Source organism: Streptomyces sp. NPDC094032 (assembly GCF_040303965.1).
In the GTDB taxonomy this organism is placed as follows: domain Bacteria; phylum Actinomycetota; class Actinomycetes; order Streptomycetales; family Streptomycetaceae; genus Streptomyces.
The window spans coordinates 57,672-169,173 of sequence record NZ_JBEOUE010000009.1 but is presented as its reverse complement, the minus strand read 5'-3'; the positions used below and the strand labels follow the sequence as shown (position 1 = coordinate 169,173).

Genomic DNA, 111,502 nt, shown 5'->3' with positions numbered 1-111,502 from the left:
GGCGGCCAGCAGCACCCCATCCTCGGGCGCGAAGTGCAACGTCACCTCGTCCCCGAGCGCGGGCGTCTCCCGCAGCTCCCGGACGTCGGCCTTGACCCGCTCCCCGCCCACATCGACGTACAGCCGATGAGTGGACCCACGCCACTGCACCTCCGCGATCCGTCCCCGAAGCGCGTTCGGGCCGTCGCCGAGCCCGACGAGGTGCGGGCGGACGCAGAGGGTCGCGGCCGAGCCCGGGGCCGCACCGGCGACCGGGACCTGGAGGTCGACGCCCGCGAAGGCGACCCCGTCGGTGCCGACCCGCACCGGCAACAGGTTCGCGTTCCCCACGAACGACGCCGTGAACTCCGTACGCGGCCTCCGATACAACTCCTGCGGCGTCCCGCAGTCCCGCAACCGCGCCCGGTCCATGACCCCGATCCGGTCCGCGAGCGTGAGCGCCTCGACCTGGTCATGGGTGACGTACAGGATGGAGACGTCGGGCAACTCCCGGTGCAGCCGCGCCAGTTCCGCGAGCATCCCGGAGCGCAGCTGGGCGTCGAGCGCGGAGAGCGGCTCGTCGAGGAGGAGGACGTTGGGGCGGATGGCGAGCGCGCGGGCGATGGCGACGCGCTGCTGCTGCCCGCCGGAGAGCTCGCGCGGGTAGCGCTTGGCGTACTCCCCCATGCCGGTCATCTCCAGGGCCTCGGCGACCCGGCCGGGGATCTCCGCCTTGGGCACCTTCCGCGCCTTCAGGCCGAAGGCCACGTTGTCCTCGACCCGCAGGTGCGGGAAGAGCGCGTACTGCTGGACGACCATGCCGATGCCGCGCTTGTGCGGCGGCAGCGCGGTGACGTCCCGGTCGCCGATGAACACGCGCCCGGAGGCGGGCCGTACGAACCCGGCGACGGCCCGCAGGGCGGTGGTCTTGCCGGAGCCTGAGGGCCCGAGCAGGGCCATGACCTCGCCGGGTTCGACGGTCAGGTCGAGCCGGTCGAGGACGGTGTGGTCGCCGTACGCGACGGAGACGGCGTCGAAGCGTATGCCGCTGGTCATGCCTCGTACTCCCGCAGCAGCTCCGGGAGTCCGGCGACGGAGGCGAGGACGTGGGTGGCGCCGTGCTCCTTGAGCGCGGCCTCGCCGTGCGCCCCGGTGAGCACGCCCGCGACGATCCCGGCGCCGGAGCGCACGCCGCTGAGCATGTCGTACGAGGTGTCGCCCGCGACGACGACCCGGCGGACGTCGTCGACGGCGCCGGTGCGCAGGAAGGCGGCGAGCACCATGTCCGGGTAGGGCCGGCCGCGGCCGCCCGCGTCGGCGGGGCAGAGGGTGAGGGCGACGAGCTCGCGCCAGCCGAGGGCGTCGAGGATGGCGTCCTGGGTGACGCGGGCGAAGCCGGTGGTCAGGACGACGGTCCTGCCCTGCTCGCGCAGGGCGCCGATGGCCTCGGCGGCGCCGGGCAGGGCCGCGATCCGGCCGTCGGCGACCAGCTCCCCGTACGCCTCCTCGAAGGCGAGGTTGGCCTGCCGGGCGCGCTGCTCGTCGCCGCCGAAGAGGTGGCGGAAGACGGAGATCTTGGACTCGCCCATGGTGGCCCGGACGTAGTCGATCATCGTGGCGGGGTCCTCGCCGAGGCGCTCGGCGGCGGCCGTGAAGGCCTGCTCGACGAGGCCGCCGTCGGCGACGGTGGTGCCGGCCATGTCGAGGACGACGAGGCCGTGGCGGGGTGCGGTGGTGGTGACGGTGGTGATGTCGGTGTCGGTGTCGGTCATCGTGGCTACCAGCCCAGTTCGTTCGCGGTGGTCTCGGCGATGGCGGGCGAGCAGGTCATGCCGCGCCCGCCGGGTCCGGTCACCAGCCACACGCCGTCGCGCACCTGCTGGCGGTGGACGACGCGGCTGGTGTCGGTGCACTGCGCGTACACGCCGGCCCAGCGGCGCCGGACGCGCGGCAGCGGGCGGCCGAGGAAGGACTCGACGACGCGGGTGAGGTGCTCGTAGGGGTCTTCGAGGGTGTCGAAGGCGAAGGGGTGCTCGTACTCGTGGGTGTCGCCGATGGTCAGCCCGCCGTCGAGGCGCTGCACCATGAGCAGCTGCATCTTGTGGGCGGCGGCGGTCGGGTCCTGCGCCTGCCCGGCGTTGAGGGCGTCGAGCTCCGGGGAGGCGTACGCCGGGTAGTAGCGGAAGGAGTCGGCGTCGGCGACGGAGGTGGTGAGGGGCTCGCCGAGCGGGTCGGTCTGCATCATCTGGAGCCGGACCCGGCGGACCGGGATCTCGCCGGCGACCTCGCGGACCAGGCCGGAGAGCCAGGCGCCGGTGCACAGGACGACGGCGTCGCCGGTGTGGGTGTCGCCGTGGTCGTCGCGGACCGCGCTGCGTCCATGACTGTTGGCGTCGACGACCTCGCGTACCTCGCGGTTCGGCAGGAAGGTGTAGCGGCCGGTGGCCAGGAGGGCCTCGCGCAGGGCGAGTTGGGCGGTGCGGGGCTCGACGGCGGCGTCCCGCTCGCACCACAGGGCTGCCTGGAACGCACCCCGCAGGGCCGGGTTGACCGCCCTCGCCTCGTCGGCGGTGAGCAGCTTGTAGCCGCGGGCGGCGGCGTCGGGGCGGGCCAGGGCGGCTTCGGCGACGCCGAGTTCGAGCTCGTTGCGTACGGGGGTGAGGGACCCGATCGCCCGGAAGCCGAGCCCGGGGACGCGGGCGCCGATGCCCTCCCACAGCTCGCGGGCGCGCAGGGCGGTGTCGAGCTCCTCGCCGCCCGCTCTGCCGCTGACCCATATCTGGCCGAAGTTGCGCAGCGAGGCGCCGCGCGCCTCCGCCTCGCGCTCGATGTGGACGACCTCATGGCCGCGTTCGACTGCCTGCCAGGCGTGCATGGTTCCCACCACGCCGGCTCCTACGACGATCACCTTCATGCCGTCCACGGTCCTGGCGGCGGGTGACCCGGACCGATCGGATGGGCGACGGGACGGTGAACGGGCCGCCAAACTTGGACTAGACCCGTTATCGTTCCGTGATTTTACGGGGGGGCTCGGACGGCCGCGCGGGCTCAGCCCTGGCTGCCCAGATGGGTGGTGAAGCTGAAGCGGTCACCCCGATAGAGCGTGCGCACGCGCTCCAGGGGCCGGCCCGCCGTGTCCCGCGAGACGCGGTGGATCAGGAGCATCGGCAGGGCGGGCGGGGTGCCGACGAGCAGGGCCTCGCGCGGGGTCGCCAGGACGGTCTCGATGCGCTCGTCGGCGTCCCCGAAGGAGACGCCGAGCCGGTCGTGGAGATAGGCGTAGAAGGAGGAGTCCGGGTCGAACTCCACGTCCAGGCGCGGGGCGCGCGCCTCGGAGACGTACGTGCTCTCCAGGCCGACCCGCTCGTCGTCGGCGAGCAGCACCCGCTCCATGTGCCAGACGGGCGCGCCGCGCACCACGCCGACCTCGGGGGCGAGGGCCTCGGGGCAGGGGAAGCGCTCCAGCGAGATCAGCGCACGCCCCGGCCTGCGCCCCTGGCGACGCACGCCCTCGGTGTAGCTGGCGAGGGAGAGCGGCTGCTCCAGCTTGGGCCCGGCGACCACGGTGCCGCGCCCCTGGCGGCGCAGCCGCCCCTCCAGGAGGAGCTCGCGCAGGGCCTGCCGGACGGTCTCGCGCGAGACCTCGTAGCGGACGGCGAGATCGCGCTCGGTGGGCAGCAGCCCGCCCTCGCCCAACTCGGCGACGAGCGCGGCGACTTTGGCCTTGACGGCGTAGTACTTGGGGATGCGGCCGTGCTCGGGGATGCCTGAGCGGATGGGGGCGCCGGGGTCGTCGGGGCTGTTCGGGTTCTCCACCCGGTGATCGTTGCAGATGCGAGTGAACGGGACGGTGTACGCGGGGTGGCCTACGCGTGCCGGTGGGTGCCGCGGCTCCGGTGGCGGCGGGCGAGCAGGACGAGGCCCGCGCCCGCCGCGACCAGGGCGGCCGCGGCGGGCGCCAGCCGGACGGCGGACTCCCGTCCCGTGCGGGCCAGTTCGGGGCGGGCCGGGAGAGGGGCCGTGCCCTTGGGGGTGGGCCGCGCCGGGTCGGCGGGGGCCGGGCGGCGGGTGGCGGGCGGGTCGGCGGGGGCGGCGGGGGCGGCCGGGAGCACGGTCAGCGTGTAGTCGCCCGACTCGCCGACCCAGTCGCCGTCGTCGCCCCGCCGCTGCACGACGGCGGCGTTGACGACCACCTCGTCGGGGACGGTGTCGGCACGGAAGGCGAGGCGTACGGGGACGGTGAGGGTGCGGTGCGGGGGGACGGCGAAGCCGGTGAAGGCGGGGGGTGGGGTGGGCGCGCCGGTAGGGCCGTCCCCCGTACCCACAGCCCCCACAGTCCCCTCCTCCTCCGTCTCCTCCGTCCCGCCGAACACGCCCACGCTCTCCGCCCGGTCCGTCCCCTCGAACGTCACCGGGCGCCAGATCCGCGCCCCCGCGTCGTAGAACTCGGCCCGGATCTGGGCGGGCCGCAGGGTCCGTTCGCGGTCGGTGAGGACGAGGACCGGGTGGATGCCCCGGCAGGGCTGGGCGGTGGTGTTGGTGAGGCCGAGGTTCCAGGTGAGGAAGTCGCCGCCCGCCGCGTAGGTGGCCGGGGCCTCCTGGATCCGGGTGGCCAGCGGGAAGTCCCGGGCGTTCTCCGCCCCGCACTCGGGCGGTGCCGCCACCGCCGGTACGGGCGCCAGGGCATGGGCGACCGGGACGGCGGCGGCCGTGGTGAGGGCCGCCAGGGCGAGGGCGTTGCGCAGTCGCATGGGGCGGGTGCCTTTGCTGCTCGCGAACGTACGGTTCGCCCGCGACGCTGCCATGGGGAGGGCGGCGGGGGCGGGAGCGACGCGGCCGGCCCCTCGGACGCGCGCCCGATCCCGCCCGATCAGCCTATGGTCCGATCATCCGGGGTTCGCCCCCGAGGCCCGAGGGCTCCCTGCCGAAGACCGGCGCGAGGATCAGCTGCGCCGCGCCCTCCGCGACGGCGTACGGTCCTGCCGCCACCGCCACGTCCGCCGGGAGGCCCAGCCCGCCCAGGACCTCGCGGGTCCCGCGCGCGAACGCCTCGGGGGCGGCGAGGACGGCCCGGCCGCCGAGCAGGACCCGGTCGACGTCGAGCAGCCGGACCAGGTTGGCCGCGCCGGTGCCGAGGACCCGGGCGGCGCCGTCCAGGTCGCCGCGCGCGAGGGCCGCCAGGCACAGCACCTCCAGGCAGCCGCGCCCGCCGCAGTCGCAGGCCGGCCCGTCGAGCTGGACGGTCTGGTGCCCGAGCTCCCCCGCCCCGGTCCTGCCCCCGCGCAGCACGGCCCCACCGAGGACCAGGCCCGCGCCGAGCCCCGTACCGAGGTGGACGTACGCGAAGGAGCCGGGGGCGCCGGGGCGCAGGGCGAGGCCCAGGGCGGCGGCGTTGGTGTCCTTGTCGAGCACGACCGGCGCCCCGAGCCGCCGCGCCAGCTCGTCCCGCAACGGGAACCCGTCCCACTGCGGAAACCCGGTGACCCGCCCGGGCGTTCCGGCCCGGTGGTCCAGTGGCCCGGGCATGGCGACGCCGACGCCGAGGAGCCGGACCGGGAGGGGCCGGGGGGCTTCGGGGCCCAGCAGCGCCGCCACCTCCGCCCGTACGGTCGTCAGGACCGGCTCCGCGCCCGCGCCCAGGTCCAGGGGGGCGCGGCGGAGGGCGACGCGTACGCCCGCCAGGTCGAGCAGGACGGCGGTGAGCTCGTCGCGGTCGAGGTGGAGGCCGATCGCGTGACCCGCCTCGGGGACGAGGCGCAGCACGGTGGCCGGTTTGCCGCCGGTGGAGGCGCGGCGTCCGGCGTCGGCGGCCAGGCCCTCGGAGCGCAGCCGGGCGGTGATCTTGCTGACCGCCTGCGGGGTCAGGCCGGTCCGCTCCGCCAGCTCAAGGCGGCTGATCCCTTCCCGCCCGGCCGTACGCAGCAGGTCGAGCAGCAGCGCGGCGTTGTGGCTCCGGAGGGCGGGGAGATTCACACCGCTTGGCCCGGACCCGGCGGCTGCTCCCGCTCCCGCACCTGGGCTCGTTCCCGTACCCGGGCCTGTGCTCGTTCCCGCACCCGCACCCGCACGCGCACCCGCTCCGGCGCCCGCACCCACCCCCGCACCCGTCCCCACTCCCGTACCCCTCTCCATCCTCACCCGCCCATTCTCCCCCCTGCTTGCACTTTCGCAACAGCGTTGCCAAAGTGGGCGGCATGACTGGCACCGCCCCCGCCCCCCTCCGCGTCGGACTCGTCGGCTACGGCCTCGCGGGCTCCGTCTTTCATGCGCCGCTGATCGCCGCCTCCCCCGACCTCGTCCTGGACACGGTCACCACCGGCAGTGCGGAGCGTGCCGAGCAGGCGCGGGCCGAGCATCCGGGGGTTGCCGTCGCCGCCTCGCCCGAGGAGCTGTGGGCGCGGGCGGACGCGCTCGACCTGGTCGTGGTCGCCTCCCCCAACAAGACCCACGTGCCGATCGCCACCGCCGCCCTGGAGGCCGGGCTGCCCGTCGTCGTGGACAAGCCGCTCGCCGGGACCGCCGCCGAGGCGCGCGGGCTCGCCGCCCTCGCCGACGCGCGCGGGCTGCTGCTCTCGGTGTTCCAGAACCGCCGCTGGGACAACGACTTCCTCACCCTGCGCGCCCTCCTCGCCGAGGGCGAGCTCGGCGAGGTCCAGCGCTTCGAGTCCCGGTTCGAGCGCTGGCGTCCGCGCCCGAAGGGCGGCTGGCGCGAGTCCGGCGCCCCGGAGGAGATCGGCGGACTGCTCTACGACCTCGGCAGCCACGTCGTCGACCAGGCCCTGGTCCTCTTCGGTCCCGCCGTCCGCGTGTACGCCGAGTCCGACGTGCGCCGCCCCGGCGCCGAGGCCGACGACGACACCTTCCTCGCGATCACCCACGCGAACGGCGTCCGCTCGCACCTCTGGGTGAGCGCCACCACCGCCCAGCTCGGCCCCCGCTTCCGGCTGCTCGGCCAGCGCGCCGGCTATGTGAAGTACGGGCTCGACCCCCAGGAGGCCGCCCTCCGCGAGGGCCTGCGCCCCGAGCCCGGCGCCGCCTGGGGCGTCGAGCCGGAGCGGCTGTGGGGGCGGATCGGCTCGGGCGAGTCCCCCCTGACGGGCGGCGGCACCCCCGTCGAGACCCTGCCCGGCGCCTACCCCGCCTACTACGCCGCCGTCGCCGCCGCCCTGCGCGGCACCGGCCCGAACCCGGTCACGGCGCACGAGGCGGCCGACGCCCTCGACGTACTGGAGGCGGCGAAGCGCTCCGCCCGCGAGGGCGTGACGGTGGAGCTGTGAGGGGCCGGACCGCCGGGACCGCCCTCGATCTGGAGCGCCTGCTCAGTTCGTACCGCTCGTACCGCTCGAACGGCGCCGCCGCCGACTGACCGCGACGAGGACACCGCCGCTGAGGGCGAGCCCGGCGGCCGTCACCCCCATGACGACCTTCCCGGTGGTGGAACCGGCGCCGGTGTCGGGGAGTTCGCCGCCGCCGGAGGTGCCGCCGGTGGTGCCGTGACCGCCGGTGGTGTCGCCCCCGGTGGACCCGCCGCCGGTCGTGCCGTGACCGCCGGTGTCCGCGCCACCGTCGGAGGAGCCCCCGTCGGAGGAGCCCCCGTCGGAGGAACCGCCGTCGCTGGAGCCTCCATCGCTGGAGCCCCCGTCGGACGAGCCCCCGTCGCTGGAGCCCCCGTCGCTCGAACCGCCGTCACTCGCGCCCCCGTCCGCCGTCCCGCCGTCCGTCCCCTGCGAGTCCGTCGGACTCGGGGTCGGCGTGGGGGTGGGCGTCGGGGTCGGGGTCGGGGTGGGCGTGGGTCCGAACGCGTCGCACTTCGGCAGGTCCCCGTTGAACGGATACGCGTGCATCTCCTGCCCGCCGCCCCCGTTCACCAACGAGGTGTGGGTCAGCGAACCGCTCGTGTAGAAGCGCCCGTTCATGCCGGGCATGGTCACCGTCGCCACGCTCGTCGGCCGGCCGATGAGCACGCTCCCCTCGAACTGCCCGCTGCCCTCGAAGGTCGTCTTGGTCGCGTCGGGGAAGTTCCACAGCAGCTTGTCCTGAAGGGAGTCCTGCACGTCGCCGCTGAACGTGTCGATCGTCCGGTCCGTGCCGTAGACGTTGACGAGGACCGTCGCGCCGTCCGGGATGCCGGTGAAGCGGAAGCCCTGGGAGCCGCCGGTCCTCGACTCCAGGTCGAAGTCGATGTCGAAGATCTGGAGCGCCGACTTCCCGTCGCCGGTGAAGACGGTCTCGTCGCTGCCGTTGACGGCGGTGCCGGTCGCCGGGCGGTGCTTGCCCTGCACGTACGCGTAGCAGCGGCTGACGTCGGTGAGCTGCTCGCGCAGCGTCCGGTACTTGTCGACCGCCGCCGTGTCATGGACGGACTTCGGCGTGATCGTCCCGCTGAGCGCGCCCGCGTACCGCACGACCCCGTGCACGGCCCCCTCCTCGGCGAGCAGGCGCTGCCCGGCGGCGATGGTGATGTCCCCGCCGGTGGTGAGGAAGTCGGTGCCGTCGTCCGGCGGGACGCGCGAGCCGACACCGGCGACGCCGACGTTGTAGATCTGCGAGACGCCCGCCCGCTTGTTCATGTCGAAGTCGCCGAGGACGACCACCTTCCCCTCGGCCTCGGCCGCCGCCTGCCGGACGAGGAAGTCGCCGCCGACGAAGATGTTGATGTTGTTGTCGCGCCCGGCGATCGTCCCGTTGTTGATGTCCGGGTACGGGGAGGGGCACTTGCCCGGCAGACAGGGGCCGAGCCCGCCCGGAAGCGGGTCGGCGAGGCTCGCGGTGGCGAGGCCGCCGACGAGGGCGGCGGCGCCCGCCACCGCCACGGCCGCCTTCAGCAGACGCTGACGATTCGACACATGTGCACTCATATGGGGCAATATGCAGAATTTGGCGGCCGATAGCGACGCCCCACGCGCAGGGGCATCGAGGTCATCGCCCGAAAGATTCACGGCGGGGGCGGCCGATCCGCCCCCGCCGGGCCCCGCCGAGCCCCCGCCCGCTTCGGCTCAGGCGCCCTTCAGCTCCTGGCGCTGACGCCCGAGGCCGTCGATCTCCAGCTCGACGACGTCACCGGCGCGCAGATACGGCTTCGGCTCCGGCTGCCCCATGGCGACGCCCGCCGGGGTGCCGGTGTTGATGATGTCGCCGGGGTAGAGGGTCATGAAGCGGCTGACGTAACGGACCACCTCGGCGACCGGGAAGATCTGGTCGGAGGTGTGCCCGTCCTGCTTCAGCTCGCCGTTGACCCACAGCCGCAGACCGAGGTCCTGCGGGTCCGGCACCTCGTCGGCGGTGACCAGCCAGGGGCCGAGCGGGTTGAAGGTCTCGCAGTTCTTGCCCTTGTCCCAGGTGCCGCCGCGCTCGATCTGGAACTCGCGCTCGGAGACGTCGTGGGCGAGCGCGTACCCGGCGACGTGGGCCAGGGCCTCCTCGTCGGTCTCCAGGTAGCGGGCGGTGCGGCCGATGACGATGGCCAGCTCGACCTCCCAGTCCGTCTTCACCGAGCCACGCGGCACGAGAACGGTGTCGTCGGGGCCGACGACGGTGTCGGCGGCCTTGAGGAAGACGACGGGCTCCGCCGGGGTCGCCGCCCCGACCTCCGCCGCGTGCCCGTGGTAGTTCAGCCCGATGCACACGACCTTGCCGATCCGGCCGACCGGCGGGCCGACCCGCAGCCCGGTCGCGTCGAGCGCGGGCAGCACGCCCGCGCCGGCCGCGGCCCGTACCCGGTCGAGCGTCGACGCGTCCCCGAGGAGACCGCCGTCGATGTCGTCGACCAGCGCGGACAGGTCGCGGAGCGTCCCGTACTGGTCGAGGAGGGCGGGCCGCTCGGCCCCCGGCGGGCCGACACGCAGCAGCTTCATGGTCTTCTCCCTGTGGTCGAGGTGGCCCGTGGGACGGGCCGTGGTGAGCCCCGGCCGATGGAGTGCGGCCATCGGAGGATTGGTCGATCCTCCAATGGAACCGTTCCGTCTGCAAGACCCCGTTCACACCCTGGACCCTTACGCGGGGGTAACCAGCGCCCCGGCGGCGGGCATGTCCCGGTAGAGGAAGGCCCGCTCGACCGCGGTCCAGGTGGTGCTGGTGACGATGTAGAGCGCGGCGGCCAGCGGCACGGCGGCCACCGAGAGCAGGGTCGCGAAGGAGAGCAGCGGGAGGTAGCGGCCCATCGCCGCGGTCACGCCCGCGCCGGGCTGCGCGGGGTCGGCGGGCACGGCGAGCGGCTGGCGCCGGGCACGGCGGTAGTTGTACGTGGCGACGGCGGCGACGATCGCGAAGAGCACCAGGTAGACCAGGCCGGCCGGGCCGAAGGCGCCGCCGTCGGCGAGGGCGTCGGCGTAGTGGTCGCCGAGCGGGGCGGCGAAGAGGCTGTGGCCGGCCATCCGCCCGCTGGAGAAGAGGTGGAACATCAGGAAGAACGCGGGCGCCTGGAGCAGGCTCGGCAAGCAGCCGGCGAGCGGCGAGACCTTCTCCTCGCGGTGCAGCTCCATGACCGCCTTCTGGAGGCGCTCGGGGTTCTTGGCGTGCTTCTTGCGCAGCTCGGCGAGGCGCGGGGCGAGCCGGGTGCGGGCCTTCTGGCCACGGGCGGCGGCCCGGGAGAGGGGGTGGACGGCGAGCCGTACGCACATCGTGAAGAGGATGATCGCGGCGGCGGTGGCGCTCGCGCCGAAGAGCGGCTGGAGCAGGTCGGCGAGGTTCTCGACCAGGGAAGCGAAAACGGACATGGGAGCCCTCCGAGGGGTCTCGTCGTGCCGGGGAGATGCGCGCGGCACGCGGAATCGCGCGGCGCGGAATTCGGCAGGACGGAACGCGAGAGGGCGTCTCCGGTACGGGGGGGTACGGGAGGTACGAGGTACCGGGGGTACGGGGTCCCTACGCGGCCGTCAGGAGGGCACGCCCGGGCGCCCGGGGCCTGCGGCGGCCCTTGGCGTCGGGGTCGCGCTGGGGCAGGAAGGCGGTCCGCCGGGCGCGTTCGCGCAGGGCGGTGCGGACCCGGGTGGGCGGCACGGGCAGGACCGCGCCGGCGCCGATCAGGGCGCAGACGAAGGCGGTCGCGGCCATGGCGAAGGCGGCGGAGAGTCCGGCGCCGGTCGAGCCCTCGGAGAGGAGCAGATCGGCGAGGGCGAGGAGGAAGAGGAGCGGCGCGAGGAGACGCAGCAGCAGCCCGTTGCGCATTCCGGCCTCCTGCCCCGCTTGCCCGCGGGTCACCCGCGGCTCACCCATGGGTCACCCGTGGGCACCCGTTCACCTGACTGGTCGTCCTGTCCGTTATACACGACCGGTCTCCAGCGGTACGAGGAGACGGCGGGGCGCGAGGAGGGCGCGGCCGACGGGGTCGGCGGGGTCCGGATCGAGCCCGGCGCCGGGCCGCATCTCGATGTCGGCGGGGTGGACGGGGATCCGGCAGGCCGGGCACTCGCCGTACGGACCGACCTCGGTGCCGCAGTCGACGTGATGGAAATGACGCATGGGCACGGCGCCGGGCTGGGACTCGCGCCCCCACAGGCCGAGGGAGCGCAGGACGGGCCAGAGGGCGATGCCGCGCTCGGTGAGCACGTACTCGTCGCGCGGCGGCGACTCCTGGTAGCGGCGCCGGTCGAGCACCCCGGCCTCGACGAGGGCCTGGAGGCGGGCGGCGAGGACGGCGCGGGGGGCGCCGAGGTGGGTGAGGAAGTCGTTGTAGCGGCGCACGCCGTAGAAGGCGTCACGCACGACGAGGAGCGTCCAGCGCTCGCCGACGACTTCGAGGGCGCGGGCGATGGAGCACTGCTGGGTCGCGTAGTCCTTGCCGAGGGCCATGGGGACGAGTGTAGGGGAAATGGTTCAGTGAATGAACCTTGACTGGTACGGTACGAGGACGCTCAAGGTTCAGTGAACGAACCGACGGAAGCCGAGGTCCTGCCATGCCCCAGCAAGCCGCCGAGGTCCGCCTGGCAGCCGACCGCCCTCGGGGCGACCGGGTCCGGGGCCGCGCGACGCTCGCCGTCACCAGCGCCGCCACCGCGCTGACGCTGATGAACTACACGGCCCCGATGCTCACCCTGCCCAGCACGGCCCGCGCCTTCGGCACCCCCGCGTCCGCCCAGGCCTGGCTGCTCAACGGCACCCCGCTCGGCCTCGCCGTCCTCCTCCTGGTGGCCGGCAGCCTGGCCGACGCCCACGGGCGGCGCCGGGTCTTCCTGCTCGGCACCCTCGGCCTCGGCCTCACCACCGCGCTCGGCGGCTTCGCGGACTCCACCCTCACGTTCACGCTCGCCCGGGTCGCCCAGGGCGCGGCGAGCGCGGCGGTGCTCGCCGCCAGCCTCGGCCTGCTGGCCCACGCCTTCCCGACCGGCGCGGAACGGATCAGGGCGACCGGCGTGTGGGGCGCCTTCGTCAGCGCGGGCATCGCGCTGGGCCCCCTGCTCGCGGGCACCCTCAGCACGCTCGCCGACTGGCGGTGGACGTATGTGACGCTGGGCGGCGCGACCCTCCTGGTGGCCGCGCTCGGCACCCGTACCCTCGCCGAGTCCCGCGCCCCGCGCGAGGGGCGGACGGACCTCGCCGGGGCGCTCGCGCTGGGCCTGGCCCTGGCCGCGCTGCTCACCGCGCTGACCCTGGGCCGGGACGGCTGGCTGCGCCCGTCGGTCGGCCTGCTCGCCCTCGCGGCCGTCGCCCTGACGGCCCTCTTCGTCCGGGTCGAGCGGCGCAGCGCGGCCCCGATGATCGACCTGGCCCTCTTCCGTACGCCCGCCTTCCGGGCGGCGACGGCGGGAGCGCTGTTCACGGGCCTGGCGGTGATCGGCTTCTTCAGCGTGCTGCCGGCCCTGCTCCAGCGGGGCGCGGGGATGGCCGCGCTGACGACGGCGTGGCTCTTCCTCCTCTGGTCGGGCACGGCCTTCGTGGTGGCCCTGTACTCCCGCCGCCTGGCCGACCGCCTCTCCGCCACGCACCAGCTGGCCCTGGGCTTCGCGCTCTCGACGGCGGGCGTCCTCGCCCTGTACGGCGCCCTGGAGGGCGCGGCCCTGCCCCGTCTGCTGCCGGGCCTGGTGGTGGCGGGCGCGGGCAGCGGCCTGCTGAACGCCGCGCTGCCGCGCCTGGCGGTGGACTCGGTCCCGCGCGAGCGCGCGGCGATGGGCTCGGGCGCCAACAACACGGCCCGCTACATCGGCTCGTCGGCGGGCGTGGCACTGGCCCTGGCGCTGTCGACGACGGGCCCGGACACGGCCCTGCTGACGTCGGCGGCGCTGGGGTTGGCCGGGGCGGCGGTGACGCTGGTGTCGGGGCGGGGCTGAGGCCCCCTCACCTGGGCACCCGGGGCACCCCGGGCACGCGCGCGTCGGTGAACTCCTCCAGAGCGAGCACGTCCTCGTCGGGCCGGCCGTCCCGGTCCCGGTCCCGGCCGCCCTTGGGCCCGTACAGGCTGACGAGAACGGCCACGGCGAGGTTGGCGAGCAGGGCGACGAGCCCGGCGTTCAGGCCCCCCACGGGATCGTTCCCGCTGAAGACGAGACAGCAGACGAGCCCGACCCCGACGACAAGCCCGCAGACCCCTCCGTACAGACTCATCCCCCGCCACACGAGCCCCACCAGAAGCAGCGGCAGGAGCTGCGCCATCCCCTCGTACGAGATGAGGGAGAGGCGGACGAGGGTGTTGGGCGCGGTGTACGTCATGACGAGGGCGAGGGCGCCGGCGACGACCACGACGAGCTGGGCGAGCCCCTTCTCGCGCTCGCGCAGCCGGGGCACGAGGGAGAGCACGCTGCGCCCCCACATGGTGCCGATGACCAGCATGAAGACGGCCATGGGCACGATGGAGGAGAGCGCCGCGGCAACCCCGACGAGGCCGACCGCCCACGGCGGCAGGGAGTCGGTGACGAGCTCGAAGAGGGCGAGGTTCGACCCGGCGCCGGTGAGCCCGGGGACGACGAAGAGGGCGGCCATGCCGAGCAGCATGGGGACGAAGAGGAGCACGTTGTAGGCGGGCAGCCAGACGGCGTTGCGGCGCAGGGTGTCGGCGTCGCGGGCGCCGAGGTAGCCGGCGACGGTGGTGGGGAAGATGACGACGGTGAGGGAGTTGAGCAGGGTGGTGGAGGCGAACCACCCGACCCCGTACCCGCTGACCGCACCCCCGTGCCCCGGCAGCGCGAGCCACTCGCGCTTCTCGTCGGCGAGCCGCCCGAGGAACTCCCCGTACCCGTCGAAGTAGTGCAGCGGCACGTACACGGCGAGGAAGCCGAGGGTGAGGATGACGAGCCCGTCCTTGAGGACGGAGACCCAGGCGCTGCCGCGCAGCCCGCTGACGACGACGAAGCCGGTGGTGACGGCGAAGGCGAGGAAGTAGGCGAGGCCGAGCCCGATCCGCCCGTAGGAGACGGTCGAGAGGACGACGCCCATGCCGGTGATCTGGAGCTGGATGTACGGCAGGAGGAAGACGGTCGCGAGGACGGCGACGAGCGCGCCGAGCCAGGGGCTGCGGTAGCGGTGGGCGGCCATGTCGCTGAGGGAGACGAGCCCGTGCTTGCGGGCGTACCCCCAGAGCATGGGCCCGACGACGTAGCCGAGGGCGTAGCCGCAGGACATGTAGGCGACGACGTACAGCACGGGGGCGCCGTAGTTGTACCCCCAGCCGGCGGCGCCGAGATAGCTGAAGCTGGTGTACCCCTCCCCCGCCATCAGCACCCAGATGAACACGGGCCCGAGCGACCGCCCGCCGACGGACCAGTCGGCGAGCCCGCCGCTCTCCTGCCGCCGCACGGCGAGCAGCCCGAGGAGCACGGTGAGCACGAGGAACCCGCCGAGGATCCAGAGCGCGGAGCTCACCGTTCACACCGTTCCCGCTCCGCCCGCCGGTCCCCCCGGCGCGCGAGGGCGACGGAGAAGGGGGTGAGGACGGTGGCCCCGAGCAGCCAGAAGAGCAGCATGGGGACGCGGTTGACGAAGGGCAGGGCGACGACGAAGAGCAGATACGGCACGAGCAGCCAGAGCAGATGAGGACGACGCTTGATCACCCGGTCAAACCTAGGGGGTGCGTCAGGTGGCGTCGGGCACCAGCTTCGCCCAGACGATGAGCCGGTAGGTGGAGGTGAACTCGGGGGTGCAGGTGGTGAGGGTGAGATAGGACCCGGGCGCGTCGTACCCGTAGGACGGCTTGTAGAGGGACCGGGGTACGGGCGCGATGACACCGACGTCGCGGGGCGAGGTCTGCGGAAGGACGAGGTCGACCCGATAGGTGTACGACCCGGACCGCGTCCGCACCCCGATGACGTCCCCCTTCCGCAGCCGGTTGACATACCGGAAGGGCTCACCGTGGGTGTTCCGATGCCCGGCAAGCGCGAAGTTCCCGACCCGCCCGGGCCCGGCGGTACCGGGATAGTGCCCGACGAACCCACGATCGAGCACGCTGCGCTTGCCGACACCGTCGGCGATGGGGACGGTGAGATCGAGGCGGGGGATGTGGAGGATGGCGTAGGCGGAGGAGGGGTCGGGGCGGGCGCCGCTCGGGGAGGGATCGGGGGATTCGGAGGAATCACGGGCTCCGCCGCCCACGCCGCTCCCACCGGAGCCGCCGGAGTCGCTGGGCGAGGCACCCCCCACTACTCCCCCATCGCTACCGCTACCGCTATCGCTATCGCTGTCGCTGTCGCTGTCTCCGGGGGGTGAGGTACCCCACTCCCTCTCCAGCTCGCGCACCTGGTCGACGGCCTGGGCGCGGGCCTGCTCGTTGGTCCACCAGACCTGCTGGACGACGAAGAGGACGAGGACGACCCCGCAGGTGACGAAGACCTCGGCAGCCACCCAGAGGGCACGCCCGAGGGGGCCGCGCCGCGCGCGCCCCTGAACGACCACCGGTATCCGACCCCGCACGGCGGGCACGATAAGCGCTGAGGCACCAACTCTCCAGGGCCGTACAGCAGTACGGTGGTCGACATGCGCCCCGACATGTCTGCCGACCACACGACCGAAGCCGAGCGCCTGCTCCGCACCGCGGGGCAGTACCCGGAGGACCGCGAACCGCTGTTGCTGCGCGCGGCGGCCCACCTGGAACTGGCGGGCGAGCGCGAGCGGGCGACGTCGCTGTACGACGAGCTGCTGTCCGGCTCGCCGGCGGCGCCGCTCCTGATCAGGTCGCTGAAGGCGGCGAACCTGTGGGAGTACGGGCACGAGGCCGAGGCCAGGGCGATCATCGAGGGCGTGCGCGGGGCCCGCCCGTCGGACCCGGCACCGTGGGAGATCGCGGCGGAGACGCTGGAGTCCCACGACGAGCTGGAGGAGGCGGAGGCGACGTTCACGGAGGCGGCGGTTCTTCTGGTGCCGCCGGGCGAGGACCTCTCGTACGCGCTCCAGTCCCTCCTGGCGAGCCGCCACCGCGTCCGCCGCATGCTGGCGCTGCCGCACGACGCGCACGACACGCTGGCGGACCGCCTCCACCAGGGGGACGTCCCGTTGGACGAGCTGCACGACCCGAAGCGGCTGTGGTCCCTGGGCTCGTCGGACCCGGCGGAGCTCCAGGCCGAGATCACCCGCCTCCGCTCGGAGCTGGGCTCGTACCGCACGGCCCTGTCGCGCCCGTTCCCGGTGGCGGTCCTGCACTGGCCGGAACCGGAACTGGACGAGCTGCTGGCGGCCTACCCGGAGCTGGAGGCGGAGTACCCGACCTACCGAGCCCACCTGACAGACATCGAAGCCTCCCTACGAGAACTGTCCCAAGCCGGCACCCCCAACCTGGGCATCGTCCCAGCCACAGTCCCCTCCTACGAAGCCTTCGCCGCCTCAGAATCCTCCACCCCCGCCAACCCGGACCTCCTGCCCCAGTACGCCACGACACTGGCGGCCCGGGGGCGGGCTACGGCATGGCCGCCGCTGCGGACTGGGGCTTGCTGGTGCGGGTCGGAAAGGGTCTATGGGGAGTGCCATGGGGGCGCAGCCGGCGCCTGACAGATCAACCGTCTGACGTACTTCTGGAGCTGGAACCACTTGTCTGACGACACACTTCCCTTGGATTTCACGGCTGCGCAGAACATCAGCGCCATGCCGGGTTCCTCAGCCGACCCCGCCGTGGACGAAGTCGCCGAGTGGCTGGATGAACGCTCAGCGGCGGCGCTCATCGGTGTGTCCATACGGCAGGCGATCGATGAGGTTCTGGACGGGCAGCGGACCGGAAGATATGACATCGACGACCTTGAGAAGACCGAGAAGACCTATCTCGGCACCAAGGTCGAGATCATCATCCGCAGCGCATTCGGCCTGCAGCGCGGACAGCGCATGGACTACCTCATCGCCGACCATGAGGTGGACTCGAAATTCACCATCGGGTCAAACTGGACCATTCCCAAGGAGGCGGCCGGCCACATCTGCCTTCTGACCAGGGCAGACGACCATCGTTCACTGTTCTCGGCAGGGCTCCTGCGCATCGACGGGGGCATTCTGAACGCCGGGGAAAACCGCGACGGAAAGCGGTCGCTCTCCGCCGCTGGACGATCCGCTGTCCGTTGGATCGTCCGCGACGGGCGCCTCCCCGAGAATGTCCTTATGAGCCTGACGGAAGAAGACCGCGCGGCCATCTTCTCGGCCCCGGGAAACCAGGCGAGCGGGCAGCTCCGGACGAATGAGCTCTTCCGCAGGGTCCAGAGAAAGGTGATCAACAGGAATACGGTCGTCACCGTGGCGAAGCAGGATGACAGTCCGAAACGCGTGCGCGACGCCAGAAAGTTCCTGGGCCCCGAGGGAATCTCATTCTTGGGCACCAGCAGCCTCATCCGCGTATCGCCACGGACCTTGGGCTGGAAACCCCGGACAAGGGAACGTGGATCTCCGCGACGCTCACTGAAGTGGCGGCCTCCAGCCAACGGATGAAGAGTGAGATCGACGGGCACTTCTACGCCCTCGCGCTCCCGGGGGAGACCGCGGCGGCACCCGCGAAATACTGATGAGACCCATGGCTGATCCAGTGAACGAGAAGTCCCAGGAGCCGGCCGCCTGGGAGCCGCCTCCCGGCTCCTGGGCTTCCTCCGCGGCCCGGCGTCGCAACATGCAGGCGATCCGCAGCCGGGACACCAGGCCAGAACAGCTCATCAGGCGGCTGCTGCACGCACAGGGGCTGCGCTATCGCGTCGCGGCGAAGCCTCTGCCTGAGCTGCGGAGAACGGCGGACATCATCTTCCGGCCGGTAAGACTGGCCGTGTTCATCGACGGCTGCTACTGGCACGGCTGTCCTGAGCACTACGTCTCCCCCAAGACGAACCCCGGCTACTGGTCGGAGAAGGTCCACCGGAACATGACCCGGGACCGCGATACGAATGCGCGCCTGGAAGAGGCCGGCTGGACCGTCCTCCGCTTCTGGGAGCACGAGCCCTCGGAGGAATGCGCGGCTGCCATCGCCGCCGAAGTAGAGAAACGCCGTGCCCTCGCGCGGGGCGAGGGCACGGCGTAGCTACGGTGTGGTTCAGGACTGCCGCGCGTCCCGTTCCCGGGCCGCCTTCAGGACGTCCATGATCGAGTCGCCGACCGCCTTCGCGACCGGGGGCGGAAACGCGTTGCCGACCTGCCGGTACTGCGCGGTCTTGCCCCCGTCCAGGATCCAGCCCTTCGGGAACCCCTGGATGATCGCCGCCTGCTCCACGGTGAGCATCGGACCGTCCGCCCCGAACAGGTCGCGGTCCTCCGTCTCCTTCTTCGCGCAGGTCTCCATGTCGTTCGCCACGCCCATCCCGGAGACGCCCAGCTGCCTCCACGCGGCCTTGGCCCGGCTCGGCCCCAGGTCCGCGCCGCCGTGCTTCTTCGAGCCGCCGACGAGGGTCGGGGCGATCCCCTTACCGTCCAGCGCGACGTTCCGCTTGGCCGCCGCCTCCCGCCAGTGCTCGAGCGCCTTGCGCGCCCTGGCACCGTGCTTCGGGCTGTCGAAGTAGCGCTGATAGCGCTCCTGCATGGTCTCGTCGAGTGCCTCGGCCACGCTCACCGGGACCTCACGCGTCGCGGTGGGCCACTCGTACTTCAAGTCCCCCTTCACGCTGCTGAGGACCTCTTTACGGAACGCCACGAGGATCGCGCGCGGGCGGAGCTGGGGGACGCCGAAGTCACTCGCCTCCAGCACGTCCCACTTACTCACCGTGTAGCCGAGCCCCTCCGTGGTGACCTCGGTCCCGTCTTCCTCCCGGTACGTGCCGCCCTCCAGCTTCGCCCGGATCATGGTGCGGTAGTCGGCGAACTTGGGGTCCATGAGGCCGCGCACGTTTTCGATGAGCACCGCCTTGGGCTCCAGCGTCTCCACGAGCTCCAGCATCCGGGGAAACAGGTCGCGCTCGTCGTCCTTGCCCAGCTGCTTGCCCGCGTGCGAGAACGGCGGGCAGGGCACCCCGCCGGCCAGGAGGTCGACGCCGTGCCGCTCCCGCAGCTCCCCGCTCTTGACCAGGTCGGTCTTCGGATCGAAGAGCTTGACGTCCTTGGCCAGGATGTCGCAGTACTGCCTCTCCCAGCTCCACGCATCGTGCGCGGCCACGTTCCGTTCGAGAGTCTTGGCCGCGTGCGTGTCGATCTCGACCAGGGCGAGATGCCTGAACCCGGCTTCGTGCAGACCGACGGCCTGTCCGCCGGCTCCAGCACAGATCTCGATCGAGGTGAACTCATCTCCAGTGCTGGTCATGCACCCTCCTTCGAACACGTACCCCGCCGGCGCCTTATGCCACCAGCCATCACAGAGGGTGACAGACCCCACTGACAACCCCACAAGTGTGCGGCATCTGGAGACCTCACGGGCACCTCGCGGCGAGCCTAGTCCCCTGCCCCCGCTACGAAGGTGAGCAGCGCGATACCGAGCGTGAAGGCGCCGGCGAACGCGACACATCCCAGCATGATCGACGCCGGGGCGGACTTCCCGTCCCACCGGGCGAGGGCGACCGTGCCCGCGGCGGCGGCGAGCGCCACGAAGAAGGCGATGGCGACGCCGACGACGACGGCCAGTGAAATGTTCAGCATGACGGAACGGCTCCAGAAGACGTGAGGAATGGGCACCCGCACGCGGGCAGGGCGGAAACCGGAGCGGCGTGACACAGCTGCTCCGTGCTGGCGTTCTTCATGGCGGTGGAGCCCCGTTGTACGGCTCCCTGCTCCTGGCTACCCCGTCACGCCACCCCCGGCAGGCACGCTGGCCTTCATGACCAGCCGGGCCGAGCCGGTCAGTCCGGCATCCATCAGGGCGAGGGCCAGCCGCATACTCTCCTCGGCGGCACGCTCGCCGTCGGCGAGAAGCAGCGCCTCCGTGAGGTCCGCGTCACCGGCACCGTGCAGCGCGCCGACCACGTCGCAGAACTCCACGAGAGTCAGCGTCCTGCTCGCCGACCACGCCGCCCCGACGAGGTGCCGCAGGCTGCCGGAACGCCGCGCCTCGCGCAGGACGTCCACCGTTTCGCCCACCTTGCCGTTCTGGCCATTGCGCCGGTCCAGCGCCGGTCCCTGTGCCGGAACGCTGCCGCCCCTCTCCTGAACGGGCACCGCGGTGATGACCTGGACGGCCATGAGGTCGTGGTCCCCCGCGAGGGCAGCCGCCCGGGCCTCCTCCAGCTCCGCCAGGGTGACCGGCAGCACCGGCCGGGCGGCCTGGGACGCCACAGCCTGGTAGATCACGCGCAGCTTGTCGGCCCGGGGCATCCGCCGCCCGATCCAGTAGTTGGACAGCGTGCTGGGCGCGACACCCAGCAGCCCCGCGCGGGCTCCCTGCTTCTTCGACTCCATCACCCCGATGAGGGCCCGGAACTTCTCGGCGAACACCATGCGCGCGGGACTGCACTCCCGCCAGTAGGTCTCCCGAACCTGACCCAGTACGGCCACTGAACCTCCAGATGTACACGGACACGGCACAAACGATCAGCCTTCACGATGAACTTGTCACACCCGAACACCGGAACGCTCCATTCCGGCCCTTTGGATGTTTGCGTTACCACCCCGGCGGGGCTTCTGATGTTTGCGTTCCCGCTCCACACCAGGCGACCTGTTTGCGTTCGGCCGCAAACATCTGTGAAAACTTGATCCCTCCCCCTCCTTCACCGTCCAATGGACAGACGAACCGGACGCGGACATGAGTAACGCACCTGACCAAAGTCCCGAATTGGCACATAAAGGGAGAAAAGAAATGAACGCCGACATTCCGCCCTGGCAGAGCGGCAGTTACGGAACGATGGTCCGCTGCGCGCTGTGGCTCCTGACCGAAGTCGGCGAGGGCGAGATCTTCACGAAGACCCAGCTGCGCGAGGCGTTTCCGGAGACGTCCCAGATTGACCGCCGCATGCGGGACCTCAGGACCCACGACTGGGTTATTGCGACAAACCGGGACGACCCGACCCTGTCGCCCAGCGAGCAGCGCTTCGTCAAGAAGGGCGCCGAGGTCTGGAAGCCCGGCCAGGCGCGGGCGAAGTCCGCCACGGCGGCCATGAACGCCACACAGCGGCGTGAGATCCTTGACCGGGACGATCACCTCTGCCGGATCTGCGGTATCGCCGCCGGCGAGAGCTACGACGGCGGGATCGAGACCGCCCAGCTGGACATCGCCCGCCGTGAGGTCCTGAAGCCCGGAGGGACGGCGGTCGAGATGGTCACCGAGTGCCGCAGGTGCCGGGTCGGCGGCCGGGGCCAGCAGACCGACGTCACGGACGTACTGAGCCGGCTAGGCAGGATGAGCGCCGTTGAGCGTCAGCTCTTCGCCCAGTGGGTGGAGGCCGACCACAGGGACTTCAGCGCGATGGAAAGGCTCTGGGGCGAGTACCGGAGCCTGCCGGCGGAGTCGCGGGAGACTGTCCGCTCGTCGGTCGGCCGTCCGTAGCCTGTCCCTCTGAACGGCGTGGAAGCAAGGCGGGCGCGTGGCCCGGAGTCGAGGAGAGCTGTGGGGATGCAGAAGTACGGTCTTCCGCCGACGGGAGAAAAGACCGCGGAGTTCGTCGCCCGGCGGCTCAAGGAGCCGCCGGAGGGGAACGCGGTCCGCGAGACCGTGACCGTGGAATGGAACGGCCGGCCGCTGCACGTCGGCGTCATCGACATGCCTCTGCGCGACCTGTACTACAACCCGGCGACCCACCGGATCAGGGCTCAGCTCGGTCACAACCCGGCGCTCGCCCAGGCCCTGCGGGACAACCCCTGGGACGCGGAAAGCCAGGAGTACCTGGAGCGACTGCTCAAGGGCAAGCCCTCCAACCCGGACGAGCCCGACCCCGACTTCGAGGCCCTGCTGGACAGCCTGCGGACCGTCGACCAGCAGGAGCCGGGGCTGATCACCCACGAGGGCATCCTCGTCAACGGCAACACCCGCGCGGCAGCACTGCGCCGGCTGGGACGCACGTCGATCCGGGTCGGCGTGCTTCCGCCCACGACGACCTGGGAGGACATCAACGCCGTTGAACTCACCCTTCAGCTGCGCCCTGACAAGCGCAGGGACTACTCCTACATCAACCGCCTGATCGCCATGGAGGAGCAGGAGCTGATGGGCCGCGAAGCGGCCGACATCGCCCGTGAGTTCCATATCCAGCTGAGGACCTTCAAGCAGGAGCGCTGGATCCTCGGAGTGATCCGGGACATGATCGACCGCAGTGCCACCCCCGAAGGCGCCCAGCTCTCACTCGCGGACTTCGAAGGGCACCAGGAGAACTTCAAGGAACTGCACCGCATCTGGGACAAGGCGGCCGGCTCCAGCCTGGAGAAGGCGGAGCGGATCAAGGAGAACCGGGTCGCCGCGATCATCCTGGACTTCGCCAAGACGAAGACCCGGGTCATCGGCGAGGACTTCCAGGAGAAGTACCTGGACAATGCGCTGCCGGAACTGCTGCAGCGCCCCGCCGAGCAGGAGGAGGCCGGCGGCGGGCTCGCCATTCCCGGGCTCTCCGTCTCCGTGGCCCCGCCGACGGATCTGGTGGTGCAGGCCCGTGCCGTCACGGACCAGATCCTGCGTGCCCGCGCTGTCGAATCGGCGCGCCACCTCCCCGCCGAGACGCGTGCCTCCGCACGGGCCGAGGTCGCCGTCGCGCGCAGAGGCATCGAGCGCGCGATCGTCACCGCCGAGCGGGACGCCAGGCTCAAGCGGGTCAGGCAGACCACCGCTGAACGGCTCGATGACGCGCGCGCCGCCATCGAGCAGAGCGTCCACGACCTGGCACAGGCGGTGGGCAGCAACAGCCTCGACGAGGAGAGCTTCGACGAAGCCCTGCTCCGTGTCCGCGGCAGCCTCGTGAAGCTGGCCCGCCAGGCCAACCGCGGGGTCGTCACTCGCGGCGAAGGGGTCAGCTGGCTGATCAAGGCGAGTGAGGGCTGAGGATGGACGACACCGAGGAGCGGTCCCTGAGGCTGAGCTTCGATGAGACGCGGACGAAGGTGGTGTTCCGCACCCCGGAGGACGGGCAGGAGCACCTGGTCCGGTTCATCGCCCGCTACGGCAGCGGCAGCCACCGGGGACCGCTCGCCGCCGAAGTAGATCTCGAAGAGTTCCTCGCGCAGCTCACGCTCCTCAGGCACTGGCACGATCCCGCCGGCGTGGACTTCGCGCCCGACCTCAGGTCACTGGCCGAGGGGTCCGTCCGGGACGCCCAGGCAGTCGAGGCCCGGCTCACCGCCGAGACCAAGGGGGAGGAACCCTCAGGAGAAGTGGCCGCGTCCGCGGTCCCCGGACTGCTGGGGGACTCGTGGAAGGCGCCGCTCACCGATTTCCAGCTGAGGGACGTCGCCAAACTGCTGTCCCTGACGCACGGGGCGAACTTCAGTGTGCCGGGGGCCGGGAAGACGCGCGCCGCGCTGGCGGTCTACTCGGCCCTCAAGCGCTCCGGGCAGGTCAGGCGGCTGCTGGTCGTGAGTCCGAAGTCGGCGTACGAAGCGTGGACGGACGAGGCCGCCCAGTGCTTCACCGAGCCTCCGGCGGTCAGGGTCTTCGGCAGCGACCGGGCCAATGACGCGGAGATCCTGCTGGTCAACTACGAGCGGCTGAGCCGGCAGCAGGCGAAGCTGGCCGACTGGCTGACCCTCGCCCCAGCCATGCTGGTCCTGGACGAGGCCCACCGTATGAAGCTGGGGGTCCGGGGCACCTACGGCGCCAGCTGCATGGCACTGGGTCCGCTCGCCCGGCACCGGCTGATACTCACGGGAACGCCCGCGCCCAACGGAGCCAAGGACCTGGAGAGCCTGCTCTCGTTCGTCTGGCCGGGTCACGGCCGGCGCGTGGTGGACAGGGCGGTGGCAGGCGGCGACCTGGCCCACGCGAGCCGGGTACTGCGGCCCCTGTTCACCCGGACCACCAAGAAGGAGCTCCAGCTTCCGCCGGTGGACCTGCGCGTCAGGCAGGTGGAGCTCCCCGAAGCACACCGGCGCCTCTACTCGGCGCTCAAGAACCAGCTTCCCGGCCCGCAGGACCGCGAACAGGAAGAATTCGCCCGGCTCGGCAAGGTCCTCTGCTACCTGATGATGGCCAGCACGAACCCCGCGCTGCTTGAACCAGGGACCGACCGGCACGCGCCCTTGCCCTTCCACGTGCCCCCGCTGCGGCCAGCCGACGGGCTCCCGCTGAAGGAGCTTCTGCGGGACCTGCCCCGCTATGAGCTCTCGCCGAAGTACGAAGCCGTGCTCCGGACCGTGACCGACAACGCCCGTCAGGGCCGCAAGACGCTCGTATGGTCCACGTTCGTGAGGAACCTGAACTCGCTGGCGGTTCCTCTGGCGGCCTTCCAGCCGGCGGTCGTCCACGGCGGCACACCCGACCGCGACGAGCAGATCCGCAGGTTCCGGGAAGACCCGGACTGCATGGTGCTGCTGTCCAACCCCGCCACCTTGGGCGAGGGAATCAGCCTCCACCATGTCTGTCACGACGCGGTGTACCTGGACCGCGACTTCGCGGCCGGCCGGTATCTGCAGAGCCTTGACCGGATTCACCGGCTCGGGCTGGCCCCGGACACGGAGACCCGGGTCACTGTGCTCATCGCGAAGGGCACCATCGACCACATCGTGCATGAGCGGCTCGGCCGCAAGCTGGAGTTCATGGGGAAGATCCTGGACGACCCAGTCGTGCAGGAACTGGCCGACCCCGAGGAGGATTATTCTCCGTGGGGTATGGACAGTGCGGACCTCCGCGCCCTGGTAGGGCACCTCGAATCCGTCTGACCATGTATGGCCGCGCACCTGGCCGACGCCCCCGAGGGCCGGGAGACGCCCGCTCGTTACCCTCGTCTTGAAGCCGACCCGCCCGTCGAAAGGCCCCCGCCATGCCCCGTATCCCCTCCCCCGCCATAGCCGCCGCCGGGCTCGTCGGTGGGTATGCCGTTGCTCGGTGGACGAAGAAGCGGCCGCTGGGTGGGGTCGTGCTGGCCGCAGCCGGTGGTGTGGCCGCGAAGGAGTGGCAGCGGGTGGGTGGGGCGAAGGTCGCGGGTGGGCTTACGGCTGCCTATGTCGCCGCGTTTGCCGGGTCGCATCCGCTTGCCAAGAAGATCGGGGCCTGGCCCGCCGTGTTCTCCGTGGCCGCGGGGATGGCCGGGGCGGCCTACGTCGTGACGCGGAACGCCGACGTCTGACGCGGCCGACGCGGGGCCGGCTGCCGGGCCGTCGCGGTCGTCAGCCGCCCGCCGCCCTGCTGATCGTGTAGATCAGCAGGCCCGCCAGCGCGCCCACCACCGTGCCGTTGATGCGGATGAACTGGAGGTCGCGGCCGATGTTGGCCTCGATCTTCTTCGAGGTCTGGGTGGCGTCCCAGCCGGCGACCGTGTCGGTGATCAGGGAGGTGATCTCGGTGCGGTAGGTGGTGACGACGTAGGCGGCGGCGTCCTCCGCCCAGCCTTCGACCTTGGACTGGAGACGGTCGTCCGAGGAGAGGCGCTGGCCCAGGGAGATCAGGGAGGCGCGGGCGCGGCGGCGGAGCTGGCTCTGGTCGTCTTCTGCGGCGGCCAGGACCAGGGCGCGGACCGAGGACCAGGCCGAGGCGATGAGGTCCTGGACCTCGGGGCGGGAGACGAGGTCCGACTTGAGGCGCTCGACGCGGGCGCGGGTGTCGCTGTCGGACTGGAGGTCGGCGGCGAAGTCCGTCAGGAAGCGGTCGATCGCGCCGCGCGCCGGGTGGGCCGGCATGTCCCGCATCTCCGTCACGAAGCGGAGCAGCTCCTTGTAGACGCGCTCGCCGATGCGCTTGTCCACGAAGCGCGGGGTCCAGCCCGGCGCCCCGCCCTGGACCGCGTCCATCACCGAGTCGCCGTGCGTCACCAGCCAGTCGTGCGCCCGGGAGCAGACCAGGTCGACGGCCCTGTGGTGGGAGCCGTCGGCGACCATGCGGTCGAGGGTCTTGCCCAGGCCCGGGGCGATCTCCGCCGCCTCCGCGCGGCGGGTGATGGCCTCGCCGACGACCGCCTGTACGTCGGAGTCGCGGAGGACTGTCAGTGCGCCGCGTAGGGCTGCCGCCAGTTCGGATGTCACGCGGTCCGCGTGGGCCGGGTCCGCGAGCCACACGCCTAGGCGGCGGGCGATGCCGAAGCCGCGGAGTCTGCCCCGTACGACGTCGGCGGAGAGGAAGTTCTCGCCGACGAAGGTGCCCAGGGAGGCGCCCAGCTGGTCCTTCTTGGTGGGGATGATCGCCGTGTGCGGGATGGGGAGGCCCAACGGGCGGCGGAAGAGGGCCGTCACCGCGAACCAGTCCGCCAGCGCGCCGACCATGCCGGCCTCCGCCGCCGCGGCCACATAGCCCGCCCATGCGCCCGCGCCCGCGCTCTTCGTCCACGTGGCCAGCGCGAAGACCACCGCGACGAACGCGAGCAGGCCCGTCGCCAGCAGCTTCATCCGCCGGACGCCCTTGCTCTTCTCCGCGTCCGCCGCCGTGTAGGTGAAGCTCACCATCACCTCACCTCCCTTTCTCATCTGCCTATCTCAGTGACTCCTGGGACGCATCCGGAGTTCCCCCGTACCCGCCCCCATATCCGCCCCCGTACATCTTCGCGATCACTGCCTCGATGTCCGGCTCCCGCACCGACAGGTCCAGCAGCGGGTACGCCGCCGCCACCGACGCCACCACGGGGGCCGCCGAGGAGGCGGCGGGGATCGCCAGCCACTGGCGGGGGCCCTCCGCGCGGACGAAGCGGGCGCCCGGTACCTCGATCGGCGCCGATTCCCGCGCCAGGTCGACCACCAGCAGGCGCTCGCTCTCGCTGGCCGCGTGCAGGCCGGCGAGCTCCCCGTCGTACATCAGGCGCCCGTGGTCGATGACCATCACCCGGCGGCAGAGCTGTTCGATGTCGGTCAGGTCGTGGGTGGTGAGGAGGACCGTCGTGCCGCGGGTCGCGTTCAGCTCGCGCAGAAAGCCGCGGACCTTCGCCTTCGACACCACGTCCAGGCCGATCGTCGGCTCGTCCAGGTACAGCACGTCCGGGTCGTGCAGCAGCGCCGCCGCGATGTCCCCGCGCATCCGCTGGCCCAGGGAGAGCTGCCGCACGGGTACGTCGAGCAGGTCGCCGAGGTCGAGGAGTTCGACGCAGCGGGCGAGGTTCTCGGCGTAGCGGGCGTCGGGGATCCGGTACATGCGGTGGACCAGGGTGTACGAGTCGCGCAGCGGCAGGTCCCACCAGAGGCTGGTGCGCTGGCCGAAGACCACGCCGATGCGGCGGGCGAGCCGGGTGCGCTCGCGGGAAGGGTCGATGCCGGCCACCCGCACGCGTCCGCCGCTCGGGGTGAGGATGCCGGTCAGCATCTTGATCGTGGTCGACTTCCCGGCGCCGTTGGGGCCGATGTAGCCGACCATCTCCCCCTTGCCGACGGTGAAGGAGATGCCGTCGACCGCCCGGACCTCCCGTTTCTCCCGGCGGATCAGGCCTGCCCTGCGGCGGACGGTGAAGATCTTCTCCAGTCCCTCCAGTTCGATGAAGGGCTCCTTGGCAGGAGTCGTCGGGTCCATTTCGCGCTCCATGGTGGATAGATAGCTCAGCTTCCTGTCGATCGGTAGCTCCGCAGGCCCGCCCGCCACGCGATCCCCGCCACCGCGCAGCACACCGCCGCGACCAGGGGCGACGCGAACGCCGTCCACCCGGGCACCCCGGCCGGTGGCGTCCTCCCCAGGACGTAGAGGGCGGGCAGCCAGTTGACGAAGGCGAGCGGTACGACGTAGACGACGCCGCGCACCAGGTCCTGGGCGAAGATCGTCGGCGGGTACTGGAGCATCGTGTTCCCGCCGTACGTGAACGAGTTCGTCACCTCGGCCGCGTCCTGGAGCCAGAACAGGGCGGAGGCGCCCAGCACCATCAGCGCGGCGAAGATCAGCGCGCCGCTCAGCAGCATCACCGGCACCAGGAGGAGCTTCAGCGGCGTCCACTCCACGCCCTCAAGCAGCACCAGGCCCCACACCAGGACCAGCAGCCCCTGGGCGATCCGCCCGAGCCGCCGCAGCGCGAAGCGGTCGGCCGCGACCTGCGCGAGGACCGGCGCGGGGCGCAGCAGGAACGTGTCGAGGGAGCCGTCGCGCACCCGCTTGCCCATCCGCGGCAGCGAGCCCATCACCAGATCGGCGAGGCCGAACGAGGTGCCGGCCGTCCCGTACAGGAAGGCGACCTCCGCGAAGGAGAAGCCGCCGAGTCCTCTGACCTGGCCGAACATCAGGAGGATGACGACGAAGTCGAAGAAGGTGACGAGGAGGGAGGAGAGGAGGGTCAGGGCGAAGGAGGAGCGGTACGTGAGGGTGGAGCGGATCCACATCCCCGCGACCATGCGGTACGTCCGCCAGGACTCGGCCACGACCGTACGGTCACCCACCCTGCACCACCACCTTCCGCGTCGCCGCCGCCTGCACCGCGCGGCCCGTCGCCAGGAGGACGACCGCCCAGCAGGCCTGGAACGCGTACGCCCCCAGCAGTCCCCAGCCCTCGTACCGCTCCAGGTAGACGTCCGCCGGCACCTGGAGCATCGACGCCCAGGGCAGCATCCGCGCCACCTCGCCCAGGGCGCCGGGGAAGACGTTGAGCGGGAGCAGCATCCCCGAGAAGAACAGCCCGCCGAGCCAGGCCACCTGCATCACGCCCTGGCCGTCGAGGAGCCAGAAGGCGCTCATCGCGACCAGGTACCAGATGGCGAAGCTGACGATCGCGCCCAGCGTCACCGAGCCGAGGAAGGCGAGCCAGGTCCACGCGTGGCTCGGCAGGGTCAGGTCGAAGACGAGGGCGCCGAAGACCATGGGCGCGATCCCCCGGCCGATCAGCTGGTACGCCGCGCGGCCCAGGTTCGCGGCGAACCACCAGGTCTGGAGGTCGGCCGGCCGGTAGAGGTCGACCGCGATGTCGCCGGTGCGGATCCGCTCGATCAGCTCCTCCTCGAAACCGCCGCCCATCAGCCCGCAGACGGTGATCAGGGCCTGGCCGATCCACACATAGGCGAGGGCGTCCCCCATGTCGTATCCGCCGAGCGTGGGACGCGCGTCCCAGAGGGCGATGAAGGTGTACGACAGGATGAAGCCGAAGACGGTGTTGGTGAACACCCCCGCCGCCGTGGCCACCCGGTACGTGGCATGGCGCCTGAACCCACCCGCGGCGACGGTCGTGTAGAGCCGCAGCATGTCCCCCTGCTCCCTCCGGTCGGTCCCACCGCGCAAAGGGCCCGACCTTAGGGGGACTTCCCGTGCCGTCGCGACCGGTTTTCCGGCCCATGCGGGCAGGATGTGCTGTTATGCCCCCTTCATCCGGTGCGCGCGAGGTCCGGTCCGCCGAGTCCTCCGAGTCCTCCTGGGAGCCCAGGGACCCGACCGTCCCCGCCCCGCCCCCGTCCCGAGGGCGCCGCCCCCGCCGCCTCCTGCGGCGGCTGCTCGGGCTCGTCGTCCTCGGCGGCCTGCTGCTGCTCGGCTGCTTCGTCGCCGGCTATCTCCTCGTGGACATCCCGCCCGCCAACGCCACCGCCGTCGCCCAGTCCAACCTGTTCCTCTACCGCGACGGCAGCCAGATCGCCCGCGACGGCGAGGTCGACCGCGAGAACGTGAGCCTGGAACGGGTCCCGGCCGGGGTCCAGCACGCCGTGCTGGCCGCCGAGGACCGCGACTTCCACACCTCGCCCGCGGTCGACCCCCGGGCCATGCTGCGCGCCACCTGGAACACCCTCACCGGCAAGGGCCGCCAGTCCGGCTCGACCATCACCCAGCAGTACGTCAAGAACTACTACCTGGGCCAGGAGCAGACCCTCACCCGCAAGGCGAAGGAGTTCTTCATCGCGATCAAGCTGGGCCGCGAGAAGAGCAAGGGGGAGATCCTGGAGGGGTACCTGAACACCAGTTACTTCGGGCGCAACGCGTACGGGATCCAGGCCGCCGCCCGCGCCTACTACGGCAAGGACGCCAAGGACCTCGACACCGCCGAGGGCGCGTACCTCGCCTCGCTGCTCAACGCGCCCAACGCGTACGACGTGGCCGTGCACCCCGAGAACCGGCCGCGCGCGCTCGCCCGCTGGCGCTACGTCCTGGACGGCATGGTCAAGGAGCGCTGGCTGTCACCCGCCGCCCGCGCGGGCGCCGTCTTTCCCACCCCGCAGCCGGCCCGGCCCTCGGCCGGTCTCTCCGGACAGCGCGGCTATCTGGTGCAGGCGGTCGAGCAGTACCTGACGGAGCGCGGGATCGTCGACGAGAAGACGCTGGCCGCCGGGGGCTTCCGGATCACCACCACCCTGGACCGGGGCAAGCAGGACGCCTTCGTACGGGCCGTCGACGAGCACGTGAACACGCGGCTCGACCCCGCCCGCAACCCCGCGGACCAGTTCGTACGGGTCGGGGGCGCGGCCGTCGAGCCGGCGAGCGGCCGGGTCGTCGCCCTCTACGGGGGCATCGACTACACCCGGCAGTTCGTCAACAACGCCACCCGCCGCGACTACCAGGTCGGCTCCACCTTCAAGCCCTTCGTCCTCGCGGCGGCGCTCCAGCACGGCGCGCTGACCCAGGAGGGTGAGCGGATCACGCCGAACACCTACTACGACGGCGACAACCGGCGGCCGGTGCAGGGGTGGAACGGGGCCCTGTACGACCCGGGCAACGAGGACGACGTCAGCTACGGCGACATCACCGTGCGGACCGCCACCGACCGCTCGGTCAACGCGGTGTACGCGCAGATGGCCGTGGACGTCGGCCCGGGCCGGGTCCGCGAGGCCGCGGTCGCCCTCGGCCTGCCCGGGAGCACCCCCGACCTCACCTCCTCGCCCTCCATCGCGCTCGGCCCGGCCACGGCGAGCGTCCTGGACCTGGCGCAGGCGTACGCGACGCTCGCCAACCACGGCTCCCACGGCACGTACACCCTGGTCGAGAGGGTCGCCAGGGACGGCGAGGAGGTGGAGCTGCCGGGTGCGGCGGGTCCGGCCGGGGCGCGCGAGGCGATCGGCCGCGAGGCCGCCGACACGACGACGTCCGTGCTGCGGAGCGTCGTCCAGAGCGGCACCGGTACGGCGGCGCTCGCGGCCGGGCGGCCGGCGGCGGGGAAGACGGGCACGGCGGAGGACGACAAGGCGGCCTGGTTCGCCGGCTACACCCCGGAGCTCGCGACGGTGGTGGCGATGATGGGCCAGGATCCGCGGTCGGGCCGGCAGGAGTCGCTGTACGGGGCGCTGGGCCAGCCCCGGATCAACGGGGGCGGGGCGCCCGCCGAGATCTGGGGCCAGTTCACCCGCGAGGCGCTCGCCGGGGTCACGCCGAAGGAGTTCGACCTGCGCCTTCTTGAGGGCGCGGAGGAGCAGCCGCTGGTGCCGCCGGTGCCGGACGTCCCGGACGCGGCACAGGGCTTCGAGGGACCGGGGGCGGCCGACCGCAGGCCGGGGCGGGGGACGGGGGCGCCGAAGGGGCCGCGAGGATCGCAGGGGCGGGAGCCGGTCGAGACGGGGTCTCGGCGGGCGGATCCGGATCCCCGGCGTCCGGACGCGGTACGGGACCCGGCGCCGCAGCCGGAGCGCGAAGCGCAGCAGGCCCCGGGTGCTCAAGGGATCCCGGCCCCGCAGCCCCCGCCGGCGGAACCGTTCGCTCCGCCGGCGGGGGCCCCGGGCGACAGCCTGGCCGGTACACCGGCCCCCGGTAACCCCGGTCAGTGACCCGAAGTCGCCTTGAGGCCGACCACGGCCACCAGCAGCAGACAGACGAAGAAGATACGGGCGGCGGTCGCGGGCTCTCCGAGCACCACCATGCCGAGCACCGCCGCACCGGCCGCGCCGATGCCGACCCACACGCCGTACGCCGTGCCGATGGGCAGGGTCTTGGCGGCCTGCGAGAGCAGCAGCATCGAGGCGACGATCCCGGCGCCGGTGAAGACGCTGGGCCAGAGACGGGTGAAGCCCTCGGTGTACTTCATGCCGATGGACCAGCCGACTTCGAGCAGACCGGCGACGATGAGAAGGACCCAGGCCATGACGACGAACCTCCGCGAGACGGATCAACAGGGTGCGTCGTCTTGTCGTCAAGCCCGGTACGGCGCGTCTCGTCGGGTGCCCCCAGCTTAGCAAAGGGCAGGCAAAAGGCCTGGTGACACCGGTCACCAGGCCTTCACGGGGTGCCTAGAGGTACAGGCCCGTCGAGTCGGACTGCCCCTGGAAGCGGTCGGCGGCGACCGCGTGCAGGTCGCGCTCGCGCATCAGGACGTACGCGACACCCCGCACCTCGACCTCGGCGCGGTCCTCGGGGTCGTACAGGACCCGGTCGCCGATCTCGACGGTCCGGACGTTCTGCCCGACCGCGACCACCTCGGCCCAGGCCAGCCGGCGGCCGACGGCCGCGGTCGCCGGGATCAGGATGCCGCCGCCCGAGCGCCGCTCCCCTTCCGGGCTGTCGGTTCGGACCAGGACCCGGTCGTGGAGCATCCGGATGGGCAGCTTGTCGTGGGTGTTGTCGCTCACGACTCGAACCTACCTGCCCGGGCGTGTCGCCCGTACCCGGGACGGGGCGGCCGGGGGGATCTTGCTCAGTCCTTGCCCTTGCGGGCGGAGGCGGCGATCAGCCCGACGACCGCGACGGCGACCAGGGCCACCGGGACCACGCGCTCCAGGCGGGGCGCGCCGTCCTCGTGGGTGAAGCGGGCCTTCACGTCCGAGACGACGCGGTTGACCGCGACGAAGGCGCGGCCGGCGGTGTGGTCGACCGTGGCGGCGACCTTCGCCTTCGCGTCGCCGATGATCGTCTTCGGGTGCACCCGAATCCCGATCTCGTCGAGAGTGACGGCGAGCTGCTCGCGTCGGCGGACGATGTCCGCCTCGATCTGCGCAGGGGTCCTGGCGTCCGACACCGCGCTGCCTCCGTAGTCGTGTACCGGCGAGTACCGGCGTGTTCCGGTCGTCGATGGACAGTCTGTCAGCTTCCGCGCCCGCGGGTCGTCCCCGACCCCCATTAGGCTCTGAACGCGTACGCGAACATTCCCGAGGAGAGCCATGAGCGAGCGACTGCAGCCCGGCGACACCGCCCCCGCCTTCACCCTTCCCGACGCGGACGGCAACGAGGTCTCCCTCGCGGACCACAAGGGCCGCAAGGTCATCGTCTACTTCTACCCGGCCGCCCTGACCCCCGGCTGCACCAAGCAGGCCTGCGACTTCACGGACAACCTGGAGCTGCTGGCCGGTGCGGGCTACGACGTCATCGGCGTGTCCCCGGACAAGCCGGAGAAGCTGGCGAAGTTCCGCGACAAGGAGAACCTGAAGGTCACGCTGGTCGGCGACCCGGAGAAGACGACCCTGGAGGCGTACGGCGCCTTCGGCGAGAAGAAGCTGTACGGCAAGGTGGTGACGGGCGTGATCCGCTCCACGATCGTCGTCGACGAGGAGGGCAAGGTCGAGCGCGCCCTCTACAACGTGAAGGCGACCGGCCATGTCGCCAAGATCATCAAGGACCTGGGGATCTGACCCCGGGCCTGTGACGGAGCCTGCCCGGCCAGTAGCATGGCCGGGCAGCGAGCGGCCGTGGTGGAATTGGCAGTCACGCTGGGTTTAGGTCCCAGTGGGGTAAAACCCGTGGGGGTTCGAGTCCCCCCGGCCGCACTCACACGTTCTCCCGTCGGGCGACGTCAGCCCAACAACTCCCGCACCACCGGCACCAGCGCCCGGAAGGCCTTGCCGCGGTGGCTGATCGCGTTCTTCTGGGCCGGGGTCAGTTCGGCGCAGGTCACGTCGTGGCCGGCCGGCTGGAGGATCGGGTCGTAGCCGAAGCCGTTGGTGCCGACGGGGGTGTGGCGCAGGGTGCCGGGCATGCGGCCCTCGACGACGCGTTCGGTGCCGTCGGGGAGGGCGAGGGCGGCGGCGCAGGCGAAGTGGGCCGCGCGGTGGGTGTCGTCGATGTCGGAGAGCTGGGCCAGGAGCAGGTCCAGGTTGGCCTTGTCGTCGCCGTGGCGGCCGGCCCAGCGGGCCGAGAAGATGCCGGGGGCGCCGTTGAGGACGTCGACGCAGAGGCCGGAGTCGTCGGCGACGGCGGGCAGGCCGGTGGCCTGGGCGAGGGCGTGGGCCTTGAGGAGCGCGTTCTCCGCGAAGGTGACGCCGGTTTCCTTGACGTCGGGGATCTCGGGGTACGCGTCCGCGCCGACGAGCTCGTGGTCGAGGCCGGCGTCGGCGAGGATCGCGTGGAGTTCGGTGATCTTGCCCGCGTTGCGGGTGGCGAGGATCAGACGGGTCATGTCCCGATTATCCGGGGGCCGGTCGCACCGCTGGGACCGGCCCCGGGCCCGGCGGTCCGGGCTAGCCCGGCGTGCAGACCTTGCCGACCTCCGCCGCCGCGTCCGTGATCGGCTTGATGTCGGGGGTCGCGTCGCCGTTCTTGACCGACGTGCGGACGGTGTCGACGCCCTTGGTGAGGTCGTCCACCGCCTTGGACAGGTCCGTCTTGTCCGTCGTGTTCTTGAGGTTGCCCAGCTCCGTGTCGATGCTGTTCAGGGCCTCCTCGATCTGGGTCGGGTCATTGGAGGCGCTGGAGACGGCCTGCGACAGCTTGTCGACCGAGGCCGTGATGGCGTCGACGGTCTTGACGCAGTCCACGGCCTTGTCGAGCCCACTGCAGCCGACCAGGCCCGTGAGTGCGGCGGCGGTGGCGACGGCGAGCGCTATGGAGCGGCGGCGCTTCAAGAGTTGGGTCCTCCCCCTCGTACGTACATGTCTGGACGGGGCGCACGGTTCGACCCGTGCGCCCGTATGGAGACAGACGTCGGGGACCCTCAGAGAGTTCCTTCGAGCGCCTTGCGCTGAATTTCGGCCAGATCGGCGCAGCCGCCGGAGGCCAGGTCGAGGAGGGCGTTGAGCTCCTTGCGGTCGAAGGGCTCGGCCTCGGCGGTGCCCTGGACCTCGACGAAACGGCCGTCGCCGGTGCAGACGACGTTCATGTCGGTGTCGGCGCGGACGTCCTCCTCGTAGCAGAGGTCGAGGAGGGGGGTGCCGTCGACGATGCCGACGGAGACGGCGGAGACCGTGCCGGTCAGCGGCTTGCGGCCGGCCTTGACCAGCTTCTTGCCCTGCGCCCAGGTGACGGCGTCGGCGAGGGCGACGTACGCGCCGGTGATGGCGGCCGTGCGGGTGCCGCCGTCGGCCTGGAGGACGTCGCAGTCGAGGACGATCGTGTTCTCGCCGAGCGCCTTGTAGTCGATGACGGCGCGCAGGCTGCGGCCGATGAGGCGGGAGATCTCGTGGGTGCGGCCGCCGATCTTGCCGCGGACGGACTCGCGGTCGCCGCGGGTGTTGGTGGCGCGCGGCAGCATCGAGTACTCGCCGGTGACCCAGCCCTCGCCGCTGCCCTTGCGCCAGCGCGGGACGCCCTCGGTGACGGAGGCGGTGCAGAAGACCTTGGTGTCGCCGAAGGAGACGAGGACGGAGCCCTCGGCGTGCTTGCTCCATCCGCGTTCGATGGTGACGGGGCGGAGCTGTTCGGGGGTACGGCCGTCGATACGAGACATGGGACGAGCGTAGCCGTACATGGCGAAGGGCCCGTTCCCCTGCCGGAACGGGCCCTCGTCGATGCGTTCAGTCGCGGTCGCGACCGCTCACATCATGTCTTCGATGTCCGCGGCGATCGGGTCCGCGTCGGTGCCGATGACGACCTGGATGGCGGTGCCCATCTTCACGACGCCGTGGGCGCCGGCGGCCTTGAGGGCGGCCTCGTCGACCTTGGACGGGTCGATGACCTCGGTGCGGAGGCGGGTGATGCAGCCCTCGACCTCTTCGATGTTCTCGATGCCACCGAGCCCGGCGACGATCTTCTCAGCCTTGCTGGCCATGTGTTTCTCCCTGTCCGTTCCGTTCAAAGAACGTGAGTCTCGGCGCACCGATGGTCCGCTTTGTCACGGTAACCCACGGTTGGACCAGTCTCGCGAGCGAAGTCCGCCGTTCTGCCGAATGATGACGATCACCGGCGGCCTGCCCTCGATCGGCCCCGGGGAGCCTATCGCAACTGGTCTACACCAGTGTGAAACGAGAGTCGGGTCCCGATTGTTCCGGGGCCGTGTCGGGTCAGGGAGGACGCCGATGAGCAGTACGAGCGCCGCAGCCGCACCGAGGAAGTCGCGTTGGGGCGGCTTCTTCCAGGGGCTGCAGAAGATGGGCCGCAGCCTTCAGCTGCCCATCGCGGTCCTTCCCGCCGCCGGCATCATCGGCCGGCTCGGCCAGCCGGACGTGTTCGGCGACGAGGGGCTGGGCTGGACCGACGTCGCCAAGGTCATGGCGGGAGCCGGTGGCGCCCTCCTCGACGCCGACCTGGGACTCCCCCTTCTCTTCTGCATCGGCGTCGCGATCGGCATGGCGAAGAAGGCGGACGGCTCCACCGCCCTCGCCGCCGTGGCCGGTTTCCTCGTCTACCGGGGCGTCCTGCACGCCTTCCCGAAGGCCTGCCCGACCGGCACCAAGGACATCAACGGCGGCTGCCTGGGCGCCGGGGACACCTTCGCCGGGTACACGTACCAGAACCCCGGCGTCTTCGGCGGCATCATCATGGGCCTGCTCGCCGCCTACTTCTGGCAGAAGTACCACCGGGTGAAGCTGGTCGACTGGCTCGGCTTCTTCAACGGCCGCCGGCTCGTCCCGATCATCATGGCCTTCATCGGCATCGCCTTCGCCGCCCTCTGCCTGTGGATCTGGCCGCCGATCGGCGACGCGCTGGAGAACTTCTCCGACTGGCTGGTCGGGCTCGGCTCCTGGGGTTCGGGCATCTTCGGCGTCGCCAACCGCGCGCTGCTCGTCATCGGCCTGCACCAGTTCCTCAACGTGCCGGTGTGGTTCCAGTTCGGCTCGTACACCAAGCCGGACGGCACCGTGGTCCACGGTGACATCAGCATGTTCCTGGCGGGCGACCCGGCGGCCGGTCAGTTCACCTCCGGCTTCTTCCCGATCATGATGTTCGCCCTGCCGGCCGCCGCGCTGGCCATCACCCACTGCGCCAAGCCGCACCGGCGCAAGGAGGTCGGCGGCCTGATGCTCTCGGTCGGTCTGACCTCGTTCGTCACGGGCATCACGGAGCCGCTGGAGTACTCGTTCCTCTTCATCGCGCCGGTGCTGTACGTGATCCACGCGCTGCTGACCGGTGTGTCGATGGCGGTGACCTGGGCGCTCGGCGTCCACGACGGCTTCAGCTTCTCGGCCGGCCTGATCGACTACGTCATCAACTGGGGCCTGGCGACCAAGCCATGGCTGATCATCCCGATCGGCCTGTGCTTCGCCGTCGTCTACTACGCGATCTTCCGCTTCGCGATCACCAAGTTCGACCTGGCGACTCCGGGCCGCGAACCGGAGGAGCTGGAGGAGGAGCTGGAGCGGGACAACACCAAGGCGTAGCCCCCCTCCAGCCGCCTCCCTACGGGCTTTCGGCCCGGCCAAAAGGCCCTCGGACCTCACGGTCCGGGGGCCTTATGTCGTCGGTTGTCCGGCTATGGCTGAGCCCACAAAATTCGAAGGTTCCTTATCTAAGTCTCACGTGCTACAACTGGTCTACACCATTAATTGGTGTAGACCACGCGGTCCAGACCACCGCGTTCCACGAGACGTCGCCGTCACCCCCTTTCACTGTCCTCTGGCGGCGCCTTGCCTACTGGAGGAAGTTGATGAGTACGGCCACCGCCCAGGCCGCCGCTCCCGCGAAGAAGCGCGGATCCGGCCTGTTCCAGGGCCTGCAGAAGGTCGGTCGCAGCCTGCAGCTGCCGATCGCCGTGCTGCCGGCCGCGGGCATCATGGTTCGTCTTGGCCAGCCCGACGTGTTCGGCGCCGACGGCCTCGGCTGGGACAAGGTCTCCGCCGTCTTCGGCAACGCGGGTGGCGCCATCACCGGCGCGCTCCCCCTGCTCTTCTGTGTCGGTGTCGCCATCGGCTTCGCCAAGAAGGCCGACGGCTCGACCGCGCTCGCCGCGGTCGTCGGCTTCCTGGTCTACAGCAAGGTCCTCGAGGCCTTCCCCGTCGTCGAGGCGAAGGTCCAGGACGGCGCGGACATCGCCGCGAAGTACAACGACCCCGGTGTCCTCGGCGGCATCATCATGGGTCTGCTGGCCGCGGTGCTGTGGCAGAAGTACCACCGCACCAAGCTGGTCGACTGGCTCGGCTTCTTCAACGGCCGCCGTCTCGTCCCGATCATCATGGCCTTCGTCGGCCTCATCGTGGGTGTGTTCTTCGGTCTCGTCTGGGAGCCCATCGGCACCGGCATCTCCAGCTTCGGTGAGTGGATGACCAGCCTCGGCGCCGGCGGCGCGGCCATCTTCGGTGGCGTCAACCGCGCGCTGATCCCGATCGGCATGCACCAGTTCGTGAACACCGTGGCCTGGTTCCAGCTCGGCGACTTCACCAACGCCGCCGGCGAGGTCGTCAACGGCGACATCCCGCGCTTCCTGGCCGGTGACCCGTCCGCCGGTATGTTCCAGTCCGGCTTCTTCCCGATCATGATGTTCGGCCTCCCGGCCGCCGCCATCGCCATCGCGCACTGCGCCCGCCCCGAGCGCCGCAAGGTCGTGATGGGCATGATGGTCTCGCTGGCCCTGACCTCCTTCGTCACCGGTGTCACGGAGCCGATCGAGTTCTCCTTCATGTTCATCGCGCCGATCCTGTACGTGCTGCACGCGGTGCTGACCGCCGTGTCGATGGCCGTCACCTGGGCCCTCGGTGTCCACGCGGGCTTCAACTTCTCGGCCGGTTTCATCGACTACGCCCTGAACTGGAGCCACGCGACCAAGCCGTGGATGATCATCCCGATCGGCCTCGTCTTCGCGGCGATCTACTACGTGGTCTTCCGCTTCGCGATCATCAAGTTCAACCTCCCCACCCCGGGCCGCGAGCCCGAGGAGGAGATCGAGGACCTCACCAAGGCGTGAGCCCCTCCCCCGCACATGGGGAAGGCCCCGGAACCCAGCTGGGTTCCGGGGCCTTCCCCATGTCCGTCCCGGTTCAGAATGTCCGTCCCGTCTCAGACCTCGTACACCGCGCCCGCGTACGCCAGCTCCGCCGGGCCCCCGTACACCTCGCGCGCGTCCGCCAGGTTCCGCTCGCCGTCCGTCCACGGCGGGATGTGGGTCAGCACCAGGCGGCCGGCGTCGGCGCGGGTGGCCTGGGCGCCGGCCTCGCGGCCGTTGAGGTGGAGGGCCGGGATGTCCTCCTTGCCGTACGTGAAGGAGGCCTCGCACAGGAAGAGATCGGCCCCGCGGGCGAGCTCGTCCAGCGCGTCGCACTCCCCGGTGTCGCCGGAGTAGGTCAGCACGCGGCCGCCGTGCTCGATGCGGATCGCGTACGCCTCGACCGGGTGGCACACCTTCTCCGTACGGACGGAGAACGGGCCGATCTCGAAGGAGGCCGACTTCAGCGTGCGGAAGTCGAAGACCTCGCTCATCGCGGTCGGCGAGGGCGCGTCCGCGTACGCCGTGGTCAGCCGCTGCTCCGCGCCCTCCGGGGCGTACACGGGGATCGCCTCGCAGCGGCCGCCCTCGTGGCGGTAGTAGCGCGCGACGAAATAGACACACATGTCGATGCAGTGGTCGGCGTGCAGATGACTGAGGAAGATCGCGTCCAGGTCGTACAGACCGATGTGGCGCTGCAACTCGCCCAGGGCGCCGTTGCCCATGTCGAGGAGCAGCCGGAAGCCGTCGGCCTCTACGAGGTAGCTCGAACAGGCCGAATCCGCGGACGGGAACGACCCTGAGCAGCCGACGACGGTGAGCTTCATGGAGCGTGAACCTCCGTGGACGGGTGCGGAAAGCGCGCGGAGAGGGGAGGTCGTGCGATCTGTCGAGCGTAAGGCGCCTCACGGTCCGTCGCTCCTCCGTGGCGGCCCGTTGTGGGCGAACTCACGGGCTCTGTCACCGGTTCGGATGGATGGCGGGGCGCCCGGGCGGGGCGGGGGGCCCGACGGTACGGTCTTGAGGTATGGACACGTCATGGTGGCCCGCGCTGGTCGCGGTCGTGGTGATCGCGCTCGTCGTGGCGCTGGCCGACGGACGGCGCCGATCGGGACGCCGCCCGGCGGGCCGCAGCCGCCCGCCGGCCCGCCCCACCCGCCCGGCACCGCGCGGCAAGGCCCCGCGCGGCAGGGCTCCGGCGCGGAAGCCCCCCGCCGGGCAGGCCCCCGCGCGGGCGCCGCGGCCGGGTGAGATCTGGTGGGCGGAGGTGCCGTTCGAGGACGGCCCGGGTTCGAAGGACCGGCCGTGCCTGGTCCTGGGGCTGCGCGGGGACAGCGCGCTGGTCGCCAAGATCACCAGCAAGTACCACGACGAGCGCCCCGGGGTGATCGCGCTGCCGCCCGGCTCGGTGGGCGACGCGCAGGGCCGGCCCAGCTTCCTGGAGACGGACGAGCTGCGGGACGTGCCCGTGGTGGACTTCCGCCGGAAAGTGGGAACGGCGGACCCGGTGGTCTGGGACCAGGTCCGCCATCTGGCGCACTGAAACAAGCACGGAAGAAGGGGCGGGCGGCTACGCCCAGAGCTGGTCCTGCACCGCCGCAATCGCCTCTTCCGTCGTCGCCGCCGTGTAGAGGCCGGTCGACAGGTACTTCCAGCCGCCGTCCGCGACGACGAAGACGATGTCGGCGCTCTCGCCCGCCTTGACCGCCTTGTTGCCGACGCCGATGGCCGCGTGCAGGGCCGCGCCGGTGGAGACGCCCGCGAAGATGCCCTCCTGCTGGAGCAGGTCGCGGGTGCGGGTGACCGCGTCGGCCGAGCCGACCGAGAAGCGGGTGGTGAGGACGGAGGCGTCGTACAGCTCGGGGACGAAGCCCTCGTCGAGGTTGCGCAGGCCGTAGACCAGGTCGTCGTAGCGCGGTTCGGCGGCGACGATCTTGACGTCGGGCTTGTGCTCGCGCAGGTAGCGGCCGACGCCCATCAGGGTGCCGGTGGTGCCGAGGCCCGCCACGAAGTGGGTGATCGACGGCAGGTCGGCCAGGATCTCGGGGCCGGTGGTGGCGTAGTGCGCGCCCGCGTTGTCCGGGTTGCCGTACTGGTAGAGCATCACCCAGTCCGGGTGCTCGGCGGAGAGCTCCTTGGCGACGCGGACCGCCGTGTTGGAGCCGCCCGCCGCGGGGGACGAGATGATCTCGGCTCCCCACATGGCGAGCAGCTGGCGGCGCTCCTCGCTGGTGTTCTCCGGCATGACGCAGACGATGCGGTAGCCCTTGAGCTTGGCCGCCATCGCGAGCGAGATGCCGGTGTTGCCGCTGGTGGGCTCCAGGATGGTGCAGCCGGGGGTGAGCCGGCCGTCCTTCTCGGCCTGCTCGATCATGTGGAGCGCGGGGCGGTCCTTGACCGAGCCGGTGGGGTTGCGGTCCTCCAGCTTGGCCCAGATGCGGACGTCGTCCGAGGGGGACAGCCGCGGCAGCCGGACCAGGGGCGTGTTGCCGACCGCCGCCAGCGGGGAGTCGTAGCGCATGTGGATCAGACCATGCCACCCGCGACCGCGGGCAGGATCGTGACGTTGTCGCCGTCGGTGAGCTTGGTGTCGATGCCGTCGAGGAAGCGGACGTCCTCGTCGTTCAGGTAGACGTTGACGAAGCGGCGCAGCTTGCCGCCGTCGACGATGCGGGCCTCGATCCCGGTGTGGCGGGACTCCAGGTCGGCGAAGAGCTCGGCGAGGGTGCCGCCGCTGCCCTCGACGGCCTTGGCGCCGTCGGTGTAGGTGCGGAGGATGGTCGGGACGCGGACCTCGATGGCCATGGGGTGGGCTCCTGTCGGAACGAGCTCGGAAGGGATGGCGCGCGGCTCTGGCCCCCGCGCGGGGGGTCTTGCGGGTGAGATGCGCTCGGCCGGGTCGTTCAGAGCGCGGCGCGCGGCGTACAGATCGCGCTGGCGAGGCGGCACAGATCGACGTGCAGGCGTGCGACGAGCAGGGGTGTGCCCGGCGTCTCTTCGCTCACGTCGTGGGAAACCATGCGCTCATCGTATCGATTCCCGGTCCGGGTTCCGGAATGTGATCTCACATGACGGACAGTTTCCGACCAACGGGCGGACGGGGCAGGTAGACGACGAGCGGAGTGCCGGTGGCCGGATGCGGGATGACCTCGGCTTCCACCCCGTAGACGGCCGCAAGGAGGGCCGGTGTGAGGACCTCCGCCGGAGCGCCCTCGGCGACGACCCTCCCTTGGTCCAGGACGTAGAGCCGGTCGCAGTAGGCCGCGGCGAGGGTCAGATCGTGCAGGGCGAGGAGGTTGGTGGTGCCCAAGTCGCGGACGAGGGAGAGGACTTCCAGCTGGTAGCGGATGTCCAGGTGGTTGGTGGGCTCGTCGAGGACGAGCAGCGCCGGGTCCTGGACGAGCGCCCGGGCGACCAGGGCCCGCTGCCGCTCGCCGCCGGAGAGGTCGGGGTACGGGCGGTCGGCGAGCTCCAGGATGCCGACCCGGTCGAGGGCCGCGTCCGCCCGCTCCCGGTCCCGCTCGGTGTCGCCCTCCCAGAAGCGCTTGTGCGGGGAGCGGCCGAGGGCGACCAGCTCGCGGACGGTCAGCTCGAACTCCAGGGCGCTCTCCTGCGGCACGGTCGCCACCCGGCGGGCCCGCGCCCGGGGCCCGAGCGCGTGCAGGTCGTCGCCGTCGAGGAGGGCGCGGCCCGAGGTGGCGGTGAGGGTGCCGTAGACGCAGCGCAGCAGGGTGGTCTTGCCGCTGCCGTTGGGGCCGACGAGGCCGACGGTCTCGCCGGGGCGGGCGACGAGGTCGGCCGCGTACAGCCGCCCCTCGTACGAGAGGGCCTCGACCCTGAGCTCGGTCATACGGTCGCTCCGTCCGCGCGGCGGCGCATCAGCCAGAGGAAGAAGGGGCCGCCGGTGAGGGCGGTGAGGACGCCGACGGGGATGTCCTGGGGCGCGGCGACGGTACGGGCGGCCAGGTCCGCGAGGACCAGGGCGAGCGCCCCGCCGAGCGCGGCGACCGGCAGCAGGCGCCGGTGCGGCGCGCCGACGGCCATGCGGGCGGCGTGCGGGACCATCAGGCCGATGAAGCCGACGGCTCCGCTGGCCGCGACCATGACGGCGGTGACGAGGGAGGCGAGGACGAAGACGGCCGCGCGGAAGCGGGCGGTGTCCAGGCCGAGGACGGTGGCGCCCTCCTCGCCGACGAGCAGCAGGTCGAGCGGGCGGGAGAGGGTGAGCAGGGCGCCGATGCCGAGGGCGAGGACGGCGGCGGGCAGCACGAGGCTGTCCCAGCGGGCGCTGCCGAGTCCGCCGAGGGACCAGAAGAGGGCCTCCTGGAACTGCTCGGGCCGCCCGGCGAGGACGAGCAGCAGGGTGGTGAGGGCGGACAGGATGTACGAGACGGCGACCCCGGCGAGGACCAGCCGTGAGCCGGTCATGGTGCCGCCGCGCCGGGCAAGCGCATAGACGAGGACGAGGGCGAGCAGGGCGCCCGCGAAGGCCCCGGCGGGCAGCGCGACGGTGGTGGTGACGCCCCCGACGATCCCGGCGCCACCCCCCAGGACCAGGACGAACACGGCTCCGGCGGAGGCTCCGGAGGAGATGCCGAGCAGGAACGGGTCGGCGAGCCGGTTGCGGACCAGGGCCTGGAGCACGGCGCCGACGACGGCGAGCCCGGCGCCGACGACCGCCCCGAGCAGCACCCGGGGCAGCCGGACGTCGAGCACGATCGTGCGGTACGGGGAGGGGCCGGCCCGCCCGGTCAGGGCGTCGAGCACCTGACCGGGCGGGATGCGGACGGAGCCGAGCGCGAGGGCCGCGAGGACGGCCGCGGCGAGCGCCACGAGCAGTCCGGCGACGACGGACGCGTGGCGGAGCCGGGTCATCGGGCCGCGGGGTGGAGCTGGTCGGCCAGCTTCCCTACGGCTCCGGGGGCGCGGACGCCGAGGACGGCGTCGGAGAGCGGCAGCACGGCGAAGCGGCGGTTCTTGACGGCCGGGACCTCGCGCAGGGCCGGGTCGTCGAGGAGGCGGCGCTTCTTCTGCTCGACGGTGGTGGAGCCGTAGTCGTAGATGACGATGACGTCGGGCTTGCGGGCGACGACCTGTTCCCAGGTGGCGTCGCCGAAGGTCTTGTCGAGGTCGGCGAAGACGTTGCGGCCGCCGGCCCGGGTGATCAGCTCGTTGCCGATGCCCTTGCCGCCGGCGGTGAACGCGGTCTTGTCGCCGCTGTCGTAGACGAAGACGGAGACGGGGGCGGTGCCCTTCAGGCGCTTCTCGGTGGCGGTGACCCCGGCCCTGGCCTCGCGGGTCCAGGCGGCGGCGCGGTCGGGGACGCCGAAGGTGCGGCCCACCTCGTCGACCTCGCGGTAGACGTCGTCGAGGCCGGTGGCGCCGGAGGGGCAGTACTCGGTGTTGAGGCGGGAGGCGATGCCGGAGCGCTTGAGGTCGTCGCGGCTCCGGCCGGCCTTGGCGTCGAAGGCGGAGGCGTAACCGCCGTACACGAAGTCGGGGTTGGCGGCGAGCAGCGCCTCCTTGGAGGGGTACTCCTTCGCGAGGACGGGGACGGCGTCGTAGGCCTTCTTGTACGCGGGGAGGACGGCGTCGTCGAGGTAGGCGGTGCCGACCAGGGACTTCTGGAGTCCGAGGGCGAGCATCACCTCGGTGACGTGCTGGTTCATGGTCACCGCGCGCTTCGGCGGGGCCTGATAGGTGGTCGTGACACCGCAGTTGGAGACGGTGTACGGGAAGCCGGGGGCGGCCTTGCCGCCGACGGGGTCGCTCGCGGGGGCCGAGCAGGCCGCGAGGAGAGGTATGAGGACGGCGGCGGGCAGCAGCGGGCGGTACCAGGACATGGGAAGGCCTCCAGACGGGGATCTCCGCGTCCCCGGTCGGTGCTGGCAGGCGGCAGGTCAGTTCCTGGCTTCCGGCCCTGGTCAGGGGCGGGTCACAGTGGCGGGACCGTGCCGGATTCACACCGGCTTCCTGGGTCCTGCCGCCCTCGTTTCCCGACAGTCTCTCACCCGCCGTCGGGCGGGCGGGGCTTCGGGGGATCGGCCTACGCGTAGGCCTCGACGACCTCGACCTCTTCCTCCGTCACGACGCCCTCGACGATCGTGAACGAGCGGAACTGGAAGGGGCCCGCGCCGTCGGTGTCGGCGGTGGAGACGAGGACGTAGTGGGCCTGCGGCTCGTTGGCGTAGGAGATGTCCGTACGGGACGGGTAGGCCTCGGTCGCGGTGTGCGAGTGGTAGACGATCACGGGCTCCTCGTCCCGGTCGTCCATCTCGCGGTAGAGCTTGAGCAGGTCGGCGGAGTCGAACTCGTAGAAGGTGGGCGAGCGGGCGGCGTTCAGCATCGGGATGAAGCGCTCGGGGCGGCCGCTGCCGACCGGACCGGCGACCACGCCGCAGGCCTCGTCGGGGTGGTCCGCGCGGGAGTGTTCCACGATCTGGTCGTACAGGGCCCGGGTGATGGTCAGCATGCCGACAGGATAAGCAGACGGGCCGCCCCGTACCGAGAAGTGGTACGGAACGGCCCGCATGCTGAGACCTTGCAGGTCAGAGGCGCGTCAGAGGCTGGTCAGCGGCTGGTCAGGACTCGACCGACTCCCGGTCCGCCCGCTTGGCGAAGGCGGCGCCCTCGGGGTTGCGGGCCTTGAGGACCAGGTAGGAGACGGCGAGGACCAGGCCCCAGACGGGAGCGCCGTACAGCGCGACCCGGTTGCCGGCGTCCATGGCCATGGTCACGACGACCATCGTGATGAAGGCGAGCGCGAAGGCGCTGAACCAGATGCCGCCGGGCGCCTTGAACGAGGACTGCGGGAGCTCGCCCCGGTCGGCCTTCAGGCGGTAGCGGATCTGGCAGATCAGGATGACGATCCAGGCCCACATGCCGGAGATGGTGGCGAAGGAGACGACGTAGTTGAACGCCTCGCCGGGCCACTGGTAGTTGACCCAGACGCCGACCATCATCAGCGCGGCGGAGAAGGTGGTGCCGACCAGCGGGGTGCCGGACTTGGTCAGCTTGGTGAAGACCTTCGGGCCCTGGCCGTTGAGCGCGAGGTCGCGCAGCATGCGGCCGGTGGAGTACATGCCCGAGTTGCAGGAGGACAGGGCCGCCGTCAGGACGACGAAGTTGACGATCGCCGCGCCGACGCTGAGGCCCATCTTCTCGAAGGCGGCGACGAACGGGCTGACGCCGGGCTGGAACTCGGTCCACGGGACGACCGACAGGATCATGATCAGCGCGCCGACGTAGAAGACGGCGATGCGCCACGGCACGGTGTTGATCGCCTTCGGCAGGACCGTCTTCGGGTCCTTGGACTCGCCCGCGGTGACGCCGACCAGCTCGACGGCGAGGAAGGCGAACATGACCATCTGGAGGGTCATCAGGGTGGAGAGGATGCCGTCCTTGCCGGCGAAGAAGCCGCCGAGGTCCCACAGGTGGGTGACGGAGGCGGTGTCGCCCGCGTCGGAGAAGCCGAGGGTGAGGATGCCGGCACAGATCAGGATCATGCCGACGATCGCGGTGACCTTGACCATGGAGAACCAGAACTCCAGCTCACCGAAGAGCTTCACGGAGATCAGGTTGGCACCGTAGAGGATCACGGTGAAGACCAGGGCGGAGAGCCACTGGGGGATGTCCCACCAGTACGTCATGTAGGTCGCCGCCGCGGTGACCTCGGTGATGCCCGTGACGACCCAGAAGAGCCAGTACGTCCAGCCCGTCGCGAAGCCCGCGAAGGGGCCGATGAACTCGCGGGCGTACTCCGAGAAGGAGCCCGACACCGGCCGGTACATGAGGAGTTCGCCGAGCGCCCGCATGATGAAGAAGATGACGAGGCCCGCGACGGCGTACGCGAGGATCAGGCTGGGTCCCGCGATGGAGATGCCCTTGCCCGCGCCGAGGAAGAGTCCGGTGCCGATGGCACCGCCGATCGCGATCATCTGGATCTGACGGGCGCCGAGCGCCCGGTGGTAACCCTCGCCGGAGGCGGAGTCCGCGGCCTCATTGCCGTCGTGCTGCTTGTCGACCTGCACTGAGGTCATGGTGGTGCGCCTTTCTCCATGCCGATCCGCGCGACTGCCAGAGCGTCTGCTGCGGATCAGGTCCTGATCCCCCCGGATATGGATGGAGTGCTACCGGCGGTCAGCCGGCCAAAGCGCCCCCGGGAACAGGGGTGGCGTCCCCGGGTGGTCGTGAAGATTTATCACGGGCTTATCCGTGATCAATGAGGGCATGGGTGACGCGCACCACACGAAAAGGGGGATAAAAGGGACTTAATGGAGCAAACATGAGCGCTTGGGTAACGTATTCGTTATCCGGATTTGAGCGTCCGCTGAGCGAACACCCCGTCCGCGCGCCGAAACGGGCCTCCCGCTACGACAGGAGCGTCTCCACGAGTGACTCCTGGAGCGCCCCGAGCCACAGATACGCCATCACCATCGGCTTGCGCGGATCGGAGTCGGGCAGCCGGTACAGCTGCTCGCTCTCGTCGTCGTCCGTGACCTCCAGGCGGGTGCCGATGGTCAGCCGCAGGTCGTTGAGGGTGCCGAGCCAGGCGCGGGAGTGCTCGGGATCCAGCTCCAGGACGGCGCCGCTCTCGCCGGCCGCGTCACCGGCGAGCGAGTCGAGGCTGCGGACCATGGCGAGCGCGTCCTCGCGCTTGCGGGCGCGCAGGTCGTTCTCCGTGTAGCGGCGGAAGTCGGCGGCGGCCTGCCGCAGCTCGTCGCTCTCGTCCCCGTACGCGTCGGGGAAGAGCCGGCGCAGCGCCGGGTCGGAGGGCGGCTCGCTCGGCCCCTCGGCGAAGAGCGCGGCCAGCGGGTCCTCGCCCTCCACCGGCTCCTCGCCGGGGCCGATCAGCTCCAGGAGCTGCACGGCGAGGGAGCGGAGGATGGAGATCTCGACCTCGTCGAGCGCGATGGCGCCGCCGCCGCCCGGGAGCGCCTCGAAGCGGCCCGCCATCAGCCGCGGTCCTGGGTGAGGGTCGCCCACAGCCCGTAGCCGTGCATCGCCTGCACGTCCCGTTCCATCTCCTCGCGGGTGCCGCTGGAGACCACCGCGCGGCCCTTGTTGTGCACGTCGAGCATCAGCTTGTGCGCCTTGTCCTTGGAGTAGCCGAAGTACGCCTGGAAGACGTAGGTGACATAGCTCATCAGGTTGACCGGGTCGTTGTGCACGAGGGTCACCCAGGGCACGTCGGGTTCGACGACGGCGGAGACCTCCTCGGCCGATTCGGTCCGTTCGATCTCGATAGGCGCAACGCTCACTTACCCCATGCTGCCACCCTGACCGGCCGCCCGCATAAACGGGGTGGCCTCGGCGCGCCCCTATTCGTCAGAGTGACGAATACTGCGGTAGTATCCTCCTATGAACGCTGCGGACCTTGGGCTGCCGGTGGACGTTCCGTCGACGGCGCTCTTCACCGATCAGTACGAGCTGACGATGCTCCAGGCGGCCCTGCGGGCCGGCACCGCGGACCGCCGGTCCGTCTTCGAGGTCTTCACCCGCCGGCTGCCCGAGGGGCGCCGCTACGGCGTGGTGGCGGGCGTCGGCCGGGTGCTCGACGCCGTGGAGAACTTCCGCTTCGACGCGGACGTGCTCGGCTTCCTGCGCGAGCGCGGGATCGTCGACGAGCCGACCCTGAAGTGGCTCGCCGGATACCGCTTCTCCGGCGACATCTGGGGCTATCCGGAGGGCGAGGTGTACTTCCCGGGCTCGCCGGTGCTGCGGGTCGAGGGCTCCTTCGCCGAGTGCGTGCTCCTGGAGACCGTGATCCTCTCGATCCTCAACCACGACTCCGCCATCGCGGCCGCCGCCTCCCGGATGTCGGCGGCGGCGGGCGGCCGGCGGCTCATCGAGATGGGCGCCCGGCGCACCCACGAGCTCGCCGCCGTCGCCTCCTCGCGCGCCGCCTACGTGGGCGGCTTCGACTCCACCTCCGACCTGGCGGCCGGCTTCCGCTACGGCATCCCGACCGTCGGCACCTCCGCGCACGCCTTCACCCTCCTGCACGACACCGAGCGCGACGCCTTCCGCGCCCAGGTCGACTCGCTCGGCGGCGGCACCACCCTCCTGGTCGACACCTACGACGTGGCCGAGGCCGTCCGTACCGCCGTCGAGGTGGCGGGACCCGGGCTCGGGGCGGTCCGGATCGACTCCGGCGACCTGCTGCTCGTCGCCCACCGGGTGCGGGCGCAGCTCGACGAGCTGGGCGCGCGGGACACCAAGATCGTGGTCACCTCGGACCTCGACGAGTACGCCATCGCCTCGCTCGCGGCGGCGCCGGTCGACGCGTACGGGGTGGGCACCCAGCTGGTGACCGGCAGCGGCCACCCGACCTGCTCGATGGTCTACAAGCTGGTCGCCCGGGCCGCCTCGGCCGACCCCAAGGCGCCGCTGATCCCGGTCGCCAAGAAGTCCGTGGGCGGCAAGGCCTCCGTCGGCGGCCGCAAGTGGGCCGCCCGCAGGACCGACGCCGCCGGGGTCGCCGAGGCCGAGGTCGTCGGCACCGGTCCGGTCCCGGCCGCCCTGGTCGACCGGCAGCTCCTGGTCCAGCTGGTCAAGGGCGGCGACGTGGTGGCCCGCGAGCCGCTGGAGGCGGCGCGCGCCCGGCACATCGCGGCCCGGGCGGGGCTGCCGATGTCGGCGATCCAGCTGTCCCGGGGCGAGCCGGTGCTGCCCACGGAGTACGTGTAGCGGCCGGCGGCCCGGACGTGCGCCCCCTCGGGGGCGCGCGAACGCCGGGGAGACGCCCCCTCCCCTCCGGAGGGGGAAGTCTCTAGGCTCACAACCCACCCCATCCGACGCGCTAAGGACACCCGCCATGCACCGCGCATTGATCGTCGTGGACGTCCAGAACGACTTCTGCGAGGGCGGCAGCCTCGCCGTGGCGGGGGGCGCGGACGTCGCCGCCGCCGTCACCGACCTGGTCGGCCAGGCGGCCGGCGCCGCCTACCGGCACGTGGTCGCCACCCGCGACCACCACATCGACCCGGGCGCCCACTTCTCCGAGCACCCGGACTACGTCGACTCCTGGCCCAGACACTGCGTCGCGGGCACGGAGGGCGTGGGCTTCCACCCGAACTTCGCGCCCGCGGTCGCCTCCGGGGCGGTCGACGCCGTCTTCGACAAGGGCGCCTACGCGGCCGCGTACAGCGGCTTCGAGGGCCGGGACGAGAACGGCGAGACCCTCGCGGAGTGGCTGCGCGAGCGGCAGGTCACCGAGGTCGACGTGGTCGGCATCGCCACCGACCACTGTGTGCGGGCGACCGCCCTGGACGCGGCCCGGGAGGGCTTCCGCACCCAGGTGCTGCTCGACCTGACCGCGGGGGTGGCCAGGGAGACCACCGAGCGCGCCCTGACGGAGCTGCGGGCGGCGGGCGTGGCGCTCACCGGGGAGCCCGTGGTCGCCTAGCCGAAGGCGCCGCTAGGCCGCCTTCGGGAGCGAGCGTATGGGGTGCCAGAGCTCCTGGGCGGTGATCCGCCACAGCATCCCGTCCGGGTGGTGCAGGACGGCCGTGATCTCGTCCGGCGTCGGCGGCTCGGTGTTGCCCCGCAGATAGACCGCCCGCAGGCCCAGGTTCCGCAGCCGGGTCAGGGCGCGGGCACGGTTCGCGGCGTGCACCAGGAAGCGGACGGTGGCCCCGTCGCCGGCCGGACTGGGCAGTCCTATGGCGACGACGACACTGCCTCCCGGCAGTCTGCAGAACCCTCCATTGGGCATGCGGAACCACTCCCCCGTGGATCGACTGTCAATAAGGTCGGGCGGCCAGAGGCCGTAAGAGGCACCTAAACACGATCGGCCGCCGCCCGCTAGAGGGCGACGGCCGATCATGGTTTGACCTGCGACGATGTGAAATTACTTCGTCACTACTTGGTCGCGGGGCCCACCTGGACCGTGATCGTCTGGCCGTTGCTCGGCTCCTTGACGACCTGGATCTTGGTGTTGGTGTCAGTTACCTGGACACCGGCACGCGCGGTCTCCTTGTACCAGTAGACGCCGTTGCGGTCGTCGAAGACCGGGTTGCCGGCCTGGGACGGGACCCAGGTGCCGACGCCGGCCTTGTGGAGCGCGAAGCCGTCGGTGCGGGAGATGCTGAACGGCGAGTCGTACGCCTGGACGCGGGCACGCATCAGGCCGCCGTCCGACCACTTCAGCGGGCTCGGGTGGGCGTCGATCGGCAGGATGCGGCCGACACCCGGGTGCTGGGAGGTGTTGTTGTCCTTCTGGGACAGGTCCCACTTCCAGATCAGCAGACCGTTCTGGTACGGGTAGTGCTCGACCCAGCTGGCCTTGTCACCGGTGAAGCCGAAGTTGTACGGGCCGACCTTGAGGGTCTTGTCGTACGAGACGTACTGGCGGTTCTCCGCGATGTAGTACTGCTCGTACTCCTTCTCGAAGCCCTTGCCGATGCGCGAGAAGCCCTTGGAGACCCAGCCGTTGTCACCGTTCTCGGCGTTGTCCGAGAAGACGGGGGCACCGTCGGCGGTCAGGGTGATGGCGTCGGCCGTGAAGCCCTTGCCGCCCGCGCCGCCGTCCGTCTGGTAGCGGAAGCGGAGGTCGAACTTCTTGCCCGCGTAGGCACCGAGGTCGTAGACCAGCTTCTGGTGCTTCTCCGAGGCGCCGGTCAGGGCCGGGGCGCCGGAGGCGTCCTTCTGGAGCGCGACGCCGTCGGCGGTGCCGTCGAGGGCGGTCCAGTTGGCGCCGCCGTCGGTCGAGACCTCGGCGTACAGGAAGTCGTAGTCCTGCTCGATGTCGTACCAGCCCTGGAGCTCCAGGGAGGCCGCGCTCTTGCCGGTGAGGTCGACCGGGCGGGTCAGGGTGTTCTTGAGGTCGTCACCCATGTTGCTCCACCACTGCGAGGCGCCCTCGGCGGGAGCCACGACATCGGTGGTGACCTTCTTCTTCGGCAGCTCGACGACGAGCGCCTGCGGGTTCTTGGTGTTGTACTCCGAGACGCCCAGCTTGTGGGTGGTCTTGGTGGCCCGCTGCCAGTCGTTGACCTTGGCGTAGTTCAGCCAGCCGAGCTGCAGCTTGTCCCAGGCGTTCATGTCGCCGGGCAGGTCGCCGATGGAGTCCTTGCCGGTGCCGAGCCACGAGCCGGAGGACATGAGGGTCCAGAAGCCCGTGGAGTTCTCGCCGCCGGAGGTGTCGTAGTGGTCCGGCAGACCGAGGTCGTGACCGTACTCGTGGGCGAAGACGCCGAGGCCGCCGTTCTCGGGCTGCATCGTGTAGTCGCCGACCCAGATGCCGGTGTTGCCGATCTGGGTGCCGCCGGCCTTGTTGTTCGCCGGGCCGGTCTTGCCGGCGTCGGTGCCGTAGGCGTACCAGCGGTGGGCCCACAGGGCGTTGGTGCCCTCGGCGCCGCCGCCGGCCGACTCGTCCTCGCCCGCGTGGACGATCTGGAAGTGGTCGATGTAGCCGTCGGGCTCGTTGAAGTTGCCGTCGCCGTCGAAGTCGTAGCGGTCCCACTGGTCGTACGACGCCAGGTCCGCCTTGATCTGGGCGTCCGTGCGGCCCTTGGCCTTCTGGTCCTCGGCCCAGGCGGTGACGCCGTCGCGGACCGTGTCCCACACGTTGGCGCAGTTGGTCTGGCCGCAGTAGTTCGAGCCGTAGCGGGCCTCGTTGTACGGGACCTTGACCCAGTCGGAGACCGCGCCGTCGACCGAGTAACGGCCGGACGAGGTCTTCTCGTAGTAGGTCTTCAGGGACTCCTTCGGCTGGCCCTTGGCGTCCTTGCCGGTGCCGAAGTACAGGTCCTGGAAGTGCTGCTGGTTGTAGTCCGCCTGCCACGCCGTCGAGTTGTCGTTGGCGCGGTCCGGCTGGGCTATGCGGTTGTGCAGGGGGCCGGGCGTGCCGCCGTACTTCGGCTTCAGGTCCGGGGTGTCGTCGTCCTTGCGGTCGACCAGGGTCGTGTTGTCGACCTGGTCGCCGAACTCGACGAGGATGGTGAAGATCTTGTCGGTCTTCTCGCGGCCGAGCTCGACGTACTTCTTGTTGTCCAGCTTGACCACGTTCGAGCCGCCGCGGCTCTCGACCTTGGACTCGCCGCTCAGCACCTGCTTCAGGGCGGCCTCGCGCTGCTGCGCCTGCTGCTCGCTGAACGGGCCTTCGAGGTCGTGGTCGACCGCGGTCTTGTCCACGGAGCGCGCCCCGGGCGCGGCCGCGGACGGCACGCTGCCGTGGTTGTCGGCCCACGCGGTGGTGAAGGTCGAGGCGGTGGCGGCGGTGGCCGCGAGCGCCACGACGACTGCGGACGCTCGGATCGCCCGTCGTCTGTTGGTCACTTGGATTTGTCCTCCCCGGCGCCCCTCGCCGCGGACCGGTGTGGGGTATCCGCCGGCGGGTTTGCGCGTCACAAGTGACGACATTCGACCGGAGTTGGAGGAGAAAAGACAGATCTTGACTTGAACATACCAACTGCACTATGCAGGAGCGGACTTCCGATAATCGAACGCACGCCGAACACCGGGTGATCCCCGGACGACGGTTCGTGCGCCCCTGCGCCCCCCGTGCATCCGCACCGTGGGTTAGGTCACGCTTACTTCCCGTTCCCCTCGGGCATCCACCGTCGTAGAGTCGCCCATTGCCACGCGCACGCTCGCCCGAGGGACGGTACCCGTCATGCAGCGTCCGACCGCCGCACAGTCCGCCTACGGCTCGGCCACCGTCGTACTCGCGACCGTCGCCCTGCTGCTGCTCTCCGGCACGACCACGACGCTCGGCATCGCGGCGATCTGCGCCGCGGGACTGATCCTCGGGGTGCTGGTGGCGGTGACGATGCCGGTACGGAGGCGGCCCGTCAACCCCCCTGCGGCGACGGTACGGACCGCCGTCGAGCCGGTCACGGAAGACGACGGGATCCGGGTGCCGGCCGCGCCCGTGGGCGCCGGGGCCGACACCCGGATCCGTTCGTAACTCCACGTCCTTTTCGCCCTCTTACGGGGCGACCTGCACCACCACGGTCTTGGCGGCCTTGTCGTGCAGACCCTGCTTGTAGGGCTTGTCGACCAGGATCAGGATCAGCAGGAGCAGCGGCCACAGGCAGGCGCAGCAGATCAGCGTGGGCAGCCACAGCACGATCGCGCGGATCAGGGACGTGTTCATCGTCGGCGTGGAGCCGTCGTTGAGCATCGCGACCCGCAGCTTCAGCCACTTCTTGCCGAGGGTCTGCCCCAGCTTCGCCGTCATCAGGGTGTCGTAGCCGACGTACGCGACGATGGTGATGAGCTGGAAGACGAGCTGCCCGCCGCCGTTGAGGCTGTTGACCGTGTCCCCGAAGTCGTTGCCCTTCTGCGTCGCCCGCTGGTACACGTCGAACGGGATGCCGATGATCGCGAGCGGCACGGCGATGATCAGCCAGTCGATGATCCGCGCGGCGATGCGCCGCCCCGACTCGGCGAGCGGCGGCATCCCGGAGAGCGGATCGGCACCACCGTAGGCACCGCCGTAGCCGCCGTACTGCGGGGGCGGGGGCGGGGGCGGCGGCATGTTGGTGTCGTACGGGTTCCCCGGCGGCGGAGTCCCCCCGGGCGGGGGTCCTCCGGGAGGCGGTCCTCCCGGCGGTGGGCTCGGCGGGGTGGGGTCCGGCGGGCGCTTGGCGAACGGATCGTCCTCGGGCGGCTGGTCCGGAGGCGGCGGCGGCTGATCGTTGCTCATGGGGGCAGTGCACCCCGGGGGCCGGAGCCCCGCAATCGATCGCCCCCCGTTCGGGGGACGGGTCGTCCGGGCGGGTTCCCGGCGCCACTCTTGGATGCTTGTCCGTTCAAACCTTGACCGCTGTACAAGACCCCTCCCCCGGCCGGACCTAGCCTGAAGAGGGGGCTTCCGTCGCGGGAAAGGCGGCGAGCTCATGAAGGCACGGGCCTCAAGCGCTGCGCTCGGAGCCGCGGCGCTGGTACTCGGTCTGACGGCCGGCACCGCGTCGGCGTACGGGAACGACCTGGATCCCAAGGAGATCTACGAGCGGTCCGCGCCCAGCACCGTCCACGTGCTGGGGAAGACCGGCTCGGGCAGCGGTTTCGTCTACGACGCCGACAAGGGGCTCATCGCCACCGCCGCCCACGTGGTGCAGGGAGAGGCGTCGCTGAAGGCCGTGGTCGGGGACCGGCCGGCGGCACCCGTGCGGGTGGTCGGCATCGACCCCTGCGAGGACCTGGCCGTGCTGGAGTTCACCTCGCCCCAGTCGGACCTGAAGGCGATGGAGTTCGGCGACAGCAAGGACCTCCAGGCGGCGGACACGGTCGTCGCGCTCGGCTACCCGGCCTCGCTCGGCAGCCAGGGCGACGCGCAGAAGCCCGCCTTCACCAGCGGCTCGGTCCAGAACCCGGACGTCCAGAACGCGGAGCCGTCCGCCTCGCTCCCCCGCTACCCGTCCACGATCCAGCACTCGGCCACCGTGAACCCGGGCAACTCCGGCGGCCCGCTGCTCAACGCCGACGACAAGGTGGTCGGGATCAACGTGCTGAGCGTGACCGGCGACACCCAGGGGCAGTTCTACTCGATCAGCTCCGACCACGCCCGCCCGATCCTCGACGCCCTGGCGGGCGGCCAGGTCAAGAACGACCCCGGCTGGCGCCTCAAGGCCGTGGACGACCCGACGGTGGCCGACGAGTTCGTGACCGAGGACCAGCCCCAGGTCGAGGCGATCCAGAAGCGGCTGGCGGCCGACCGGGCCTCCGGCGTGCTCGTCGTCGGCGTGGCCAGCAACTCGCCCGCGGCCAAGGCCGACCTGGCGCCCATGGACCTGATGACCGCCATGAAGGACAGCCCGGTGAACTCCGTCGGCGAGGTCTGCGACATCCTCCAGTCCACCGGCCCCGGCGAGACCGTCCCGCTGGACGGCGCGTACACCTACGACGACCCGAAGCAGAACATCACGTTCGGCGACGGGTGGACCACCAACCTCGTGCTCAGCAAGAACGGCGGCGGGGCCGGTTGAGGCTCACCCCGCGACGAAGGTGCGGGCCGCCTTGTCGTGCCAGCACTGCCGCCAGGGGCGGTCGAACAGGCACCACAGCACGTTCAGCACCCCGAGGACGAGCAGCCCGAGCAGGCTGTAGACCAGCCAGCGGCGCAGCGCGGCGCCGAACGCGGGCGGCTCGTGCGCCTCGATGTCCCGCACCTCGATCCCGCACAGCTTCTTCCCGAGCGTCCGCCCCCACCGGGACGTGGGCAGCGCCTCATAGAGAGCGCCGATCACCAGGAGCGCGGCGAGGACGACGCCGAACTGCACGGAGGTCGTCGAGTCGATCAGCCACACCTGGACGGTGACGCCGGACTGCTTGGCCGCCTCGATCTTGGCGTTGATGTGGTCGACGGCGCCGGTGACGAACGGATACGACACGGCCCCGACCATCGCCCCGAGCACGACGGTGTCGATGAGCCGCGCCACCAGCCGCTTCCCCAGCCCCGCCGGCCGCGCGGCGGCCTGCGCCCGCGCGGCCGCCATGAAGACGTCCTCGACGGGGGGCTTCCAGGGGGTGACGGGCTGGGGGGACTGGGGGGACTGGGAAGACTGCGGGGGCTCTACCGCGCGCGCGGGGGCGGGCACGGCCGGCTGGGGCTGGGCTTGGGGGGCCGGTGCGGCTTGCTGAGGCTGGACCTGCGGGGCCTGCGCGACCTGCGGGGCCTGCGCCGCCTGCTGGGCCCAGGACGGCGATACGGGCATGCCGCCGAGCCGCGCGGGAGCCGCCGGGGCGCTCTCGGAGACCCGGCCCGGACCGGCCGCCCGGTCGTCCCCGGGCCCACCGGCCGCGGGCCAGACGGGCGCGCCCGTGCCCTGGCCCGTACCGACGGGTCCGGGCCCCTCGGCGGGGGCGGGCGTGTCCAGGGGGGCCGGGGCGACGGCCCCGGCAGCGGCCGCCGGTGCGGCGACGGGGCCCTGGCCCGGCAGGGCGGGCAGCGCGCCCGTCGCGGGCCACTCCTGCGCCGGTTCGGCGGCCCGGCGCGGGTCGGCCGGGGTGCTGCCCGCCTGGGGCCAGGCCTGGGCCGCGGAGCGCGGGTCGGCCGGGGGCTGCTGCGCCGGGAGGGCGGAGTCGTCCCGGCCCCAGGAGACCCTCTGGTCGCGTTCGCCGCCGAAACCCGTCTGGACGGAGGTCGTCGCGTGCCACACCGAGGCGGGTTCCTGGGCGGCGGACGGCTCGGGGTCGGCGTCGAGGAAGACCGGCCCGGTCTCCTCGACCGCGGGGGCGGCGGGGAGCGAGGGAGCGGGCGCCGGGCTCGGGGCCAGCTGGGGCGCGACCGAGACGGGCGGGGCCGGCAGGGCCTCGCCCTCCTTGGGCGCCGGGCGGCTGGTGCCGGGCACCCAGGCGCCGCCGTTCCAGTACCGGATGTACCCGGGGATCGACGGATCCGGGTAGTAGCCCGCCCGCGGTACCTCTCCGCCGCCTCCAGGAGGAGTAGCCACTGCCCCGACTCCGTTCAGTCACAACGTCCTTGGTCCGCGCGGCAGCGCCCCGACCGCGCCGCGCCCAAGGAGGACAGTAACGAAGAACGCCCCCGTGGGGACAAGGAGCCCGGCAGAAAGCCCGCCTTCGGGGGACGGAACCCCGTTTTCGTCACTCAGTGTGATCCTCGGGCCCGCGCCGACCGGGCCGTCGGACCACCCCGAAAAAAATCTTCGGAAACTTTCCCGAAGTCGCGTAATGAATCGGCCCGACCCCCCTCTCTCCCTGTGAAGGCCCACCCGCGGGCCCCGGAGAGAGGCAGCACGCCATGCAGAACACCGAGAAGAACAACGTCGTCGAGCGCGAACTCGAACTGAAGCTGGTCCTGTCCCCCGAGCGCTCCATCCCGGTCCCGGCCCGCCTCGCCTACCGCGTCGACGACCCGTACGCCGTGCACATCACCTTCCACATCGGCTCCGAGCACCCGGTCAACTGGACCTTCGCCCGCGAGCTCCTCGTCGAGGGCGTGTTCCGGGCCTGCGGCCACGGCGACGTCCGGATCTGGCCGACCAAGGTCGACGGGCGCAACGTCATCCTGATGGCGCTCTCCTCCCCCGACGGCGACGCCCTCCTGGAGGCCCCCTCCGCGCAGGTGTCCGCCTGGCTGGAGCGGACCCTGCGCGCGGTGCCGCCGGGCACCGAGACCGAGCAGCTCGGCATCGACGACGGTCTCGCCGAGCTCCTGGCCACCACCGTGATCGCCGACGAGCTGTGGCTGCGCGACCCGTGGCCGTCGGACGAGTCCACGGACGGCGAGCTGTGAACCGCGTACGGGACCGACGGCTCCGGTCAGAACAGCTTGCCGGGGTTCAGCAGGTCCAAGGGGTCGAAGGTCCGCTTGATCCCGCGCTGCATCTCCACCCCCACCGGCCCCAACTCCCTCGCCAGCCACTCCTTCTTCAGCACGCCCACCCCGTGCTCACCGGTGATCGTGCCGCCCAGGGCGAGCCCGAGCGCCATGATCTCGTCGAAGGACTCCCGCGCCCGCCGCGACTCGTCCTCGTCGGCGTGGTCGAAGCAGACGACGGGGTGCGTGTTGCCGTCGCCCGCGTGCGCGCAGACCCCGATGGTCAGCCCGTACTTCTCCGCGATGGCGGCCGTGCCGGCCAGCATCGCGGCCAGCTTCGTGCGCGGCACGCAGACGTCGTCGATCATGGTCGCGCTCTTGATCGTCTCCAGCGCGGTGAGCGACAGCCTGCGGGCCTGGAGCAGCAGTTCGGACTCGGCGGCGTCCTCCGCGGGCACCACCTCGGTGGCCCCGGCCGCCCGGCAGAGCTCCCCGACGGCGGCCAGGTCGGCCCCGGGGTCCGGGGTGTCGAAGGCGCACAGCAGCAGGGCCTCCGTCGTGTCCGGCAGCCCCATGTGGGCCAGCCTGTTGACGGCCCGGACGGTGGTGCCGTCCATGAGTTCGAGCAGCGACGGGGTGTGGCCCCGCTCCATGATCGCGCAGACGGCCTCGCAGGCGGCGGCCGCGGAGGGGAACTCGGCGGCGAGCGCGAGCTGCGCGGGCGGCTGCGGCCGGAGCGCGAGCACCGCCCCGACGACGATGCCGAGGGTCCCCTCGGAGCCGACGAAGAGCCGGGTCAGGTCGTATCCGGCGACGCCCTTGGCGGTGCGCCGGCCGGTCCGCAGCAGCCGCCCGTCCGCGAGCACGACGTCCAGACCGAGCACGTACTCGGCGGTGACCCCGTACTTCACGCAGCACAGCCCGCCGGACGCGGTGCCGATGTTCCCGCCGATGGTGCACATCTCCCAGCTGGACGGGTCCGGCGGGTAGTACAGGCCCCGCTCGGCGACGGCCCGGGAGAGCACGGCGTTGATGACGCCCGGTTCGACGACGGCGATCCGGTCGACCGGGTCGATCTCCAGGATGCGGTCCATCTTGACCAGGGAGAGCACGACGCAGCCGTCCGAGGCGTTGGCGCCGCCGGAAAGGCCGGTACGCGCGCCCTGCGGGACCACCGGGACACGCAGCGCGGTCGCCGTGCGCATGACGTGCTGGACCTGCTCGACGGTGCGGGGCAGCACGACGGCGGCGGGGGCGCCGGCGGCGCAGAAGCCGGCCATGTCGTGGGCGTACGAGGCGGTGACGTCCGGGTCGGTGAGCAGCGCCTCGGGCGGGAGTCCGGCGCGCAGTTCCTGGTGCAGCCGGGCCTGAAGATCGTTCTGCTGAAGATCGTCCATGGGTCCAGCGTGGCACCCGGGGCCATCGGTGTGAACCCGCCGGGACGGGCGCTCGTGTGCTCTTCGTACAGCCGCCCGCGGGCGCACAGTGAGCGCCATGAGGAGCGAGAACGTGTCGAGGACGGTGCTGGCCTGCGGGGTGGGCGCGGTGCTCGCCGCGACGGCGCTGGTGTACGTGCCCGAGCTGGTCGGCCGGACGCCCGCGCCCCCGCCGGGCCCCGCCGAGCGGGCCGTGAGCGCGGCGCACGCCGGAGCGCGGGCGGCGCTGCCCGATCTGGTCGCGCTGATCGGAGACCGGGAGCGCTGGCTGAAGGCCCATCCCGGTGACGACGCCTCATGGGCGGTGCTCGGCGCGGCCTATACGGAGCGGGGGCTGCGGCGCGCGGACCCGGCGGACTTCTCGCGCGCGCAAGGAGCCCTGCAACGCTCCCTCACGGTGCTGCCGGCCGACCGCGGGAACCTGGACGCGCAGGTGGGCATGGCGGCGCTGGCGAACGCGCGCGGCGACTTCGGCACGGCGAAGCGCTGGGGCGAGCAGGTCCGCAAGACGAACCCGAAGCGCTGGTCGGCGTATCCGGTGCTGATCGACGCCTACGAGGGCCTCGGCGACTACAAGGCGGCGCAGAAGGCGACGGAGACCCTCGCCGAGCTGCACAAGGGCGCGGCGGTCAGCGCCCGCTCGGCGCGGCTGTTCCGCAACCGCGGCTGGCGCGAGGACGCGGGCGCGGCGGCCCTGGACGCGGTGGCGCTCTCGGAGACCGCCGCGGACAAGGCGGCGGCCCTGGCCCGCCTGGGCGACCTGGCGTGGGAGCGGGGCGAGCCGGCGGAGGCCCTGGGCTCGTACGACACGGCGCTGCGCCTCGTACGGGACGACCCGCCGTCGCTGGCGGGCCGCGCACGGAGCCTGGCGGCGCTCGGGCGCGCCGACGAGGCCACGTACACCTGGCAGGCGGCCCTGGCCCGGCAGCCGCTCCCCGACCTCCTCCTGGAGGCGGGCGAGCTGTCCGACTCGCTGGGCCGGGACGGGGACGCCCAGACGCTGTACGGGCGGCTGCGGACCCAGCGGCTGCCGGGCGCCGAGGTGGCGCTCGGCCTGCTCGCGGCGGACCACGGCGACCCGGCGGAGGCGGTGCGGCTGCTCCGCGCGGAGTGGGCGCGGGGGCACCGCTCGGTGCGGGTGGCGGACGCGCTGGGCTGGGCGCTGTACCGGTCGGGCGAGCCCAAGGAGGCCCTGGGGTACGCGAAACGGGCCACCGACGAGGGCCTGCGCAGCGCGCTGTTCGCGTACCACCGGGGCGAGATCGAGCGCGCCCTGGAGTCCGGCGGCCCGGCCCGCCGCCATCTGGCGGAGGCCCTGCGGATCAACCCGTACTTCTCCCCGCTGCTCGCCCCGCGCGCGCGGGAGGCCGTCAAGGCCCTGGGCGACCTCCCGGACGAACTCCCCAAGGACGTACGCCCGGAGGAGCCGAAGAAGCGGGCGGAGGGCAGCAGGACGAAGGCGTAGAGACCGAGGGGTGTGTCCCGGGCGGTCCCCCGTGCCGCCCGGGACGTGGGGAAGGGCCCGGCCCCGGGGATCGTCACCCGGGCCGGGCCCCTCGTGCGTGGCCGGCAGCCCCTAGAGGTTGCCGCGCTTCTCCTGCTCGCGCTCGATCGCCTCGAACAGGGCCTTGAAGTTGCCCTTGCCGAAGCCCATCGAACCGTGCCGCTCGATCATCTCGAAGAAGACGGTCGGACGGTCCTGGACCGGCTTGGTGAAGATCTGCAGCAGGTAGCCGTCCTCGTCGCGGTCGGCGAGGATCTTCAGCTCGCGCAGCTCGTCGATCGGGACACGGGTGTCGCCGACCCACTCGCCGAGCGTGTCGTAGTACGCGTCCGGGACGGACAGGAACTCGACGCCGGCCGCCCGCATCGCGCGCACGGTGGCGACGATGTCGTTCGTGGCGAGCGCGATGTGCTGGACGCCGGGGCCGCCGTAGAACTCCAGGTACTCGTCGATCTGCGACTTCTTCTTCGCAATCGCCGGCTCGTTGATCGGGAACTTGACCTTCTTGGTGCCGTCGGCGACGACCTTCGACATCAGCGCCGAGTACTCGGTCGCGATGTCGTCGCCCACGAACTCCTTCATGTTCGTGAAGCCCATGACCTTGTTGTAGAACGCGCACCACTCGTTCATCCGGCCGAGCTCGACGTTGCCGACGCAGTGGTCGATCGCCTGGAAGGTGCGCTTGGCCGGCGGCTCGACGATCGGCTGGGCGGCGGAGTAGCCGGGCAGGTAGGGGCCGTCGTAGCCGGAGCGGTCGACGAGGGTGTGGCGGGTCTTGCCGTACGTGGCGATGGCGGCGAGGACGACGGTGCCGTTCTCGTCCTTGAGCTCGTACGGCTCGACGAGCCCGGTGGCGCCCTGCTCGACGGCGTGGGCGTAGGCGGCGCGCGCGTCCGGCACCTCGATCGCCAGGTCGATGACGCCGTCGCCGTGCTCGGCGACGTGCTCGTCGATGAAGCGGCCCCAGTCGCTGGTGGCCTTGATGACGGAGGTGAACACGAAACGGGCGGAGCCGTTGGTGAGGACGTAACTGGCGGTCTCGCGGCTGCCGTTCTCCGGTCCGGAGTAGGCGACCAGCTTCATGCCGAAGGCCGTGGAGTAGTAGTGCGCGGCCTGCTTGGCGTTGCCGACGGCGAAGACGACCGCGTCCATTCCCTTCACCGGGAAGGGGTCGGCCTCACGCGCGGTGGTCGGGGTGTGATCGATGGTCTCAGTCATGACGCCAGAGTCCCGCCGTCCGGCAAGCTGCGCAATAGTTTCTTGTTCCTCTGGTCAATCTGCACAGTGATGCGCCACCATCGGCGAGCGACTTGTACATGATGACCATCAGGAGGCCGCCGTGGCGATCGATCATCTGGACGGACGTCTGATCGTGCTCCTCGCGGAGGAGCCGAGGATCGGGGTCCTGGAGGCCTCGCGCCGCCTGGGCGTGGCCCGCGGCACGGTCCAGGCGCGGCTGGACCGGCTCCAGTCGAACGGGGTGGTCCGGGGCTTCGGCCCGCAGGTCGACCCGGCGGCCCTGGGCTACCCGGTCACGGCCTTCGCGACCCTGGAGATCAAGCAGGGCCAGGGCGCGGACGTACGGGAGCACCTGGCGACCGTCCCGGAGGTCCTGGAGCTGCACACGACCACCGGCCACGGGGACATGCTGTGCCGGCTGGTGGCCCGCTCCAACGCGGACCTCCAGCGGGTGATCGACCGGGTCGTCGGCTTCGACGGCATCGTCCGCGCGTCCACGGCGATCGTGATGGAGAACCCGGTCCCGCTGCGGATCATCCCGCTGGTGGAGCAGGCCGCGAAGGACGACGCCGGGCGGTGACCCGAGGGGCCTCCGGGCGGTGACGGAAGGGCCCTCCGGCGACCCTCCGGGTGAGTTGCAAAGAACTCGCTGCAAAAAACCATTGCAGAGAGTCCTTTGCAACTCTACTGTGGAGTCATGCCCGAGAAGCCCGAGCCGGAGCAGGCCTCCGCGCCCACCCCCGACGAGAAGCCCCACCGCGTGCTCGACCCGCGCTCCCTGCGCGGACTCGCCCACCCCCTGCGCATCCAGCTGCTGCGCGCCCTGCGCCACCACGGCCCCGCCACCGCCTCCCAACTCGCCGAGCGGCTCGGCGAGTCCAGCGGCGCCACCAGCTACCACCTGCGCCAGCTCGCCGCCCACGGCTTCGTCGAGGACGACCCGGAGCGCGGCAAGGGCCGCGAGCGCTGGTGGAAGGCGATGGCCCAGGGCACGACCTTCGACGAGGCCCTGTACGAGCACCCGGACCCCGAGGTCCAGGGCGCCGTCGAGGTCTACCTCCACGAGATAGCGACCATCCACACCCAGGAGCTCAACACCTACCTGGGCACCCGGCACCAGTGGGCCGACACCTGGCTCGGCGCCTCCGACATGAGCGACTTCACGCTCCACCTGCCCCCCGAGCGGCTGCGCGAGCTCGACGCGCGCCTGCACGCCCTCATCAACGAGTACCGGGACACCGAGGACCGCGAGGCCCCCGGCAGCCAGCGCGTCCGGATGCACCTCCACGCCTTCCCCCAGCACGGCGAGAACTGACCACACCGACCGAAGGGCCCGCCATGCACGCCGACATCCACCTCGTCCTGCACACCCTGAACGCCGGCGAACTCCAGGAGGCCGCCGCCGCCCGGGCCACCCCGGGGACCCCCGCCACCTCCGTCCGCGTCCAACTCGGCTGGAAGCTGGTCGAGTTCGGCCTGAAGCTGGCCGTCCAGCAGCCGCGCGGCACCTACGTCACCGCCTGACGGCCGCCACCGGGCGTCATCCACAACGGGGGGAATCACCGTGCGAGCACGCACACCACTGGCCACCGTCCTGGCGGCCAACGCCATCTCCATCAGCGGCAATTCACTCACTCTCATCGGCGTCCCGTGGTTCGCCCTGGAGACCACCGGCAGCCCCGGCAAGGCGGGCCTGGTCGCGTTCTTCGCCGCCGTGCCGGTCGTCTTCTCCGCGATCTTCGGCGGCCCCGTCATCGACCGGATCGGCCGCCGCCGCGTCTCCATCGCCTCCGACCTGGTCTGCGCCCTCGCGCTCGCCGCGATCCCGCTGCTCAACCGGGCCGGAGTGCTCCAGTTCTGGATGCTGTGCGCCCTGATGGGCGTCACCGGCCTCTTCCACGCGCCCGGCGAGACCGCCCGCCATGTCCTCATCCCCGACCTCGCCCGGCACGCCGGCACCCCGCTGCCCCGGGCGGCCAGCCTGTACGACGCCGTCTCCCGTGGCGCCCGGATGACCGGCGCCGCCCTCGCCGGCCTCCTCGTCGCCCTCATCGGCGCGGACACGGTCCTGTACGTGGACGCCGTCACCTTCGGCGCCTCGGCCCTGCTCGTCCTCGCCGGACTCCGGGGCATACCCTCCGCCGAACCGCTCCGCGAGGCCCCGAGGCTCTCGCTCGCCGCCTACCGCTCCGACCTGCGCGCGGGCTACTCCTTCCTGGTGCACACCCCGCTGCTGCTCGGCATCAACCTGATGGTGATGGTCACCAACGGCCTGGGCCAGAGCTGGAACGCGGTGCTGCTCCCCGTGCACGCCCGCGAGGAGCTCGGCGGCTCGGCCGCCATCGGGCTGCTCGTCGCCGTCTTCGGCGGCTGCGCCCTGCTCGGCGCGCTGCTGTACGGGACGGTGGGCCACCGCTTCCCGCGCCGCCCGGTCCTCGCCGTCGGCTTCCTGCTCGCCGGGGCACCCCCGTACACGGTCGCGGCCCTCACCGACACCACCCCGCCGCTGCTCGTGACGATGGCGCTCGGCGGACTCGGCGCCGGAGTGCTCAACCCGATCCTCACCACGGTGTTCTACGAGACCGTCCCCGAGGAGCTGCGCGCCCGCGTCGGCGGCGCGAGCACGGCCGGCGTGCTGCTCACCACCCCGCTCGGCGGCCTGGCGGCCGGCTATCTGGTGGAGCGGGCCGGCATCACCACGGCCCTGCTCACCTGCGCCACGCTCTACTTCCTGGCCACGCTCGCACCCCTGGTCCTCCCGTCCTGGCGGGCGATGGACCGCCCGTCGGGGAAGACCGGGCTCAGCAGCTCGGAACCTTCGCTTCCTGCCCCTGCCCCAGGGCCCGCAGAGACGACACCGCGTCGCTGAGGGTGGTCACCGGCACCAGGCGCAGCCCCTTCGGCAGCTCGGCCTGCGCCTGGGAGCACTCGTCCTTCGGCACCAGGAAGACGGTGGCCCCGTCCCGCGCGGCGGCCTGCGTCTTCAGGGACACCCCGCCGACCGCGCCGACCTTGCCGTCGGGCGTGATCGTGCCCGTACCGGCGACGGTCCGGCCGCCGGTGAGGTCGCCGCCGTCACCATTGCCGTCGATCTTGTCGACAATGCCGAGGGAAAAGAGAAGCCCGGCGCTGGGCCCGCCGACGTCGGCGAGGTGCAGGTCGACCTTCACCTGCTTCGGGTCAAGGCTCAGGTAGCCGAGGGCGGCGAGGGAGGCCGCGTCCTGCGACTCCTTCATCTGCCCGAGGTTGCGCCGCTCGATCTCCTTGTCGGACTTGCCCGACGGGTAGACCGACTCGCGCGGCAGCACAGCCCGGTCCGTACGGAACCAGGCGTCGGCCACCTCGGCGAGGTCGATGTCCTCCGAGGGGCCGGTGGCGAGGATCGTCGTCATCCGCAGCTGCCCCTCGGTCGCCCGGACCGGGACACCGCTGACGGTGATCACCTCACGCCCCTGGTCCTTGCCGAGCACGTCGGCCGTCGTCCCGGGCTGAGCGATCGAGAACGGCAGCGGCGCGAGCCCGGCGACGGCGAAGAGCGCGACGACAGGAACGGCACAGAGCGCGAGCGCGCGACGACGCGAGAGACTGGAGAACACGCCCCCAATCTACTGGGCCCGGTCACGGGCGGGCGCGGACCCGCGCCTCCGGCCCGTCACCGCCGCGGTCACATGCCCTAGCGCAGCGCGTCGGCGACCTCCCGGGCCGCGTCCACGACGCGCGGTCCGACCCGCTCCGGCACGGCGTCCGAGAGCATGACGACGCCGACGCTGCCCTCGATCCCGGTGACCCCGACGAGCGGCGCGGCGGCCCCGCTGGCCCCGGCCTCCAGCTCGCCGTGGGTGAGGGTGAAGCCCGGTTCGATGAGCTCGCCCAGCCGGGCGGCGAGGATGGCGCGCCCGGCCGCCCCGCGGTCCAGCGGGTGGCGGAAGCCGGCCCGGTAGGCCACGTGATAGTCGGTCCAGGTCGGTTCGACGACGGCGACGGCGAGCGCTTCCGCCCCGTCGACCAGCGTCAGATGGGCCGTCGCGCCGATGTCCTCGGCGAGCGAGCGCAGCGCGGGCAGCGCGGCCTCCCGCACCAGCGGATGCACCTGGCGGCCGAGCCGGAGCACGCCGAGCCCGACCCGGGCGCGGCCACCCAGGTCGCGGCGGACGAGGGCGTGCTGTTCGAGCGTGGCGAGCAGACGGTAGACGACGGTCCTGTTGACACCGAGTCGGTTGGACAACTCGGTGACGGTCAGGCCGTGGTCGGTGTCGGCGAGCAGTTTGAGGACTCTGAGTCCCCGGTCGAGCGTCTGGGAGGTCTCCGCGGTCACGACGCCCTCTCCTTCGGAGTGAGTGACAGCGGACTCGTACGAGAGCTGCGGCACCGGTCCCATCGGCGACGCACGTCAGAGGCCGCCGGCAGGACGGGCACACCGGCTGCGCTCCGCGGCGGCGCTGCCACGGGGCGTTTGCTTGAGCCGGGACAGTAGCGACCTGCTCCGCTCAGCGGAAGACCTCGTCCAGAATCCGGGCGCGCGCGACCGGATACGGGCGGTTCGGGACCTAAGTCAGCCGAACTGGGGACTTTGGAGGACAAGGACGCCCAGGCGCCGCCCGTAGCGTGGAGGAGCGCGAGGCCCGACCGTGGGGGCCGGTCCTCGCCGCACCGTCCCGTCCCCTCGGGACGGCCGAGAGGCCCGTACACAGCCTGTGTACGGGCCTCTCGGCCATTCAGGACCGGCGGGGCGTCACCGCATCCGGGTGGCCCACTCCTGCACCTTCTTGATCCGCTCGCGGATCTGCCCGGCGGTGGCCTCGGCACTCGGCGGTCCGCCGCACACCCGGCGCAGCTCGGTGTGGATCACGCCGTGCGGCTTGCCGCTCTGGTGAACGTACGCACCGACCATCGTGTTGAGCTGTTTCCTCAGCTCAAGGAGCTCCTTGTGGGAAACCACCGGACGCCGCTCGGCCGGCAGCTCCAGCAGATCGGCCTCGGTGTCCGGCTTCTTGCGACTGTGCGCGATCTGCCGCGCCTGCCGCTTCTGGAGCAGCAACTGCACCTGGTCGGGCTCCAACAACCCAGGAATCCCGAGGTAGTCCTGCTCCTCCTCGCTCCCCGGGTGCGCCTGCATGCCGAACTCGGCGGCGTTGTAGAGCACGCGGTCGAAGACGGCGTCGGACTCCAGCGCCTCGAAGGGCAGCATGTCCTGCTCGCCGGTGTCCTCGTCCTGCTGCTTCTCGGCCTCGGCGAGCTCCTTCTCGGACTCGGCGTACGGGTCCTCCTCGCCCTCCTTCTTCGGCCGGTCGAGGACGTGGTCGCGCTCGACCTCCATCTCGCTGGCGAAGCCGAGGAGGCTCGGGATGGTGGGAAGGAACACCGACGCGGTCTCGCCGCGCCTGCGGGATCGCACGAAGCGCCCGACGGCCTGCGCGAAGAACAGCGGCGTCGAGATGGTGGTCGCGTACACGCCGACGGCGAGCCGCGGCACGTCGACGCCCTCGGACACCATCCGGACGGCGACCATCCACCGAGCGGTGTTCTCGCTGTACTCGTCGATACGCCCAGAAGCCCCCGCGTCGTCGGACAGCACGACGGTCGCCTTGGTCCCGGTGATCTCCCGGATGAGCTTGGCGTAGGACCGCGCGGAATCCTGATCACTGGCGATGACAAGCCCACCCGCGTCCGGAATCGACTTCCGGACCTCGGTGAGCCGCTGGTCGGCGGCGCGCAGCACATTGGGCATCCAGTCGCCGCGCGGGTCGAGCGCGGTACGCCAGGCCTGGGAGACGGCGTCCTTGGTCATCGGCTCACCGAGCCGCGCCGCGATCTCGTCACCGGCCTTGGTACGCCACCGCATGTTGCCGCTGTAGCTCAGGAAAATAACAGGCCGGACAACCCCATCCCCCAGGGCATTCCCATACCCATACGTATAGTCGGCCGACGACCGCCGAATCCCATCATTCCCTTCCTCATACGTGACGAAGGGAATCGGATTCGTATCGGACCGGAAGGGCGTACCGGTCAGGGCGAGCCGCCGGGTGGCCGGATCGAAGGCCTCCAGACAGGCCTCGCCCCAGGACTTGGAGTCTCCGGCGTGATGGATCTCGTCCAGGATGACCAGCGTCTTGCGCTGTTCGCACCGGTTGCGGTGCAGCATCGGCCGCACACCGACACCGGCGTAGGTGATGGCGACCCCGTCGTACTCCTTGCTGAGTGGCCCGGCACTGTAGTCGGGGTCCAGCTTGATCCCTATGCGCGCGGCGGCGGCGGCCCACTGCTTCTTCAGGTGCTCGGTGGGCGCGACGACGGTGATCTGCTGCACCACGTGGTGGTGCAGCAGCCAGGACGCGAGGGTCAGGGCGAAGGTGGTCTTGCCGGCGCCCGGCGTGGCGACCGCGAGGAAGTCACGGGGCTGCTCCTGGATGTACTTCTCCATCGCGCCCTGCTGCCAGGCTCGCAGCTTGCCGGCGGTACCCCACGGGGCACGGCCGGGGAAGGCGGGAGAAAGGTGATGGGAGGAGGAGGCGGTAGTAGTCACGATCTCCGGTTCGACGCTCGTCCAGATATGACAACCGGGCCACCTTACCGGTGCGACCCCCAAGACCCACCCCGATGACCACCATGGCGCCCCCGCTTGAGACGGTCCTCACAACCCCCACGAAAGATCAACACCCCCGAGACCGACGGCCGACGGACGACGGGGAAGGGGGCGGAAGGGTCGGCCGACGGGGAAGGGGGCGGGGGGCCGGACGACGGCAGAAGGGGGCGGACGACGGGGAACGGGGCGGGGGGGGCCGGACGACGGCGGAAGGGGGCCGGGGCCGGAGGGTGGGGGGTGTCCGGACGTGGCGGCGCCCGTAACGAGCGAAGCGAAGTGAAGGTCGCAGTCCGGACACCCCCCACCCTCCGGCCCCGGCCCCCGCACCCCCCACGGGTTCAGCCCCCAAGACGAAACCCGCCCCCTACGACGCGCCCCCCCGAACCCCCAGCCGAGTGGCAACCCAGGCCCCCACCGCCGCGACAACGGCCATCGGCAGAAACACGGCGGCGAACGCGCCCGGATGCGACCCCCCCGCGCCCGCCGAAGCCGCGTGCCCCACCGCCCCCCCGCCGAGCGCGGCGAACGCCGCCCCACCCGCCGCGAGCAGCAGCACGTTCGAGAGCCCGTCGGAGATCTGCAGGGCGGCGGAGTTCGCCCCCGCCTCCTCCGGCGCCGACAGCTTGAGCAGCAGCACGCTGGTCAGCGCGATCACCATGCCCATGCCGAAGCACCCGACCGCCCAGGCCACGGCGACCACCCACGCCGGCACGGCCTCGATCAGCACGCTGGGCGCGGCGGCGATGGCGAGCGCGACGAGGATCATGCCGACGACCATGAGCCGCTCGCGGTACGGCTCCGTCCACGGCCGCGACTGGACGTAGGAGCCGAGCGCCCAGGTCAGCCCGCCGACCGCGAGCGAGAGCCCGGCGAGCGTCGGGCTCAGCCCCCGCTGGGTGACCAGCATCAGCGGTACGAAGGACTCGGCCGCGATGAAGGAACCCGCGGCGATCCCGCGCAGCAGCACCACCGAGGGGAGCCCGCGGGCCGCCCGGTACGTCCCCCGGGGCAGCAGCCCACGCACGGCGGGCACGAGCAGCGCGGCGCCCACGACGGCCGGCACCAGCGAGACCCAGCGCAGCTCCTGCCCCGCGTACTGGAGCAGGGCGGCCCCGAAGGAGACCCCGAGGGCGAGCCGGATCCGCCGCCGGTCGTACGGCGGGAGCGGGGCGTCCGGGTCGGCGGGCCCGGACGCCGTCCGGCGTATCGCGGGCAGCGCGAGGGCGAGCGGGAAGACGACGAGGGCGGGGATGCCCACGAACACCCACCGCCACCCCAGGTGCTCGGTGATCGTCCCGGAGGCGAGCGGCCCGACGACGGACGGCACGACCCACGCGGCGGCGAAGGCGGCCATGATCGAGGGCCGCAGGCGCTCGGCGTAGGCCCGGCTGATCACCACGTACAGGGCGACGATCACGAGCCCGCCCCCGAGCCCCTGGACGGCCCGCCCGAGGATGAACAGCCACATCGTCCCGGCCGTACCGGAGAGCAGCAGCCCCGCGGCGAAGGCGCTCATACCGGCGGTGAGCGGCGCGAGCGGCCCGCTGCGGTCGGACCACTGCCCGGAGAGGACCATGGCGAAGAGGCTGGTGGTGAAGTACGCGGAGAAGGCGAAGGCGTAGAGCGAGATCCCGCCGAGCTCGCGTGCGGCGACCGGCATGGCGGTGCCGACGGCGGTGGCCTCGAAGGCGATGAGCAGGACGACGGACACGATGCCGATGCTGAGCGCCCGGTGCTCGCGATCGAGCACGCTTCCGCCGCCGGTAGGAGTGGGTACGGCGGCGGGAGGCGCGGCTGTGTCACGGGGTTCGAGAACGCTCATCCCACCAGAGTAAGGGCCATGACCGTAGGTGACCCCTGTCGCGAGTCGGGTTACAAGATGGTCCCTTAGCCCTAGTCCCAGCCCTTCCCCTCCTCACCCCATGAACACCCTGTGACCCTCGTATGGCAGTCGTGTTGCACGACCCCCGCCCCCCTTGAGCCCACCCCACCCCCCGCCTAACGTCTTACTCGTCGCCACCACGACCGTGTGCCCGAGTGGTTGAGGGGCTCGCCTGCAAAGCGAGTTACGTCGGTTCGATTCCGATCACGGTCTCCACGGAAGGGGCGCCCCAAGATCAGGGGCGCCCCTTCCCCCGTTCCCGATCCCCCGTAGGCTCTCCCTCGCTCAGGGGGAATTCAGGGGGGATTCGCAAGTGGAACGGCCGTACCGCCTCATCACACGCCTGGACCCACCCCAGGACCACCTCACTCCACCCCCGCCCCCGCTCCCCTGCCGCCGCTTCGTGGCCCGCGCGGCGACGCCCGACCGTACGGTGATCCTGACGGCCCCGCTCCCCGGCGCCGACCCTGCACTTTTCCGCGCGGAGGCGGAGACGGCGCGGCGCCTGGCCCTCCCGTGGACGTTCCCGGTGACGGAGATCTCGGGAGCCGCCGCGGCCGGCGCGGACACCTGGTTCACGACCCCGTACATCCCGGCGCTCCCGCTCCCCACGGCACTGGCGGTGCACGGCGGCGCGTTGCCGGAGGAAACGGTACGGGTGATCGGCGCGGCCCTGGCGGAGACGCTGGCCGCGCTGCACGCGCAGGGCCTGGCGCACGCGGGCGTGGCGCCGGCGGCGGTGCTGCTGACGGCGGACGGCCCGCGGCTCACGTGCTTCGGCGCGGCCCGCGCCACGGACCGGGTGGACCGGGCGGCGCAGGCCCCCGAGCAGGCGACGGGCGGGCTGCCGAGGCCGCCGGGCGACGTGTACGGACTGGGCGCGGTCCTCGCGTACGCCGCCACCGGCCACACCGTCCCCGAACGCTCGGACCTACCAAGCACCCTGAGCGGAACGATCACCGCCTGCCTCACCCGCGACCCGGCGAACCGCCCACCCGCCGCCGCCCTGCTCCCCGCCCTGACCCCACCAACCCCCCACGGAACGCTCCTGGGCTCGGCCACCCCCCTCCTCACCCCCGGCTGGCTCCCACCCCGAGTGGTGGCAGCCCTGTCCCACCAGTCGTCAACCCTCCTCTCCACCGACCTCCCGGCCCCCGCCCGCGAAACCGGCACCGGCACCGGCACCGGATCTGCCCCATGCTGACCCCCCTCACCCACGACGACCCGACCACCATCGCCGCGTACCGGCTGCTCGCCCGCCTGGGCTCGGGCGGCATGGGCACGGTGTACCTGGCCCGTTCGCCGGGCGGCCGTACGGTCGCGCTGAAGACGGTGCACGCGCGCCTGGCGGCGGACCCGGCGTTCCGTGCCCGCTTCCGGCTGGAGACGGACGCGGCCCGCATCATCGGGGACCGCCACGGCGCGGCCGTCGTCGACGCGGACCCGCTAGCCGGGACACCGTGGCTGGCGACGGAGTACGTGCTGGGCCCCCCGCTGGACGAGGCGGTCGCGCTGGCGGGCCCACTCCCCGAGCCGACCGTCCGCGCCGTGGGCGCCGCCCTGGCCGGGGCGCTGCGGCAGCTGCACTCCTCGGACGTGGTGCACCGCGACCTGAAGCCCTCGAACATCCTGATCACCGCGCACGGCCCGAAGGTGATCGACTTCGGCATCGCGCGCGCGGCCGGCGACGACCGCCTGACCTCCACGGGCGCGGCGGCAGGCACCCCCGCGTACATGTCGCCGGAGCAGGCCTCGGGCGAGGAACACACCCCGGCGGGCGACGTGTTCGCACTCGCGGGCGTCCTGGTCTTCGCGGCGACCGGCCGACCCCCCTTCGGCACGGGCGCCCCGGCCGACCTCCTCTACCGCGTCCGCTACGCCACCCCGGACCTCTCAGCCGTCCCGGCCGCCCTCCGCCCCCTCCTGACCGCCTGCCTGTCAAAAAACCCGACCACCCGCCCGACCCCAGCCACCCTGATCAGCGAACTCCACGACGGCCAGGGCCACTTCGCCGACCACCTCCCCCCACCCCTCCTCTCGGCCATCGCCCACCACGCCACAACCGTCTGGCACCCCCACCCACCCCGCCTCCCCACCCCACCCCCCGCCACCACCCCAACCCCATCCCCACCCCGCCACCCCTCCCGCCGCAGACTGCTCACCCTGACCGCGGGGGCGGCGCTGGCGGCGGGGGCGGGGGCAGGCGTCTGGGCCTGGCTCTCCGGGGAACCCCGACCGAAGGCCGGACCGCCGGCCCCGCCCCGGCTCGCCACGGCCCCGAACTCGCTGTGGAGCACGGAGATGGCGACCCCCGAGAAGGAGGAGCGCACGTTCCCGATGGTGGTGGGCGATCAGGTCGCGCTGGTCGCGGGCATGGGAGTGGTGTTCAGCGACATCGAGACCGGCAGGACGTCCGGCGTGTGCAGCGCCGACACGACACCGTGGACGGCCGTCGCCGACGACGCGGGCGTCGTGCATGTCGTACAGCGCAAGACGGAATCCCAGCATCACGACCTGGTGGTGCGCACGGTGGACACCAAGAAGTACGCGCTGCGGCCGTCCGGCATCACGGTCAAGGGCCTCAACGCCAACATGGACGCGACCCAGCTGCTGTGCGCGGCGGGCGGCGTCCTGTACCTCGCGGGCGCGACGGGCGTGCCGGACACGCTGCGCGCCCACCATCTGGTGGCCGTGGACACCCGTACGGGACGGGAGTTGTGGCGTACGGGCCTGGGAGACCCGGGCACCGCCGCCGACATCGACAGCACTGACCGCCGCTACGTCATGGCATCGGCGGTCGGGGGCGACCTCCTCATCACGTTCGAGAGCTACAACGAGTTCGACGACACGACGCGGGTCGTCGCCCGGGACACCCGTACCGGAGCGGTGCGCTGGCGCAAGGACATCGACGTGCCCAGGGACACGGCCGCCCTCAACCTCCCCTGCCTGGACGCGACCCACCTCTACACAGGCGGCACGAACTTCTCGGCGCTCCGGTTGAGCGACGGGAGCACGGCCTGGCAGGAGCGGATCTCGGCGAAGGACCCCTTCTCCGCGCCCGTACTGGGGGACGGCGCGGTCTACGCCGTGGCGGAGGGCGGTACGTACGCCGTCGACACGGCCACGGGAACGAAGCTGTGGCGGGAGAAGCCCTCGAAGGACAACCCGGCGCTGCCCGACTCGGACCAGGCGCTCGCGGTGGGCGGCCGCTACCTGTACTACCGCTCCGAGACCGGCCTGGCGGCGGTGGACCTGAGAACCAGGCGCAGGGCGTGGGTGTACGGGACGGACGCGGACCATGTGGTGGCGCAGCGGAAGGAAGGCCGGATGTTCGCGGTGGGCGACCGCTTCATGATCGCCCTCCCCCTGAAGTAACCACCCAAGCCCCCTTCCCCCTCCACCCTTCCCCCCTTCCCACCCTGAACAGGAAGTGAAGACACCGATGAACCCCCTTGGCTTCGGCGACCCGCTGCGCCTCGGGCCGTACCGGCTGCTCGGTGTGCTGGGCGAGGGCGGCATGGGCAAGGTCTACCTCGCGGCGGCGGCCGACGGACGCCCGGCCGCCGTGAAGGTGCTGCGCCCCGAACTCGCCCACGACCAGAACCTCGCCCAGCGTTTCGTACGCGAGGCGCACACGGCGCAGGCGGTGCGGAGCCGTGGCGTGGCGCGGGTGCTCGACGCGCAGATGGAGGGCGGCCGGCCGTGGATCGCGACCGAGTACCTGGCCGGGCCCACGCTCGACCAGGCGGTGACGCGGTACGGACCGTTCGACGAAGCGACCGTACGGGCGCTGGCGGCGGCGCTCGGCGAGACGCTGAGGGACATCCACGCGGCGGGTCTGATCCACCGCGACATCAAGCCGCCCAACATCGTGCTCACGTCCGACGGTCCGCGGGTCATCGACTTCGGCATCGCGCGCCCCGAGCACGGCCTCACCCTGACCACGACCGGCCAGATCCCGGTGACCCCCGGCTACGGCGCGCCCGAGCAGGTGCTCGGCGGGCGGGTCACCGGGGCGGCGGACGTCTTCTCGTTGGGCGCGGTGCTGGTGTACGCGGCGACGGGACGGCGCGCGTACGACGGGGCGCATGTGGCGGCCGTGCAGTACGCGGTGGTGCACGGGCAGCCGGACCTGGCCGCGCTGCCGCCCGCCCTGCATCAGCTGATCGCCCCCTGCCTGGCCCGCGAACCCGAGTTCCGTCCGACGCCGGAGCAGGTGACGCACGCCTTCCTTCCGGACCGCCGCAAGGCCCGTGACGTGTGGCGACGGGGGCCGCTGCAAGAGGAGGTGGAGCGCAGGGAGACCGAGGTACGGCGCCAGGCGAAGGCGGCCGCCTCGACCGTCGTGGCGGGCGCGCCGGCTCCGAGCCGGCGCCGGGTCCTCGCGGCCTGGGGCGGGGGCGGCGCCCTCCTCCTGGCCGGCGGCGGGGGCACCGCCTGGTGGCTCGGCAACAGTCAGGAGAACACCCTCCCGCCGGCGGGCGACGCCCCGGAGGCCCGGCTTCTGGACCGGGCGAACGCGGGCATCCGCCCCACGCCCCTGTGGGGCCCGGTCGACGCGGCGGCCAGCGGCCCGCTCCCGCCCCCCGTGGCCCTGCGTGACGTGGTGGTCTTCCCGGACCGGAACGGTGGCCTGACGGCCCTGAAGGTGGTCGACGGGTCGACGAAGTGGACCTTGCCGGACATCTCCAAGGTCGCCCGCCAACTCCCCCTCACTCGCACGGAGTTCGCCGCGGCGAGCCCCTCGGGCCACCTGGTGGTCCACGACGCGTCGACGAGCCGGCGGAGTTGGTCGCTGCCGACCGCGGAGGCGGCCTTCCTCCTGGCCGCGACCCCCGACACGGTCTATCTCCTCACGACCAAGGGCGCGCTGCGGGCCGTCGACGTCGCCGGCCGCACGATCCGCTGGACGGTCGCGTCCACCGAGGGCGTCACGAACACCAGGGGCCCCCTGGCCGCCGCCGGCACCGACCACCTGGTCATCTCCGGCACCGACGGCACCGTCACCGCGTACGCCAGGGCGACCGGGCGCCGCGCCTGGGAGATCCGCGGCCAGGCCTCGGAGACCCTCCAGCCCGCGATCGACGACGGCACGGTCTACCTCGGCGGCCGCACCCTCACCGCCGTCACCCTGACCACCGGCAAGCGCCTCTGGTCGATCGACCCCAGCCCCCAGGGCACCTGGGGCCCACCGGCGGTGGACGCCACCGGCGTCACCGCGACCCAGGGCCGCGCCGTCCGCCGCTTCGCGAAGGACGGCAGCAGCCCCGACTTCTGGTACGCCGACCTGAACGGCGACTTCCCCGACCTTCAGCCCCCGGTCATCCAGGGCGACTGCGTCTGGACCGTGGAAAGCGCCAACGGCGAATCCGGCATCTCAGGCCTCTCCATCCCAGAGGGCAGACGCCTCTGGACCTACGAACGCGACAACACGGGCCCCTGGGCGATGACAGCCAAGGGCAACCGCGTCTTCCTCATCAGCAAGGGCAAGGTGGCGGCCTTGCCGACGTTCTGAGCGCCGGCCGGCCCGAGTCAGCCCAGTCGGATCAGGCGGATCAGGCGGATGCAGGCAGGTGAAGGTCGTTCGTACAGCCGACCTTCCTCGCCAGCTCCCGCGTCAGCTTGATGGCCATATCGGCGATGGCCCTCTCCCCCTGCTGTGCTTCGACTCCAGGGGCAACCTTGCCGGTGACCCGAACGGACAGGAACTTCTGGCTCTTCCAGTAGTCCTGGAGCCCCACGTCGGGAGCCGCGTCGCACCGCACGGCTACGCGAGTCCCCCAGCCCCAGGTCTCCGCCCCCGCGCCCCAGTCGGCCCGGGGTTGCGGCTCTGCCGTCGTGATCGGTTCCCACGCGTACACGGGATTCGGGTTCTTGAATGGATTCTGTACTCGCCATTCCGCAACGGCGGAGAAGCCGGCCGTCCCACCACGCTGCAGACCGGAACAGAAGGAGGTACGACGCTCCTTCACCACTTTGCCCAGATCCGTGCTCTTGACCTCGAAGGCCTTCCCTTCCTCCAGGATCGAGGTGATGTCATCCTCCTCAAGGAGGCCCCAGCACGGCGCCGCGTTGAATCGAATCGGCCCGGCCTTGCTCTCTCCTCCGGTACCGCACGCACTCGCTCCGAGAGCAAGGGCAACGGCGGTCGCGGCGACCGCCAACGGCATGCGCACGCGACGCGCCCGGAACTTCACACTGACGTCATCGGCCATGATTCGTCCCTGCGTTTCCTTGATCAGCGAGGCCGATCGAGTAGCCGCTCTTAGCGGCATCCGCCGCGGCGTCCTTGAGGATTTCCCGGTTCGTCCCGGGAGCCAGGGTGAGGTGGTCGACCTGCTCCTGGATCGGAAGCACCGACGTCTTCAGGCCGTTCATGTACGCATCCCGCACCTTGTCGGCAGATCCCTCATACGGATCCTTCTTCGCTTCGTCGATCTCCGCGTTGAGCGCCTCGTCGAACCCCCAGGAGATCAACTCGCCTACTACCGGGGCACGTCGAGCGGCTCCCTCGAAGATCTTTCCCGCGGTGAACCCGGCGGCACTGCCGCCGAATTCGAGGTTCTTGTTGTACTGATCATTCTTCTCGTACTGGTCGGTGAGTGCCCCATCGATACGGCCACCGGCGAGAACACCATTGACATGGCCGTCCCGCTGCGCAATATGCCTGATGCTGTCGGTGAGCTGCCCGTCGGACAACGAACCGTCCGACGCCTTGAGCTGCATCGATCCCTGGGTGTACTCCTTCTGTGCCGCCGATACGGTCGCGTAGCTGTCGTCGTGCCGGCCCAGCGCGTCCACGAACGGCGTCAGAGCACCTTGGTCGAAAGACGCGTGTGCCTGCTTCTTGTCCTTGCGGAAGTCGTCGGTGTCGGAGCCGAAGGCCGCGTCGATGTCGCCGATGTACTCCGCCGACATTCGCCCCATGCTGCCGCTGAGCGTGTCGTCCATCAGATCCGGGGACGCGCCCACCTTCCCGACCACACGCTCGAAGACCTTCGCCATGGCCTCGGTGTGCGGTTGAGGATGGCCGTACTTGTCGAGATGCGGATCGGCCTGCCCGGAGACCGCAGCCTCCAGCGCATACCCCAATGCCTGACGACCTGGGCTGGACTCCCCGCCCTTGACCGTGTCGTGCCAGTCGACCGTCGCCTTCCTGTCCAGGAAGTAGTCCACCATGCCCGCGCGCTCCCCGAGCTTTCCACTGATCTTCTCGTCGGCGAGGGTGACGAGTCCGTCCTTGTTGCTGTCTTCACGAACAGGCTCGTTGAAGAAGGCCGCAGCGGCGTCAGGGTTGTTGCTCAGGGCCTCCATGAGCCCCGTAAGGGGGTAGAAGCCCTTACCGCCCGCCTTGTCGTGATTCAGCGCCATCTGCTGGTTGTACGGCAGCCCCTCCTCCCACACGTCAGGGTTCGCCCGTTCCATGGCGACCATGTCCCGGCCGACGGCGGTAAGAAATTCCGGGTCGTACGTACCGTCCCTGAGCAGTGCGCCGAGGGCCTGGTAGCCGTAGATCTTCGTGTTCAGTCCGGCGACCCCGGAGACATCGATCTCCTTACGGCCCGCCCGCATGAGCGCCGTCGACCAGGCTGCGTCGAGGTGCCCCGGAGTGGTCTTGCTAGTCGCCAGACCCAGCATCGACCCCATGTCGTCCTGAATGCCGTGCACCATGCGCACACGGTCCTGTCCGGCGGGGCCGAGGCCGGTCGAGTCCAGCGACATCTTCGCGTAGAACTCCAGCGCGCCCTCAGGGCCCATAGCGCGATAGAAGGCGGTTGAGAACTCCGGATCCTTAGCGTTGTCGTTCATCAGCTCTTCGAGCTGCTTCAGCGCCTCGATGTTGCGAGCCGTTCCGCCCTCGCCCGTCACCTTGCGAGCCAACTCCACTGCCCTGGCAGCCTCTTCGGCGTCGAGGGTGGTGAATCTCGGTGCGTTGAAGTTGTGCTTGTCACCCGTGATGTTGGCCTTCAGAGCATGAGAACAGGCAACGTCAGCGTCGTCACACGCCTCGACGACGGCATCAATCCGCCGCCGCATGGCCGTGATCGCTGCCCGCTCCTTCCGCAGGGCTTCCGGGAAGTCGGGGTCGTGCCGCGCCGCAACGTCCTTCTCCACAGGGTACGAGGCCTCGACAGCCCCGTTGCTCTTCACCACCAGACCCTGCGCCGGCGCCTCGGACTCGACGATCCTCACGAGGTCGTCCTTGGCCTTCTTGAAGGCGTCGTAGCCGTCCTGCAGGATCTTGTGGATCCCGTCGGCCGCCTTCGCCGCGTCCTCGAACTCCTTCGCCGTCTTGTCCACGAACGGCTTCGTGACCTCGGCGTTCACTCCCCGCCAGTACTCGTCCTTGGCCTTGGCGGCCATCGTCGAACGGGCGTCCTCGGCCAGCTTGCCCAGCTTGCCCTTCATCTCGGACCAGCCGTCCGCCGCGGCCTTCAGCTTGTGCAACGGCGCGTGAAAGACGTTGTCATAGGTCAGCACGGCTGCTCCCCGCCTACTTCAGATACTCGCTGATCTTGGACGCGGTGAGGGCCGCCTTGATGTCCGCCTCTTCCTTCGCATGCGAAGCCGCGCTGTAGTCGAGGTGGTTCGAGATGTTCGCGCAGGCGTCGAGCAGGGTGCCGAGCTGGGAGCCCCAGGTCTCCTGCACCGTCACCATCGCGGAGCCCGTACGGAAGCCGTTTCCCGACAGCCCCGTCGCCGCCTCCGTGGTCTGCGTACGAGCGTGGTTGCCGTCCTTCACCAACCGACCGTGCAGGGCGTAGGCCGCGCTGCCGATGGCCCCCAGCTTGTCCTGGTCGACGCTCAGGTCGGCGTTGCCGCTGCTGCCCGGGCCGTCCGGCAGCTGGTTGAGCCGCATGCTCACCGGATTCCCGGCGGTGCTCCGGGCCGTGGCCCATTCCTGCTCGAACGACATGGTCTCCCCCGTGCCGATGATTCGCCGACGTGAGGCTCAGACGGTAGAGGAACTCCCCTCAGCCGACCGCCGGCCGATTTCGGTCTCCGCCATCCGCCGCGCCCACGTCCAGCCGGTATCCCGGCCCTTCACCCGCCGCCACGCCCCGCGCGGCGTCCACAACCAGCCGATACAACGGCGAGAACTCGCCCCCCGGTCGATTGATTTGCGGTTGCTTCGCGTTGACCAAGAGAATCCCCGGCTACGGCCCTCGCCACGCTACTGCTCCCCCGTTGCTCCTACGCGACTGCAATCCGCAGTCTGTCAGCTTCCGCTCGACTGCCCGGGACCGGGCGGCGGCCCATAGGGAGCGTAGGGCGGGGCGGTCGGCGGCATGGGGGGCGTCGGCGGCATCGCGCTGCGCCGCCGCGACCGGAGCACGACGGCGGTCACGGCACCACCGACCAGGACCGCGGCGGCAATACCGAGGGCGATCCACAGGCCTGTGCCACCCCCTTCCTCGGCCGGGACCGCAGCGGGCGGTGGAGTGCTGTCGGCCTGCGACGGCGCGGGGGCAGCGGACGCGCTCGCCGAGGCGGAGGGCGACGCGGACGCCTCGGCGGCGGCGAGGTCAGGCAGCGGGTAGACGTCGGCGGGGCCCGGATCGCCGGGAGTGGTCAGCGCGCGAAGGGGACGGATGGTGCCGTAACCGAGGTAGTCGGTCCGCTCCTTGCCGCTCTTCGGCTTGCCTGCGGTGTTGAGCATGACGCGCAGGACCTGGTTGTTGGTCCAGTCGGGGTGCTTGGACCAGATCAGGGCGGCGGAGGCGGAGGTCAGGGCGGTGGCGGAACTGGTGCCCTGTCCCTTGCACAGCTGCGTGTTCTTGGAACAGGCGTGAGTGATGTTCTCTGCCGGGGCAGCCAAGTCAACCTGGGGCCCGGTCTCCGACTTCGGCCACCACGCAGCCTTCTCATCGACACCCCCGACGCCGACGACACCTGGCGTGGCCGCCGGATACTCGACAGCATTACCCCTGTCGGCCGAGTTGCCCACTGCGGCGAAGACCAGCTTGTTCTTCGACAGGGCGTACTTCACCGCGGCGTCGAGCTCCGGACCGTTCTTCTGGTCTCCGGCCGAAATATTGATGATCTTGGCCGGGGAATCCGCCGCGTACCTGATTGCCTTCGCGACACTCTGCGCGAAAGTATCCGTCACCCGGTTCTTCATCTGGAACCGTTCCTGGTTGTACGGAAGACGGATCGGCAGAACCTTCGACGCCGGTGCCAGCCCGAACGATCCCTGGAGCGAACCGCGTGCGCCCGTGGCGGCGATGACCGCCGCCATACCCGTGCCGTGATCATCGACATCGTTGTTCTCGTCACCTGACATCAGGGAGTAGTCCTTGCCAGGAAGAACCTGGCCGCGGAGGTCCGCGATGGAGTCGTTCACCCCTGAGTCGATAACCGCGACGATCACCCCCTCGCCCTTGCTGATCTTCCACATCTTGTCCGCACCCATGGCATCCAGATGCCACTGCATATCGCGTACGGACTCGGCGTGCGCTGGGGTGGCACCGATGCCCAGCAGTGTCAGGGCCATCACGGACGCCGTCAGGAAGCCGGACCGCATGGCCCATCCACTGCTGGTTCGCATCTGCTTCTCCGTGCCCTTCTGCCTACGGGGTTAGTCGACGACCGGGGGGACGATCGGGCGCTTGCCCCGCTGCCAGGTCTCCTCGTCCTCGACCAGGTAGTCGGGACGCTCGCCACCACGCTCTTCGCGGTCGTCGCCCGTACGAGCTCCGGCACCGTGCATCCCGGCGCCGCGTCCCGCGGCCTGGCCTGCCCCGGACCCCGCCTGGCCGCCGCGCACGAGTCCGGTGCCACCGGGAGTGAACGGACGAGAGCCGGTCTGCCCGCTCTTCTGGGCCTTGCCGCCGACGACACCGCCCTGCTCCATGGCCAGTCGGCGACCGGCCGCGGTGCCACCACCGCCGCCACCGCCACCGGCGTGCGGGCCCGTTCCGCCGCGGCCGTACGCCTGCTCGTTGCCGATCACCGTGCTGCGCGGGATGCCCGTCGAGGACCGGCCACCGGTCGTGGGCGGCACGGGCCGCCCGCCGACGATGCCGGTCTCGCGCGGCATCCGGGTCGAGGCCGTCCCACCGGGCCCGAAGGGCCCCGGACGCATACCGGACACGCCGCCCTTCACCGTGCCGCCGCCGGTCGGCAGCTGGCCGGGCCCACCACCGGGGCCAGGCATGAACGGCGGCGGAGTCACCTGGGTGCCACCCGGGTAGGTCGGCACCTCGGGCTTCATCGCGCCCGGACCCGGCGGCGTGGTGGGAGCGGGCCGGGTGTCGGGCGGAGTCGTCACGGAGTCGATCCCCAGGTCGGCGGGGACCTCGGGTACGACATGCGTGGGCGTGGGGCGCACGGTGCCCCCGGTGTCGGTCGTTCCACCGACCGTGCTGTGCACGACGCCACGGTCGGTGGTCGTCTCGGTACGCCCGGTGCTGACCTGACGGGTCTGGGTGGTACCGGTCGTGGAGGACGTGCTGGTTCGGGACGAGCGACCCGGAACCTGGACATATGAGTCGCCCTCACGCCAGGCATCACCCATCCCCGCCGGCGGCGGGAACTCCGGACGCGGCGCGGCGTTCACCCGCTGGCCCGTGAAGGTGTACGTCTGCCCCAGCGAGTGCAGCTTCATCAGCGCCTCGACACGGGCCTTCTCCCGCGCGCTCGCCGCCGCGTTCATGTCGTCGGTCGCCGTCTTGACCTCGGTCTTGCCGGCACCCGGGTCATGGCGGGCCGCGTTCAGGGCGCGCTGGGCGCTCGTGTAGTCCGTCTTCGCCGAGGCGCTCGTCTTGGCGAGATCCTCGACTCCGCTCTTGGCCTGGGCCATGGCCTGGGCCGACTCCGCCAGGCATTCGCCGGCCAGTTGCGTGTAGGTGGCGAGGTGGAACGTGGCGCTCGCCGTGGCGGCGGTCCACTCGACGAACGACTCCGCCGCCACACCCTTCCAGCTGAGACCGCCGGTGGCCCGGGCACGCAGGTAGGTGGCGATCTTGGTGATCTCCTCCGCCGCGACCTTGAGCTTGCCCGAGAGTGCCTCGGCACGAGCGTGCTGGATGGGAGTCAGCATCGCCAGCAGCTGCTCGTTCGACATGCCTTCCAGCGACGTCGATCTCGGCTCAGGCGCTTTGGGCCCGTTACCCATGCGACTCTTCCCCCGTTTCCGTCCTGTGGATCACTGATAGTCGCCCTGCGCGTCGCCGCCGCCCGCGGGCGCGTCCGTCTGCGGGGTCTCCGCGGAGGTGCCGCTCGTGGTGTGCTGGGCGTTCTTCTTCCCGCCGGGACCCTGCAGGTCGGTGATCTGCGTGTTGAGCGACCGCATCCGCCTGCGAATGTCGTCGTCGATGTTCTCGTACCCGCTCTTGGAGAGATCGATCGCGATCTTCATGCTCTCCATCTGGAGTCCCAACACCTTGGAGAACTTGATCAGTTCGTCCCGGACGACGGTGTAGCTGGAGAAGAGGTAGCCCGCCTCATGGAACCCCGGGCCCGCCAGAGCGGCCTCCTCCAACCAGTCCTCACCGATCTTGCCCGGGCCGGCGTTCGACCCCTCGAAGCCCGTGAGCAGCGCGTCCACACGGTCCTTCAGGTGCGCCAGCTCGTTCACCTCGACTGCCAGGCTCGCGGCCGCTCCCGCCACCGCACCGACGCCGCCCATCAGGGGCATCAGGGAGAGCGCCGTGTTCACGGCTCCCCCGCTGTCCGTCGCCTCCGCCATAGCCGCCTCCCCGTTCGACAAGTCAGGACTTCATGGTAGTCAAGACGACGGACAGAGCGCACCTCTGGGTTGCACCAGCAACGCGAAGCACGCGATAACGACTTGGCCTCGACGCCGCCCTTCCCGGCGAGCCCCGAGGCCGCCGGGTCCGCCTCCCCCGGGTGGCTTTCGTGATGCGAATGCCACCGACATAGGCCACAACACCGTCAGATCGGTCCCTGCGGCCATACCCTCGACGGCTTCTTCGCCTTGAACACCGGCTTCGAAGGAAGTCCGGCATCGCGCACACAGCCCAGCTCCCTGACCGTCGCCAGCATGACCGAGTGCAGCACGACGAGGTTGTCCTCACGGGTGCCGGTGGTGTCCGGGGTAGTCGACCTCACGACTTGGAGGGTGCCTCTGATGCGGGCCGGATCCTGTTGCGAACCCTTCAACTGAGGGCTGACGCACTTGACGTAGAGGTAGACCCGCCGGTATCCGGCGTACGCCTCCACTCCCAAGTCGTACGGGTACATGAAGGGATCGCTGAGATGGCCCCCACCGAGGGCCTGCTCGTCGTAGAGGTCGAAGTCCACCTTGAGGGTGTTCCTTCCCTTCTCTGCGGAGGCCGCGCAATAGGTCGGCACGCCGACGGAGGAACGCCTGTAGGGATAGTCGGCCTTCAACTGCGCGGCCGCACCCGCAAGCCAGCCCGCCGGGACGTCGGAGAATCTCTCCGTGGCCAGCGCCCTCCTGAGTGCGGGAGCCGCCGCGGCGGAAACGGTGCCGTCGCACTGCTCCTCCGCGGTCACCCTCGGGCGGCGCTCCTCCTCGTAACCGCAGGCCGTGAGAACCAGCGAGGCTGCCAGAAGAGCAGCTGAGATCCTGAAGATGCGCCTCACGCCTCCGTCACCCTTCATCGGATTCGCCCGTCTGAGGGAGCTTGCCCTGCCTCTCGTAGTACAGGTAGCCATGGTCGTATCCGCTGTTCCGGGAGTCGGCCAGATGCTGCTCCAGCGTTTCGTCCACCATGCTTCGGTGGTACGTGACGAACCTGTTCAACGGCGCATCGGCACTGGCTTTGCCCTGGGCGTAGTGAGCACTCTGGTCTTCCCGGATCTTCTCCTCGACATCACCCTTGTGATCCTCTACGGACTTGTCCGACCAGTCACCGATCACCTGTCCGGCCAGCGTCTCCATGGCCCCGGTGCCAGTGTCGACGGCAAGCGGCACGACGATGGCCGCCGCGCCGGCGACCGCCGCTGTCGCCGGGAGGAACGCGACGCCTGCTGCGATGGCCGCCGTGGTGCCGAACTCGATCCACGCGCCACGCGCTTCCTGCGCCTTCTCGTAGTCCTCCTGGACCTTCAGCCCTTCGGCCTCGATCTGACTCCCCCTGGCGTGGTCCAACAGCCCCTGCATCATGGCGCCAGTGGATACGGCCGCCTGGCCGCGCCCCTCTACGAGGCGGCCGTGCTCGCCAAGTTCGCGCTCCAGCACGCTGGTGACGTAGACCCGCTCCGCGGCGGAGACCGTCGCGTAGGCGTCAGGGTGCTGCCCCAAGGCGCTGAGAAACGCGATGGCGCCCTTCTGGCCGAAGTCGGGGTGCCCCTGCAACAGTTCCTGTTCCGTCCCACGCGGTCCGAAGACCGTACGCCCCACGTTCTCCGACAAGGACCAGTTGAGGTCGTCGATGTAGCCGGCGGCCATCGTCCCCAGACTGTCGGCCAGCGCGGAGTGGTGCTCCTTCAAGAACTTGGCGTTTCCGTAGGTGTCGACCACCTCCCGCATGATTCCAGCGCTCGTCGCGTCTCGGACCAGCTTCGGATCAGAGTCGTCCCAGGCGTGTCCGAGCGTGGCCGACTCCAGTGCGTGCCCCAGAGCGTCGGGCATGAAATCCCGGGCCTTCTTCGCCTCGTCGGGGTGCTGCCCGTCGACGTCGGGAAAGAACGCGTACTTCTCGTCGGTGAAGAGGCTCAGATACGTCTTCGCGCTTCCGTCGGGATACTTGCCGAGCGTGAAGTCACCTCCCTTGGCCCCATCCCTCTCGTACGACGTCGCGTCCGTCGAGAAGAACTCTTTCGCCGCCCGCGGACTGTGCCCGAGCGCCTCCAGCACCGGCACCATCGGGTCGTATCCGGCGCCGTTCGCCCCCGAGGGGTTGAAGGGATCGTGGTGGAGCCCTCCGAAGCTCTTGCTGGCCGCGAACATCTTCGGGTCCTTGGCGTGGAGCTGCGCCACGTGCTCGGCAATCGGGACGAGGAACTTCGAGTCGTAGTTGCCGTATCGCAGGATTCCGCCGAGCAACTGGTACCCGAAGGGCGCGTTGTAGTCGTTCCTGGCCAAGGGAATGCGTTCGGCACCGAGCTTTCGCATCTCGGAGGACCACTGGTCGGCCCATCCGTCGCCTCCCTGAGTCGCCTGCGCCAGGTTGAGGCCGAGGTTGCGCTGAAGCTCCCGTACGTCGCTCAAGCGCTGTTCATCGAGCTGACCGTGCTCGTAGGTGTCCATCGAGAGCTGCCCGAAGAACTCGAGCGACCCCTTGGGGCCGAGTCCGTCGTAGAAAGCCCGGGCGAACGCCTTCGAGGAACTGTTGTCCGCCAGGAGCTCGTTGAGACGGTCGAGTTCATCGTGCGAGATCTCCCGACCCTTCTTCGCCAGGTCGAGTGCGCGTTGTGCCTCCTCGGCGTCCAGACTGCCGTATCTCGGAGCACTGAAGTTGTGCTTGTCTCCGGTGACATTGGCCTTGAGCGCGTTGGAGCAGGCCACGTCGGCGTCGTCGCACGTCTCGATGATCGCGTCGATCCTCTGTTGCATCGCCCCGACGGCTTCCTCCTCCTTGCGGATCAGGGCGAGGTAGTCGGGATCGCGACGCAACTCGGCGTCATTCATTCCACCGATCGGGTCCAGCACCGCGACAACCCCGCTCTGCGTCACCCGCAGCCCCTGTGCCGGCGCCTCCGTGTCGACGATCTTCCTGAGGTCGCCCTGCGCCTTCTTGAAGGCCTCGTAGCCCTCCCGCAGGATCCCGTGAATGCCTCCGGCGGCCTTCGCTGCGTCGGCGAACTCCTTGGCTGTCTTGTCCACGAACGGCTTGGTGACCTCAGCGTTCATGCCTCGCCAGTAGTCGTCCTTGGCCTTGGCTGCCATGGTCGTCCGGGCGTCCTCGGCCAGCCTGTCGAGTCTGGTTCTCATCTCGGACCAGTGGTCGACGGCGCTCTTCAGTTTGGCGAGCGGCGCTTGCATCACGTTGTCGTACGTCAGCATCAACAGCCCCCTGCGTCGGCTCTCAGCAGTTCCGTCGCCCCCCACTAGTGGAGCAGAGGCCGCCTCAACCGGTGATGACCGCCGCCTGCGGCCTGATCGGCAAGCGGTTGACGGGGCGGCCGGTGGCTGCGCGGACTGCTGAGGCCACTGCTGCTGGGGAGGTGACGACCGGGACGGCGCTGGCGGGTTTGGCGCCGAAGGGGGCTACGACGTCGCGTTCTTCGACGAGTTTCACGATGCGAATGTCCGGGGCGTCCAGCGAGGTCGGGAGGGCGTAGCCGGTCAGGTCGGGGTGGCGGACCAGGCCGCGGGAGGTGCGGAGGTTCTCGGTGAGGGCCGCGCCGACGCCCTGGGTGATGCCGGCCTCGATACGGGTGGCCAGCTGGGCGGGGTTGAGGATGCGGCCGACGTCCTGGGCGACGGCCATCTCCACCACCCGGACCGTGCCGATCTCCACGTCCACGTCCACCACCGCGCGGATCGCGCAGAAGGCGAGGCCCACGAAGGCGTCGCCCTGGCCCGACTCGTCGAGGGGCTCCGTCGGGTGCGGGCGGCACTGGGCGGTGGCCCAGAGTTCCTTGCCGTCCATCGCCTCCATGACCGTGGTCGAGAGGACGCCGTCGTACGAGGTGATCTTGCCGTCGGTGATCTGGAGCAGCTCGGTCGACATGCCGAACTTGTGGGCCAGCGGCTGGAGGAGCTGGGTGCGGACCATCTTCGCCGCCCGCTCCACCGCCCCGCCCGACACCCATGTGTGGCGGCCGTGCGTGGCCGGGCCCGCCGGGGGCTGGTCCGTGTCGACGGGGGCCACGTGGACCTCTTCGATGCCCAGGGTCTCCTGGACGATCTGGCGGGCCAGGGTCGTGAAGCCGGAACCCGTGTCCACCGCCGCGCAGATGACCGTCGCCACCCCGTCGTGGACCCGGACCGTGGCCGTCGAGACCTCGTCCGTCCCCTCCGCCCCCAGCATGTGCACCATGCCCAGCGCGTAGCCGACGCCCCGCCGTACCGCGCCCGGCTCCCCCGCGCCGTCCGGGCCGCCGGGCAGCAGCCAGTCCTCCTCCGGGGAGTCCATGGGGAGGGGGGGGAGGGGGAAGTCGCGTACGGAGGAGAGGAGTTCGGCTACCGGGGCCGGGCAGGTGACTGTCTGGCCGGTCGGGAGGATGTCGCCCGTGGCCAGGACGTTGCGCATGCGGATCTCCGCGCCGTCGACGCCCACCCGCGCCGCCAGCTTGTCCATCTGCGCCTCGTACGCCGCGCACACCTGCATCGCGCCCTCGCCCCGCACATGGCCCGACGGCGGGTTGTTCGTACGCACCGCCCAGCCCTCGACGAAGGCGTGCGGCACCACGTACGGGCCGCACGCGAACGACACCGCCGCCGCCAGCGACTCCGACGACGAGTCCGCGTAGGCGCCCGCGTCCAGCAGGATCTGCGCCTCCACCTTCACCAGCCGGCCCTCCGCGTCCGCGTGGTGGCGGTAGCGGAGGAGGGTGGGGTGGCGGTGGGCGTGGCCGAGGAACGACTCCTCGCGGGTCGCGGTGAGTTTGACCGGGCAGCCCGTGCGCAGCGCCAGCAGGCCCAGCGGGATCTGGAAACCGGGGTCCTCGCGGTCGCCGGTCGCTCCCGGCACGCCCGTCACGACCAGCTTGACCTGCTCCGGCGGCAGCCCGAAGCAGGCCGCCGCCAGGTCACGGTCGGTGTGCGGGTCGGTCGACGCCGTGTACAGCTCCACGCCGCCGTCCGGGCGCGGCACCGCCAGCGCCGCCTCGGCCCCGATGGGCGCGGTGTCCTGCCGGCCGATCCGGTACAGGCCCTCGACGACGATCTCGCCGGTCGCCTCCTGCTCGCCGAAGCTCAGCGGGATGTGCCGGATCAGGTTGCCGTCCGGGTGCAGCGGCGGCGCCGCGAACGCCTTCTCCGGGTCCGTGACCGGCTCCAGCACCTCGTATTCGACCGCGATGGCCGCCGCCGCGAGCCTCGCCGTGTCCGGGTGGTCGGCGGCCACCGCCGCGATCGCCTCGCCGTGATGGCGTACCAGCTCGGCGGCGAACACCGGGCGGTCGGCCACCTTCCGGCCGTACGTCGCCGCGCCCGGCACGTCGGCGTGGGTCACCACCGCCCGTACCCCGGGCATCTCCGCCGCGGCCGTCGTGTCGATCGACACGATCCGGGCGTGCGGGTGCGGCGAACGCAGGATCGCCGCCCACAGCAGGCCCTCGGCCCACAGGTCGGAGGCGTACGGGAAGGTGCCCTCGGTCTTCGCCCGCGCGTCGGCCTGCGGGAGCGAGACGCCGATGCCGATGCCGAGCCCGTGGCCCGCCGGCTCCGTGGTCGTTTCGCTGCTCACGCCGTGCCTCCGTCGTACGGGTGGGGAATCTGGTGCGGGATACGGGCCGCCTCCTCGCCCGCCTCCGCCTCCGCCTCGGCCGCCGCCGCACGCCCGCTGACGACTTCCTGTACGGCGTCGAGCACACCGCGGTAGCCCGAGCAGCGGCAGAGGTTGCCGCAGAGCGCCTGCCGGGTCTCCAGCTCGTTCGGGGCGTGGTTGCCCTCCAGCAGGTCGTGCACGGTCATCGCCATGCCCGGGATGCAGAAACCGCACTGCACCCCGCACTTCGCGAGCGCCCGCTGCACGTCGGACGGTTCCCCGTCCACCGCGAGGCCCTCGACCGTCCGCACCTCGGCCCCCTCGGCCGTCGCCGCCGGCACCAGGCAGGACGCGACCAGACGGCCGTCCACCTGCACGTTGCACGCGCCGCACTCGCCCTGCGAGCAGCCGTCCTTCGCCCCGGCGAGACCGAGGCGCTCGCGCAGCACGTACAGCAGCGACTCGCCGATCCACGAGTCCGTGACCGGGCGGTCGGCGCCGTTGACGCGGAGCTTGTACGAGGTGGTGGGGTGTTCGTCGCTGTCCGTCGACATGTCGACGGGGGCGGCTTCGACCTCCGGCGCCGGAGTCGGTTCCGGGGTCGGCTCCGGGGTCGGCTCCGGGGTCGGCTCCGGGGTCGGCTCCGGGGTCGGCTCCGGCTCCACCAGCGGCTCCGCCTCGGCAGAGACCTCCACCGGGGCCTCGACGGCCTCCACCGCCCAAGGCGCCGCCGCCCCACCGGGCAGCGTCGCCGGTGCCCCGCTCGCGTACTCCGCGAGCCGCGCCGCCGTGTACTCGCCCGAGTCGTCCAGGACGTCCGGACCGTCCTCGATCGTCGGGATCGTCCACGAACCGGTCTGTTCCTGCGGCTCCAGCGGCTCCTGCGGCAGGACCTGGAACGTCTGCGTGTCCTGGAGCGCCTGCGCCTCCTGGAAGGCGGGCTGTCCCGGAGGCGGCACCAGGGGCACCAGGGGGGTGATCATCGGGGGCACGTAGCCGTGGCCCGGCGCCTCCAGCGGGACGCCCTCCAGCATGAACTCGGGCGGCAGCTGCACGAACGCCGTGGCGTCGCCGTCGTAGCCCTCGCTCTGCGGGATCGGCTGCCAGCCGCCCGTACCGCCGCCGTCGTGCCGTGTCTCGTCGCTCATGCCAGCGCCCTCCCCAGTGCCCGTCGGGCCAGCGCGGCGACCGTGCGCCGCAGATGCAGTACGGCCGGGGGCAACTGCTCGCCGCCCTGCGGGTCCGGGATGCACGCGGCGGCCACGTAGTCGCCGAACGCCGCCAGCGCCTCCGGGGCCACCCCCCGGTCGCCGTCCCAGTCCACCAGCGAGGCGATCCACTGCTCGGCCTCCAGCGGCCGCAGCGGCATCGGCGCGACGGCGCCGACCGCGCAGCGCACCCCGCGGCGCGCCGGGTCGAGGACGACGGCGACGGAGGCGGTGGCGCGGGCCGGGCCGGTGCGGCCGGTGGCCTTGAGGAAGACCTGGGGGGCGTGCAGCAGCGGTACGCGCACGAAGGCGACCAGCTCGCCGGGGGCCAGCAGGTCCCGGCCGGCCAGCAGGTGGCTCACCGGCAGCTCGCGGCTGCCGAGCGGGCCGACGACGACCAGCTCGGCCTCCAGGGCGGCCAGCACCGGCAGCGAGTCGCCGGTGGGCGCCGCGGTCACGATGTTGCCGCCGAGCGTGCCGGCGTTACGGATCTGGGGCGGGCCCGCGACGCGCGACGCGGCCGCCAGGGCGGGGATGAGGGCCGCGAAGTCGGGGCGGCCCATCCGGGCGTGGGTGAGACCGGCGCCGAGCAGGGCGTGGCCGTCCTGGTACTGCCAGCCGCGGATCTCGTTGATCCGGCTGAGGCCGACCAGGCCCGCGGGGCGCAGCCGGCCGCGGTTGACGGCGGCCATCAGGTCGGTGCCGCCGGCCACGGGGACGGCGGCCGGCATGGCCGTGAGCGCCGCCACGGCCTCGTCCAGCGAGACGGGCAGCGTCACGGACCGCGCCGCCCGTGGTGCCGTCTGTGGTGCGTGCGTGGTCAACCCGCTGCCCCTTCCCGGTGTCCCGGTGATCCCCGACCGTCCCGGCTGTCGCGCCTGTGTGGCCGTACCGTACGTGCTCACGGCCTGGACGTGGCAACTCTGGCACATCTTCCGGGCCGTACGTCGCGAGGGTCCGCGAAGGGCGGTTCCGTCCAGGACGTGCGGGGATCCTCCCGAGCGACGGTAACTTCCCTTTTGCCGCTCTTGGGTGACGTCGGGGCGATAGGTGCCTCACACGTTCGGGGGTGCCCCCTCGATGGGACGGCCCAGGATGCCGGGGCGGCGCTGCCAGGGGCGCGGTCCGGCGGGCGGGCGGTAGTCCACGCCGAGGGCGTCCAGACGCCGGTAGTGGGCGGTCATCCGCCGCTCGAAGTCGGCGTGATCGCGCGCCTCGGGAGCGGGCAGCCGGGACCAGGCGACCTCGGCGAAGGCGGCGAGGCGCGGGTAGGTCTGGTAGTCGACGCGGGCCCGGTTCTCCATCACCTCGGTCCACACGTTGGCCTGGGTTCCCAGGATGTGGGCGGCGGCCTCGGGCGCGAGGCCCGGCGGGACGGGCTCGAAGCGGTAGACGTCCGCCAGGGTCCGTACGTATCCGATGGGCATCGGCTCGTCCTCGCCGGGCGCCTGACGGTGGTCCAGGTACACCTGCTGCTCGGGGCACATCACCACGTCGTGGCCGGCCTCGGCGGCGGTGATCCCGCCCGCGTAGCCGCGCCAGGACGAGACGGCCGCGCCGGGGGCGAGGCCGCCCTCCAGGATCTCGTCCCAGCCGATGAGGCGGCGGCCCCGGTCGGCGAGCCAGCGGTCGAAGTGGCGGACGAACCAGGACTGGAGGCCGTCCTCGTCGCCGACGCCGAGCTCCTTGATCCGGGCCTGGGCGGCGGCCGAGGCCTTCCACTGCTCCTTGGGGCACTCGTCGCCGCCGATGTGCACGAAGGGCGAGACCTCGGCCGGGAAGAGGTCGAGCACCTCTTCGAAGACGCCCTCGTAGAAGCGCAGGACGTTGTCAGTGGGGGCGAGTACGTTCGGAGTGACTCCCCAGGTGTCCCAGACGGAGAGGGTGGTGGTGTCGATGACGTCGGTGTTGCCCAGTTCCGGGTACGCGGCGATGGCGGCCTGCGAGTGGCCCGGGACGTCGATCTCGGGGACGACCGAGATATGCCGGGCGGCGGCGTAGGCGACGATCTCGCGGATGTCGTCCTGGGTGTAGAAGCCGCCGTGCGGGGTCTCGTTCCACAGCGGTGACGCCCGGTGCCCCCACTTGCTCCGGGCCCGCCAGGACCCGGTCTCGGTGAGCCTCGGGTGGCGCTTGATCTCGATGCGCCAGCCCTGGTCGTCGGTGAGGTGGAGGTGGAGGACGTTCAGCTTGTGGGCGGCCATCAGGTCCAGCTGCCGCAGCACGTCGTCCTTGGGCATGAAGTGGCGGGCCACGTCGAGCATGAGGCCGCGCCAGCGGAAGCGGGGGGCGTCGGCGACGGTGACCACGGGCAGGGCCCACTCGTGCCCGGCGGGGGCCACGCGGGCGCGCCGGTGCGCCTCGGGACCGAGGAGCTGGCGGAGGGTCTGGGCTCCCCAGAACAGCCCGGCGGGGCCACCGCCTTCGATGACGACGGCGGAGGCCGCGCCGGAGCCACCGATCGACAGCCGATACCCCTCGGGCCCGTACTCCCGCTCCACGTCCGCGCTGATCCGCAGCCGGATCGCGTGCGGTCCCGCGCCGTCGGCGAGGGGCAGCCCGGTGGCCGCGCCCAGCGTCGCGCGCAGCCACCGCGCGGTGTCGTGCGTGCCGGGCCCCGCGTCCACGGTCGTGCGCTCGTCGAGGCGCGTGCGCTCGTCGAGGGCCGCGTCCCCCGGCGCCTCGGCGCGGCGCTCGGTCCGCAGCGGTTCGGGGATCAGGTCCAGTTCGAAAGTCATCACGTCACTCCCTAGTCCTTCACCGCCCCGCCAAGGCCCGAGACCAGGCGGCGCTGTACGAGTACGAAGAAGACGAGCACCGGGATCGTCATCACGGTCGACCCGGCCATGATTCCTCCCCAGTCGTTCTCGTCGGGCTTGAAGAAGACGAGCAGCGCCATCGGGAGGGTCGACTGCGAGGTGTCGCTGATGAGGAACGACTTGGCGAAGAGGAAGTCGTTCCAGGTCGAGATGAACGAGAAGACGCTGGTCGCCACGAGCCCGGGGAAGACCAGCGGGAAGAGGATCTGCCACAGGAAGCGGGTGCGGCTCGCGCCGTCGATCATCGCCTGCTCCTCCAGCGCCTCCGGCACGGCCTTGACGAAGCCGCGGAGCATCCAGATCGCGAACGGCAGCGAGAAGGCGATGTGCGGGAGGATCAGCGAGCCCAGGGTGTTGAGCTGCCCGAAGTCCCGCATGAGGAAGAACAGCGGGATCGTCAGCGCCTCGATCGGGACCATCTGCGCGACCAGGAACATGATCAGCAGCGTGGTCCGGAAACGGAACCGGAACCGGGTGACGGCGGTCGCCGCGAGGAAGGCGATGACGGCGGAGGCAAGCACGACCGTGCCCGCGACGATCAGCGAGTTGAGGAAGTAGCGCCCGAACTCCTGCTGCTCGAAGACCCGGCGGAAGGAGTCCAGGGACGGGGAGAGCGTCCACGGCCGGGGTTCGGTGGACTGGATCTCCCCGGCCGGCTTGAAGGCGGAGAGGACCATCCAGTACAGCGGGAAGGCCACGACGGCCGCGACGAGCAGGGCCACGCCCTCGGCCACGAGCCGCCCGGGGCGACGGACCCCGGCACGGACGCCGCCACGGAAACGGATACGGAATCCGGCGGAGCTCACAGTTCTTCCCCCTGTCGTCGCAGCAGGCGCAGGTACACCAGGGTCACGGTCAGCAGGATCAGCAGCATGACCACGCCGATGGCGGATCCCAGGCTGTACTGGGAGGAGGCGAAGGCCTTCTGGTACGCGTACACGTTGAGGACGAGGTTCTGCCCGGCGATGCCGCCGCCGCCCGTCATCACGTAGATCTGGGTGAAGACCTTGAAGTCCCAGATGATCGACTGGATCGTGACGACGACGAGGATCGGCCGGAGCATCGGCGCCGTGACGGAGCGCCAGACGCGCCACTGCGAGGCGCCGTCGAGGGCGGCGGCCTCCAGGACCTCGGACGGGATGGCCTTGATGCCGGCGTAGACCGTGACCATCACGAAGGGGAACGAGCACCAGACGACCTCGAACAGGACGAGGGCGAAGGCGCTGTAGCGCCCGTAGGTCCAGGAGAAGTCGCCGAGGCCGAGGAGCCGGTTGACCGGTCCGTAGTCGGGGTCGAAGAGGAAGACCCAGACGGTGGAGCCGGTGACGGCGGGGGTGGCCCAGGCGCCGAGCGCGGCCAGCATCAGGGCGAGCCGGGGCAGCGCGCGGATCCGGGTGAGCAGGACCGCGAGGGCGCAGCCGACGGCGAGGGTGGCGACCACGCAGGCGGCGGCGAACAGGACGGTGGCGAGCAGGACCTGCCAGAACTGGGGGTCGGCGAAGAGCTCCTGGTAGTTGCCGAGGCCCTGGAAAGTGGTGGGTTCGCCGCCGCTGACCTGGGCCTGGGTGTACTCCAGGAAGGAGATCAGGCCGAGCTGGTAGATGGGGTAGACGAGCAGCCCGCCGAGGACGACGAGTGCGGGGAGCAGATAGAGCCAGGGGGTCCAGGCGGGGCCGCCCCGGCGGCGGGGGGTCCGCCGGGGCGGGTCCGCGGCGCGGCGGGGGCCGGGGAGCCGCGGACCGTTACGACCGGGCGCGGGCGCGGCTTCCTTGGTGCGGGGTGCCGTGGTCATCGTGCGTGTCCCGGCCTCAGCCCGCCGCCGCGAAGGCCGCGTCCATCTTCTTGGCGGCGTCGTCGGAGGCGGCCTTGACGTCCTTCCGGCCGCTGACGACCTCCTGGAACATCGTGGGGAGCACGAGGGAGGCGTCGATCTGGCCCCAGCCCGCCGAGGCGGGGACGAACTTGGCTCCGGCGCCGAGGGAGTCGATGAAGGGCTTCACGAAGGGTTCCCTGGCCGCCGCCTGCTGCCGGACGTCGGTGTACGTGGGCAGGAAGCCCATGGCGTCGAAGAGGCGGCCCTGGGTCTCCTTGCCGGTGAGCGACTTCATGAGGTCGACGGCGAGGGTGCGGTGGGAGGTGCTCTTGAGGACGCCGATGTTGTTGCCGCCGGCGAAGGCGGGGGCGATGGAGCCGGGGGTGGTGCCGGGCAGCGGCACGACGGCGTACTTGCCCTTGACGGTGCCGGCCTCGACGGCGGCGTGGCTGAAGTCGCCGCCGACGGCCATGGCGGCCTTGCCGGAGGCGAAGGCGGTGACGGTCGCGTTGCCGCCCATCTGGGCGCACTTGGCGGCCGGGCAGTTGTCGTCGCCGAAGAGCGAGGCGTACGCGGCGATGCCCTTGCGGGCGGCTTCGCTGTTGACGGCGGACTTGTACGGGTCGCCCTGGGCGCCCGTGCCGGTGGCGAGTTCGCCGCCGTTGGCCCAGATGAAGGGCATGGCGCCGTAGGTGTAGGCGCCGCCGACGGCCATGCCGTAGAGCTCGGGCCTGGCCTTGCGGATCTTCTTGGCGGTGGCGACGAGCTCGTCCTGGGTCTTGGGGGCGCTCAGGCCGAGCCCGGAGAAGACGTCGGTGCGGTAGTAGAGCGCGCGGACGCCGACGAAGAGCGGGGCGCCGTAGACCTTGCCGCCGACCGTGACGGAGGACCTGGCGGTGGGGTCGGTGTCCTTGGCCTCGTCCCAGGCGCCGAACTCGGCGGTGATGTCGGCGAGTCCGCCGTCCTTGACGTATCCGGCGGTGTCGGTGTTGCCGTACTCGATGAGGTCGGGCGCGGACTTCGGGTCGTTGAAGGCGGCCTTGACACGCTGGGCGCGGGTCTCGACGGGGATGTACTCGACCTCGACCTTGGCGCCCTCGTGGCGCTTCTCGAAGGCGGCGACGGCCTGGTCGACGACCTGTTCCTTGGGCTTGTTGGCGACTTCCTGGAAGAGCCAGACGCGCAGGGTGCCGCTCTTGTCGTCGGTGCCTGCCGCGCCGCCCGAGGTCTGCGGGGCGCAGGCGGCCAGGGTCAGGAGAGCGATGGGTACGGCGATTCGGGCAGGAGTCTTCACGGCGGTCCCCTCCACACAGCCGTTGCAACATATGCAACGGACGTTTCGCACTGCACAACAGCCGTGAGGTTAGGGGCCGACCGAAGACCACGACAAGAGGTCTCCACCACTCTGTGACCAGCCGAAGCACCCTGCGCAACGCGAACGGCCCCCGGCGCGCGCACCGAAGTGCGCACGCCGGGGGCCGTCCCCGACTGCCGGCGGTCCGGACTACTTGCCCTTGCCGCCCTTGTCCTTGTCCTTGTCCCCGCCGGAGCCCATGGAGTCGTAGATCTCCTTGCACATCGGGCAGACCGGGTACTTCTTGGGGTCGCGCCCCGGTACCCAGACCTTGCCGCACAGTGCCACCACGGGAGTGCCGTCGAGGGCACTCGCCATGATCTTGTCCTTCTGGACGTAGTGCGCGTAGCGCTCGTGGTCGCCGTCGCCGTGGGACAACTGCGGCGTCGGCTCGACGAGGGTGCCCGTACCTGCCCCGCGATCGGGCTCGAGAGTGCTCATGGGACCCAAGGGTACTGAAAGCCCGGTGCCGGATCGCCCCTCAGTTCAGCGACGGGTCGTCCGGATACGTCGCCACCATGGCGAGCTCGCCGCGCTGCCGGCGCAGCACCTGCCGCCAGAGGGTCTCGGGGCGCGGCGAGGAGACGTCGCCCGGCTCGGACTCCACCACGTACCAGGCACCGTCACCGAGCTCGGACTCCAGCTGGCCGGGGCCCCAGCCCGCGTACCCGGCGAAGATCCGCAGGGCGCCGATGGCGGGGCCGAGCAGCTCGGGCGGGGCCTCCAGGTCGACCAGGCCGATCGCCCCGAACACCCGCCGCCAGCCGAGCGGGCCCTCGTCGCCGGGGATCACCGCGATGCCGAGGGCCGCGTCGAGGGAGACCGGGCCGCCCTGGAAGACGACGCCCGGCTCGCCCGCCAGGTCGGCCCAGGGCGCGAGGATGTCGCCGACCGTCACGGGGGTCGGCCGGTTGAGGACCACGCCGAGGGAGCCCTCGTCGTCGTGGTCGAGCAGCAGGACCACCGCGCGGTCGAAGTTCGGGTCCGCCAGCGCGGGGGTGGCCACGAGCAGCCGTCCTGTGAGCGAGGACACCTCGGTCATGCGACACATGATCCCGCATCTTCGGCGTTCCCGGGGGTTGTCCGGGGCGATCCGGGGCAGGCGAGCCGCGTCGCAGGTCAGCCGGGCCCGCGGGAGGCCCGTCCGGGCCGCCGCCGGACCAAGCGGACGGTAACGCTCCGCAAGATCACGGGGACGGAGGGTGTTGTGCCGAATTCATTACGTTCGCGGGGCCCCCTCAACCACACAAGTGGGGTCCCCTCGCCCCTTACCCTTTTCTCTGGCCACCCGACCGACGATCCGGAACGCGAGATTCATGACCGGCACAGACAGCCATGATGTACTGCTCGTCCATGGCGGCACCCCGCTGGAGGGCGAGATCCGCGTCCGCGGCGCGAAGAACCTCGTGCCCAAGGCGATGGTCGCCGCCCTGCTCGGCAGCGAGCCGAGCCGACTGCGCAACGTGCCCGACATCCGTGACGTCCGCGTCGTCCGCGGACTGCTCCAGCTGCACGGTGTGACGGTCCGCCCCGGCGAGGAGCCGGGCGAGCTGATCATGGACCCGACGCACGTCGAGTCCGCCAACGTGGCCGACATCGACGCGCACGCCGGCTCCTCGCGGATCCCGATCCTCTTCTGCGGCCCGCTGCTGCACCGCCTCGGCCACGCCTTCATCCCGGGCCTGGGCGGCTGCGACATCGGCGGCCGGCCGATCGACTTCCACTTCGAGGTGCTGCGCAAGTTCGGCGCGACCATCGAGAAGCGGGCCGACGGCCAGTACCTGGAGGCCCCGCAGCGGCTGCGCGGCACCAAGATCGAGCTGCCGTACCCGTCGGTCGGCGCGACCGAGCAGGTGCTGCTGACGGCCGTGCTGGCCGAGGGCGTCACCGAGCTGTCGAACGCGGCGGTCGAGCCGGAGATCGAGGACCTCATCTGCGTGCTGCAGAAGATGGGCGCGATCATCGCGATGGACACCGACCGGACCATCCGGATCACCGGTGTCGACAAGCTGGGCGGCTACAACCACAAGGCGCTCTCGGACCGCCTGGAGGCCGCCTCCTGGGCGTCCGCCGCGCTGGCCACCGAGGGCAACATCTACGTGCGCGGCGCGCAGCAGCGCTCGATGATGACCTTCCTCAACACGTACCGCAAGGTCGGCGGCGCCTTCGAGATCGACGACGAGGGCATCCGCTTCTGGCACCCCGGCGGCTCGCTCAACGCCATCGCCCTGGAGACGGACGTCCACCCCGGCTTCCAGACCGACTGGCAGCAGCCGCTGGTCGTCGCCCTGACCCAGGCCTCGGGCCTGTCCATCGTCCACGAGACGGTGTACGAGTCGCGGCTCGGCTTCACCTCGGCGCTGAACCAGATGGGTGCTCACATCCAGCTGTACCGCGAGTGCCTGGGCGGCTCGGACTGCCGCTTCGGGCAGCGCAACTTCCTGCACTCGGCGGTCGTCAGCGGCCCCACCAAGCTGCAGGGCGCCGACCTGGTCATCCCCGACCTGCGCGGCGGCTTCTCGTACCTGATCGCGGCGCTCGCCGCCCAGGGCACCTCGCGGGTGCACGGCATCGACCTGATCAACCGCGGCTACGAGAACTTCATGGAGAAGCTGGTCGAGCTCGGCGCCAAGGTCGAGCTCCCGGGCAGCGCGCTCGTGTAAGCGCCTGCAACGCCTTCTGAAGGGCAAACGAGAGGGCGGCCACCCCCTGACAGGGTGGCCGCCCTTTTCGCTGTCCCAGGCCGCCTCAGCGGCCCGGGACCAAGCTGCCCGGAGGCGGCTCGCCTTACTTGCCCTTGGCGGCTTCCTTGAGCTTCGAGCCCGCGGAGACCTTCACGCTGTAGCCGGCCGGGATGTTGATCGGGTCGCCGGTCTGCGGGTTACGAGCGGTGCGAGCGGCACGGTGGGTGCGCTCGAAGGTCAGGAAGCCGGGGATGGTGACCTTCTCGTCACCCTTGGCGACGATCTCGCCGACGGTCTCGGCGAGCGCGGCCAGAACGGCGTCGGCGTCCTTGCGGGTCACCTCGGCACGGTCGGCCAGGGCGGCCACCAGCTCACTGCGGTTCATGTTGTTACTCCCGTGTCTTTCTTGCCTGTGAGGCGTGAGATCGAAGCCGATGCTGCCAGGGCCCTCGGACAGTCCCCGGACCCGGGTCTGCTGACAGACCCTCGCGCCCAAACACGCATCCTGCCCCCACCAGCGGCGGGAACGCCAATCCGGCACCCTTCCGGCACCCTCATGGGTCACACGAAGAACGCCGGACTTCCCTGGTGGTGACGTAGCGTCGACTCCGCGCGAACCGTGCGGAGCCGGACTACCACCCTAAAGGCGGGTTTGGGGTGCGGCGACCGCGACACGCAGCCGCCGCCTCCCCGGCGCTCAGGCGCCCGCGCCCGCCGCCTTCGCCGCGTTGCGCACCGCGCCGGCCACGGCGCCGGCGACCTTGTCGTTGAAGACCGACGGGATGATGTAGTTCGGGTTCAGCTCGTCCTCGCTGACGACGTCCGCGAGGGCGCTGGCGGCGGCCAGCATCATCTCGGTGTTGACCGTCCGGGACTGGGCGTCCAGGAGACCGCGGAAGACGCCCGGGAAGACCAGCACGTTGTTGATCTGGTTGGGGAAGTCCGAGCGGCCGGTGGCGACGACGGCGGCCGTCTGACGGGCGATGGCCGGGTCCACCTCGGGGTCCGGGTTCGCGAGCGCGAACACGATCGCGCCCTCCGCCATGGCGGCCACGTCCTCCGCGCCCAGCACGTTGGGGGCCGAGACGCCGATGAAGACGTCCGCGCCGACCACGGCCTCCTTGAGGGTGCCGGTGACGCCCTCCGGGTTGGTGTTGTCGGCGATCCAGCGCAGCGGCGAGTCGGGCTCGGCGGCCACCAGGTCCTCGCGGTCCGCGTGCACGACGCCGTGGATGTCGGCGACGACCGCGTGCTTCACGCCGGCCGCGAGGAGCAGCTTCAGGATGGCCGTACCGGCCGCGCCCGCACCGGACATGACGACCCGTACGTCGCCGATGCCCTTGCCGACCACGCGCAGCGCGTTGGTCAGCGAGGCGAGCACGACGATCGCGGTGCCGTGCTGGTCGTCGTGGAAGACCGGGATGTCCAGGGCCTCGCGCAGCCGGGCCTCGATCTCGAAGCAGCGGGGCGCCGAGATGTCCTCCAGGTTGATGCCCGCGAAGCCGGGGGCGATGGCCTTGACGACCTCGACGATGGCGTCGGGGTCCTGGGTGTCCAGGCAGATCGGCCACGCGTCGATGCCGGCGAAGCGCTTGAAGAGCGCCGCCTTGCCCTCCATGACCGGCAGGGCGGCCTTGGGGCCGATGTTGCCCAGTCCGAGGACGGCGGAACCGTCCGTCACGACTGCGACGGAGTTGCGCTTGATGGTGAGGCGGCGGGCGTCCTCGGGGTTCTCGGCGATGGCCATGCACACGCGGGCGACGCCCGGGGTGTAGATCATCGAGAGGTCGTCACGGTTGCGGATGGGGTGCTTGGACGCCATCTCGATCTTGCCGCCGAGGTGCATCAGGAACGTACGGTCGGAGACCTTGCCGAGCACGACGCCCTCGATGCCGCGCAGCTGGGCGACGATCTCGTCGGCGTGCGCGGTGGAGGTCGCGGCGATGGTGACGTCGATCCGCAGCTTCTCGTGGCCGGAAGCGGTCACGTCGAGGCCCGTGACGGAGCCGCCGTGGGTCTCGACGGCCGTGGTGAGCTGGGAGACCGCGGTGCCGCTCGCGGGCACCTCGAGCCGGACCGTCATCGAGTACGAGACGCTGGGCGCCGTTGCCATGTCCGTGTTCCTCTGCTTTCCCTGGCTTCGTTGCTACGCCGCCCCGGCTGGTTGCCCGTGCGGCGCCCTCCGATCGTCGCACCTACCTGCGGGTAGCAGGTAATACGGTCGTTTCGTTTTCGGAAAGTAGTTTCCACCATACGAGAGATGGCCGGGGAAACGGAAGAGGCCCCCGTCACCCGAAGGTGACGAGGGCCTCCACAAGTAAGCGACACCGACCCGCCATGCTCGCCTCGCGGCAAGTGGTCCCTCTGAGGGACGAAGGTTGGGCCCGGGGGCTTGGATCGAGCCGGTGTCACGACAAGGCTAACAAACCACTCTGGCAAGTGATTCCTGCGGCGCGAGTTGACCGGATCCGATCGCTCGATCAGTCCCGCAACAGGTCCGGCACCCCGTCCGCGTCCGGCAGGTCACGGTCGCCCGAGACCACCGTGAGCGCCTGCGTGGAGCGGGTGAGCGCCACATAGAGCACCCGCAGGCCGGCCGGGGACTCGTCCGCGATCTCCGCGGGCGAGACCACCACCGTGGCGTCGTACTCCAGACCCTTCGCCTCCAGGGAGCCGAGCGCCACCACCCGGTCGCCGAGCCCGGCGAGCCAGCGGGCGGCCTCCGCGCGGCGGTTCATCGCGACGACCACGCCGACCGTTCCGTCCACCTGTGCGAGGAGTCGCTCGGCCTCCGACCGTACGGTTTCGGCCATTCCGCCCTTCTCCGTGACCGGTACGAAGCGGGGCTCGACGCCCGTGGAGCGCACCGCGCGCGGGGACTCCTTGCCGGGCATCGCGAGCGCGAGCACCTTGGCCGCGAGGTCGGCGATCTCCGCCGGGTTGCGGTAGTTCACGGTGAGCTCGAAGCGGCGCCGCGGCCGGCTGCCGAGCGCCTCGTCGCGCGCCGCGGCCGCCTCGTCCGGGTCGGACCAGGAGGACTGGGCGGGGTCGCCGACGACGGTCCAGGTGGCGTGCCGGCCGCGGCGGCCGACCATCCGCCACTGCATGGGCGTGAGGTCCTGCGCCTCGTCGACGATGACGTGCGCGTACTCGGTCCGCTCGGCCGCGAGCCGCTCGGCCCGCTCCCACTGGGTCTCCTCCCGTACGGGCATCAGCTCCTCCAGACCGGTGAGCTGGTCCAGCGGGTCGTACTCCCGCTTCCGGCGCGGCCGGACCGGCGTCCCGAGGAGCGTGGCCAGCTCGTCGAGGAGGGCGACGTCGTGCACCGAGAGGCCGGGGCGGCGCAGCGAGCGGGCGAGCCGGCGGACCTCGCCCGGGTTGAGCACCCGGCGGGCCCAGCGGCCGAGCCGCTTCTCGTCGCCCATGGCGTCGAGGACCCCGCGCGGGGTGAGCTCGGGCCACCAGGCGTCGAGGAAGGCGAGGAAGGAGTCCTCCGTCGACACGTCCTCGTCGAAGGAGGAGCGCAGCTCGGCGGCGAGCTCGGGGTCGCTGTGCCGTCCGGCGGCGCCGGACCTGGAGTACAGCGCGTCGAGCAGCAGCCGGCGGGCACGGGGGCGCAGCAGGTTGACGGGGGCGGTGCCGCCGAGGACGTTGTGGCGGATGCGCTTGAGGTCCTCGGCGCCGAGCTCCAGACGCCGCCCGAAGGCGACGACCCGCAGCAGGGTGGGCGTGCCGGTGGCGGCGGGCGCGTTCCCGGCCTCCTCCTCGTCGCCCAGGGCGAGCTGCGCCCGGGGCGGCGGCGTCTCCAGGGCCCCGCGCGCGGCCTTGCGCAGCACGGCGAGCATCCGGGAGGAGCCCTTGACCCGGGCGACGGCGGGCTCGTCGTAGGCCTCGGCCTCGACGCCGTCGACCAGGCCGCCGAGCGCGCGGATCGCGACCTGCCCCTCCTCGCCCAGCGAGGGCAGCACGCCCTCGGTGTACGAGACGAGCAGCGGGGTCGGCGAGACGATCAGGATGCCGCCGGAGTAGCGGCGCCGGTCCTGGTAGAGCAGGTAGGCGGCGCGGTGCAGGGCCACGGCGGTCTTGCCGGTGCCGGGGCCGCCCTCGACGTACGTGACGGAGGCGGCGGGGGCGCGGATGACCAGGTCCTGCTCGGCCTGGATGGAGGCGACGATGTCCCGCATGGTGTGGCTGCGGGCCTGCCCGAGCGCGGCCATGAGCGCGCCGTCGCCGATGACCGGGAGCGCCCGGCCGTCGAGGGTGGCGGTCAGCTCGGGGCGCATGAGGTCGTCCTCGACGCCGAGCACCCTGCGCCCCTTGGAGCGGATCACCCGGCGGCGTACCACCCGGCCCGGGTCCACCGGGGTCGACCGGTAGAACGGGGCCGCGGCGGGCGCCCGCCAGTCGATGACGAGCGGCGAGTAGTCGGCGTCGAGGACGCCGATCCGGCCGATGTGGAGGGTCTCGCCGATGTCGGCGACCTGCCGGCCGCCCTCGGTCCGTACGGCGTCCTCGGCGGGCTCGACGGAGGTGTAGGCGCCGTCGGGGCCCTTCTTCCCGTCCTTGCCGAAGAGGAGGTCGATCCGGCCGAAGAGGAAGTCCTCGAACTCGTTGTTGAGCCGGTTGAGATGGATGCCGGCCCGGAACACCTGGGCGTCCCGCTCGGCGAGGGCGCCGGGCGTGCCGACCTGGCCCCGCTGGGCGGCGTCGTTCATCAGGAACTCGGCCTCGTGGATCTTCTCCTCGAGGCGGCGGTAGACCTGATCCAGATGTTCCTGTTCGACACCGATCTCACGGTCTCCGACCGTGTCGACGGCTTCCTGCGCGGCCACCGGGGCCCCCTTCTGACGTGCACTGGGCAGCCGTCGAGCGTACGCCACCTGAGGCCGTGTGTCAGGCCTGACGTCCCGGAGACGAAGGGGGCCGGCCCGGGCGTACGGGGGAGCCGCCCGGGCCGGCCGGAACCGGAGCGGCGCGGGGGAAGCGCCGTCCGGTGGTCCGAGGGCGTCCTCGCAGGTCAGACGGACGCCCCCACAGCATCAACGTTCAACTGTTTATTATCTACGGACCATTTTTCCTAGGAATTGACGCAGGGGCCCGAAAGCCATGGGACGAAGGGGGCGCGCGTGAACAGGACAGGGCTGCGGGCCCTCCTCCGCGAGCGCCGCGAGCTGATCGCGCCCGAGGCCCACGGCCTGTCCCGGCCCACCGGCCGCGGCCGGCGCGCCCGGGGCCTCTCCCAGCAGCAGGTCGACGAGCTGACCTGCCGCGCGGTCGACACGTACAACCGCCTGGAGACCGGCCGCTACCTCCATCCGCCCGCCGACTACCTGCGGCAGGTCGCCCGGCTCTTCGGCCTCAACGAGCAGGAGTGGGTCTCGCTCTGCCGGTACGCGGGCATCGGCGACCCGCCGGGCCCGCTGCACCCGTCCTCGGGCCTTGAGGTGCCCGGCGTGTGGCAGGAGGCCGTGGACGGCATCGCCCACATGGCGTACATCACCGACGCGTCCTGGAATCTGCTGGCCCACAACCGCCGCTTCGCCGAGATGTACCCGGACGGCCGGGCCCCCGCCAACACCATGCGCTGGATGCTCCTGGACCGGTCGGCCCGCGACACCACCCTGGTCGACTGGCGGACCGTGTGGGCGCCGCTGATCCTGCCCCAGCTGCGGGCCGCGCTCGCCGCCCGCCGGGAGGACGGGACGCTGCGCCGGATCGAGGCGGAGGTCCGCGCCGACCCCGAGCTCGGCCCGCTGTGGGAGGCGGGCGGGGCGCACATCCACCCCGACGGCGACGAGCGCCCGCTCCACCACGCCCTGCACGGCCCCGGCCACGTCACGATCTGCGCCGCCCAGCCGCTCACCGCCCCGGGCGCCCGGCTGATCATCATGCTCTTCCGCCCCGGCCGCCGGAAGGACCACGAGCGCACCCCGATGCTCAGGGCGGCGCCGTAACGCGGCCGCGCGTAGGGGCGGCCCCTCCCCCTGCTACCCCTCGTACTTCGTGTCCGCCACCGGGTCGAGCGCCAGCCGGTACCCCCGCTTGACCACCGTGTGGATCAGCTTCGGCGCGCCGAGGGCCGTCCGCAGCCGGGCCATCGCCGTCTCCACGGCGTGCTCGTCACGTCCCGCGCCCGGCAGCGCCCGCAGCAGCTCCGGCCGGCCGACGACCCAGCCGGGCCGACGGGCGAGCAGGGCCAGCAGCGCCATCCCGGCCGGCGGGACCGGCCGCAGGGCGCCGTCGACGAGGACCGCGTGCCCCCGGATCTCGATCCGCCGCCCGGCCACCGGCAGCACCCGGGCCCGGGCGGGCAGCTCGCGGCAGAGCAGCCCCACCAGCGGGCCGAGCCGGAAGCGTTCGGGCTGGTACGTGTCGATGGCGAGCGCCTGGAGCGGCAGCGCCGTCACCGGCCCCACGCAGACCGCCAGCACCTCGTGCCGCAGCGCCGCGACCAGCTCGTCGAGGACCCCCCGCTCCTCCGCCCGGCGCAGCAGCGAGGCGGCGGCGGGGGCGCTGGTGAAGGTCACGGCGTCCAGGGCGCGGGCGACGACGGCGTCCAGGAGCCGGTCGAGCGGCCCGGTGTCCTCGGGCGGCATCCACCGGTAGACGGGCACCACGACGACCTCCGCGCCGCCCTGCTCAAGGGCCTCCACGAAGCCGGGCAGCGGCTCCCCGTGCAGCTGGAGCGCGATCCGGCGCCCGGCGACGCCCTCGGCGAGCAGCCGGTCGAGGACCTCGGCCATCGACTCGGAGGACGGCGACCAGGACTCGGTGAGCCCGGCCGCCCGGACCGCGCCCTTCACCTTGGGGCCGCGGGCCAGGAGTTCGACCCCGCCGAGCCGTTCGAGGAGCCGCTCGCCGCAGCCCCAGCCGTCGGCCGCCTCGACCCAGCCGCGGAAGCCGATGGCCGTGGTGGCGACGACGACGTCCGGCGGGTGGGCGATGAGCTCCTCGGTCGCGGCGAGGAGTTCGGTGTCGTCGGCGAGCGGCACGATCCGCAGCGCGGGACCGTGGACGACGGCCGCGCCGCGACGGCGCAGCAGCGCGATCAGCTCGTCCGCGCGCCGCGCCGCCGTGACCCCGACGGTGAACCCGGCGAGGGGCCCCCGCTCCTGCGTGCCGCGCTCTTGCTCGTCCATGGCGCCCGAGACTGCCGGGGTCGCGTGTCGGTCTCGGTTCGCCGGTATTTCCTGGTCGTTACGGCCGTGCGGGCGCACTGTGACTCACACCTCGGCGTATCCGACGCGGGCCTCCGGCCGCGGTGCGACGCTCTGGGCGGTGTCGGGCACGGGGGCCGTGCCGGCCGGGCGGCGAAGGTATACCGCCCAGGTCACCGCCATGCACGCGGCGTAGAAGACGAGGAAGGCGACGAAGGCCCCGGTGCCGGAGCCGACGGTCAGGAAGGACTGCCGGAAGGCCAGGTTGATGCCGAGCCCGCCGAGCGCGCCGACCGCCCCGATGAGCCCCATGGACGCCCCCGAGACGCGCCGCCCGTACGCCTCGGCGGCCTCCCCCGGGAGGCCTTCGCGGTGCGCCTGGGCGAGGAAGATCGCCGGGACCATCTTGTACGTGGAGCCGTTGCCGAGCCCGCTGAGCGCGAAGAGCCCGATGAAGCCGACGAGGAACACGGTCAGCGACCCGATGAGGGACGCGTAGATCACGACCCCGGTGGCGGCGGCCATCGCGGCGAAGGTGGCGAGGGTGATGCGGGCGCCGCCGTGCCGGTCGGCGAGCGCGCCGCCGAGGGGCCGGACCAGCGAGCCGAGCAGCGGGCCGATGAAGGTGAGCGAGGCGGCCTGGAGCGGGGTACGCCCGAACTGGGTCTGGAGGACCAGGCCGAAGGCGAAGCCGTAGCCGATGAAGGAGCCGAAGGTCCCCACGTACAGGAAGGCCATGATCCAGGTGTGCCGGTCCCGCACGGCCTCCCGCACGGCGCCGGTGTCGTCGCGGACGGGGGCGAGGTTGTCCATGAAGAGGGCGGCGCACAGGGCGGCGAGGACGATCAGCGGCAGGTAGACGCCCAGGACGAGCCGCGGGTGCAGGGCGCCGGCGGTGCCGATGACGAGGAGTCCGACGAGCTGGACGACGGGGACGCCGATGTTGCCGCCGCCCGCGTTGAGGCCGAGCGCCCAGCCCTTCTTCCGCAGCGGGAAGAAGGCGTTGATGTTGGTCATGGAGGAGGCGAAGTTGCCGCCGCCGACGCCGGTGAGCGCGGCGACCAGCAGGAAGGTGCCGTACGAGGTGCCCGGCTCCATCACCGCGTAGGCGAGCCCCGTCGGCAGCAGCAGCAACAGGGCGCTGACCACGGTCCAGTTGCGGCCGCCGAAGCGGGCGACGGCGAAGGTGTACGGGATGCGGACGAACGCGCCGACCAGGGTGGCGGTCGCGATCAGGAAGAACTTGCCGGCCGGGTCGACGCCGTAGCCCGGGCCCATGAAGAGGACCATCACGGACCACAGGCTCCACACCGAGAAGCCGATGTGCTCGGCGAGCACGGAGAACCACAGGTTCCTGCGGGCGGTCCGCTCGCCGCCCTCGCGCCAGAAGGTCTCGTCCTCCGGCTCCCACCGTTCGATCCACCGGCCGCCCATGTCGTACCTCCACGGTGTCGTGTCCCTTTCCGGCGACGGTAGGAAGGCCGCGTTTCAGGGCGGTGGCGGGAGGTGACGGGGACGGAACCTTGCTCTCACCCGGAGCGCGGGGGCGCTGTGAGCGCCCCCGGCACGTCCCCCTCCGGCAGCCAGGCGCGTGGCGCGTCGAGCCCGCGTCAGCTCTGCCGCAGCGGCCCCATCGGCACCGGCACGCCGAAGGCCGTGGCGCCCGCCCCGGCGCCGCCCTCGCAGCCGTCGGGCTCCTGGGTGCCCAGACCGCGCGTCGAGGGCTTCTCGGTGGCCCAGAACATGTAGCCGAGCAGCCCGGCGGTCGTCCCGGCCCCGTTCGGCGCGGCGTTCCTGACCCAGTCCCCCGTCGCCTTCTGGAGCGAGTTCGCGAAGTCGGTGCACTCGGGCAGGGGGCTGCGCCCGTACGCGAGGTAGAGCCCGGCCGTGAACTTGGCGGGCGCGAGGGGCGCGACCGGCGGGGAGAACTGGGACTTGCCGTCGAGGTGCTCCTGCCAGTTGGCGGTGTGGGTGCTCGCCGAGGCGGGGCGGGCCGTCACCATCGCGTTGGCGTAGTCGAGCACCGGCCGGTCGGTGCGCAGCCAGTCGGCGGTGGCCTTGCGGTTGAGGTCGATCAGCCACCGGTCGCCCGCGGCCGTGTCGAGGGTGAGGCGGGCGGCCGGGTCCGCGCCGGAGGCGTCGTACGGGTGGAGGGAGCGGTAGGCGTCGATGAAGTTCTGGAGCCCGGCCAGGTTCGGACCGGTGTTCTGCTCGTAGTCGATCTCGATGCCGACGCCGAGGTCGGCGGCGACCGCGGCGGCGTTCCGGCCGAGCTGCCCGGCGTCCTCGGCGAGGGCCGCGTCCCAGGCGTCGGTGTACGTGATGCCGCCGATGGAGAGCATCACGCGGATCCCGTGCGAGGTGAAGTACTGGACGATCTCCCGGCTCATGCCGGCCGGCACCCCGTTCACGGTCGTCGCGTCGGTGGTGCGGTGCAGCAGCTTGAGCGGGTCGACGAAGCTGAGGACGACGAGGTTGACCGAGGGCCGCCCGTCGCCGCGGTCGACCAGCCAGTGGTTCTTGGCGTCGAACTCGGCGACCGTACGCGGGGTGGACCAGGTGCAGTAGTCGTCGCCGCAGTGCCAGGCGCCGTAGACCTGGACGGGCGCGGCGGCGGTGGCGGACGGGCCGCCCGTGGGGACGAGCAGGGCGAGCAGCAGGAGCAGGACGGCGAGGGATCGGTGCCGCGCGGCGTGGCGCATACGTACCTCCGGGGATGCCGTGGCGTGGGGGGGCGGCGACCGCAGAGTGACAGGTACAGACCAAGCCGACAAGAGGGCGGGCATGAGGCGGGCATGAGGGCATGAGGGCATGAGGGCATGACAAAGGCCCGGCGGTCGTGTGACGACCACCGGGCCTGTGCCCACATGGGATGAAGTGGAGATGGCGGGAATCGAACCCGCGTCCAACGGTGCGGAACCAGGGCTTCTCCGTGCGCAGTCTGGTACGAGTTTCTCAGCCCTCCGGATCACCCAGACAAGTCCGGAACGGGCTCAGTCACTGTTTGATTTCCCTCAGGCCCCCGCGACCGGGGCTAGAGGTTTAGATCCCTAAATGACGCCAGGATCCGGGTCGGGACCACCCCCGGGCTGACGCTCCTCACAGAGGCTTCTACTCGTTACCTAAAATTAGGCAGCGAGGGCGAAGCGGGAGTTATCGCTCTTGGAGTTGGCGATTATTGGTTGCGACATATGGTTTACGAGATCATTGCCGCTTCCTCGACACGCTTCCCCTGCCTCGACATCCGCTGTCGAAACCGATCATCCCCATGTTGATTTTTCAAAAGTCGCACCTTCTCCGGGGTGCAGGCCCCATCGTACGTGACCGGGGGCCGCGGTTGCCAGCGTATTAACCCCTGGCGGCTAGGACCCCTCGCCCCGCTGACGCCGCTTCGCCGCCGCGACGGCCCGGTTGGTCTCGCGGGTGTCCTGCTTCTCTCGCAGGGTCTGCCGCTTGTCGTACTCCTTCTTGCCCTTGGCGAGCGCGATCTCGCACTTCACCCGGCTGCCCAGGAAGTACAGCGCGAGGGGCACGATCGTGTGACCCGTCTCGGACGCCTTCTGCTCCAGCTTGTCGATCTCCTCCCGGTGCATCAGCAGCTTGCGCTTCCGCTTCGCCGAGTGGTTGGTCCAGCTGCCCTGCATGTACTCGGGCACATGGATGTTGTACAGCCAGGCCTCGTGGCCCTCGATCTGGACGAAGCCGTCGACGAGCGACGCCCTGCCCATCCGGAGCGACTTCACCTCGGTGCCCATGAGCACCACACCGCACTCGTACGTGTCGAGGATGTGGTAGTCGTGCCGCGCCTTCTTGTTCTGCGCGATGAGCTTGCGCTCCGGCCCCTTGTCCTGGTTCTTCTTCGCAGGCTTGCCCTGCACGTTCACGAGTCCCTTAGCCATAGTGCGCTCATTTTCGCACTACGAGGCCCCTCCGAGGCCACTCAATACCGTACGGGCCCGCTCCTCGGCCCGGTCGCCGGCCGCGAGGTCCGGGGTGATGCCCCGGCCGTCCACCGCGTGCCCGGCGGGCGTGCGGTAGTGGCCGACGGTGAGCTCGGCGACGGAGCCGTCCGGCAGCGCGCTCGGCATCTGCACCGACCCCTTGCCGAAGGTGCGGGAGCCGACCGTGACGGCCCGCCCGCGGTCCTGGAGCGCCCCGGTCAGCAGCTCGGCCGCGCTCATCGTGCCGCCGTCGATGAGCGCCACCAGCGGCCGTACGGTGTCGCCGCCGCCCTCCGCGTACACCGCGCGCTGCTCGCCGTCCACGTCGTACGTGGCGACCAGCCCGCCGTCGAGGAAGGCGGAGGCGGCGACGGCGGCCTCGGCGAGCAGCCCGCCCGCGTTGCCGCGCAGATCGAGCAGGACCCCGGCGCCGGGCGGCGCGGAGCGCACGGCGGCCCGGACCCGCTCCCCCGTGCCCTTGGTGAAGGCGGCCACCCTGATCAGTACGGTGCCGTCGTCGAGCCGGCGGACGGTGACGGGGTCGGTGGTGAGCCGGGCGCGGCGCAGGGTCTGCGTCCAGGAGGCCCGGCCGCGCTCGACGCCGAGGGCGACGGCGGAGCCGGAGACGCCCTCGCCGCGCAGCAGCGAGACGACCTCGGAGACGGACAGACCGGCGACCGGGCGCCCGTCGACGGCGGTGAGCCGGTCGCCGGGCCGCAGACCGGCCAGCGCGGCGGGCCCGCCGCCCTGCACCCGGCTGATCTCGACCCGGTCCCGCGCGGCCTTGCGGGCGGAGAGCCCGACGCCGGTGTAGGCGCCGCCGAGGGCCTGCTCGAACTCGGCGTACTCGTGCTTGTCGTACACCGCGCCCCAGCGGTCGCCGCTGCGGCTGACGAACTCCTCGGCGGCCTTCTTGCCGGACTTCCCGTCGGCGACGGCCTCGGCGGCGGCGCGGGCGAGTGCCGCCCGGTCGACGGGCGCCCGGTCGACCGTCGCCCCGGTCGCCGCGGGCGCGGGCTCGCGCGTCTGCTCGCGCCTCGGCAGCGACCCGGTGGCGGCGGCCGTGCCGAGCACTCCGGCGAAGACCAACGTCAGAACGGCCCCACGGAGGACTCCGCGGGGCCGTCG

General features: G+C 71.5%; 103 protein-coding genes, 2 tRNA genes, 1 other RNA gene and 2 riboswitches (2 of these 108 only partly in view). Of the genes, 31 read left to right on the top strand and 75 right to left on the bottom strand.

Annotated elements, in window-relative coordinates:
• The 6 genes from ABTZ54_RS15800 to ABTZ54_RS15775 all read right to left on the bottom strand — a co-directional run.
• Window positions 1-1,035, bottom strand: partial view of an ABC transporter ATP-binding protein gene (locus ABTZ54_RS15800; protein WP_351662833.1) — the 5' portion only. Its footprint begins 18 nt before the window's first position; the window shows 1,035 of its 1,053 coding nt (coding positions 1-1,035); its start codon is at window positions 1,033-1,035; its stop codon lies beyond the left edge, outside the window.
• Window positions 1,032-1,751, bottom strand: a complete 720-nt coding sequence (locus ABTZ54_RS15795) for a phosphonatase-like hydrolase (RefSeq protein WP_351662830.1) — start codon at window positions 1,749-1,751, stop codon at window positions 1,032-1,034. The genes ABTZ54_RS15800 and ABTZ54_RS15795 overlap by 4 nt, the downstream gene beginning before the upstream one ends.
• 5 nt (window positions 1,752-1,756) lie before the next feature.
• The gene (locus ABTZ54_RS15790) at window positions 1,757-2,893 is read right to left on the bottom strand and encodes a TIGR03364 family FAD-dependent oxidoreductase (RefSeq protein WP_351662827.1); all 1,137 of its coding nucleotides are present in this window, start codon (window positions 2,891-2,893) and stop codon (window positions 1,757-1,759) included.
• Between the two features lie 134 nt (window positions 2,894-3,027).
• Window positions 3,028-3,795, bottom strand: coding sequence for a GntR family transcriptional regulator (locus tag ABTZ54_RS15785; RefSeq protein WP_351662824.1), 768 nt, complete (start codon window positions 3,793-3,795; stop codon window positions 3,028-3,030).
• A 50-nt stretch (window positions 3,796-3,845) separates the two neighbouring features.
• On the bottom strand, window positions 3,846-4,730 hold the full coding sequence (locus ABTZ54_RS15780; protein WP_351662821.1) for a hypothetical protein: 885 nt from the start codon (window positions 4,728-4,730) through the stop codon (window positions 3,846-3,848).
• 124 nt (window positions 4,731-4,854) lie between these two features.
• Window positions 4,855-5,952, bottom strand: a complete 1,098-nt coding sequence (locus tag ABTZ54_RS15775) for an ROK family transcriptional regulator (RefSeq protein ID WP_502997250.1) — start codon at window positions 5,950-5,952, stop codon at window positions 4,855-4,857.
• Window positions 5,953-6,173: 221 nt separating this feature from the next.
• On the opposite strand from ABTZ54_RS15775, the gene ABTZ54_RS15770 reads away from it, so the two are divergent.
• The gene (locus tag ABTZ54_RS15770; protein ID WP_351662818.1) at window positions 6,174-7,256 is read left to right on the top strand and encodes a Gfo/Idh/MocA family oxidoreductase; all 1,083 of its coding nucleotides are present in this window, start codon (window positions 6,174-6,176) and stop codon (window positions 7,254-7,256) included.
• A gap of 42 nt (window positions 7,257-7,298) precedes the next feature.
• On the opposite strand, the gene ABTZ54_RS15765 is transcribed toward ABTZ54_RS15770, so the two are convergent.
• From ABTZ54_RS15765 to ABTZ54_RS15745, 5 genes are all read right to left on the bottom strand, one after another.
• A complete protein-coding gene (locus tag ABTZ54_RS15765) occupies window positions 7,299-8,837 on the bottom strand; it encodes a choice-of-anchor A family protein (RefSeq protein ID WP_351662815.1) in 1,539 nt (512 codons plus the stop codon).
• A 138-nt stretch (window positions 8,838-8,975) separates the two neighbouring features.
• Entirely contained in the window at window positions 8,976-9,833 is an 858-nt protein-coding gene (locus ABTZ54_RS15760) for a fumarylacetoacetate hydrolase family protein (protein WP_351662812.1), read from the bottom strand.
• Between the two features lie 138 nt (window positions 9,834-9,971).
• Complete coding sequence (locus ABTZ54_RS15755; protein ID WP_351662809.1) at window positions 9,972-10,694, bottom strand: YidC/Oxa1 family membrane protein insertase; 723 nt, start codon at window positions 10,692-10,694, stop codon at window positions 9,972-9,974.
• 148 nt (window positions 10,695-10,842) lie between these two features.
• Window positions 10,843-11,145 carry a DUF6412 domain-containing protein gene (locus tag ABTZ54_RS15750; RefSeq protein WP_351662807.1) on the bottom strand — a complete coding sequence of 101 codons (303 nt, stop codon included), beginning with the start codon at window positions 11,143-11,145 and terminating at the stop codon, window positions 10,843-10,845.
• A gap of 93 nt (window positions 11,146-11,238) precedes the next feature.
• On the bottom strand, window positions 11,239-11,769 hold the full coding sequence (locus ABTZ54_RS15745; protein ID WP_351662804.1) for a winged helix-turn-helix transcriptional regulator: 531 nt from the start codon (window positions 11,767-11,769) through the stop codon (window positions 11,239-11,241).
• Between the two features lie 104 nt (window positions 11,770-11,873).
• Between ABTZ54_RS15745 and ABTZ54_RS15740 the strand changes: the two genes are divergently transcribed.
• The gene (locus tag ABTZ54_RS15740) at window positions 11,874-13,244 is read left to right on the top strand and encodes an MFS transporter (RefSeq protein ID WP_351662801.1); all 1,371 of its coding nucleotides are present in this window, start codon (window positions 11,874-11,876) and stop codon (window positions 13,242-13,244) included.
• A 7-nt stretch (window positions 13,245-13,251) separates the two neighbouring features.
• Here the strand turns inward: ABTZ54_RS15740 and ABTZ54_RS15735 are convergent, their stop codons facing one another.
• Genes ABTZ54_RS15735 through ABTZ54_RS15725 form a run of 3 tightly spaced genes read right to left on the bottom strand, consistent with a single transcriptional unit; the run spans window position 13,252 to window position 15,816 of the window.
• The gene (locus tag ABTZ54_RS15735; protein WP_351662798.1) at window positions 13,252-14,772 is read right to left on the bottom strand and encodes a sodium:solute symporter family protein; all 1,521 of its coding nucleotides are present in this window, start codon (window positions 14,770-14,772) and stop codon (window positions 13,252-13,254) included.
• Window positions 14,769-14,960 (bottom strand): hypothetical protein, encoded by a 192-nt coding sequence (locus ABTZ54_RS15730; protein ID WP_351662796.1) that lies wholly within the window; start codon window positions 14,958-14,960, stop codon window positions 14,769-14,771. Before ABTZ54_RS15730 ends, ABTZ54_RS15735 begins: the two co-directional genes overlap by 4 nt.
• A gap of 22 nt (window positions 14,961-14,982) precedes the next feature.
• Window positions 14,983-15,816 carry a class E sortase gene (locus ABTZ54_RS15725; RefSeq protein WP_351662793.1) on the bottom strand — a complete coding sequence of 278 codons (834 nt, stop codon included), beginning with the start codon at window positions 15,814-15,816 and terminating at the stop codon, window positions 14,983-14,985.
• A 63-nt stretch (window positions 15,817-15,879) separates the two neighbouring features.
• Here ABTZ54_RS15725 and ABTZ54_RS15720 point away from each other — a divergent pair, with 63 nt between their 5' ends.
• From ABTZ54_RS15720 to ABTZ54_RS15705, 3 genes are all read left to right on the top strand, one after another.
• Entirely contained in the window at window positions 15,880-16,887 is a 1,008-nt protein-coding gene (locus ABTZ54_RS15720) for an SEC-C metal-binding domain-containing protein (RefSeq protein ID WP_351662790.1), read from the top strand.
• A gap of 39 nt (window positions 16,888-16,926) precedes the next feature.
• Window positions 16,927-17,805, top strand: coding sequence for a NaeI family type II restriction endonuclease (locus ABTZ54_RS15715; protein WP_351662787.1), 879 nt, complete (start codon window positions 16,927-16,929; stop codon window positions 17,803-17,805).
• Window positions 17,806-17,887: 82 nt separating this feature from the next.
• The gene (locus tag ABTZ54_RS15705; protein ID WP_351662784.1) at window positions 17,888-18,382 is read left to right on the top strand and encodes a very short patch repair endonuclease; all 495 of its coding nucleotides are present in this window, start codon (window positions 17,888-17,890) and stop codon (window positions 18,380-18,382) included.
• A 12-nt stretch (window positions 18,383-18,394) separates the two neighbouring features.
• On the opposite strand, the gene ABTZ54_RS15700 is transcribed toward ABTZ54_RS15705, so the two are convergent.
• The 3 genes from ABTZ54_RS15700 to ABTZ54_RS15690 form a co-directional block, all read right to left on the bottom strand.
• Entirely contained in the window at window positions 18,395-19,591 is a 1,197-nt protein-coding gene (locus ABTZ54_RS15700; protein ID WP_351662781.1) for a DNA cytosine methyltransferase, read from the bottom strand.
• A 128-nt stretch (window positions 19,592-19,719) separates the two neighbouring features.
• The gene (locus tag ABTZ54_RS15695) at window positions 19,720-19,923 is read right to left on the bottom strand and encodes a hypothetical protein (protein ID WP_351662778.1); all 204 of its coding nucleotides are present in this window, start codon (window positions 19,921-19,923) and stop codon (window positions 19,720-19,722) included.
• A 138-nt stretch (window positions 19,924-20,061) separates the two neighbouring features.
• Window positions 20,062-20,775 (bottom strand): hypothetical protein, encoded by a 714-nt coding sequence (locus tag ABTZ54_RS15690; RefSeq protein ID WP_351662775.1) that lies wholly within the window; start codon window positions 20,773-20,775, stop codon window positions 20,062-20,064.
• Between the two features lie 301 nt (window positions 20,776-21,076).
• Between ABTZ54_RS15690 and ABTZ54_RS15685 the strand changes: the two genes are divergently transcribed.
• The 4 genes from ABTZ54_RS15685 to ABTZ54_RS15670 all read left to right on the top strand — a co-directional run bounded on the left by ABTZ54_RS15685 (window position 21,077) and on the right by ABTZ54_RS15670 (window position 25,481).
• Window positions 21,077-21,763 (top strand): KpnI family restriction enzyme N-terminal domain-containing protein, encoded by a 687-nt coding sequence (locus tag ABTZ54_RS15685; protein ID WP_351662772.1) that lies wholly within the window; start codon window positions 21,077-21,079, stop codon window positions 21,761-21,763.
• A gap of 66 nt (window positions 21,764-21,829) precedes the next feature.
• Window positions 21,830-23,242 (top strand): ParB/RepB/Spo0J family partition protein, encoded by a 1,413-nt coding sequence (locus ABTZ54_RS15680; RefSeq protein WP_351662769.1) that lies wholly within the window; start codon window positions 21,830-21,832, stop codon window positions 23,240-23,242.
• 2 nt (window positions 23,243-23,244) lie between these two features.
• Window positions 23,245-25,074, top strand: a complete 1,830-nt coding sequence (locus tag ABTZ54_RS15675; RefSeq protein WP_351662766.1) for a DEAD/DEAH box helicase — start codon at window positions 23,245-23,247, stop codon at window positions 25,072-25,074.
• Between the two features lie 101 nt (window positions 25,075-25,175).
• Window positions 25,176-25,481, top strand: a complete 306-nt coding sequence (locus tag ABTZ54_RS15670) for a hypothetical protein (RefSeq protein WP_351662763.1) — start codon at window positions 25,176-25,178, stop codon at window positions 25,479-25,481.
• Window positions 25,482-25,521: 40 nt separating this feature from the next.
• On the opposite strand, the gene ABTZ54_RS15665 is transcribed toward ABTZ54_RS15670, so the two are convergent.
• The 4 genes from ABTZ54_RS15665 to ABTZ54_RS15650 are packed head-to-tail and all read right to left on the bottom strand — an operon-like array spanning window position 25,522 to window position 29,485.
• Complete coding sequence (locus tag ABTZ54_RS15665) at window positions 25,522-26,790, bottom strand: DUF445 domain-containing protein (protein ID WP_351662761.1); 1,269 nt, start codon at window positions 26,788-26,790, stop codon at window positions 25,522-25,524.
• A gap of 25 nt (window positions 26,791-26,815) precedes the next feature.
• Complete coding sequence (locus tag ABTZ54_RS15660) at window positions 26,816-27,853, bottom strand: ABC transporter ATP-binding protein (protein ID WP_351662758.1); 1,038 nt, start codon at window positions 27,851-27,853, stop codon at window positions 26,816-26,818.
• Window positions 27,854-27,867: 14 nt separating this feature from the next.
• Entirely contained in the window at window positions 27,868-28,647 is a 780-nt protein-coding gene (locus ABTZ54_RS15655) for an ABC transporter permease (protein ID WP_351663034.1), read from the bottom strand.
• A 37-nt stretch (window positions 28,648-28,684) separates the two neighbouring features.
• Window positions 28,685-29,485, bottom strand: coding sequence for an ABC transporter permease (locus ABTZ54_RS15650; RefSeq protein ID WP_351663032.1), 801 nt, complete (start codon window positions 29,483-29,485; stop codon window positions 28,685-28,687).
• 113 nt (window positions 29,486-29,598) lie between these two features.
• Between ABTZ54_RS15650 and ABTZ54_RS15645 the strand changes: the two genes are divergently transcribed.
• The gene (locus ABTZ54_RS15645; RefSeq protein ID WP_351662755.1) at window positions 29,599-31,986 is read left to right on the top strand and encodes a transglycosylase domain-containing protein; all 2,388 of its coding nucleotides are present in this window, start codon (window positions 29,599-29,601) and stop codon (window positions 31,984-31,986) included.
• Here ABTZ54_RS15645 and ABTZ54_RS15640 read toward each other — a convergent pair.
• The 3 genes from ABTZ54_RS15640 to ABTZ54_RS15630 all read right to left on the bottom strand — a co-directional run bounded on the left by ABTZ54_RS15640 (window position 31,980) and on the right by ABTZ54_RS15630 (window position 33,170).
• The gene (locus tag ABTZ54_RS15640) at window positions 31,980-32,300 is read right to left on the bottom strand and encodes a DMT family transporter (RefSeq protein WP_043228159.1); all 321 of its coding nucleotides are present in this window, start codon (window positions 32,298-32,300) and stop codon (window positions 31,980-31,982) included. The genes ABTZ54_RS15645 and ABTZ54_RS15640 overlap by 7 nt on opposite strands.
• 31 nt (window positions 32,301-32,331) lie before the next feature.
• Window positions 32,332-32,403, bottom strand: a riboswitch (guanidine-III (ykkC-III) riboswitch).
• Between the two features lie 42 nt (window positions 32,404-32,445).
• Window positions 32,446-32,784: a GroES family chaperonin gene (locus ABTZ54_RS15635; protein ID WP_351662752.1), complete on the bottom strand. Its 339-nt coding sequence runs from the start codon at window positions 32,782-32,784 to the stop codon at window positions 32,446-32,448.
• Between the two features lie 65 nt (window positions 32,785-32,849).
• Window positions 32,850-33,170, bottom strand: a complete 321-nt coding sequence (locus tag ABTZ54_RS15630) for a DUF3618 domain-containing protein (protein WP_351662750.1) — start codon at window positions 33,168-33,170, stop codon at window positions 32,850-32,852.
• 142 nt (window positions 33,171-33,312) lie between these two features.
• Between ABTZ54_RS15630 and bcp the strand changes: the two genes are divergently transcribed.
• Together bcp and ABTZ54_RS15620 are read left to right on the top strand one after the other, a co-directional pair.
• The gene (gene bcp / locus ABTZ54_RS15625) at window positions 33,313-33,780 is read left to right on the top strand and encodes a thioredoxin-dependent thiol peroxidase (RefSeq protein WP_351662747.1); all 468 of its coding nucleotides are present in this window, start codon (window positions 33,313-33,315) and stop codon (window positions 33,778-33,780) included.
• A 51-nt stretch (window positions 33,781-33,831) separates the two neighbouring features.
• Window positions 33,832-33,915 (top strand) — tRNA-Leu (locus ABTZ54_RS15620).
• 26 nt (window positions 33,916-33,941) lie between these two features.
• Here the strand turns inward: ABTZ54_RS15620 and rdgB are convergent.
• From rdgB to ABTZ54_RS15600, 4 genes are all read right to left on the bottom strand, one after another.
• A complete protein-coding gene (gene rdgB / locus ABTZ54_RS15615; protein WP_351662744.1) occupies window positions 33,942-34,544 on the bottom strand; it encodes an RdgB/HAM1 family non-canonical purine NTP pyrophosphatase in 603 nt (200 codons plus the stop codon).
• A gap of 61 nt (window positions 34,545-34,605) precedes the next feature.
• Window positions 34,606-34,989, bottom strand: coding sequence for a hypothetical protein (locus ABTZ54_RS15610; protein WP_351662741.1), 384 nt, complete (start codon window positions 34,987-34,989; stop codon window positions 34,606-34,608).
• A gap of 89 nt (window positions 34,990-35,078) precedes the next feature.
• Window positions 35,079-35,810, bottom strand: a complete 732-nt coding sequence (gene rph, locus ABTZ54_RS15605) for a ribonuclease PH (protein ID WP_351662738.1) — start codon at window positions 35,808-35,810, stop codon at window positions 35,079-35,081.
• Window positions 35,811-35,897: 87 nt separating this feature from the next.
• Complete coding sequence (locus tag ABTZ54_RS15600; protein ID WP_018517946.1) at window positions 35,898-36,131, bottom strand: PTS sugar transporter subunit IIB; 234 nt, start codon at window positions 36,129-36,131, stop codon at window positions 35,898-35,900.
• A gap of 247 nt (window positions 36,132-36,378) precedes the next feature.
• Here ABTZ54_RS15600 and ABTZ54_RS15595 point away from each other — a divergent pair, with 247 nt between their 5' ends.
• Both ABTZ54_RS15595 and ABTZ54_RS15590 read left to right on the top strand, forming a co-directional pair.
• Window positions 36,379-37,680: a PTS transporter subunit EIIC gene (locus ABTZ54_RS15595; protein WP_351662735.1), complete on the top strand. Its 1,302-nt coding sequence runs from the start codon at window positions 36,379-36,381 to the stop codon at window positions 37,678-37,680.
• A gap of 266 nt (window positions 37,681-37,946) precedes the next feature.
• Window positions 37,947-39,200: a PTS transporter subunit EIIC gene (locus ABTZ54_RS15590; protein WP_351662733.1), complete on the top strand. Its 1,254-nt coding sequence runs from the start codon at window positions 37,947-37,949 to the stop codon at window positions 39,198-39,200.
• Window positions 39,201-39,292: 92 nt separating this feature from the next.
• Here the strand turns inward: ABTZ54_RS15590 and ABTZ54_RS15585 are convergent, their stop codons facing one another.
• Window positions 39,293-40,045: an MBL fold metallo-hydrolase gene (locus ABTZ54_RS15585; RefSeq protein ID WP_351662730.1), complete on the bottom strand. Its 753-nt coding sequence runs from the start codon at window positions 40,043-40,045 to the stop codon at window positions 39,293-39,295.
• Between the two features lie 200 nt (window positions 40,046-40,245).
• On the opposite strand from ABTZ54_RS15585, the gene ABTZ54_RS15580 reads away from it, so the two are divergent.
• Window positions 40,246-40,761: a type II toxin-antitoxin system PemK/MazF family toxin gene (locus tag ABTZ54_RS15580; RefSeq protein WP_351662727.1), complete on the top strand. Its 516-nt coding sequence runs from the start codon at window positions 40,246-40,248 to the stop codon at window positions 40,759-40,761.
• A 27-nt stretch (window positions 40,762-40,788) separates the two neighbouring features.
• Here the strand turns inward: ABTZ54_RS15580 and ABTZ54_RS15575 are convergent, their stop codons facing one another.
• From ABTZ54_RS15575 to clpS, 10 genes are all read right to left on the bottom strand, one after another.
• The gene (locus ABTZ54_RS15575) at window positions 40,789-41,739 is read right to left on the bottom strand and encodes a PLP-dependent cysteine synthase family protein (RefSeq protein WP_351662724.1); all 951 of its coding nucleotides are present in this window, start codon (window positions 41,737-41,739) and stop codon (window positions 40,789-40,791) included.
• 5 nt (window positions 41,740-41,744) lie between these two features.
• A complete protein-coding gene (locus ABTZ54_RS15570; RefSeq protein WP_132914313.1) occupies window positions 41,745-42,023 on the bottom strand; it encodes a MoaD/ThiS family protein in 279 nt (92 codons plus the stop codon).
• A gap of 98 nt (window positions 42,024-42,121) precedes the next feature.
• Window positions 42,122-42,238: a putative leader peptide gene (locus ABTZ54_RS15565; protein WP_338058663.1), complete on the bottom strand. Its 117-nt coding sequence runs from the start codon at window positions 42,236-42,238 to the stop codon at window positions 42,122-42,124.
• A gap of 44 nt (window positions 42,239-42,282) precedes the next feature.
• Window positions 42,283-43,068, bottom strand: a complete 786-nt coding sequence (locus tag ABTZ54_RS15560; RefSeq protein ID WP_351662719.1) for an ABC transporter ATP-binding protein — start codon at window positions 43,066-43,068, stop codon at window positions 42,283-42,285.
• Window positions 43,065-44,093: a FecCD family ABC transporter permease gene (locus tag ABTZ54_RS15555; RefSeq protein WP_351662716.1), complete on the bottom strand. Its 1,029-nt coding sequence runs from the start codon at window positions 44,091-44,093 to the stop codon at window positions 43,065-43,067. The genes ABTZ54_RS15560 and ABTZ54_RS15555 overlap by 4 nt, the downstream gene beginning before the upstream one ends.
• Complete coding sequence (locus ABTZ54_RS15550) at window positions 44,090-45,061, bottom strand: ABC transporter substrate-binding protein (RefSeq protein ID WP_351662713.1); 972 nt, start codon at window positions 45,059-45,061, stop codon at window positions 44,090-44,092. The genes ABTZ54_RS15555 and ABTZ54_RS15550 overlap by 4 nt, the downstream gene beginning before the upstream one ends.
• 38 nt (window positions 45,062-45,099) lie before the next feature.
• Window positions 45,100-45,217, bottom strand: a riboswitch (cobalamin riboswitch).
• 47 nt (window positions 45,218-45,264) lie between these two features.
• A complete protein-coding gene (locus ABTZ54_RS15545) occupies window positions 45,265-45,690 on the bottom strand; it encodes a M67 family metallopeptidase (protein ID WP_351662710.1) in 426 nt (141 codons plus the stop codon).
• Between the two features lie 109 nt (window positions 45,691-45,799).
• The gene (locus ABTZ54_RS15540; RefSeq protein WP_351662707.1) at window positions 45,800-47,257 is read right to left on the bottom strand and encodes an amino acid permease; all 1,458 of its coding nucleotides are present in this window, start codon (window positions 47,255-47,257) and stop codon (window positions 45,800-45,802) included.
• A 331-nt stretch (window positions 47,258-47,588) separates the two neighbouring features.
• A complete protein-coding gene (locus ABTZ54_RS15535; RefSeq protein WP_351662704.1) occupies window positions 47,589-48,173 on the bottom strand; it encodes a DUF2017 domain-containing protein in 585 nt (194 codons plus the stop codon).
• Complete coding sequence (clpS, locus tag ABTZ54_RS15530; RefSeq protein WP_329420925.1) at window positions 48,173-48,478, bottom strand: ATP-dependent Clp protease adapter ClpS; 306 nt, start codon at window positions 48,476-48,478, stop codon at window positions 48,173-48,175. Before clpS ends, ABTZ54_RS15535 begins: the two co-directional genes overlap by 1 nt.
• Before the next feature lie 100 nt (window positions 48,479-48,578).
• Here clpS and ABTZ54_RS15525 point away from each other — a divergent pair, with 100 nt between their 5' ends.
• Complete coding sequence (locus ABTZ54_RS15525) at window positions 48,579-49,907, top strand: nicotinate phosphoribosyltransferase (protein WP_351662701.1); 1,329 nt, start codon at window positions 48,579-48,581, stop codon at window positions 49,905-49,907.
• A gap of 127 nt (window positions 49,908-50,034) precedes the next feature.
• Window positions 50,035-50,625: an isochorismatase family protein gene (locus tag ABTZ54_RS15520; protein ID WP_351662698.1), complete on the top strand. Its 591-nt coding sequence runs from the start codon at window positions 50,035-50,037 to the stop codon at window positions 50,623-50,625.
• Between the two features lie 12 nt (window positions 50,626-50,637).
• Here the strand turns inward: ABTZ54_RS15520 and ABTZ54_RS15515 are convergent, their stop codons facing one another.
• The gene (locus tag ABTZ54_RS15515) at window positions 50,638-50,934 is read right to left on the bottom strand and encodes a hypothetical protein (RefSeq protein ID WP_046912208.1); all 297 of its coding nucleotides are present in this window, start codon (window positions 50,932-50,934) and stop codon (window positions 50,638-50,640) included.
• Between the two features lie 146 nt (window positions 50,935-51,080).
• Entirely contained in the window at window positions 51,081-53,498 is a 2,418-nt protein-coding gene (locus tag ABTZ54_RS15510) for an immune inhibitor A domain-containing protein (protein ID WP_351662694.1), read from the bottom strand.
• Between the two features lie 337 nt (window positions 53,499-53,835).
• On the opposite strand from ABTZ54_RS15510, the gene ABTZ54_RS15505 reads away from it, so the two are divergent.
• Window positions 53,836-54,129: a hypothetical protein gene (locus ABTZ54_RS15505; protein WP_351662692.1), complete on the top strand. Its 294-nt coding sequence runs from the start codon at window positions 53,836-53,838 to the stop codon at window positions 54,127-54,129.
• Window positions 54,130-54,150: 21 nt separating this feature from the next.
• Here ABTZ54_RS15505 and ABTZ54_RS15500 read toward each other — a convergent pair whose 3' ends face one another.
• Window positions 54,151-54,870, bottom strand: coding sequence for an RDD family protein (locus ABTZ54_RS15500; protein WP_351662689.1), 720 nt, complete (start codon window positions 54,868-54,870; stop codon window positions 54,151-54,153).
• Between the two features lie 193 nt (window positions 54,871-55,063).
• On the opposite strand from ABTZ54_RS15500, the gene ABTZ54_RS15495 reads away from it, so the two are divergent.
• Window positions 55,064-56,152: a S1C family serine protease gene (locus ABTZ54_RS15495; protein WP_351662686.1), complete on the top strand. Its 1,089-nt coding sequence runs from the start codon at window positions 55,064-55,066 to the stop codon at window positions 56,150-56,152.
• A gap of 3 nt (window positions 56,153-56,155) precedes the next feature.
• On the opposite strand, the gene ABTZ54_RS15490 is transcribed toward ABTZ54_RS15495, so the two are convergent.
• On the bottom strand, window positions 56,156-57,619 hold the full coding sequence (locus ABTZ54_RS15490) for an RDD family protein (protein WP_351662683.1): 1,464 nt from the start codon (window positions 57,617-57,619) through the stop codon (window positions 56,156-56,158).
• A gap of 308 nt (window positions 57,620-57,927) precedes the next feature.
• On the opposite strand from ABTZ54_RS15490, the gene ABTZ54_RS15485 reads away from it, so the two are divergent.
• Complete coding sequence (locus tag ABTZ54_RS15485) at window positions 57,928-58,422, top strand: SsgA family sporulation/cell division regulator (RefSeq protein WP_351662680.1); 495 nt, start codon at window positions 57,928-57,930, stop codon at window positions 58,420-58,422.
• A gap of 26 nt (window positions 58,423-58,448) precedes the next feature.
• On the opposite strand, the gene ABTZ54_RS15480 is transcribed toward ABTZ54_RS15485, so the two are convergent.
• A complete protein-coding gene (locus ABTZ54_RS15480) occupies window positions 58,449-59,843 on the bottom strand; it encodes an FAD-binding oxidoreductase (RefSeq protein ID WP_351662677.1) in 1,395 nt (464 codons plus the stop codon).
• 97 nt (window positions 59,844-59,940) lie between these two features.
• Here ABTZ54_RS15480 and ABTZ54_RS15475 point away from each other — a divergent pair, with 97 nt between their 5' ends.
• Window positions 59,941-61,347 carry a tetratricopeptide repeat protein gene (locus tag ABTZ54_RS15475; RefSeq protein ID WP_351662674.1) on the top strand — a complete coding sequence of 469 codons (1,407 nt, stop codon included), beginning with the start codon at window positions 59,941-59,943 and terminating at the stop codon, window positions 61,345-61,347.
• Between the two features lie 111 nt (window positions 61,348-61,458).
• Here the strand turns inward: ABTZ54_RS15475 and hppD are convergent, their stop codons facing one another.
• Window positions 61,459-62,604: a 4-hydroxyphenylpyruvate dioxygenase gene (gene hppD / locus ABTZ54_RS15470; RefSeq protein WP_351662671.1), complete on the bottom strand. Its 1,146-nt coding sequence runs from the start codon at window positions 62,602-62,604 to the stop codon at window positions 61,459-61,461.
• Window positions 62,605-62,725: 121 nt separating this feature from the next.
• Between hppD and ABTZ54_RS15465 the strand changes: the two genes are divergently transcribed.
• From ABTZ54_RS15465 to ABTZ54_RS15450, 4 genes are all read left to right on the top strand, one after another.
• Window positions 62,726-63,205 carry an Lrp/AsnC family transcriptional regulator gene (locus tag ABTZ54_RS15465; protein WP_329420942.1) on the top strand — a complete coding sequence of 160 codons (480 nt, stop codon included), beginning with the start codon at window positions 62,726-62,728 and terminating at the stop codon, window positions 63,203-63,205.
• A 117-nt stretch (window positions 63,206-63,322) separates the two neighbouring features.
• Window positions 63,323-63,940, top strand: a complete 618-nt coding sequence (locus tag ABTZ54_RS15460; RefSeq protein WP_351662668.1) for an ArsR/SmtB family transcription factor — start codon at window positions 63,323-63,325, stop codon at window positions 63,938-63,940.
• A 23-nt stretch (window positions 63,941-63,963) separates the two neighbouring features.
• Window positions 63,964-64,149: a hypothetical protein gene (locus ABTZ54_RS15455; protein ID WP_351662665.1), complete on the top strand. Its 186-nt coding sequence runs from the start codon at window positions 63,964-63,966 to the stop codon at window positions 64,147-64,149.
• 40 nt (window positions 64,150-64,189) lie between these two features.
• Window positions 64,190-65,494 (top strand): MFS transporter, encoded by a 1,305-nt coding sequence (locus ABTZ54_RS15450; protein ID WP_351662662.1) that lies wholly within the window; start codon window positions 64,190-64,192, stop codon window positions 65,492-65,494.
• On the opposite strand, the gene ABTZ54_RS15445 is transcribed toward ABTZ54_RS15450, so the two are convergent.
• From ABTZ54_RS15445 to ABTZ54_RS15430, 4 genes are all read right to left on the bottom strand, one after another.
• Window positions 65,427-66,221 carry a S16 family serine protease gene (locus tag ABTZ54_RS15445; protein WP_351662659.1) on the bottom strand — a complete coding sequence of 265 codons (795 nt, stop codon included), beginning with the start codon at window positions 66,219-66,221 and terminating at the stop codon, window positions 65,427-65,429. The genes ABTZ54_RS15450 and ABTZ54_RS15445 overlap by 68 nt on opposite strands.
• Window positions 66,222-66,298: 77 nt before the next feature.
• On the bottom strand, window positions 66,299-66,940 hold the full coding sequence (locus tag ABTZ54_RS15440) for an IclR family transcriptional regulator (protein ID WP_046912351.1): 642 nt from the start codon (window positions 66,938-66,940) through the stop codon (window positions 66,299-66,301).
• A gap of 417 nt (window positions 66,941-67,357) precedes the next feature.
• Entirely contained in the window at window positions 67,358-69,151 is a 1,794-nt protein-coding gene (locus ABTZ54_RS15435) for a DEAD/DEAH box helicase (RefSeq protein ID WP_351663030.1), read from the bottom strand.
• A gap of 421 nt (window positions 69,152-69,572) precedes the next feature.
• Entirely contained in the window at window positions 69,573-71,030 is a 1,458-nt protein-coding gene (locus ABTZ54_RS15430; protein ID WP_351662656.1) for an MFS transporter, read from the bottom strand.
• 201 nt (window positions 71,031-71,231) lie between these two features.
• Here ABTZ54_RS15430 and ABTZ54_RS15425 point away from each other — a divergent pair.
• From ABTZ54_RS15425 to ABTZ54_RS15410, 4 genes are all read left to right on the top strand, one after another.
• Window positions 71,232-71,306 (top strand) — tRNA-Cys (locus tag ABTZ54_RS15425).
• A gap of 97 nt (window positions 71,307-71,403) precedes the next feature.
• A complete protein-coding gene (locus ABTZ54_RS15420) occupies window positions 71,404-72,294 on the top strand; it encodes a protein kinase family protein (protein ID WP_351662653.1) in 891 nt (296 codons plus the stop codon).
• Window positions 72,288-74,465, top strand: coding sequence for a serine/threonine-protein kinase (locus tag ABTZ54_RS15415; RefSeq protein WP_351662650.1), 2,178 nt, complete (start codon window positions 72,288-72,290; stop codon window positions 74,463-74,465). Before ABTZ54_RS15420 ends, ABTZ54_RS15415 begins: the two co-directional genes overlap by 7 nt.
• A gap of 67 nt (window positions 74,466-74,532) precedes the next feature.
• The gene (locus ABTZ54_RS15410) at window positions 74,533-76,605 is read left to right on the top strand and encodes a protein kinase domain-containing protein (protein ID WP_351662647.1); all 2,073 of its coding nucleotides are present in this window, start codon (window positions 74,533-74,535) and stop codon (window positions 76,603-76,605) included.
• Window positions 76,606-76,645: 40 nt separating this feature from the next.
• On the opposite strand, the gene ABTZ54_RS15405 is transcribed toward ABTZ54_RS15410, so the two are convergent.
• The 17 genes from ABTZ54_RS15405 to ABTZ54_RS15325 form a co-directional block, all read right to left on the bottom strand.
• A complete protein-coding gene (locus ABTZ54_RS15405) occupies window positions 76,646-77,305 on the bottom strand; it encodes a hypothetical protein (protein WP_351662645.1) in 660 nt (219 codons plus the stop codon).
• Complete coding sequence (locus tag ABTZ54_RS15400) at window positions 77,295-79,571, bottom strand: DUF6571 family protein (protein ID WP_351662642.1); 2,277 nt, start codon at window positions 79,569-79,571, stop codon at window positions 77,295-77,297. The genes ABTZ54_RS15405 and ABTZ54_RS15400 overlap by 11 nt, the downstream gene beginning before the upstream one ends.
• A 13-nt stretch (window positions 79,572-79,584) precedes the next feature.
• Entirely contained in the window at window positions 79,585-80,007 is a 423-nt protein-coding gene (locus tag ABTZ54_RS15395; protein WP_351662639.1) for a hypothetical protein, read from the bottom strand.
• 303 nt (window positions 80,008-80,310) lie between these two features.
• The gene (mycP, locus tag ABTZ54_RS15390) at window positions 80,311-81,639 is read right to left on the bottom strand and encodes a type VII secretion-associated serine protease mycosin (protein WP_351662636.1); all 1,329 of its coding nucleotides are present in this window, start codon (window positions 81,637-81,639) and stop codon (window positions 80,311-80,313) included.
• A gap of 30 nt (window positions 81,640-81,669) precedes the next feature.
• On the bottom strand, window positions 81,670-83,157 hold the full coding sequence (locus ABTZ54_RS15385; RefSeq protein WP_351662633.1) for a hypothetical protein: 1,488 nt from the start codon (window positions 83,155-83,157) through the stop codon (window positions 81,670-81,672).
• Window positions 83,158-83,238: 81 nt separating this feature from the next.
• A complete protein-coding gene (locus ABTZ54_RS15380) occupies window positions 83,239-83,781 on the bottom strand; it encodes a hypothetical protein (protein WP_351662630.1) in 543 nt (180 codons plus the stop codon).
• A 206-nt stretch (window positions 83,782-83,987) separates the two neighbouring features.
• Window positions 83,988-84,662, bottom strand: coding sequence for a hypothetical protein (locus ABTZ54_RS15375; protein WP_351662628.1), 675 nt, complete (start codon window positions 84,660-84,662; stop codon window positions 83,988-83,990).
• A 7-nt stretch (window positions 84,663-84,669) separates the two neighbouring features.
• Entirely contained in the window at window positions 84,670-87,027 is a 2,358-nt protein-coding gene (locus tag ABTZ54_RS15370; RefSeq protein WP_351662625.1) for a DUF6571 family protein, read from the bottom strand.
• 64 nt (window positions 87,028-87,091) lie between these two features.
• Window positions 87,092-89,377, bottom strand: a complete 2,286-nt coding sequence (locus ABTZ54_RS15365; protein WP_351662622.1) for a xanthine dehydrogenase family protein molybdopterin-binding subunit — start codon at window positions 89,375-89,377, stop codon at window positions 87,092-87,094.
• Window positions 89,374-90,546 (bottom strand): (2Fe-2S)-binding protein, encoded by a 1,173-nt coding sequence (locus ABTZ54_RS15360; RefSeq protein WP_351662620.1) that lies wholly within the window; start codon window positions 90,544-90,546, stop codon window positions 89,374-89,376. Before ABTZ54_RS15360 ends, ABTZ54_RS15365 begins: the two co-directional genes overlap by 4 nt.
• Entirely contained in the window at window positions 90,543-91,430 is an 888-nt protein-coding gene (locus ABTZ54_RS15355; protein ID WP_351662617.1) for an FAD binding domain-containing protein, read from the bottom strand. The genes ABTZ54_RS15360 and ABTZ54_RS15355 overlap by 4 nt, the downstream gene beginning before the upstream one ends.
• Window positions 91,431-91,661: 231 nt before the next feature.
• Entirely contained in the window at window positions 91,662-93,344 is a 1,683-nt protein-coding gene (locus ABTZ54_RS15350; protein ID WP_351662614.1) for a beta-N-acetylhexosaminidase, read from the bottom strand.
• Between the two features lie 11 nt (window positions 93,345-93,355).
• Complete coding sequence (locus ABTZ54_RS15345; protein WP_351662611.1) at window positions 93,356-94,231, bottom strand: carbohydrate ABC transporter permease; 876 nt, start codon at window positions 94,229-94,231, stop codon at window positions 93,356-93,358.
• Complete coding sequence (locus ABTZ54_RS15340) at window positions 94,228-95,217, bottom strand: carbohydrate ABC transporter permease (protein ID WP_351662608.1); 990 nt, start codon at window positions 95,215-95,217, stop codon at window positions 94,228-94,230. The genes ABTZ54_RS15345 and ABTZ54_RS15340 overlap by 4 nt, the downstream gene beginning before the upstream one ends.
• A gap of 16 nt (window positions 95,218-95,233) precedes the next feature.
• Window positions 95,234-96,532, bottom strand: a complete 1,299-nt coding sequence (locus ABTZ54_RS15335) for an extracellular solute-binding protein (protein ID WP_351662605.1) — start codon at window positions 96,530-96,532, stop codon at window positions 95,234-95,236.
• A gap of 210 nt (window positions 96,533-96,742) precedes the next feature.
• Window positions 96,743-97,033, bottom strand: coding sequence for a DUF3039 domain-containing protein (locus ABTZ54_RS15330; RefSeq protein WP_351662586.1), 291 nt, complete (start codon window positions 97,031-97,033; stop codon window positions 96,743-96,745).
• A 40-nt stretch (window positions 97,034-97,073) separates the two neighbouring features.
• On the bottom strand, window positions 97,074-97,634 hold the full coding sequence (locus tag ABTZ54_RS15325) for a YqgE/AlgH family protein (RefSeq protein ID WP_351662583.1): 561 nt from the start codon (window positions 97,632-97,634) through the stop codon (window positions 97,074-97,076).
• Between the two features lie 274 nt (window positions 97,635-97,908).
• Here ABTZ54_RS15325 and murA point away from each other — a divergent pair, with 274 nt between their 5' ends.
• Window positions 97,909-99,255 carry a UDP-N-acetylglucosamine 1-carboxyvinyltransferase gene (gene murA, locus ABTZ54_RS15320; RefSeq protein WP_329420981.1) on the top strand — a complete coding sequence of 449 codons (1,347 nt, stop codon included), beginning with the start codon at window positions 97,909-97,911 and terminating at the stop codon, window positions 99,253-99,255.
• 124 nt (window positions 99,256-99,379) lie between these two features.
• On the opposite strand, the gene ABTZ54_RS15315 is transcribed toward murA, so the two are convergent.
• The 3 genes from ABTZ54_RS15315 to ABTZ54_RS15305 all read right to left on the bottom strand — a co-directional run bounded on the left by ABTZ54_RS15315 (window position 99,380) and on the right by ABTZ54_RS15305 (window position 104,108).
• Entirely contained in the window at window positions 99,380-99,661 is a 282-nt protein-coding gene (locus ABTZ54_RS15315; RefSeq protein ID WP_003968811.1) for an HU family DNA-binding protein, read from the bottom strand.
• Window positions 99,662-99,973: 312 nt separating this feature from the next.
• Window positions 99,974-101,389 carry an NAD-dependent malic enzyme gene (locus ABTZ54_RS15310; protein ID WP_351662579.1) on the bottom strand — a complete coding sequence of 472 codons (1,416 nt, stop codon included), beginning with the start codon at window positions 101,387-101,389 and terminating at the stop codon, window positions 99,974-99,976.
• A gap of 367 nt (window positions 101,390-101,756) precedes the next feature.
• Complete coding sequence (locus ABTZ54_RS15305) at window positions 101,757-104,108, bottom strand: HelD family protein (RefSeq protein ID WP_351662576.1); 2,352 nt, start codon at window positions 104,106-104,108, stop codon at window positions 101,757-101,759.
• Window positions 104,109-104,402: 294 nt separating this feature from the next.
• Here ABTZ54_RS15305 and ABTZ54_RS15300 point away from each other — a divergent pair, with 294 nt between their 5' ends.
• Window positions 104,403-105,230 (top strand): MmyB family transcriptional regulator, encoded by an 828-nt coding sequence (locus tag ABTZ54_RS15300; RefSeq protein WP_351662573.1) that lies wholly within the window; start codon window positions 104,403-104,405, stop codon window positions 105,228-105,230.
• 33 nt (window positions 105,231-105,263) lie between these two features.
• Here the strand turns inward: ABTZ54_RS15300 and ABTZ54_RS15295 are convergent, their stop codons facing one another.
• The 6 genes from ABTZ54_RS15295 to ABTZ54_RS15270 form a co-directional block, all read right to left on the bottom strand.
• The gene (locus ABTZ54_RS15295) at window positions 105,264-106,415 is read right to left on the bottom strand and encodes a uroporphyrinogen-III synthase (RefSeq protein WP_351662570.1); all 1,152 of its coding nucleotides are present in this window, start codon (window positions 106,413-106,415) and stop codon (window positions 105,264-105,266) included.
• A gap of 84 nt (window positions 106,416-106,499) precedes the next feature.
• Window positions 106,500-107,867, bottom strand: coding sequence for a nitrate/nitrite transporter (locus ABTZ54_RS15290; RefSeq protein ID WP_351662567.1), 1,368 nt, complete (start codon window positions 107,865-107,867; stop codon window positions 106,500-106,502).
• 176 nt (window positions 107,868-108,043) lie between these two features.
• Window positions 108,044-109,135, bottom strand: a complete 1,092-nt coding sequence (locus ABTZ54_RS15285) for a glycoside hydrolase family 18 protein (protein WP_351662564.1) — start codon at window positions 109,133-109,135, stop codon at window positions 108,044-108,046.
• A gap of 173 nt (window positions 109,136-109,308) precedes the next feature.
• Window positions 109,309-109,701: a transfer-messenger RNA gene (gene ssrA / locus ABTZ54_RS15280) on the bottom strand.
• Window positions 109,702-109,795: 94 nt separating this feature from the next.
• Entirely contained in the window at window positions 109,796-110,332 is a 537-nt protein-coding gene (gene smpB, locus ABTZ54_RS15275; protein WP_351662561.1) for an SsrA-binding protein SmpB, read from the bottom strand.
• A gap of 18 nt (window positions 110,333-110,350) precedes the next feature.
• Window positions 110,351-111,502 carry the 3' portion of a S41 family peptidase gene (locus tag ABTZ54_RS15270; protein ID WP_351662558.1) on the bottom strand. The gene runs 30 nt beyond the window's last position, so the window shows 1,152 of its 1,182 coding nt (coding positions 31-1,182); the start codon falls outside the window, past its right edge; its stop codon occupies window positions 110,351-110,353.

Excerpts from the sequence above, each read along its gene's own strand:
- ABTZ54_RS15455 (WP_351662665.1), top strand. The coding sequence starts at position 63,964 with ATGCACGCCGACATCCACCTCGTCCTGCACACCCTGAACGCCGGCGAA.
- ABTZ54_RS15330 (WP_351662586.1), bottom strand. The coding sequence starts at position 97,033 with ATGAGCACTCTCGAGCCCGATCGCGGGGCAGGTACGGGCACCCTCGTC.
- ABTZ54_RS15680 (WP_351662769.1), top strand. The coding sequence starts at position 21,830 with ATGCAGAAGTACGGTCTTCCGCCGACGGGAGAAAAGACCGCGGAGTTC.
- ABTZ54_RS15545 (WP_351662710.1), bottom strand. The coding sequence starts at position 45,690 with ATGCTGACCATCACCCGGGCCCTGTACGACCAGATCGTGGAACACTCC.
- murA (WP_329420981.1), top strand. The coding sequence starts at position 97,909 with ATGACCGGCACAGACAGCCATGATGTACTGCTCGTCCATGGCGGCACC.
- ABTZ54_RS15325 (WP_351662583.1), bottom strand. The coding sequence starts at position 97,634 with ATGACCGAGGTGTCCTCGCTCACAGGACGGCTGCTCGTGGCCACCCCC.
- ABTZ54_RS15705 (WP_351662784.1), top strand. The coding sequence starts at position 17,888 with ATGGCTGATCCAGTGAACGAGAAGTCCCAGGAGCCGGCCGCCTGGGAG.
- mycP (WP_351662636.1), bottom strand. The coding sequence starts at position 81,639 with ATGCGAACCAGCAGTGGATGGGCCATGCGGTCCGGCTTCCTGACGGCG.
- ABTZ54_RS15590 (WP_351662733.1), top strand. The coding sequence starts at position 37,947 with ATGAGTACGGCCACCGCCCAGGCCGCCGCTCCCGCGAAGAAGCGCGGA.
- ABTZ54_RS15550 (WP_351662713.1), bottom strand. The coding sequence starts at position 45,061 with ATGTCCTGGTACCGCCCGCTGCTGCCCGCCGCCGTCCTCATACCTCTC.
- ABTZ54_RS15670 (WP_351662763.1), top strand. The coding sequence starts at position 25,176 with ATGCCCCGTATCCCCTCCCCCGCCATAGCCGCCGCCGGGCTCGTCGGT.
- ABTZ54_RS15655 (WP_351663034.1), bottom strand. The coding sequence starts at position 28,647 with ATGGTCGCGGGGATGTGGATCCGCTCCACCCTCACGTACCGCTCCTCC.
- ABTZ54_RS15555 (WP_351662716.1), bottom strand. The coding sequence starts at position 44,093 with ATGACCCGGCTCCGCCACGCGTCCGTCGTCGCCGGACTGCTCGTGGCG.
- ABTZ54_RS15695 (WP_351662778.1), bottom strand. The coding sequence starts at position 19,923 with ATGCTGAACATTTCACTGGCCGTCGTCGTCGGCGTCGCCATCGCCTTC.
- ABTZ54_RS15520 (WP_351662698.1), top strand. The coding sequence starts at position 50,035 with ATGCACCGCGCATTGATCGTCGTGGACGTCCAGAACGACTTCTGCGAG.
- ABTZ54_RS15495 (WP_351662686.1), top strand. The coding sequence starts at position 55,064 with ATGAAGGCACGGGCCTCAAGCGCTGCGCTCGGAGCCGCGGCGCTGGTA.
- ABTZ54_RS15410 (WP_351662647.1), top strand. The coding sequence starts at position 74,533 with ATGAACCCCCTTGGCTTCGGCGACCCGCTGCGCCTCGGGCCGTACCGG.
- ABTZ54_RS15675 (WP_351662766.1), top strand. The coding sequence starts at position 23,245 with ATGGACGACACCGAGGAGCGGTCCCTGAGGCTGAGCTTCGATGAGACG.
- ABTZ54_RS15535 (WP_351662704.1), bottom strand. The coding sequence starts at position 48,173 with ATGGCGGGCCGCTTCGAGGCGCTCCCGGGCGGCGGCGGCGCCATCGCG.
- ABTZ54_RS15765 (WP_351662815.1), bottom strand. The coding sequence starts at position 8,837 with ATGAGTGCACATGTGTCGAATCGTCAGCGTCTGCTGAAGGCGGCCGTG.
- ABTZ54_RS15485 (WP_351662680.1), top strand. The coding sequence starts at position 57,928 with ATGCAGAACACCGAGAAGAACAACGTCGTCGAGCGCGAACTCGAACTG.
- ABTZ54_RS15780 (WP_351662821.1), bottom strand. The coding sequence starts at position 4,730 with ATGCGACTGCGCAACGCCCTCGCCCTGGCGGCCCTCACCACGGCCGCC.
- ABTZ54_RS15700 (WP_351662781.1), bottom strand. The coding sequence starts at position 19,591 with ATGACCAGCACTGGAGATGAGTTCACCTCGATCGAGATCTGTGCTGGA.
- ABTZ54_RS15430 (WP_351662656.1), bottom strand. The coding sequence starts at position 71,030 with ATGAGCGTTCTCGAACCCCGTGACACAGCCGCGCCTCCCGCCGCCGTA.
- ABTZ54_RS15770 (WP_351662818.1), top strand. The coding sequence starts at position 6,174 with ATGACTGGCACCGCCCCCGCCCCCCTCCGCGTCGGACTCGTCGGCTAC.
- ABTZ54_RS15585 (WP_351662730.1), bottom strand. The coding sequence starts at position 40,045 with ATGAAGCTCACCGTCGTCGGCTGCTCAGGGTCGTTCCCGTCCGCGGAT.
- ABTZ54_RS15405 (WP_351662645.1), bottom strand. The coding sequence starts at position 77,305 with ATGGCCGATGACGTCAGTGTGAAGTTCCGGGCGCGTCGCGTGCGCATG.
- ABTZ54_RS15755 (WP_351662809.1), bottom strand. The coding sequence starts at position 10,694 with ATGTCCGTTTTCGCTTCCCTGGTCGAGAACCTCGCCGACCTGCTCCAG.
- ABTZ54_RS15310 (WP_351662579.1), bottom strand. The coding sequence starts at position 101,389 with ATGGCAACGGCGCCCAGCGTCTCGTACTCGATGACGGTCCGGCTCGAG.
- bcp (WP_351662747.1), top strand. The coding sequence starts at position 33,313 with ATGAGCGAGCGACTGCAGCCCGGCGACACCGCCCCCGCCTTCACCCTT.
- ABTZ54_RS15505 (WP_351662692.1), top strand. The coding sequence starts at position 53,836 with ATGCAGCGTCCGACCGCCGCACAGTCCGCCTACGGCTCGGCCACCGTC.
- ABTZ54_RS15795 (WP_351662830.1), bottom strand. The coding sequence starts at position 1,751 with ATGACCGACACCGACACCGACATCACCACCGTCACCACCACCGCACCC.
- ABTZ54_RS15665 (WP_351662761.1), bottom strand. The coding sequence starts at position 26,790 with ATGGTGAGCTTCACCTACACGGCGGCGGACGCGGAGAAGAGCAAGGGC.
- ABTZ54_RS15560 (WP_351662719.1), bottom strand. The coding sequence starts at position 43,068 with ATGACCGAGCTCAGGGTCGAGGCCCTCTCGTACGAGGGGCGGCTGTAC.
- ABTZ54_RS15290 (WP_351662567.1), bottom strand. The coding sequence starts at position 107,867 with ATGGGCGGCCGGTGGATCGAACGGTGGGAGCCGGAGGACGAGACCTTC.
- ABTZ54_RS15645 (WP_351662755.1), top strand. The coding sequence starts at position 29,599 with ATGCCCCCTTCATCCGGTGCGCGCGAGGTCCGGTCCGCCGAGTCCTCC.
- ABTZ54_RS15415 (WP_351662650.1), top strand. The coding sequence starts at position 72,288 with ATGCTGACCCCCCTCACCCACGACGACCCGACCACCATCGCCGCGTAC.
- ABTZ54_RS15340 (WP_351662608.1), bottom strand. The coding sequence starts at position 95,217 with ATGACCACGGCACCCCGCACCAAGGAAGCCGCGCCCGCGCCCGGTCGT.
- ABTZ54_RS15595 (WP_351662735.1), top strand. The coding sequence starts at position 36,379 with ATGAGCAGTACGAGCGCCGCAGCCGCACCGAGGAAGTCGCGTTGGGGC.
- ABTZ54_RS15600 (WP_018517946.1), bottom strand. The coding sequence starts at position 36,131 with ATGGCCAGCAAGGCTGAGAAGATCGTCGCCGGGCTCGGTGGCATCGAG.
- ABTZ54_RS15760 (WP_351662812.1), bottom strand. The coding sequence starts at position 9,833 with ATGAAGCTGCTGCGTGTCGGCCCGCCGGGGGCCGAGCGGCCCGCCCTC.
- ABTZ54_RS15685 (WP_351662772.1), top strand. The coding sequence starts at position 21,077 with ATGAACGCCGACATTCCGCCCTGGCAGAGCGGCAGTTACGGAACGATG.
- ABTZ54_RS15480 (WP_351662677.1), bottom strand. The coding sequence starts at position 59,843 with ATGGACGATCTTCAGCAGAACGATCTTCAGGCCCGGCTGCACCAGGAA.
- ABTZ54_RS15580 (WP_351662727.1), top strand. The coding sequence starts at position 40,246 with ATGGACACGTCATGGTGGCCCGCGCTGGTCGCGGTCGTGGTGATCGCG.
- ABTZ54_RS15500 (WP_351662689.1), bottom strand. The coding sequence starts at position 54,870 with ATGAGCAACGATCAGCCGCCGCCGCCTCCGGACCAGCCGCCCGAGGAC.
- ABTZ54_RS15460 (WP_351662668.1), top strand. The coding sequence starts at position 63,323 with ATGCCCGAGAAGCCCGAGCCGGAGCAGGCCTCCGCGCCCACCCCCGAC.
- ABTZ54_RS15380 (WP_351662630.1), bottom strand. The coding sequence starts at position 83,781 with ATGGCGGAGGCGACGGACAGCGGGGGAGCCGTGAACACGGCGCTCTCC.
- ABTZ54_RS15750 (WP_351662807.1), bottom strand. The coding sequence starts at position 11,145 with ATGCGCAACGGGCTGCTGCTGCGTCTCCTCGCGCCGCTCCTCTTCCTC.
- ABTZ54_RS15370 (WP_351662625.1), bottom strand. The coding sequence starts at position 87,027 with ATGCTGACGTACGACAACGTGATGCAAGCGCCGCTCGCCAAACTGAAG.
- ABTZ54_RS15640 (WP_043228159.1), bottom strand. The coding sequence starts at position 32,300 with ATGGCCTGGGTCCTTCTCATCGTCGCCGGTCTGCTCGAAGTCGGCTGG.
- smpB (WP_351662561.1), bottom strand. The coding sequence starts at position 110,332 with ATGGCTAAGGGACTCGTGAACGTGCAGGGCAAGCCTGCGAAGAAGAAC.
- ABTZ54_RS15385 (WP_351662633.1), bottom strand. The coding sequence starts at position 83,157 with ATGTCGAACGAGCAGCTGCTGGCGATGCTGACTCCCATCCAGCACGCT.
- ABTZ54_RS15315 (WP_003968811.1), bottom strand. The coding sequence starts at position 99,661 with ATGAACCGCAGTGAGCTGGTGGCCGCCCTGGCCGACCGTGCCGAGGTG.
- ABTZ54_RS15565 (WP_338058663.1), bottom strand. The coding sequence starts at position 42,238 with ATGGTTTCCCACGACGTGAGCGAAGAGACGCCGGGCACACCCCTGCTC.
- ABTZ54_RS15515 (WP_046912208.1), bottom strand. The coding sequence starts at position 50,934 with ATGCCCAATGGAGGGTTCTGCAGACTGCCGGGAGGCAGTGTCGTCGTC.
- ABTZ54_RS15295 (WP_351662570.1), bottom strand. The coding sequence starts at position 106,415 with ATGGACGAGCAAGAGCGCGGCACGCAGGAGCGGGGGCCCCTCGCCGGG.
- ABTZ54_RS15745 (WP_351662804.1), bottom strand. The coding sequence starts at position 11,769 with ATGGCCCTCGGCAAGGACTACGCGACCCAGCAGTGCTCCATCGCCCGC.
- rdgB (WP_351662744.1), bottom strand. The coding sequence starts at position 34,544 with ATGACCCGTCTGATCCTCGCCACCCGCAACGCGGGCAAGATCACCGAA.
- rph (WP_351662738.1), bottom strand. The coding sequence starts at position 35,810 with ATGTCTCGTATCGACGGCCGTACCCCCGAACAGCTCCGCCCCGTCACC.
- ABTZ54_RS15570 (WP_132914313.1), bottom strand. The coding sequence starts at position 42,023 with ATGGCCATCGAGGTCCGCGTCCCGACCATCCTCCGCACCTACACCGAC.
- ABTZ54_RS15475 (WP_351662674.1), top strand. The coding sequence starts at position 59,941 with ATGAGGAGCGAGAACGTGTCGAGGACGGTGCTGGCCTGCGGGGTGGGC.
- ABTZ54_RS15350 (WP_351662614.1), bottom strand. The coding sequence starts at position 93,344 with ATGACTTTCGAACTGGACCTGATCCCCGAACCGCTGCGGACCGAGCGC.
- ABTZ54_RS15285 (WP_351662564.1), bottom strand. The coding sequence starts at position 109,135 with ATGCGCCACGCCGCGCGGCACCGATCCCTCGCCGTCCTGCTCCTGCTG.
- ABTZ54_RS15660 (WP_351662758.1), bottom strand. The coding sequence starts at position 27,853 with ATGGAGCGCGAAATGGACCCGACGACTCCTGCCAAGGAGCCCTTCATC.
- ABTZ54_RS15525 (WP_351662701.1), top strand. The coding sequence starts at position 48,579 with ATGAACGCTGCGGACCTTGGGCTGCCGGTGGACGTTCCGTCGACGGCG.
- ABTZ54_RS15790 (WP_351662827.1), bottom strand. The coding sequence starts at position 2,893 with ATGAAGGTGATCGTCGTAGGAGCCGGCGTGGTGGGAACCATGCACGCC.
- ABTZ54_RS15575 (WP_351662724.1), bottom strand. The coding sequence starts at position 41,739 with ATGCGCTACGACTCCCCGCTGGCGGCGGTCGGCAACACGCCCCTGGTC.
- ABTZ54_RS15540 (WP_351662707.1), bottom strand. The coding sequence starts at position 47,257 with ATGACCTCAGTGCAGGTCGACAAGCAGCACGACGGCAATGAGGCCGCG.
- hppD (WP_351662671.1), bottom strand. The coding sequence starts at position 62,604 with ATGACTGAGACCATCGATCACACCCCGACCACCGCGCGTGAGGCCGAC.
- ABTZ54_RS15740 (WP_351662801.1), top strand. The coding sequence starts at position 11,874 with ATGCCCCAGCAAGCCGCCGAGGTCCGCCTGGCAGCCGACCGCCCTCGG.
- ABTZ54_RS15395 (WP_351662639.1), bottom strand. The coding sequence starts at position 80,007 with ATGTCGTTCGAGCAGGAATGGGCCACGGCCCGGAGCACCGCCGGGAAT.
- ABTZ54_RS15360 (WP_351662620.1), bottom strand. The coding sequence starts at position 90,546 with ATGAGCGACGAGACACGGCACGACGGCGGCGGTACGGGCGGCTGGCAG.
- ABTZ54_RS15720 (WP_351662790.1), top strand. The coding sequence starts at position 15,880 with ATGCGCCCCGACATGTCTGCCGACCACACGACCGAAGCCGAGCGCCTG.